Origin of the sequence: Frankia sp. Cppng1_Ct_nod (assembly GCF_920656135.1) — a bacterium.
GTDB lineage: Bacteria > Actinomycetota > Actinomycetes > Frankiales > Frankiaceae > Protofrankia > Protofrankia meridionalis.
Window position 1 is genome coordinate 1 of the sequence record NZ_CAKKTK010000008.1, and the last position, 98,984, is coordinate 98,984.

The 98,984-nt window shown below is 67.4% G+C and carries 93 protein-coding genes, 2 tRNA genes and 2 pseudogenes; 54 read left to right on the top strand and 43 right to left on the bottom strand.

Annotated elements, in window-relative coordinates; genetic code table 11:
- The 4 genes from NBW77_RS04095 to NBW77_RS04110 all read left to right on the top strand — a co-directional run.
- A partial coding sequence (locus NBW77_RS04095) for an SCO2524 family protein (protein ID WP_250279300.1) occupies positions 1-1,494 on the top strand: 1,494 nt, incomplete at its 5' end.
- Positions 1,495-1,496: 2 nt separating this feature from the next.
- Positions 1,497-2,405 carry an SCO2523 family variant P-loop protein gene (locus NBW77_RS04100; RefSeq protein WP_131746090.1) on the top strand — a complete coding sequence of 303 codons (909 nt, stop codon included), beginning with the start codon at positions 1,497-1,499 and terminating at the stop codon, positions 2,403-2,405.
- Entirely contained in the window at positions 2,402-3,388 is a 987-nt protein-coding gene (locus tag NBW77_RS04105; RefSeq protein WP_207386904.1) for an SCO2522 family protein, read from the top strand. Before NBW77_RS04100 ends, NBW77_RS04105 begins: the two co-directional genes overlap by 4 nt.
- Before the next feature lie 6 nt (positions 3,389-3,394).
- Positions 3,395-4,336: an SCO2521 family protein gene (locus tag NBW77_RS04110; protein ID WP_131746089.1), complete on the top strand. Its 942-nt coding sequence runs from the start codon at positions 3,395-3,397 to the stop codon at positions 4,334-4,336.
- A gap of 24 nt (positions 4,337-4,360) precedes the next feature.
- On the opposite strand, the gene NBW77_RS04115 is transcribed toward NBW77_RS04110, so the two are convergent.
- The 9 genes from NBW77_RS04115 to NBW77_RS04155 all read right to left on the bottom strand — a co-directional run bounded on the left by NBW77_RS04115 (position 4,361) and on the right by NBW77_RS04155 (position 13,698).
- The gene (locus tag NBW77_RS04115) at positions 4,361-5,182 is read right to left on the bottom strand and encodes a hypothetical protein (protein ID WP_131746088.1); all 822 of its coding nucleotides are present in this window, start codon (positions 5,180-5,182) and stop codon (positions 4,361-4,363) included.
- 104 nt (positions 5,183-5,286) lie between these two features.
- Positions 5,287-6,012 (bottom strand): hypothetical protein, encoded by a 726-nt coding sequence (locus tag NBW77_RS04120; protein WP_250279301.1) that lies wholly within the window; start codon positions 6,010-6,012, stop codon positions 5,287-5,289.
- The gene (locus NBW77_RS04125; RefSeq protein WP_242605696.1) at positions 5,990-6,325 is read right to left on the bottom strand and encodes a hypothetical protein; all 336 of its coding nucleotides are present in this window, start codon (positions 6,323-6,325) and stop codon (positions 5,990-5,992) included. The genes NBW77_RS04120 and NBW77_RS04125 overlap by 23 nt, the downstream gene beginning before the upstream one ends.
- 173 nt (positions 6,326-6,498) lie before the next feature.
- On the bottom strand, positions 6,499-6,945 hold the full coding sequence (locus NBW77_RS04130; protein WP_502799434.1) for a DUF5130 family protein: 447 nt from the start codon (positions 6,943-6,945) through the stop codon (positions 6,499-6,501).
- A complete protein-coding gene (locus NBW77_RS04135) occupies positions 6,926-7,288 on the bottom strand; it encodes a hypothetical protein (protein WP_131746087.1) in 363 nt (120 codons plus the stop codon). Before NBW77_RS04135 ends, NBW77_RS04130 begins: the two co-directional genes overlap by 20 nt.
- 138 nt (positions 7,289-7,426) lie before the next feature.
- Positions 7,427-9,811, bottom strand: coding sequence for a 4-alpha-glucanotransferase (locus NBW77_RS04140; RefSeq protein WP_131746086.1), 2,385 nt, complete (start codon positions 9,809-9,811; stop codon positions 7,427-7,429).
- Positions 9,789-11,465 (bottom strand): sensor histidine kinase, encoded by a 1,677-nt coding sequence (locus NBW77_RS04145; RefSeq protein WP_131746168.1) that lies wholly within the window; start codon positions 11,463-11,465, stop codon positions 9,789-9,791. The genes NBW77_RS04140 and NBW77_RS04145 overlap by 23 nt, the downstream gene beginning before the upstream one ends.
- A 78-nt stretch (positions 11,466-11,543) precedes the next feature.
- Positions 11,544-12,287, bottom strand: coding sequence for a response regulator transcription factor (locus tag NBW77_RS04150; protein ID WP_131746085.1), 744 nt, complete (start codon positions 12,285-12,287; stop codon positions 11,544-11,546).
- Between the two features lie 106 nt (positions 12,288-12,393).
- Positions 12,394-13,698: a mechanosensitive ion channel family protein gene (locus NBW77_RS04155; RefSeq protein ID WP_131746084.1), complete on the bottom strand. Its 1,305-nt coding sequence runs from the start codon at positions 13,696-13,698 to the stop codon at positions 12,394-12,396.
- A gap of 340 nt (positions 13,699-14,038) precedes the next feature.
- Here NBW77_RS04155 and NBW77_RS04160 point away from each other — a divergent pair, with 340 nt between their 5' ends.
- Complete coding sequence (locus NBW77_RS04160; protein ID WP_131746083.1) at positions 14,039-14,554, top strand: HNH endonuclease; 516 nt, start codon at positions 14,039-14,041, stop codon at positions 14,552-14,554.
- Between the two features lie 258 nt (positions 14,555-14,812).
- On the opposite strand, the gene NBW77_RS04165 is transcribed toward NBW77_RS04160, so the two are convergent.
- The gene (locus NBW77_RS04165) at positions 14,813-16,765 is read right to left on the bottom strand and encodes an ATP-binding SpoIIE family protein phosphatase (protein ID WP_242605695.1); all 1,953 of its coding nucleotides are present in this window, start codon (positions 16,763-16,765) and stop codon (positions 14,813-14,815) included.
- A gap of 145 nt (positions 16,766-16,910) precedes the next feature.
- On the opposite strand from NBW77_RS04165, the gene NBW77_RS04170 reads away from it, so the two are divergent.
- Entirely contained in the window at positions 16,911-18,539 is a 1,629-nt protein-coding gene (locus tag NBW77_RS04170) for a glycoside hydrolase family 13 protein (RefSeq protein WP_131746081.1), read from the top strand.
- Positions 18,540-18,622: 83 nt separating this feature from the next.
- Positions 18,623-19,009: a globin gene (locus NBW77_RS04175; RefSeq protein ID WP_131746167.1), complete on the top strand. Its 387-nt coding sequence runs from the start codon at positions 18,623-18,625 to the stop codon at positions 19,007-19,009.
- On the opposite strand, the gene NBW77_RS04180 is transcribed toward NBW77_RS04175, so the two are convergent.
- The 4 genes from NBW77_RS04180 to ssb all read right to left on the bottom strand — a co-directional run bounded on the left by NBW77_RS04180 (position 18,986) and on the right by ssb (position 23,978).
- Positions 18,986-19,324, bottom strand: a complete 339-nt coding sequence (locus NBW77_RS04180) for a YciI family protein (protein WP_131746080.1) — start codon at positions 19,322-19,324, stop codon at positions 18,986-18,988. The genes NBW77_RS04175 and NBW77_RS04180 overlap by 24 nt on opposite strands.
- Before the next feature lie 141 nt (positions 19,325-19,465).
- Positions 19,466-21,148, bottom strand: coding sequence for an energy-dependent translational throttle protein EttA (gene ettA / locus NBW77_RS04185; protein WP_131746079.1), 1,683 nt, complete (start codon positions 21,146-21,148; stop codon positions 19,466-19,468).
- A 58-nt stretch (positions 21,149-21,206) separates the two neighbouring features.
- Positions 21,207-23,072: a DUF7846 domain-containing protein gene (locus NBW77_RS04190; protein WP_250279302.1), complete on the bottom strand. Its 1,866-nt coding sequence runs from the start codon at positions 23,070-23,072 to the stop codon at positions 21,207-21,209.
- 303 nt (positions 23,073-23,375) lie between these two features.
- Positions 23,376-23,978 (bottom strand): single-stranded DNA-binding protein, encoded by a 603-nt coding sequence (ssb, locus tag NBW77_RS04195; protein ID WP_131746078.1) that lies wholly within the window; start codon positions 23,976-23,978, stop codon positions 23,376-23,378.
- A gap of 396 nt (positions 23,979-24,374) precedes the next feature.
- Between ssb and NBW77_RS04200 the strand changes: the two genes are divergently transcribed.
- A tRNA-Arg gene (locus NBW77_RS04200) sits at positions 24,375-24,447 on the top strand.
- A 111-nt stretch (positions 24,448-24,558) separates the two neighbouring features.
- Here the strand turns inward: NBW77_RS04200 and NBW77_RS04205 are convergent.
- From NBW77_RS04205 to NBW77_RS04215, 3 genes and pseudogenes are all read right to left on the bottom strand, one after another.
- A pseudogene (locus NBW77_RS04205) lies at positions 24,559-24,858 on the bottom strand (tyrosine-type recombinase/integrase); the annotation flags it as partial.
- Between the two features lie 23 nt (positions 24,859-24,881).
- On the bottom strand, positions 24,882-25,133 hold the full coding sequence (locus tag NBW77_RS04210) for a Txe/YoeB family addiction module toxin (protein WP_131746077.1): 252 nt from the start codon (positions 25,131-25,133) through the stop codon (positions 24,882-24,884).
- Positions 25,133-25,378: a type II toxin-antitoxin system Phd/YefM family antitoxin gene (locus tag NBW77_RS04215; protein WP_131746076.1), complete on the bottom strand. Its 246-nt coding sequence runs from the start codon at positions 25,376-25,378 to the stop codon at positions 25,133-25,135. Before NBW77_RS04215 ends, NBW77_RS04210 begins: the two co-directional genes overlap by 1 nt.
- Positions 25,379-26,561: 1,183 nt before the next feature.
- Here NBW77_RS04215 and NBW77_RS04220 point away from each other — a divergent pair.
- Together NBW77_RS04220 and NBW77_RS04225 are read left to right on the top strand one after the other, a co-directional pair.
- Entirely contained in the window at positions 26,562-26,795 is a 234-nt protein-coding gene (locus NBW77_RS04220) for a ferredoxin (protein ID WP_131746075.1), read from the top strand.
- Between the two features lie 339 nt (positions 26,796-27,134).
- On the top strand, positions 27,135-28,430 hold the full coding sequence (locus NBW77_RS04225) for an aminotransferase class I/II-fold pyridoxal phosphate-dependent enzyme (protein ID WP_242605694.1): 1,296 nt from the start codon (positions 27,135-27,137) through the stop codon (positions 28,428-28,430).
- 58 nt (positions 28,431-28,488) lie between these two features.
- Here the strand turns inward: NBW77_RS04225 and aat are convergent, their stop codons facing one another.
- The 5 genes from aat to NBW77_RS04250 form a co-directional block, all read right to left on the bottom strand.
- Positions 28,489-29,343: a leucyl/phenylalanyl-tRNA--protein transferase gene (gene aat / locus NBW77_RS04230; protein ID WP_131746164.1), complete on the bottom strand. Its 855-nt coding sequence runs from the start codon at positions 29,341-29,343 to the stop codon at positions 28,489-28,491.
- On the bottom strand, positions 29,334-31,628 hold the full coding sequence (locus NBW77_RS04235; protein WP_349816958.1) for a putative bifunctional diguanylate cyclase/phosphodiesterase: 2,295 nt from the start codon (positions 31,626-31,628) through the stop codon (positions 29,334-29,336). The genes aat and NBW77_RS04235 overlap by 10 nt, the downstream gene beginning before the upstream one ends.
- Positions 31,629-31,957: 329 nt before the next feature.
- Positions 31,958-32,710, bottom strand: a complete 753-nt coding sequence (locus NBW77_RS04240; protein WP_131746074.1) for an SDR family oxidoreductase — start codon at positions 32,708-32,710, stop codon at positions 31,958-31,960.
- Between the two features lie 135 nt (positions 32,711-32,845).
- Positions 32,846-33,817 (bottom strand): pirin family protein, encoded by a 972-nt coding sequence (locus tag NBW77_RS04245; protein WP_250279303.1) that lies wholly within the window; start codon positions 33,815-33,817, stop codon positions 32,846-32,848.
- A gap of 118 nt (positions 33,818-33,935) precedes the next feature.
- Entirely contained in the window at positions 33,936-35,039 is a 1,104-nt protein-coding gene (locus tag NBW77_RS04250) for a ferritin-like domain-containing protein (protein ID WP_250279304.1), read from the bottom strand.
- 823 nt (positions 35,040-35,862) lie between these two features.
- On the opposite strand from NBW77_RS04250, the gene NBW77_RS04255 reads away from it, so the two are divergent.
- From NBW77_RS04255 to NBW77_RS04265, 3 genes are all read left to right on the top strand, one after another.
- Positions 35,863-36,468, top strand: coding sequence for a hypothetical protein (locus tag NBW77_RS04255; RefSeq protein ID WP_250279305.1), 606 nt, complete (start codon positions 35,863-35,865; stop codon positions 36,466-36,468).
- Positions 36,469-36,607: 139 nt separating this feature from the next.
- Positions 36,608-37,210 carry an oligoribonuclease gene (gene orn / locus NBW77_RS04260; RefSeq protein ID WP_502799435.1) on the top strand — a complete coding sequence of 201 codons (603 nt, stop codon included), beginning with the start codon at positions 36,608-36,610 and terminating at the stop codon, positions 37,208-37,210.
- 229 nt (positions 37,211-37,439) lie between these two features.
- Positions 37,440-37,515 (top strand) — tRNA-His (locus NBW77_RS04265).
- A gap of 755 nt (positions 37,516-38,270) precedes the next feature.
- Here the strand turns inward: NBW77_RS04265 and NBW77_RS04270 are convergent.
- The 6 genes from NBW77_RS04270 to NBW77_RS04295 form a co-directional block, all read right to left on the bottom strand.
- Positions 38,271-38,762, bottom strand: coding sequence for a MarR family winged helix-turn-helix transcriptional regulator (locus NBW77_RS04270; RefSeq protein ID WP_165485922.1), 492 nt, complete (start codon positions 38,760-38,762; stop codon positions 38,271-38,273).
- Between the two features lie 125 nt (positions 38,763-38,887).
- Positions 38,888-39,313, bottom strand: a complete 426-nt coding sequence (locus tag NBW77_RS04275; protein ID WP_131745949.1) for an OsmC family protein — start codon at positions 39,311-39,313, stop codon at positions 38,888-38,890.
- Between the two features lie 104 nt (positions 39,314-39,417).
- Positions 39,418-40,464: a hemolysin family protein gene (locus tag NBW77_RS04280; RefSeq protein ID WP_131745948.1), complete on the bottom strand. Its 1,047-nt coding sequence runs from the start codon at positions 40,462-40,464 to the stop codon at positions 39,418-39,420.
- Positions 40,461-41,801, bottom strand: coding sequence for a hemolysin family protein (locus NBW77_RS04285; RefSeq protein ID WP_250279306.1), 1,341 nt, complete (start codon positions 41,799-41,801; stop codon positions 40,461-40,463). The genes NBW77_RS04280 and NBW77_RS04285 overlap by 4 nt, the downstream gene beginning before the upstream one ends.
- Before the next feature lie 323 nt (positions 41,802-42,124).
- On the bottom strand, positions 42,125-43,078 hold the full coding sequence (locus NBW77_RS04290; RefSeq protein ID WP_250279307.1) for an LLM class flavin-dependent oxidoreductase: 954 nt from the start codon (positions 43,076-43,078) through the stop codon (positions 42,125-42,127).
- Between the two features lie 11 nt (positions 43,079-43,089).
- Entirely contained in the window at positions 43,090-43,791 is a 702-nt protein-coding gene (locus NBW77_RS04295; RefSeq protein WP_250279308.1) for a response regulator, read from the bottom strand.
- Between the two features lie 478 nt (positions 43,792-44,269).
- Between NBW77_RS04295 and NBW77_RS04300 the strand changes: the two genes are divergently transcribed.
- The gene (locus NBW77_RS04300; RefSeq protein ID WP_131746041.1) at positions 44,270-45,838 is read left to right on the top strand and encodes an aldehyde dehydrogenase family protein; all 1,569 of its coding nucleotides are present in this window, start codon (positions 44,270-44,272) and stop codon (positions 45,836-45,838) included.
- Here the strand turns inward: NBW77_RS04300 and NBW77_RS04305 are convergent.
- A complete protein-coding gene (locus NBW77_RS04305) occupies positions 45,814-46,629 on the bottom strand; it encodes a polysaccharide deacetylase family protein (protein WP_242605686.1) in 816 nt (271 codons plus the stop codon). The two genes, NBW77_RS04300 and NBW77_RS04305, sit on opposite strands and share 25 nt — an antisense overlap.
- Positions 46,630-46,971: 342 nt before the next feature.
- Here NBW77_RS04305 and thiO point away from each other — a divergent pair, with 342 nt between their 5' ends.
- The 8 genes from thiO to NBW77_RS04345 all read left to right on the top strand — a co-directional run bounded on the left by thiO (position 46,972) and on the right by NBW77_RS04345 (position 56,384).
- A complete protein-coding gene (gene thiO, locus NBW77_RS04310) occupies positions 46,972-48,237 on the top strand; it encodes a glycine oxidase ThiO (protein ID WP_250279309.1) in 1,266 nt (421 codons plus the stop codon).
- Positions 48,234-48,434 (top strand): sulfur carrier protein ThiS, encoded by a 201-nt coding sequence (gene thiS, locus NBW77_RS04315; RefSeq protein WP_131745946.1) that lies wholly within the window; start codon positions 48,234-48,236, stop codon positions 48,432-48,434. The genes thiO and thiS overlap by 4 nt, the downstream gene beginning before the upstream one ends.
- 1 nt (position 48,435) lies before the next feature.
- The gene (locus NBW77_RS04320) at positions 48,436-49,209 is read left to right on the top strand and encodes a thiazole synthase (protein WP_284346884.1); all 774 of its coding nucleotides are present in this window, start codon (positions 48,436-48,438) and stop codon (positions 49,207-49,209) included.
- Positions 49,210-49,523: 314 nt separating this feature from the next.
- Positions 49,524-50,078, top strand: a complete 555-nt coding sequence (locus tag NBW77_RS04325; protein WP_131745945.1) for an Hsp20/alpha crystallin family protein — start codon at positions 49,524-49,526, stop codon at positions 50,076-50,078.
- Positions 50,079-50,643: 565 nt separating this feature from the next.
- Complete coding sequence (locus NBW77_RS04330; protein WP_250279325.1) at positions 50,644-51,855, top strand: NAD(P)-dependent malic enzyme; 1,212 nt, start codon at positions 50,644-50,646, stop codon at positions 51,853-51,855.
- Between the two features lie 196 nt (positions 51,856-52,051).
- Positions 52,052-52,273, top strand: a complete 222-nt coding sequence (locus NBW77_RS04335) for a hypothetical protein (RefSeq protein ID WP_131745944.1) — start codon at positions 52,052-52,054, stop codon at positions 52,271-52,273.
- Positions 52,273-54,303 carry a hydantoinase/oxoprolinase family protein gene (locus NBW77_RS04340; protein WP_207386892.1) on the top strand — a complete coding sequence of 677 codons (2,031 nt, stop codon included), beginning with the start codon at positions 52,273-52,275 and terminating at the stop codon, positions 54,301-54,303. Before NBW77_RS04335 ends, NBW77_RS04340 begins: the two co-directional genes overlap by 1 nt.
- A gap of 116 nt (positions 54,304-54,419) precedes the next feature.
- A complete protein-coding gene (locus NBW77_RS04345; RefSeq protein ID WP_250279310.1) occupies positions 54,420-56,384 on the top strand; it encodes a hydantoinase B/oxoprolinase family protein in 1,965 nt (654 codons plus the stop codon).
- A gap of 87 nt (positions 56,385-56,471) precedes the next feature.
- Here NBW77_RS04345 and NBW77_RS04350 read toward each other — a convergent pair whose 3' ends face one another.
- Complete coding sequence (locus NBW77_RS04350; protein ID WP_250279311.1) at positions 56,472-57,725, bottom strand: SPFH domain-containing protein; 1,254 nt, start codon at positions 57,723-57,725, stop codon at positions 56,472-56,474.
- Between the two features lie 34 nt (positions 57,726-57,759).
- Complete coding sequence (locus NBW77_RS04355; RefSeq protein WP_165485919.1) at positions 57,760-57,972, bottom strand: NfeD C-terminal domain-containing protein; 213 nt, start codon at positions 57,970-57,972, stop codon at positions 57,760-57,762.
- Between the two features lie 302 nt (positions 57,973-58,274).
- Here NBW77_RS04355 and NBW77_RS04360 point away from each other — a divergent pair, with 302 nt between their 5' ends.
- From NBW77_RS04360 to NBW77_RS04415, 12 genes are all read left to right on the top strand, one after another.
- Positions 58,275-58,667, top strand: coding sequence for an Rv0250c family protein (locus NBW77_RS04360; protein ID WP_250279312.1), 393 nt, complete (start codon positions 58,275-58,277; stop codon positions 58,665-58,667).
- Complete coding sequence (gene sdhC, locus NBW77_RS04365) at positions 58,664-59,467, top strand: succinate dehydrogenase subunit SdhC (protein ID WP_207386900.1); 804 nt, start codon at positions 58,664-58,666, stop codon at positions 59,465-59,467. The genes NBW77_RS04360 and sdhC overlap by 4 nt, the downstream gene beginning before the upstream one ends.
- Positions 59,468-59,470: 3 nt before the next feature.
- Entirely contained in the window at positions 59,471-61,420 is a 1,950-nt protein-coding gene (locus NBW77_RS04370) for a fumarate reductase/succinate dehydrogenase flavoprotein subunit (protein ID WP_250279313.1), read from the top strand.
- Positions 61,420-62,178: a succinate dehydrogenase/fumarate reductase iron-sulfur subunit gene (locus NBW77_RS04375; protein ID WP_131745942.1), complete on the top strand. Its 759-nt coding sequence runs from the start codon at positions 61,420-61,422 to the stop codon at positions 62,176-62,178. The genes NBW77_RS04370 and NBW77_RS04375 overlap by 1 nt, the downstream gene beginning before the upstream one ends.
- A 442-nt stretch (positions 62,179-62,620) precedes the next feature.
- Positions 62,621-63,850: an efflux RND transporter periplasmic adaptor subunit gene (locus NBW77_RS04380; RefSeq protein ID WP_242605684.1), complete on the top strand. Its 1,230-nt coding sequence runs from the start codon at positions 62,621-62,623 to the stop codon at positions 63,848-63,850.
- A 3-nt stretch (positions 63,851-63,853) separates the two neighbouring features.
- The gene (locus NBW77_RS04385) at positions 63,854-64,651 is read left to right on the top strand and encodes an ABC transporter ATP-binding protein (RefSeq protein ID WP_131745940.1); all 798 of its coding nucleotides are present in this window, start codon (positions 63,854-63,856) and stop codon (positions 64,649-64,651) included.
- On the top strand, positions 64,648-65,880 hold the full coding sequence (locus NBW77_RS04390; protein WP_131745939.1) for an ABC transporter permease: 1,233 nt from the start codon (positions 64,648-64,650) through the stop codon (positions 65,878-65,880). The genes NBW77_RS04385 and NBW77_RS04390 overlap by 4 nt, the downstream gene beginning before the upstream one ends.
- A 62-nt stretch (positions 65,881-65,942) precedes the next feature.
- Complete coding sequence (locus NBW77_RS04395) at positions 65,943-66,824, top strand: DUF5666 domain-containing protein (protein WP_250279314.1); 882 nt, start codon at positions 65,943-65,945, stop codon at positions 66,822-66,824.
- 58 nt (positions 66,825-66,882) lie between these two features.
- Positions 66,883-68,751 (top strand): permuted SH3 domain-containing protein, encoded by a 1,869-nt coding sequence (locus NBW77_RS04400; RefSeq protein WP_250279315.1) that lies wholly within the window; start codon positions 66,883-66,885, stop codon positions 68,749-68,751.
- A gap of 316 nt (positions 68,752-69,067) precedes the next feature.
- Complete coding sequence (locus NBW77_RS04405) at positions 69,068-69,955, top strand: alkaline phosphatase family protein (protein ID WP_242606117.1); 888 nt, start codon at positions 69,068-69,070, stop codon at positions 69,953-69,955.
- A gap of 6 nt (positions 69,956-69,961) precedes the next feature.
- Positions 69,962-71,353, top strand: coding sequence for an MFS transporter (locus NBW77_RS04410; RefSeq protein WP_250279316.1), 1,392 nt, complete (start codon positions 69,962-69,964; stop codon positions 71,351-71,353).
- Positions 71,350-72,381, top strand: coding sequence for a TolB family protein (locus NBW77_RS04415; protein ID WP_131749063.1), 1,032 nt, complete (start codon positions 71,350-71,352; stop codon positions 72,379-72,381). The genes NBW77_RS04410 and NBW77_RS04415 overlap by 4 nt, the downstream gene beginning before the upstream one ends.
- A gap of 52 nt (positions 72,382-72,433) precedes the next feature.
- Here NBW77_RS04415 and NBW77_RS04420 read toward each other — a convergent pair whose 3' ends face one another.
- Positions 72,434-73,291 (bottom strand): DUF2127 domain-containing protein, encoded by an 858-nt coding sequence (locus tag NBW77_RS04420; RefSeq protein ID WP_131749074.1) that lies wholly within the window; start codon positions 73,289-73,291, stop codon positions 72,434-72,436.
- A gap of 298 nt (positions 73,292-73,589) precedes the next feature.
- Between NBW77_RS04420 and NBW77_RS04425 the strand changes: the two genes are divergently transcribed.
- The 9 genes from NBW77_RS04425 to NBW77_RS04465 all read left to right on the top strand — a co-directional run bounded on the left by NBW77_RS04425 (position 73,590) and on the right by NBW77_RS04465 (position 82,304).
- Entirely contained in the window at positions 73,590-74,528 is a 939-nt protein-coding gene (locus tag NBW77_RS04425) for an ABC transporter ATP-binding protein (RefSeq protein WP_131749061.1), read from the top strand.
- Positions 74,525-75,367, top strand: a complete 843-nt coding sequence (locus tag NBW77_RS04430; protein WP_250279317.1) for an ABC-2 transporter permease — start codon at positions 74,525-74,527, stop codon at positions 75,365-75,367. Before NBW77_RS04425 ends, NBW77_RS04430 begins: the two co-directional genes overlap by 4 nt.
- A 178-nt stretch (positions 75,368-75,545) precedes the next feature.
- A complete protein-coding gene (locus tag NBW77_RS04435) occupies positions 75,546-76,151 on the top strand; it encodes a hypothetical protein (protein ID WP_250279318.1) in 606 nt (201 codons plus the stop codon).
- A gap of 297 nt (positions 76,152-76,448) precedes the next feature.
- Positions 76,449-78,095: an acyl-CoA synthetase gene (locus NBW77_RS04440; protein WP_250279319.1), complete on the top strand. Its 1,647-nt coding sequence runs from the start codon at positions 76,449-76,451 to the stop codon at positions 78,093-78,095.
- A gap of 176 nt (positions 78,096-78,271) precedes the next feature.
- Positions 78,272-79,399, top strand: coding sequence for an amidohydrolase family protein (locus NBW77_RS04445; RefSeq protein WP_131749057.1), 1,128 nt, complete (start codon positions 78,272-78,274; stop codon positions 79,397-79,399).
- Between the two features lie 108 nt (positions 79,400-79,507).
- Positions 79,508-79,864, top strand: a complete 357-nt coding sequence (locus tag NBW77_RS04450; RefSeq protein ID WP_242606118.1) for a hypothetical protein — start codon at positions 79,508-79,510, stop codon at positions 79,862-79,864.
- 26 nt (positions 79,865-79,890) lie between these two features.
- Positions 79,891-80,322, top strand: a complete 432-nt coding sequence (locus NBW77_RS04455; RefSeq protein ID WP_349816960.1) for a LuxR C-terminal-related transcriptional regulator — start codon at positions 79,891-79,893, stop codon at positions 80,320-80,322.
- Between the two features lie 120 nt (positions 80,323-80,442).
- On the top strand, positions 80,443-80,829 hold the full coding sequence (locus NBW77_RS04460; protein ID WP_131749052.1) for a response regulator: 387 nt from the start codon (positions 80,443-80,445) through the stop codon (positions 80,827-80,829).
- A 749-nt stretch (positions 80,830-81,578) separates the two neighbouring features.
- Positions 81,579-82,304 carry a hypothetical protein gene (locus NBW77_RS04465; RefSeq protein WP_131749048.1) on the top strand — a complete coding sequence of 242 codons (726 nt, stop codon included), beginning with the start codon at positions 81,579-81,581 and terminating at the stop codon, positions 82,302-82,304.
- Between the two features lie 162 nt (positions 82,305-82,466).
- Here the strand turns inward: NBW77_RS04465 and NBW77_RS04470 are convergent, their stop codons facing one another.
- Positions 82,467-82,817: a cupin domain-containing protein gene (locus tag NBW77_RS04470; protein WP_131749046.1), complete on the bottom strand. Its 351-nt coding sequence runs from the start codon at positions 82,815-82,817 to the stop codon at positions 82,467-82,469.
- A 75-nt stretch (positions 82,818-82,892) separates the two neighbouring features.
- On the opposite strand from NBW77_RS04470, the gene NBW77_RS04475 reads away from it, so the two are divergent.
- Positions 82,893-83,510 (top strand): TetR/AcrR family transcriptional regulator, encoded by a 618-nt coding sequence (locus NBW77_RS04475; protein WP_207387209.1) that lies wholly within the window; start codon positions 82,893-82,895, stop codon positions 83,508-83,510.
- 48 nt (positions 83,511-83,558) lie between these two features.
- Here NBW77_RS04475 and NBW77_RS04480 read toward each other — a convergent pair whose 3' ends face one another.
- Entirely contained in the window at positions 83,559-83,927 is a 369-nt protein-coding gene (locus NBW77_RS04480) for a hypothetical protein (RefSeq protein WP_131749044.1), read from the bottom strand.
- Positions 83,928-84,449: 522 nt separating this feature from the next.
- Positions 84,450-85,433, bottom strand: a complete 984-nt coding sequence (locus NBW77_RS04485) for a LysR family transcriptional regulator (RefSeq protein ID WP_131749042.1) — start codon at positions 85,431-85,433, stop codon at positions 84,450-84,452.
- Between the two features lie 346 nt (positions 85,434-85,779).
- Here NBW77_RS04485 and NBW77_RS04490 point away from each other — a divergent pair, with 346 nt between their 5' ends.
- Positions 85,780-86,781, top strand: a complete 1,002-nt coding sequence (locus NBW77_RS04490; protein WP_131749040.1) for an alpha/beta hydrolase — start codon at positions 85,780-85,782, stop codon at positions 86,779-86,781.
- A gap of 137 nt (positions 86,782-86,918) precedes the next feature.
- A pseudogene (locus NBW77_RS22690) lies at positions 86,919-87,167 on the top strand (pentapeptide repeat-containing protein); the annotation flags it as partial.
- On the opposite strand, the gene NBW77_RS22695 reads toward NBW77_RS22690, so the two are convergent.
- The 5 genes from NBW77_RS22695 to NBW77_RS04525 form a co-directional block, all read right to left on the bottom strand.
- Positions 87,077-87,538 carry a BTAD domain-containing putative transcriptional regulator gene (locus NBW77_RS22695; protein WP_502799436.1) on the bottom strand — a complete coding sequence of 154 codons (462 nt, stop codon included), beginning with the start codon at positions 87,536-87,538 and terminating at the stop codon, positions 87,077-87,079. The pseudogene NBW77_RS22690 and the gene NBW77_RS22695 overlap by 91 nt on opposite strands.
- Positions 87,539-87,578: 40 nt before the next feature.
- The gene (locus tag NBW77_RS04510) at positions 87,579-88,247 is read right to left on the bottom strand and encodes a zinc-binding dehydrogenase (protein WP_131749038.1); all 669 of its coding nucleotides are present in this window, start codon (positions 88,245-88,247) and stop codon (positions 87,579-87,581) included.
- Positions 88,248-88,427: 180 nt separating this feature from the next.
- The gene (locus NBW77_RS04515) at positions 88,428-88,763 is read right to left on the bottom strand and encodes a TfoX/Sxy family protein (RefSeq protein WP_131749036.1); all 336 of its coding nucleotides are present in this window, start codon (positions 88,761-88,763) and stop codon (positions 88,428-88,430) included.
- Positions 88,760-89,470, bottom strand: a complete 711-nt coding sequence (locus NBW77_RS04520; protein WP_250279320.1) for a type 1 glutamine amidotransferase domain-containing protein — start codon at positions 89,468-89,470, stop codon at positions 88,760-88,762. Before NBW77_RS04520 ends, NBW77_RS04515 begins: the two co-directional genes overlap by 4 nt.
- 150 nt (positions 89,471-89,620) lie before the next feature.
- Positions 89,621-90,214: a TetR/AcrR family transcriptional regulator gene (locus NBW77_RS04525; protein ID WP_250279326.1), complete on the bottom strand. Its 594-nt coding sequence runs from the start codon at positions 90,212-90,214 to the stop codon at positions 89,621-89,623.
- 635 nt (positions 90,215-90,849) lie between these two features.
- On the opposite strand from NBW77_RS04525, the gene NBW77_RS04530 reads away from it, so the two are divergent.
- From NBW77_RS04530 to NBW77_RS04550, 5 genes are all read left to right on the top strand, one after another.
- Entirely contained in the window at positions 90,850-91,113 is a 264-nt protein-coding gene (locus NBW77_RS04530) for a type II toxin-antitoxin system Phd/YefM family antitoxin (protein ID WP_131749031.1), read from the top strand.
- Positions 91,106-91,522, top strand: coding sequence for a type II toxin-antitoxin system VapC family toxin (locus tag NBW77_RS04535; RefSeq protein WP_242606113.1), 417 nt, complete (start codon positions 91,106-91,108; stop codon positions 91,520-91,522). The genes NBW77_RS04530 and NBW77_RS04535 overlap by 8 nt, the downstream gene beginning before the upstream one ends.
- A 120-nt stretch (positions 91,523-91,642) precedes the next feature.
- A complete protein-coding gene (locus NBW77_RS04540; protein WP_175324776.1) occupies positions 91,643-91,960 on the top strand; it encodes a hypothetical protein in 318 nt (105 codons plus the stop codon).
- Positions 91,957-92,295 (top strand): XRE family transcriptional regulator, encoded by a 339-nt coding sequence (locus NBW77_RS04545; protein ID WP_131749027.1) that lies wholly within the window; start codon positions 91,957-91,959, stop codon positions 92,293-92,295. The genes NBW77_RS04540 and NBW77_RS04545 overlap by 4 nt, the downstream gene beginning before the upstream one ends.
- Before the next feature lie 592 nt (positions 92,296-92,887).
- The gene (locus NBW77_RS04550) at positions 92,888-94,111 is read left to right on the top strand and encodes an IS4 family transposase (protein ID WP_131749068.1); all 1,224 of its coding nucleotides are present in this window, start codon (positions 92,888-92,890) and stop codon (positions 94,109-94,111) included.
- Between the two features lie 224 nt (positions 94,112-94,335).
- On the opposite strand, the gene NBW77_RS04555 is transcribed toward NBW77_RS04550, so the two are convergent.
- Together NBW77_RS04555 and NBW77_RS04560 are read right to left on the bottom strand one after the other, a co-directional pair.
- Positions 94,336-94,512: a hypothetical protein gene (locus NBW77_RS04555; RefSeq protein WP_165486321.1), complete on the bottom strand. Its 177-nt coding sequence runs from the start codon at positions 94,510-94,512 to the stop codon at positions 94,336-94,338.
- A gap of 21 nt (positions 94,513-94,533) precedes the next feature.
- Positions 94,534-94,734 (bottom strand): hypothetical protein, encoded by a 201-nt coding sequence (locus NBW77_RS04560; protein WP_131749025.1) that lies wholly within the window; start codon positions 94,732-94,734, stop codon positions 94,534-94,536.
- A 514-nt stretch (positions 94,735-95,248) separates the two neighbouring features.
- Here NBW77_RS04560 and NBW77_RS04565 point away from each other — a divergent pair.
- From NBW77_RS04565 to NBW77_RS04575, 3 genes are all read left to right on the top strand, one after another.
- Entirely contained in the window at positions 95,249-95,605 is a 357-nt protein-coding gene (locus NBW77_RS04565) for a type II toxin-antitoxin system RelE/ParE family toxin (RefSeq protein WP_250279321.1), read from the top strand.
- Positions 95,602-95,940, top strand: coding sequence for an XRE family transcriptional regulator (locus NBW77_RS04570; protein WP_131749020.1), 339 nt, complete (start codon positions 95,602-95,604; stop codon positions 95,938-95,940). The genes NBW77_RS04565 and NBW77_RS04570 overlap by 4 nt, the downstream gene beginning before the upstream one ends.
- Positions 95,941-96,853: 913 nt before the next feature.
- Positions 96,854-97,714, top strand: a complete 861-nt coding sequence (locus NBW77_RS04575; protein WP_250279322.1) for a hypothetical protein — start codon at positions 96,854-96,856, stop codon at positions 97,712-97,714.
- 567 nt (positions 97,715-98,281) lie between these two features.
- Here the strand turns inward: NBW77_RS04575 and NBW77_RS04580 are convergent.
- The coding region (locus NBW77_RS04580) for a hypothetical protein (RefSeq protein WP_207387206.1) at positions 98,282-98,984 on the bottom strand (703 nt) is incomplete at its 5' end.

Here is a 98,984-nt window from a genome sequence, read left to right on the forward strand (position 1 = left end):
TCTCCGGCCACAGCCGAACAGCTCGAGCTCGACATCGTCGACGCCTATTCGATGTCGGTGACCTTGTGCCTTGCCGCATTGGGTTTCATCAACGTCTACAAGCCGGTTGTCCAGCGCCGCTCCGAGCTGAGACGGAAGGTCGCCGAGATCGAGTCGTCGACGAACCGCCGACTCACCGCGGCGATGCTGGGGCTCCTGCGTAGTTTCGTAGTGAACACCGCTGAACCGGAGGATCCGTCCGGCCGCGCGATGCTCCACATGATGAACACGGCGGGAGTCTCGGAACGCATAGTGATCCAGGAGCTGCGGAACAGTCTCTCCCGGGTTCGTGCCAGGCTTCGGGACGACGTCCGGATCGGGGTGGGTTCCGATGTCGCACTCGACAACGACAATCTGCTGTTCGAGTGCGGGTGGGCCTGGGGAATCGCAGACAACGCCGCGCGGATCGACTTCGTGAGTGAGGATTTCCAGCAACGTTCCGGTGTTGCCGAGGCCAGACCTTATCTGTATTTCACGGTTGTGGCGCTCGACGGTATCAACGACCTGCTCTCGCCCCGGACCCGCGAACTAGGCCTGCTCAACGAGGAGCAGCGGCGTCTGGCCGAGGCGTTGCAGATCCGCTGGGACCTCACTCAACGATACTGGTCCACTGTCGCCCGCTTCGGTGGTCAGGCGTGGCCGCTGGAGAACATCCCGTGGCAGACCTCCGACGGCAAGGAGTCGGATTACTACAGCCTGCTCGTCTCCTCCGTACTCGTGCAGGACCTCGTCAACCGGCGGGCGACCGACGACGATCTCACCCGCGCGGTATGGGTGTTCGAGGAACTGGCTCGCCGCGGCCGAATCACCAGTCGAGTGACGAAGAACGATCCCGCCGTGGCACTGCACACGCCCGGCGTACAAATGACGCTTAACGGCAGTGAGCAACTTGGCCCGCAGATCTACTGGAGTGCCGCCGATTTCGCGCCGCTGCTCCTCAAACGTACGTTGCAGGCCGCGAAGCTGTCCGCGAACGTCACCGCCCGCGACCGTCTCATGGTAGTCGCCGAGGCCACGATGGACCATCTCGCCCGCCGCCGGTTGCGCGAAGGTCCAGGGGCAGGGCTGTGGGACGACCCGGTTGAGGTTCTCTTCTCCGCGGGGGGTTCCGCCGACAGCAGGCCGTCGTGGTATCTGACCGAGCGCGTGATCGAGGGACTCGTCACCGCGGCCAGCACCTACGAGGAGACGCCGCTGCGCACCACGCACATGGTGGACAACGCCCTTGAGCTGCTCAGCGAGGCGGACCATCTACTGAATCAGGAAATCCTGCAGGCCGATGCCAATGATCGATCCGAGTTGAACACGGGTCTCCTGGAGATCGAGGCCACGCTGACACGGGCGCGCAAGATTCTCAATGAGCGGCCGTCGTCGGCCAGTGCTCTGGCCATGGAGGCGCTTCGCAAACTCGACGAACTGACTGTCGCGCGCATCGACGCAGCGAGGAGCATCTAGCCATGCTGGTGTTCGCCGCTTCGGACAAGGGCGGAACGGGCCGGTCGGTGACGAGTTGCAACATCGCCTACCGGTTGTCGCTCGCGGGCAACGATGTCGCCTACCTCGACTTCGACTTCGGATCCCCCACAGCCGGGTCGATCTTCGAGATCTCGAAGATCGACCGTGGTGCGGACCATGGCCTCCACTCCTATATCGGAGGCACGATCAGCAGCCCGCACCAGGTCGACGTCCGCACCGCCTCCGACCGCCCGGGTCTTCGCATGCTGCACGCCAAGGCGGGCCGGCTGGCGTTGTTCGCCGGCGACCGGGACGGGGCGGAATTCTCCAGCACCGCCGAGAAAGTGCGCCGCTGCATCGAACTTTTCCGGCGGCTGGACCAGGAATTCCAGGTATGTGTAGTCGATCTCAGCGCCGGCCGGTCGCACGCTCTGCACATGGCGCTGAACGCGACGGCAGCTCCGGAAATCCGCTCGGCTCCCGTCCGCTGGCTGGTATTCCACCGTTGGACCAGACAGCATATCGTCGCGGCCCACGGTCTCGTCCACGGCAACGACGGACTCCTCGACGAGGGAGTTCGGGCCGGTCACGAACGTGAGGCGCTGCAGGACTCGATCCGGTTCGTCCGTACCGCGGTACCCGCCCTCAACTCGCCGCTTGCCGCAGACCGGCCCGCGCAGGCGAAGTGGCTGCGTACCTGCAACGATGAACTCAAACAACTGGCGCTGCGGAACAGGCTCGGGCATAGCGCGACGCTGGGCGAGACGCCGGTCGAGCCGGTGCTGCAGTGGCGGGAACAGGTCATCTCAGATGCGGATGTCTCCGGGAACATCGCCAACGCCGCGACCGTGAAAGCCTTTGACGAGTTGGCCCGTAATCTGACCGACGACAGCGTGTGGGAAGGGCTGTGACCACCTTGGAAGTCGTCGCCTACAGTGAAGCCAGCAACCAGGACAATGTTCGCGGCATGCCGTTGTCTCATCTTTCAATTGAAGTGGGTCATTTCTACATGGAGGACCTGCTCAACGGCGAGGAACGGATACGTCACCAATTTCAGCGGCTCGCGCCGTGGGTCACGGCCGCCGAAAAGACCGTCGCCGCCGATCGACCCCGGATAAGCACCTGTTTTCTGATCGACGATTATTTCTATAATAGTACGAATCCGAAAGAAATATTGCGGAAACTCATTACGATCGGGGACGAATGCGGCGTACCGATCGACTACATCGCGCGCGAGGCGGGTTGCTGTGTGGCGGACGGTGTGCCGCTCGCCGAACTCGTCGCGGCCCGCCTGCTTCCCGAGCCCGCTCCGGGCACGAACGGTTCCCGCCCGCCGACCCATCAGTCGGGCTGGCTCTGCAACGGCGAACGGTCTCCCGAGACCGGCACCGACCAGGCCATGCACACCCGGCCGTGGGAGCCGCCGCAGGAGTTCGGCAAGCGCGACCACTCCATCTTCCTCGACGTCGAGTTGTGGAAAGAGATCGAGGATCGGGTCGACGGCGAGACCATGATCCAGCGGACCTGGTCGTGTCCCTTTCTGGCGTCGATCTGGCACTTGCTCCGGCTGGGGATGCTGCGCCATTTCGGCGAGCCGGTCGCGCAGCCGCACCGGGTGATACTTGAGACCGACGAGATACCCGAGACCTGGACCGAACTACCCGCGGTGATGCAGGTGAACCCACGTGCAGCACCCTTCAGCGCCTACCGGTCGGTCTCCATCCTTCCGCAGCGATACCTGCCGATCGAAAACGCGATCAAACTCATCCTCAGCCATCTCAGCCTTGACGAACCCGTCACCGGCCAAGTAATCGAACGTGGGGCGAGAGAAGGTCTGAAGATACCGCGTAAGGTCATTGACCGCATTTCACACGTCTTCATCGAAGGATCATGAAAAGCGATGCTGATCCTCGGTGAGGTCCGAACCTGTCTTCTGCACAACACGGCGCCGCTTCCCGCTCCGCTCGTGGCCCAGATCCTCGGGACGGTGCCGGGGCGCCGCGTGTTGTGCACCGAACGCCCCATCGCTCACGCCGTCTCACCGGAGCTGGTGACCGGGATCGACTGCAAGCTCGCGACCTCGAGCCGGGTCCGCGCCCGGGGAATCGGCACGGTCACCTCTCGCGCTATGATCACTTCCGGTCTGGTGCTGCAGGGTTCGGCGAGCGCCTACCTCCGGCGCGCGACGGGCCCCAGCCGTCTCGCGTGGTCACACTACGCCGACCAATTGGGCGTGGTCGAAGTCATCAGCCTGGCGGATGCCGCCGGGCTCGCCGAGGGGTACCTGGCCGACTCCACACCGACATCCACCATCGACCTGGGCTCGGTCAGTGAACGCCTGATCAGTGATATCCAGAGTCATGCGCAGCTCGATCATGTCACCTCCGTACGGTCGCGGCCGACCTGTGTACGCTGGGCCGCCCGGATCGGCGACCACGACGGTCCCGTCGCGCGGGTCCGTACCGAAGACGATGTCGTGCGCACCATCGAGCTGATAGTGGACGAAAGCCAGCTCGGAATCGCCGCGCGCTTCTGCGAGGATTTCGCGTTGCACGACTGGTTGCTCACCACGCTCACCCAGATCATCGAACAGACCGACCGGTTGAAGGCGCTGGGACGGGAGGCGCTCGACATCCTCACGACCGCTGTCGAGCGGCTGTTCCACGTATGGATGCCCGGAGCGCGGGTGGACCCGGTACTGTCGCCGCTCTGGGATGCGCTGGAACGGCGCCCCGGATTCAGCCGCCAGTGGAACGCGCAGGTCTCGCGGATTCGGGACCAGATTGCCCTGCAGACGCTGCAGGCACTCGAACAGGCGCGACGAGGCAGCGCGGACTGGTAGACCGGCACACTCATGCCGATCACCTCATAGCCGGAACCACCGCCGTACCAGCAGGGCGAAGAACACACTCAACGACACCGCCCCCGCGTAGGACTCGATGACGAGCAGGACCCAGGCGCCATGGGGCAGGCCGTCGATATCGCCGAATCCCAGCGGGTTGAGGTAGTTGATGAGTGCCATGTGCATGCTGGTGACCAGCGAGGCGCCGAAGAAGATCGTCAGAATGAGAATCAGCGCCACGAGCTGGACGACCACCCAGCCGAGCAGGCGGTAGGGCTGGTAACCGTAGCCACATAGCAGATTCGAGATCGTCTCCAGGATCCTGCGCAAGCCCCGGCCGCGGGCCAGGTGGCGGGCCCGATGCGCCGAAAGCAGGCATCTGTCCCGGGCGAGATGGTTTTCCACCTGTAGATACAGGCCTCCGGCTCGGTCGAAAGAAAACGCGGCATGCAGCGGTAGCCCGGCCCGCGCAAGGCGGAGGCCCAGGCGTTCGAGGATCTCGGCCAGGCGCAGGGTCTGTACCGGGGTGAGCCGCAGCGGACCACGGACCTCGACCTCCGCGGCCAGCAACGCCGCGATGGTGGAATGTTCGCTGTCCTCGGCTGGGGCGAGTACCTGACTGTACAGATGGGAGAAAACAAGGCTGTCGCGATTACGGGGACCAGGTGGGATATAACGGTCGAGAACATCGGCGGCGTATCTTTCGAACCGATCGAGAAGGTTCGGCTCCGCAACCCGCAGGATGCCGTCCATGCGTGCCTCGTCCAGCATCTCGACATATCTGTCCGCTCGGCGGACGATCGCGGTTGAGATCGATCCGACGAACTCCGACAGTTGCCCGGACATCGCGGATGCCCGGTCAGGAGTTACGACCGGCTCGGCTGACCGGTAACGGCATACATATCGCAGGACGCCTGGACAGGTTCGAAGAGTAACCCATGACTCGAGTGTCACGCATCGGCGCTCTGTTCGCTATGGTTGCGCTGTCCATACTGGACAGCGCGCGAAGCAGAGGCGAACAACGACCGCGGCGTTGGGGGACGAGGGTGGCGTTTCTGGAGGTACCGGTGGGGAACGGCGGCCGGATGGTCGTCGAGGTCACCGAAAATGATCTCACTCGGGCGGAGATCCGGCCGCACGGCCTCGACGATGGGCTGGAGCTCGCCTCGATCAGCCCCGGGCAGGCCGCCGGGGGTTGATTCATCCCCGGTCGGTTCATTCACCGTGGTAGAGGCGGTCGAGGTCGACGAGGACGACACCGGGGTCGGCCGTGGCGCGTGCGCGTAGGTCGTCGCTACCCGCGCAGACCGGCCCCGCCGTTCGAGCTGCGCGAACACGGGGCGCATCAGAGCGTGGTAGAAGGCGACCAGCGGCTCGGCGATCCGCCATACCGGCCGGCGGTTGCGCAGGATGTCGTCCGCGCGGACAAGGAACCCGGCATCGGTGAGGACGGTCAGCGGGTGCGCGAGATCCGCACTCGTACGACCGACCTGGGAGGCGATCCCACCCCGGGTGGTAGCACCGCCGGCGACAGCGGCCAGCACGGAGCTGTACAGCGCGCTGTCACGCAGGGCCGGTTCTTCGCTGAGCAGGTAGCGGGCCTCGCGGAACAGTGGCGATGCCGGGTCCTGAACCGCCCACTCGTCGAAGCTTTCAGCGGTCGCGGGCGCATCCATGCTCCGACAGCCGTGTACCGAAGAAGCGGAGCGACTCGGCGACGGTCGCTTCGGTCGCTTCGGTCGCTTCGGTCGCTTCGGTCGCTTCGGTCGCTTCGGTCGCTTCGGTCGCTTCGGTCGCTTCGGTCGCTTCGGTCGCTTCGGTCGCTTCGGTCGCCTGGAAGTAGAACCCACCGGTCTGTTCGCAGGCAGCCTCCAGCAGGAAGGACTTGCCTTGTCTGCGGCGAGCGGTGACCACGCCGAGCGTCGCGCCGGGTGCGTCGTCACCGCAGAACTTCGACAGGCCGGCCCATTGCGCCTCGCGGTCGAACATGTCGTCGGGCCGTCGCAGGCCTCTCCCATCGACCACACTCGGCCGTCTAGTGGAACCATACTTATAGTAAGTACGGTTCCACTAGATGGGAGCGATCGGGAGCCGAGCCGCTGGCGGGGGTCGGGTAACGGTGGCCGTTGCGAGCCCGCGGCCCGCCCCCGCCGGATGCGGCATCAGCGCGTCCCGGTGGGCTCCGTCGGGGCCGGCGGGACGGGCGGGGCGACAACATGCGGTGACGCCGGTGCCGGTGGGCCCGCCGCGTCCGCGAGCTGGCGCAACCCGTTGACGATCCCACCGACGAGATCGCCGAGCGCAAAGCTGGACGTCATCGTGAGAACAGCGAGCCCGGCGGCCTGGTCGGTGATCCGGCTCTTCGCGCCCAGCGTCGTCATGATCTGGGTGAACCGCTGACCGGGAGAGACCAGCACGAGCACAGCCGGGTTACGTGGAAGGTCCACCAGGTTGGCCAGCGCCTCCTCGGCGAACCGGTCCGCGTCGCCGTCGACCTCACCGACGCGGACGGCGAACCGGACGCCGGTCTGGATTTCGGCAGCCACCCGCGCCCGGTCGAGCCTGTCCAGCTGGTCGTGGGTGAACGCCTCACCACGTACCACTGGCACCGCCCGCGCCGGGAGCAGCCACATGCGGACGCTCGCCTTCGGCGACCGTGGGAGGATCGCCGATCCAGACCTCCTCATGCTGCCAGGGGCGTCCCGGGCGGTACCGCGACGGACCACTGTCCCGGGTCGACAGCAACGTCAGGACGAGCGCCACAAGGAACCCGCCGGCGATCGTCCCGCCGTAGACGGCCCATGCCTGCAGCGCGGTGAGCGGGTCCGGGCTGTAACTGTCTCCGATGTCCTGTGCCAGGGCGACCGAGGAGAGCGCCGGAACCGCAAGGAAGGCCAGCGCCGCGACGGTGAGTACGCGGCGGGCAGTGTGCCGAGGACGTCGACGAGTCACGTTGCGAAGGTTACCGGGTGGTTGGCCCGAGGTCGTCTGGAAGGGCCTCCTGGCGACACGACAGGACCGAATGACCCGTGAGGTCGGGCCATCCGACACACGACAAACACGACAGCACGCCGACAGGTCCACGAATAGTCACCGACAGTCGCCAGGCTGGTCCCGGACGCACGCGAGAAGCCGCGCAAGGCGACGAACCCTCGGGTCGACCCGCAGCCGCTCGATGGTGACCGGCCGGCCGTCCGCGTCGGTCACCGGAAGCTTCCAGTTCGGATACGAGTCCACGGTGCCGGGCAGGTTCGGCTGGCGCAGGTCACCCATGGCGTCACCGGGCGCCGCCAGCACGATCCGGGACGGCGACCGGGCAAGCAGACCGTGCAGGGCCACCGCCGCCTCGCCGCTCGCGGCGAATTCAAGATCAGAAACGTCGCCGGACGAGGTCGGGTCGGCGGGATCGCCCGCACCCGGATCCGCCAGCAGTCCCTCGTCCCGCAGAAGGGCGATCAGCCCGTCCCGCTCCTCGCGCCAGGCCGCGAGTTCGGCCTCCTCCGACCGTCGTAGCAGACCGCGACGGGCCCGCACCCGCACATGCTCACCCGTGAGATACCCGGCGACGGTGGGCAGGTCGTGGGTCGTGACGCTCGCCATGGCCAGTTCCCGCCAGCGGTGCGGCCGTACCGGCGCACCTGCCGCGTCACGTTCGAACCACACGACGGTCGACCCGAGCACCCCGGAGCCGGCCAGCATCGTCGCCACCGACGGTTCGACCGTGCCGAGATCCTCACCGACGACGAGCGCCCCGGCCCTGGTCGCTTCAAGCGCGAGGATGCCGAGCATCGCGTCAGCGTCATAGCGGACGTAGGTGCCGGCCGAGGCGGGGTTTCCGCCGGGGATCCACCACAGCCGGAACAATCCGAGGATGTGGTCGACCCGCAGACCGCCGCCGCGGCGCAGGACGGCGGTGACCATCTGCCGGAACGGCGCGTAGCCGATCTCGGCCAGCCGGTCGGGCCGCCACGGCGGCAGCGCCCAGTCCTGGCCCTGTTGGTTGAACCCGTCCGGGGGTGCACCGATGGTCGCGCCGGTCGCGAAGACGTCCCGCAGCGCCCAGGCGTCCGCCCCGCCGGGGTCCACCCCGACCGCAAGATCATGAACGACGCCGACGGCCATTCCGCCATCGCGGGCCGCGGCCTGCGCGGCGGCGAGCTGGGCGTCGCAGCTGCGTTGCAACCAGATGTGGAAGGCGATCTGGGTACGCAGCTCGGCACGGGCGGCGCCAACCCCCCGACCGTGCGGGTCCTGCAGGTCGGCGGGCCATGCCCGCCAGTCCCGACCGTGCAGGTCGGCAAGGGCACACCACGTCGCGAAGTCGATGAGGCCGTCGTCGGTGTCGGTGCCGGTGCCGGTGCCGGTGCCGGTGCCGGTGCCGGTGCCGGTGTCCCACGATGTGGTGGCCGCGACCGTCCCCTCATCGCAGGCCCCGTCGCCGGCTGCGGTGAACAGAAGCTCCAGAGCGGCGCGTTTCGCCCGCCACACCGTGTCCCGGTCGATCAGGTCGGCCCCGGTCCCGGCACGGGCCGCGGCGGCCAGCTGATCGACACGCGCCCGGATGGCCGCGTCCGCACGCCCGTATTCGGGAAGGTCCTCGGGGCGCAGGTACAGCGCGGAGGCGAACCGCCTGCTGGCCGGGTAGTACGGGGACGGTTCGACCGGAATCGTCGGCGCGATCGCGTGTACCGGGTTGACCAGCAGCACATCGGCTCGCCGGCCCTCCACCGAGCCGGACCACGACGCAAGCGCCGCAAGATCGGCATAGTCACCGATCCCCCAGGAACCTGCCGACCGCAGCGCGTACAGCTGGACCATCCAGCCCCAGGCACGGGCGGCGCCGGAAGGAGCCGGCCCGGAGGATGTTGGCACCGCCGGGACCTCGTCCGGCGCGACGATGAGCTTTGTCTCGGCCGACACGGTGCCGGCCCGTACCCGCAGAATATGATCACCGAGTGGCAGACCCGCGGGCAGGGCCAGCCGGACGCCGAGCAGGTCCCGGCCGTCCGCCGTGCGGTGTTCGGCCGGCTCCCCCGGCACGTCGTTCCCCGGCACGTCGTCCCCCGGCGCCGTGACCACCAGCCGCCCGCCGCTTTCGAACTCCAGCTCCGCGACCGGGACCGTGCCGACGGGCACCCGCAGCACCACCGGCGCGGGCGCGGACCGTCGCACAACCACACAGACGGGCGACAAACGCCGCCATGGCGCGTCGCGGGCGGCGGCAAGGGCCGCAACCGGGTTTGTGGTGTCGACGTCGAGCAGGCCAAGCACGGCCCGCACGACGTCGGGGGCGACGGTCACCTCCCGGTCGTCGGCGCCGATGTACCGGGTGGCGACACCATGGACGGCGGCGAGCTGCGACAGGACCGGGTCCAGGGCCGTACCCGGTCCGGCATCCGGTCCGGCATCCGGTCCGGCATCCGGTCCGGTGCCGCCGGCGTCCGAGCTGAAGTCAGATATCTCGTCGGTGGTCACGACCGGATCCTCTCGTCCGCCAGGACCGGCGGTCAGCGGGCCGGGTGAACCATGACGGGGTCGAGGCCGGTGCGGCAAGCTCGTCCCGCCCGCCGGGAACACAATCCGACTCGTTCGGCAGGAGCTGGTCCGGCCAGGCCGAGGACGGCGCCGACCACAGTACGTCACGGGGAACCGGGAGCGACAGCCGTAGCCTTCCGCCGCCGCGCGGGCCTTCCTCCGCCCGCACGCTCCCGCCGTGCACAGCCGCGGCATCCGCGACGATGGCGAGGCCGAGCCCGGAACCGGGCAGCCCACGCGCGGACGCCGCCCGGTAGAAGCGGTTGAAAACCTGGGGCCGGTCCTCGGGCGCGATCCCGGGACCCTCGTCGGTGACGAGGACCTCCCCGACGCTGACGCTCACCTCGACCTGTCCCTGGGAAGGGGAGAACTTCACCGCGTTGTCGAGCAGGTTCGTCACCGCTCGTTCCAGCATGTGCGGGCGTCCGTCCACCGGTGAGGGTGCCGCGGTCACCACGATCTGGACGTCCTTCGCCTTGGCGCGACGACGTACCCGCGCGGCCGCCGCATGGACGATCTCGGTCAGGTCGACGCGTTCGACGTCCTCTGTGGGCGCCTCGTCCCGGGCGAGTTCGACCAGTTCGCTGACCAGTCCACTCAGTTCACGGATCTGCGCGTCGACATCACGCAGCAACGCGTCCCGGTCCTCCGCGGGCAGCGCACGCTGCGGGTTGGCCTCGGCCCGCAGCAGCAGCTCGATGTTGGTCCGAAGGCTCGTCAGCGGGGTCCGCAGTTCGTGGCTCGCGTCGTCGACGAGCTGCCGCTGCCGCACACGGGACGCCTCCAGTGCCCGCAGCATGCTGTTCAGGCTGCCTGCGAGCCGGGCGATCTCGTCGGTACCGGTGACCGGGATCAGCGCGGACAGGTCCTGGGTACGGGCCACCTCCTCGGCGGCCGCGGCCGCGGCATCCAGCGGTTTGAGCGACGCGCGCGCGATCAGCCGGCCGAGCAGCACCGATCCGGCCACCCCGGCCACCCCGACGGCGAGCAGGATCAGGCCGAGGTCGCGCAGTGTCTGGTCCACGTCCGACATGTCCCTGGCCAGCTGTAGAGCGCCGAGAGTGCCGCCGGGAAAGCGGATGGGAACGGTCGCGACCCGGTACCGCTGACCATCAATAGTGACAGTGCGTAGTTGCTGGTCGGCCATCCCCTGTGCCACGGCCTCGTCGGTCGGGGTCACCGGCAGGACGACAACCTGGTTCTGCCAGGTAGCCGTGTCACCGTCGGCAAAGATGACCTGTGCGGGCAGGCCGAAATTGGAGCCGGTCAGCCTTCCACCGGCCCGGAAGTCCGGTTTGATCGTGGAAGCCGCCACCCCGGCCTGCTGGATCAGCTGATCGTCGATCGAGTTGTTGAGCACGATCCCGGTCGAGGCGAGCGCCACACCCGCCACCACGGCCACGGTGGCGGTCACCGCAACGCCGATCAGCAACGCCATCCGGTTACGCAGCGCAAGACGACGCAGAGAAAGACCACGCGGGGAAGGACGACGCCACCGAGGGAACCGGCCTCTTGTCAGCTCCCTCGGCGCCTCCGCCGGCACCTCGCCCGACGCCTCCGCCGACGGTTCCCAGATCGGGTGTCGCGCTGTCATCCCGGAAAACTCATAACGGGCACACGCCCGGCTCACCGGGCACAACCACCGCGCCCGCCCCCGTCACGACTGTTTCCGTCACGAGGCTGCCTCCCGCAGGACGTAGCCGACCCCGCGAACCGTGTGGAGCAGCCGAGGCTCGCCACCCGACTCAAGCTTGCGGCGAAGATAGCTGACGAACACCTCCAGCGAGTTCGACGACGGGCCGAAGTCGTATCCCCACACCCGCTCCATGATCATAGATCGCGACAGGACCTGGCGCTGGTGCAGGAGGAACAGCTCCAGCAGGTCGAACTCGGTCTTGGTGAGAGTCAGCTCCCGGTCCCCACGGGTCACCTGCCGACTGCCCGGGTCCAGACGGACATCGGAGAAGGTCAGCGCCGGCGGTACGCCGGGCAACCCTGCCGGCGCGGCCCCGGGGGTGCCGGGGGTGCCCGCCACGGCCGCAGCCCTGGCGGACAGCGACGCCCTGCGGGTCAGGGCACGCAGCCGAGCGAACAGTTCCTCCAGCGCGAACGGCTTGACGAGATAGTCGTCGGCCCCGACGTCCAGCCCGTTCACCCGGTCGGCAAGACCATCACGGGCAGTAAGCATCAGGACGGGAAGATCGTCACCACGCCCACGCAGCCTGCGACAGGCCTCCAAGCCGTCCACCCGTGGCATCATCACGTCGAGGACCACGATGTCCGGCCGGTCACGGGCAACCACGTCCAATGCCTCGGCCCCGTCCCGGGCGGAACTGACCTCGTAACCTTCAAACCGCAGCGAACGCTCCAGGGACTCCCGGACCGCCGGCTCGTCGTCAACCACCAGTACTCGCACGCCACCCAGTCTGCCCGGTGGGTCACAGTGCGCGAGCCGTCCGGAGCAACTCTCAGCATCGTCTAGCGGGATCCTTATACCCGGTTCAGCTCCGCGACCGAAATGATCAACGGGAGCCGGACGCCGGGCCGGACGACCGACCGACGGGAGACGCCGCGGGCGGGTCGAGCTCGGCGGTGGGACGGCTCTCGGTCCCGTGTCCGAAACCCCGGGTGTCCTCGCCGTCCTCCTCGTCGTCCTGCCCTGCCTGGGCGTCCTCCTCATCATTGTCGATCATGACGACCTCGCTGCGCTGGACGCTGCCGAGTTCGATGCCCTCGGCGTTCAGCGCAGCCCGGATGCGCTCGCGCAGGGCCCGCGCGACGTCCCACTGTTTGAGCGGTTGGGTCTTGGCGACGACGCGCAGTGCATAGCCGTCCGCGGTCATCGATTCCATCCCCCACACCTCGGGTTCGGCGATGATGGCGGTGGCGAAATCCGGTTCCGCCCAGAGATCGTCCGCGGTGCGTTTGAGGATCCCCTTGGCCCTGACCACGTCGGTGTCATAGTCCAACGGCACGTCGAGCACTGTCCGTGCCCACTGCTGGCCCTTGTTCCCCACCCGCGCGATCTCGCCGTTACGGACGTACCAGACGGTGCCCTCGACATCCCGCAGCCGGGTGACCCGCAGGCTGACCGCCTCGACGTTTCCACTGACCGGTCCGACGTCGATGACGTCGCCCACACCGTACTGGTCCTCCAGCAACATGAACATGCCGGACAGGAAGTCCCGGACAAGATTCTGCGCGCCGAAACCGACGGCGACACCGACCACCCCGGCGCTCGCGACGATCGGCGCGAGGTTGATGTCCAGCTCGCCGAGGACCGTCACAAAGGCGATCCCGAAAACAATGATGGACGTGATGCTGCGCAGCAACGAACCGACGGTCTCGGCACGCTGCCGCCGTCGTTCCAGCAACACGGTGGGATCACCGAAGGCGCCGAGAAGCACCGCCCGGCCGGATCGGAACAGCCCGTTCGACCCGCTGCCGGCGGCGGCCCGCCCGGTCGTCCGGGTGATGAACCGGTGCAGCAGTGACCGGATGACGAACGCGATCAGCAGGATCAGCAGGATCCTCAGGGGCGTACCGAGGAACACGTCGGCGCCGCCGGCAAGATAGTTACTATGGGTAACATCAAAGACCGTTTGACACAACACCCCGGGCTTTGCTCCGCACGCGTTCTGCAGCGCGCCGAAGATCTGGTCGAGGCTGGGTGTGATCGGGTTTTCCGACGGACTCGGCGACGGGGCGGGCGTGGGTGTCCCGGGCAGCGCCACGGACGCGGCTGCCGTGAGCGTGTTCGACGCCCCGGCCGCCGAGGCCAGTAACGCCGCGAACGGCTGGGCAAGCAGGGACACAGAATCTGCCACGGCCTCCAGTCAGCTCCTCACACATATTCGATCTTGCTGGACCATGCTCTTCAGGATCTCCGGGCCGCCGGGCAGACACCCGAGGACCTTCGACGGCGCCCAGTCTCGCCCATGCCGGTCGGCTCCAGAGCAAGGGGTCGACGTCTCGCAATAACACACAGACAGCAACCCGACACGCAAAGCGTGTCGAAAGCAGGCGAAAGCATGTAGTGTGTCAACGATTACCCGACCACAATCACAAACCCGCTCGCATTCGAGGCTCGAAGGCGGTTGACTGTCTCAGTGTCACCGGTGGCTAGCTTGTGATGGCCGCCACCAGGTACGGCGAGGAGGTCGGCGCGTGACAGAAGCGCTGGTTCTCAATGCCACGTATGAACCGTTATGCGTGGTCTCACAGAGGCGTGCGCTGGTGCTCGTGCTCACCGAGAAGGCAGTCATGGTCGAGGCCGGAGGCCGCGTTCTCCACTCGGCGACGTATGCGGTAGAGGTACCCGTGGTGGTACGGCTTGCCCGATTTGTTCGGGTACCGTACCGCTCGCAGGTGCCGCTCACCCGCAAGGGGGTGCTGGCCCGCGACCACCATCGCTGCGTGTACTGCGGCGCTCCGGCGACCTCGCTGGATCACGTCATCCCCCGCTCCCGCGGGGGCGCGCATGTATGGGAGAACGTGGTGGCGGCCTGCGGCCGCTGCAATCATCTCAAAGCCGACCGAGCGGTCGCCGATCTTGGCTGGCGGCTTCGCACGGCTCCCAGAGCGCCGAGCGGAGCCGCTTGGCGCATTCTGGGGAGCCGCCGGATGGACCCACGCTGGTCGCGCTACCTCAGCTCCGAGAGCGACGAGGCCGCATCCGCCTGACCCCGCGGACGGGCACCTGCACGTCGTGCCCGAGGGCGCCTGACGACGACATCGCACCCGTTTCCGACCACGGCGACATCCTCACCTTTATCACGTTCGATTTTCGATGTCACCGGTATGTGTGAAATCAAAAAGACGACATATGAATACAGTGCCGGGAACGGTACATCGAGTGCGCCGGTTCTGGTGATGAGTACCTGCTCCCGGTCGACGAGGCGGAATGCCGCGGAGCAGGCGTGATCCTGACCGGCCCGGAGATCAGGTCGGCCGCTCCCGGTCCTGGTTCCCGTCCGGCGGGATCATCAGGTCGAACCACACCCGTTTCCCGTCCGGGATCGTTTCCACGCCCCAGCCGTGCGCAAGCGCGTCCACCAGCAGTAGACCCCAACCGGACTCCTTGTCCTCCCTGCTTGGCTGTCGACGGGGCATGGTGCCGCCTTCACGGTCGTCGACGCTGATCCGCAGTCGGCCGCCTTCCCGGTGCACGCACAGGACGAGATCGCTACGGGCATGCCGCACGGCATTGGTCACCACCTCGCTGACGAGAAGCAGGACATCATCGGCGATGGAGTCCAGATGCTCGGCCGACAACATGCCTTCGAGGGCGCAGCGGGCCCGTACGGCCGACTTCGCTTCGCCGGGCAGCGCCAGCTCGACCAGCGCCGGCCGGGACGGGTGGGTGGTCATCACCAGCAGGGCCGTGTCGTCGTCCGTCTGCACGGTCAACCCGGATGCGGACAGGCAGCGTTGCAGCAGCGCGCGGGCCGAGCCGCCCGAGCCGGCCGAGGACACCCTTTCCCCTTCCGGTATCGCCCTTGGCGTCCCCGGGTTGTCCGGGGTCCTGCTCAGGCCACGGCGCAGCCGGTCCATGCCGTCTTCGAGCGGATGCCGACGGGACTCGACGAGACCGTCGGTGTAAAGGACGATCCCGGAACCCGGCGGCAGTTCCAGCGACGTCTCCGAGAACTCCCCGACGTCGCCGACACCGAGCGGCAGGCCCGGGTCGAGCACCAGGTAGTCGGGTTCCTCATCCGGCATTACCAGCAGCGGCGGCAGATGGCCGGCGTTGGACACCGTCGCCCGACAGCTCGCCGGGTCGTAGACGATATACATGCAGGTCGCCAGGTGCAGACCGGGTAGCGAGCCGACGACCCGGTCGAGCCGGGCCAGCAGTTCGGCGGGACCCCAGTCCTCCAACGCGTACGCGCGCAGCGCCGCCCGCAGCTGCCCCATCACCGCGGCGGCCTGCAGACCGCGTCCCATGACGTCCCCGATCGCGATCCCCACCCGGTCGTCGGGCAGGAGAATCACGTCGTAGAGGTCCCCGCCGACCTCGGTCCCGGCCGTTCCCGGACGGTAGTCCATCGCAACCTCGACCCCGCCGAGCGCGGGCGGGTTCTCCGGCAGGAGCGACCGTTGCAGGGTGAGCGCGGACTCCTGTTCGACGCTGTAGAGCTGCGCGTTCTCAAGGGCTGCCGCACCCCTGCGGACGAGGTGTTCGGCGAGGCTGATGTCAACGGATGTATACCTACCCGAGCCGCGGACGAGCGTGACAGCACCGAGTATCCGGCCCCGCCCCGGCATCGGCACGATGATCGTCGGACCTTCCAGGAGCTGGTGGTACGGGCCTGCGGCCGTGTCCCGCATGGACATCCGCCCCACGAGCTCATCGGTGAAGTACGGCAGATACCAGGTCTGGCCGGTCCGCAGGACCAGTCCGGCACCGAAGTCGTTGTCCAGCTTCGGCGGGTGGGTTGCGACGAGGTCACGCAGGTACTCGGCAACCCGACCATCGCGGTGCACGATCGCGCCGAGGCGCACGTCGTCCCCGTCCCGAAGGAAGACGATGGCGCCGTCCCCGAGCCGCGGTACCGCCAGCGACGCGATCATGTCGACAATCCGTTGCGGGACGAGGGAGCCCGACAGCACCAGACCCGCCTCCGAGAGGAACCCCAGATGTTCGAGGGCGACCCGCTCCGCGACGCGCTCCCGTGGACCACCCACAATCTGGCGCAGCGCCCACGCCCCCCGGCCGAGTTCCGCCAGCACGGATCCGAGCCGGCTGGACACGATCTCGGTGAGGGTCGTCTCCCCGTCTGCGTCACCCCCGATGACATGGTCGAGGCAGGCGGCTCCCCCATCCAGGACCCGTTGGACAATCCCTAACCGGCTACGTGCACCTCTCGAAGTCGACCGATAGCGTGCCGTCACCGCCTCCACGCGACGAAGTCTAGTTCGGATAACGGATATCGCGCTTGGCGACGAGCTTGCGACCTGCCTCAGCTTCGCCGATCGCCCGGAAGGTTCGATGCCGGCGACCGGACGGCGGCGGGCGAGCCAGGCTTGGATGGGTGTCATGCATCGCTGGTGGCTTGACGCCGTGCTGTACGAGGTTTACATCCGCAGCTTCGCCGACTCCGGCCACGACGGGGTGGGGGATCTCACCGGCGTCTCCTCCCGCCTTCCCCACCTGCACGAACTTGGCGTGGACGGAATCTGGATCACTCCGTTCTACCGCTCCCCCATGGCCGACCACGGCTACGACGTCGCCGACCACCGTGACGTCGACCCGTTGTTCGGCGATCTGGCCGCCTTCGACGCCCTGCTCACCGAGGCCCACCGGTACGGGCTGAAGGTGCTCGTCGATCTCGTGCCGAACCACTCCAGCAACGCGCATCCCGCCTTTCGCGCCGCGCTGGCCGCCGGCCCCGGCTCCCCCGAGCGGGATCTGTACATCTTCCGGGACGGACATGGTGAAAACGGACAGCTACCACCCAACAACTGGGTGTCGGTATTCGGTGGACCAGCCTGGACCCGGGTGGCTGACGGCCAGTGGTACCTGCACCTGTTCGCACCGGAACAGCCCGACTGGGACTGGCGGCACCCCGAGGTACGAGCCGACCACGAGGCCACCGTCCGTTTCTGGCTCGACCATGGCGTCGACGGCTTCCGTATCGACGTCACCCACGGCCTGGTCAAGAACTCCGTCCTGCCGGACAACCCGCAACCGCCGGCCGGGGATATCGCGTTCTTCCGCGAGCGGGCCGAACCCCACAGCTGGGACCAGGACGGGGTCCACGAGATCTACCAACGCTGGCGGACGATCGTCGAGGAGTACTCCCGGCACGACGGCCGGGCCAGGGTGCTGGTCGGCGAGACCTGGGTGGCCGACCCACACCGGCTGGCCCGTTACGTCCGTCCGGACGAACTTCACCTGACATTCGCGTTCGCGCTGCTGACCGCCCCGTGGTCGGCCGCGGCCTGGCGCACGGCTATCACCGACGACCTCGCCGCGACCGCGGAGGTGGGCGCTCCCGCCACCTGGGTGCTGGCCAACCACGACGTGGTCCGGCCGGCGAGCCGCTACGGCGACGGTGCGACCGGCCTGCGTCGGGCCCGCGCCGCGCTGCTGACCCTGCTCGCCCTGCCCGGACCGGTGTTTCTCTACCAGGGCGACGAACTCGGCCTCCCGCAGGTGGACGTCCCACCCGACGCCCGCCAGGACCCCGTCTGGGAACGGTCCGGCCGGCAGTCCCCCGGCCGGGATGGCGCTCGGGTACCGCTGCCCTGGTCAGGCCTTCGGTCGCCGTATGGATTCAGCGCGGACGCGGCGACACCCTGGCTGCCGCAGCCGGAGGGCTTCGCCGACCTGACCGTTGACGCCCAGGCGTCCGACCCGATGTCGACGCTGGTGCTGGTGCGCAGCGCCCTGGCCCTGCGGCGGGCGCTGCCCGCGCTCGGCGGCGGTCCGCTGCGCTGGCGGGACGACGCCGCGCCCGGGTGCCTCGCCTTCGACCGCCCCGCCGTCGGCCGCCTGCCCGACATGCCTGACGCACCCGATCTGACCTGTGTGATGTCGACCACCGACACCGACGTGACGCTCGCGATACCCGGCCGCCTGGTGCTGGCCAGCAACCCGGTCGGCTACGACGGGATCACCCTCACGCTCCCGCCGGACACCACGGTGTGGTTGGCGCCGAGATGATCCGAACGGATGCCGTTCGCCGCATCACTCCGATTGCCCGCGATCCGTCGAGCACAATAGTCGGTGTGACTCAGCGACCGTCCATGGCCCGTCCGACGGACACCTTCTACGACGCGGTCGGCGGTGAGGAGACATTCCGCCGGCTGGTGGCCCACTTCTACGCAGGCATCGCCGAGGACCCGCTGCTGCGTCCGCTCTACCCGGAGGGGGACCTGTCGGGCGCCGAGGAACGGCTGCGGATGTTCCTCGTCCAGTACTGGGGTGGGCCGTCGGCCTACAGCGACCAGCGCGGGCACCCACGGCTGCGACTGCGGCACGCGCCGTTCGCGATCGGCCCCGCCCAGCGGGACGCCTGGCTGGTCCGCATGCGTGCCGCCGTCGATGGGCTAAACCTGCCCCCGGAGCACTTCGAGCCGTTGTGGGACTACCTGACGATGGCAGCCAACTCACTGGTCAACCGACCGGAGTGAGCGTTCGGGCGCGCGAAATCCCGAGACGAAGGGAACGACCTCGATCGCCAGGTAGCCTGCCTGCACCAGCGGGTCCGCCTCGGCCGCCGCACGGGCCTCGTCGAGCGAACCGGTCCGGAACAGCAACGCCGCCCGCAACGCCGTGTCGGGTTCGTCCGACCCGCCGTAGAGCACCAGCGATCCGCCGGCGCGCAGCGACTCCAGGTACTGGAGGTGCTCGACCTGCCGACGGTCGTAGTCGGCGTCCTCCCCACGCGCGGGATGCGGTCGTCCCTGCCTGAGAACGACCAGCTCGTAGCGGTTCAGATCGGCCATGGATCACTCACCTTCACGTGACGGGCGGGTTGAGCGAAAAGTACCCGCCCGCCGCAGGCGTACCGCGGTCATCTTGTACTCGGGGCAGCCGGTGACGGTGTCAGTGACCGACGAGGTCAGCAGGTTGGTCCAGGTGAGTTACTAATCCCGGGTGAGTTTGCGGTAGGTCACCCGGTGGGGACGGGCTGCCTCGACACCCAGCCTTTCGATCTTGTTAGCCTCGTAGTCGGCGAAGTTCCCCTCGAACCAGAACCAGCGAGCCGGGTCGGAATCCGTGCCCTCCCAGGCGAGCGTGTGGGTGGTGACGCGGTCGAGGAACCACCGGTCGTGCGAGATCACCACCGCGCAGCCCGGGAACTCTGCGAGCGCGTCCTCCAGGGACCGCAGTGTCTCGACGTCCAGGTCGTTGGTGGGTTCGTCCAGCAACAGCAGGTTGCCGCCCCGCTTGAGGGTGAGCGCGAGGTTCAGCCGGTTACGTTCGCCACCGGACAGGACACCGACCGGCTTCTGCTGGTCCGGCCCCTTGAAACCGAAGGACGACACGTAGGCACGGCTCGGTAGGTCGACCTTGCCCACGATGATGTGGTCAAGTCCGTCGGAGACGACCTCCCAGACGTTCTTCTTCGGGTCGAGGCCGGCACGGCTCTGGTCCACATAGGCGATGTCGACCGTCTCTCCGATGACCAGCTCACCGGCGTCGGGCTCGGCCAGGCCGGTCAGCATGGTGAACAGGGTGGTCTTCCCGACACCGTTCGGACCGATGACACCGACGATCCCACCCCGGGGCAGCGAGAACGACAGGTCGTCGATGAGAAGCCGGTCGCCGAAGCCCTTGCGCAGCTTCTTCGCCTCGATGACGACGCTCCCCAGCCGTGGGCCCGGCGGGATCTGGATCTCCTCGAAGTCACGGGGACGCGTCTTGTCGGCCTCGGCGGCGAGCTCCTCGTACCGGGCGAGGCGTGCCTTGCTCTTGGCCTGGCGGGCCTTCGGGTTCGACCGTACCCATTCCAGCTCCTGGGCGAGGACGCGCTTGCGCTTGGCGTCCTTACCGCCCTCGACCTTGAGCCGGGCGGCCTTCGTCTCCAGATAGGTGGTGTAGTTGCCCTCGTACGGGTAGGCATGGCCGCGGTCGAGCTCGAGGATCCAGCCTGCGACGTTGTCGAGGAAGTACCGGTCGTGGGTGACAGCGAGCACCGCTCCGGCATACCGGGCCAGATGCTGCTCCAGCCAGGCAACGCTCTCGGCGTCGAGGTGGTTGGTGGGCTCGTCCAACAGCAGGAGGTCAGGTGCCTGCAACAGCAGTTTGCACAACGCGACACGGCGGCGCTCACCGCCGGAGAGCTGGCTCACCTCGGCGTCGCCGGCCGGCAGCCGCAACGCGTCCATCGCCTGGTCGAGCTGGCTGTCGAGTTCCCAGGCGTTCGCTGCCTCGATCTTGTCGATGAGAGCCGCCTGCTCCGCGAGAAGCGTGTCGAAATCCGCGTCGGGCGCGGCCATCTTCTCGTTGATCTCCTCATAGCGGGCGAGGACCTCGCGGATCTCCCGGGCACCATCCTCCACGTTGCCCCGGACGTCCTTCGTCTCGTCCAGCGTCGGCTCCTGCGCGAGCATGCCCACGGTGAAACCGGGACTCAAGGTCGCGTCGCCGTTGCTGGGCTGGTCAAGACCTGCCATGAGTTTGAGCAGCGACGACTTGCCCGCGCCGTTCGGACCGACGACACCGATCTTCGCGCCGGGCAGGAACGACAGGGTGACATCGTCGAGAACGACCTTGTCACCGTGGGCTTTGCGCACTTTGCGCATCTGAAAGACGTACTGCGCCATGCGGTCAACCTTACGAGTCGGACGGCCCGGCGAGTCGGGGGGTCCCCGACGCGTCCCGTCAGTCCACGTGTAGCCGGATGGTCGGGGTGGTCCCGGATCCCACCATTCCCACCTGGCTGTCCGGTGCCAGGACGCTGACCGTCGCATGCTCGGAGCCCCCGGAATCGACCTGGACGGGCAGGACCTGCCAGTCCAGGAACCGCTCACGGCCACCGGATGACGGCGTGTAGAACAACCTGAGCGTCACGGAATGGTCCTCGGTCGCGCGAACCGTGCCGACCTTCACCCGAGGGCCGGAGCTCGTCGCGACCGCCCCTTCCGGGCCGATGGTGAGCCTTGCGGACAGCGGCCGGCCCGGGTCGACGAGGAAGGACGTCACATGTCCGTCGCCGGTCACCTCGAGGCGGGCCCCGCGGGCATCGTCGGGGACCGCTGCGCTGACGTCGACCCCGACGCTTGCACCGGCGACGACCCGCAGGCGTTCCAGCCGGGCCGCGGACGGCGATTCGAGCAGCCGGTTGTAACCGTTGGCCAGCCGCAGCAGGTACGCCGACCGATCCGGATGATCAGCAATCACGGAGAAGTCGACGTCCCCGGTCGACACCGCGTACAACACGCGATCGTCCAGTCCCGGTGAGTTGGACACCACCGAGGTGGGATGCATGAGGAAGGCGGGCTCGGCCGACACCATGACCAGCACACGACCGGGCTGTGCGGTGACCATGTTCGTCAGATCGCGGTCGTGTCGGGTGAAGGACATGTCGGCCTGGACCGCGTAGATGAGGACGAACGCGCTGAGCCCAAGACCCACGATCCCGGCGAAGCCGGCCGAACGCGACCGCGCCTGGGCAAGGTCGACCAGTCCGCGTGCGCCGAACAGGACGAGCGGTAGCAGCATCGGCATGACGTAGAACGGGCCGACATAACGGATGCCGCCCCACAGTTCGGCCGCGTTCCAGGCACCCCAGAAGGCGATATACCCGACGATCAGCAGCACCGCGCCGATCCCGACGGCGAGCGCCTGCGCGGACAGCCTGCGGCGAACGACGGCCGCAATGGACAGAGCCGTGAGGAGCACGCCGCCACACGCCCAACCACCGAGCAGCCACAGGTGGTCACCAATCGCGGTAAGCCCTTCCGCCAGGCTGAAATGGTGCGCGATGTCAGTGGGAAAGAGCCGCCGAACCCCGAAACCCAGCCTGTCGTCGGGTTCGAGCAAGGCGAACGGCAGCTGGAACGGGTCACCCGTCGCCGCCGCGTCATAGCTGAGCAGCAGGGCCACTGGGACGACCAGCCCCGTACCGAGCCAGCGTAGGACCCACCACCGCCGTTCACACGCACCTCGCCACACCGCCCACACCGCGAGCGGGCCAAGCACCAGCACCGTGTCGTACGGACGCACCGCCACCACGAGCCCCAGCGCCAACCCTGCTCCTACGAGCGGCATCCCACGATCGGTACGCAGGCCGCGCAGCAGCCCGAGGACCACGCATTCGAACAGGACGAGAACCGGCAAATAGGGCAGGAGCATGGCGCTTTGCAGGATGACCAGCGGTGACAGCGCCAGAAGCCAGGCTGCGACAGCGGCGACACGCCGGTCACCGAACAGTTCGATCCCGACGTGGTAGGTCGCGCCCACCGCAGCAGCCGCGACGACCGCGAGTGCCGCGGATATCCCCCCGGTGAGCACGAGGCTCAGGGCAAGGAGCCCTGCGATCACCGGGGTGTACTTCAGCACGTAGTGGTGGTCGACCACCGCAGCCAGCCACGGCGCGTAGGACCCGGCCGGCGGTGGCGCCGGCGGAAACAGGTGACCTCCCGCCAGTGTCTGCGCCTGCAGTCGGTATAGCGCCTCGTCATTGTTGATCGACAGGAAGGGAAACAGATGTTGATTGATCAGGACGGCCGCGGTCGCACTGAGCATGGCCGCGACCACGACCGTCCGGCCGGGCCGGGAGATCGCGGCCAGCCGTGATCGCAGAACTGCCGGTGGACGGGTCCACGATGGCCGCCCGCCCTCATCTGCCCCAGGGGTTCCCACACGCCTGTGCAACACCTGGGTGGACGTCGGTGCGTCAACACCTCGTGGGCTGCTCACGGCCCGACGCTACCCACCGACCCGGGCGGGATCGGAGAGAGGCCCGTAGCAAGCCCGGGCCGGCCTCGGCGAATGGGAGAACAGGTCCCTGACCGGACGTCGACCGGGCTTGTGACGTCACGCCGACCTTCACACCGTCGCAGGCCGCTGGGCCGGGATGGTGTGGCGTCCGGTGTCGAACCCGGCGTCCGGGGCCACGCCATCAGCTGTCGACCGGCTGAGTGGATTGTCCGCGCCTGCATCGGTGAGGCCCCCGTCGTGGTACTCGGCACCGCCTTCGAAGCGGGTCTGGCCATTGTGCATGGCGGGACTGTCGTGGTCGGGGACGGACTCGGAACCGCCGGCCGGGCCGTCGCCCTCCGTCTGGGAGCGGACAACCCGCCGGACCTCGGCGGACTGACGGGTAAGATCGACTCCGATCGCGTCGGCGTCCACCTCGTAGACAACCCGACGACTGCCGTCCTGCGTCTCGAACGACCGCTGACGCAACCGCCCGATCACGAGGGTCCTGTCGCCCTTGTGCAACGATGCGCCCACGTTCTCGGCAAGCTGCCGCCAGCAGGTGACCGTCACGAAGACGGTGTTGCTGTCCACCCAGCGGTTCTGCGTGCGGTCGAACCGGCGCGACGTGCAGGCCAGGCGCAGCGAGCAGACGAAGTTCCCGTTCTGGGTGCATCGCAGCTCAGGGTCGTCGACGAGGTTTCCGAGCAGCGTGAGCGATGCTTCGATCATGGTTCCTCCCGGATCATGGGGTAACCGGCCTGGTTTCGTGACGGACGGTCGTCCTGGCAGAACCGCCGTATCGTCCCGGGTCACACTCTGGACGTCCGTCGCGGACTCGACACCTCTATGCGACCGGCTGTGGACAGCCGCCCGTTGTCCACAGCTACCGAGGCCAACAGATGCACGTTCCATCCGAAGATGTCATCCTCAGACTTTTGAATCGGTATACCGTCTATCTCCGGATTGATCGGGTGGAACAGACCCGGCGCAGCCGTCTCGGCCCTGACCGACGCTCCAGGAGCTTGCCGTTGACATAGCACGCACAGTGACCGACCATGCCCACGTGACCAGCGGTACGGACCGTGCTTCACGCTCGCGCCGAGCAGCAAGCACAATAGACGGCAAGCGCCCGTAGCTCAGCGGATAGAGCAAGTGCCTTCTAAGCACTTGGTCGCAGGTTCGATCCCTGCCGGGCGCACCCAGGGATCAAGCCCACATGCTGCGCCTTTCGATCCCCTCGTCATGTCTGCCGAGGGGGCCGAGCCACCCCGGAACCCCCCACGTATAGCAACGGGTGCAGCAACGGTTGTCAGGGTCGGGGCTCGGTCAGGTGGCTGTCGAGCTTGCCCAGCGCACGCCGCTTCTCCCCCATCGACGCATGCGCGTAGATCGTCATCGTGACCTCGATCGCCGAGTGGCCCACGATGTCCCGGACGATGTGCGGCGGCACACCAAGATCCAGCAGTAGCTGGACGCAGGTATGGCGCAATCCGTGGAACACCACGCCGTCGAGACCGGCCGCGCACCGTAGCGGCATCCAGAACCGCCGCAGGTTGTCGGGTTCGATCGGTGTCCCGATCTTCGTCGTGAACACGTGGTCCGTCGTGACCTATCGTTCGCCGACCGCTGCCGTCAGTAGTGGTAGCGAACCTGAATGACGACCAGGTCGTCCCCACGCACCTGGTAGACCAGACGGTGCTCGTCGGTGATTCGCCGTGACCAGTATCCCGACAGGTTCTGGGACAACGGTTCTGGCTTGCCGATCCCGACGGCCAGGTCGCGTGCCGATTCCTCGATCAGACGGTTGATCCGGCGGAGCATCGTCCGGTCGTCGACCCACGACGTGTAGTCAGCCCAGGCACGCGAGGTGAACACGATCCTCATCAGGTCAGTAGTTCGTGTTCCTCGGCTTCGCCGACGTCAGCTTCGGCGATGCTGGCCGCCAGGTGCGCGGCGTTGGCAGGCGACCGCTGCAGATAGGCAGTCTCCTGCATGGACCGGAACTGAGCCTCGGACACCAGGTAAGCCGAACCGTGCTTGGACAGGATCTCAACCGGTTCCTGGTCGGCGTTGACCTGCTCGATCAGCGGGAACAGGCGCTTGCGCGCCTCGCTGGCGGTGACAGCCATGACAACCTCCAAAGTGGTACAGGATATCGTACCACTTAGACCGGCGCCTCCCGCTTGAATGATCATAGCCTGCACCCCCGGGTAAGCGCGCTCAGCGCCCCCCGGTCGCGCAGCACGGCGGAGACCGCGCCGACCGGCAACCCGCACACCGGGCAAGCCGGAACCGCACATCATCTGGCTGTGCCGGTTCTCCTCTACGAAGCCATCTGGTTGTGCCACATGCCGTGCCGGTCGTGGATGCCGATGTACCAACCGAACTCGGGATCAGCCCAGATGGCCGTGGAGGCATCGAGATCATCTTTGGGTGCGTAGTCGGAAACCCAACCCCCGGTAGGTGCCGACGTCCCTCGTCGGCAGGGGTGTTGAGATCGGACCGGACCGTGCACCAACCCACCTGACGAGACCCACCCGACGGCTCGCGACCCTCGACGGGTTGTATGCCAGCGTCGGCATCGACACCAGAGGACGTGCCCACAGCAATGGTCCGGCGCGGTTACGCCGACCGTCCCAGTGGACGCACCCGGTGGACGCACCCGGTTGCCGTAAGGTTTCGACGCTCATGGAGCATCGACCCGTGATCCGGCTGTGTGTTAGAGCTCAGGTACCTTCCCGGAACGGGAGCATCCGTCCTGTCTCGCCGAGACGTTCGTCCTTTCCTTCTCCAGGCATTAGGTGCGGCTTCGCGGCCCATGTCGACGAACGGGCCCCGACAACCGTACGGCCCGCGTTTCGGCAGGGTTAGAACCCTATGACGGGAAAGCACCCGATACTCCGGACGACAGAAACAGGTACCAGGTTCATGGCTGCCGCGAAGCCGGTCCGCGCGGCATCCCCGGAGGATTCCTCCGACATCCTCCGGACAGACCGCGGATGTCCCTGAGTAGCGACAGCACAGTCGATCAACACCCCGACCTGCGACTTCGGGGATCCGTTGACAGCTGCCGCGGTCAACAGTCCCCGATCGTCCACGCGACCGCGAGGAGGATCGACCGACGTTTCGGCCTCCGTCGGCGGACAGTCGGCGGACAGTCGGCGGACGCGGGTATTTCGACCCATGGGCCTTCTACCCACAATGCCCGGGGCGGGGTTTTTGCCGACGGCTTCAGAACACGGCCAGCGACCGACAACCGGCGCCCTCATCGATAGAATCGACTGGGCAGCTACAACGAATGCGAGGTGTGATGTGGCAAGCGAAAAGCGTCGGCTTCCCATGAACGCCGAGGGACCGTTCTTCGTCGACTCGGAGTGTACTGACTGCGAAAACTGCCGGGGCGTTGCCCCGGACTTCTTCAAGCACGACGAAGAGAACGAGGTCCATTACATCTGCCGGCAGCCGTCGAACGAGGAAGAGGAGGAGATGCTGCTGCAGGCCCTCGAGTTCTGTCCCGCGGAGGCGATCGGGCGAGTGGCGGCATAGCCGATCCGACAGGCCCCTGAACGGCAGGGGCGCAGGTGGGCGCAAGGCGCGTCCCGCGCCCTGCCCCCACGATCAGGTCCCCGGGTGTCCCGCCCCGAACGGGAAAGCCGGACCGGCGTACGCGCCCATACCGGGTACAGGCGTACGCCGGTTGGGCTCAGCCCCATCTGGTCACGGCCAGTAAGCCAACCGGCACAAACAATCCGTAGAACGTTATTCACCATAGCGTAACCATGCATGCGAACGCACACGACAGTCTGGTTACGATTACCCAAAAACGACATGATCGCCTAAAGAAACCCCGTAACATCAGGCCCCTCAGCTTCACGAGGAGGGGTGTTGCCGAGTACTCCACAGCAGTTGCCCACGTTCAAGCCCCCCCTTGCCTCGACAGGACCATTCGACCGGCTGCTAAGCAGGCCGCTGGGCCCCTTGGCCGAGCTCGCGCGGCTGCGGTACACGCATCCCATGGTCGACTCGATTGTCGACGAGATCGACGGACGACGGATTCGTATCGGCGATCACTGGTTGTCCGACTTCGCGTCCTGCAACTACCTCGGATTCGATCTGAATCCAGAGATCATCGCAGCGGTTCCGGAGTACCTCGCCAGATGGGGCACCCATCCCAGCTGGTCACGGCTGATCGCCTCTCCACGGTTATTCACAGAAATCGAGGATGAACTCACCGACCTCCTCGGCGCCGAGGACAGCCTGGTGATTCCTACGATCACACACATCCACCTGTCAATTATTCCGGCACTGGCTGGGAAGGGAGCAATCTTCGTCGACCGGCAGGCGCACCGCACGATCCAAGAAGGCTGTCTCATGGCCCGGGCGCAGGGTGCGACCGTGCAACGTTTCGACGACAGCAACCCGGCCCAGCTGGAGGAGCTGCTACGCGCCTGTCCCACCCACCCTCGGCTGGTGTGTATCGACGGGGTGAACAGCATGACCGGCAACACGCCGCCCCTGGCGGAGCTCGCGAGCGTCTGCCGTACCAACGACGCGATCCTCTACGTCGACGATGCGCACGGCTTCGGCGTCATCGGTGAGCGGGATGTGTGCGAACCGAACCCATACGGGATGCGCGGCAACAGCCTCGTCCGCCATATCGGGGAGAACTACGACGGGATCATCCTGGTCGGGGGTTTCTCCAAGGCGTACTCGTCACTGCTGGCCTTTGTCGCCTGCCCGACCGAGGTGAAGAACTATCTCAAGATCACCGCATCGCCCTACACCTTCTCCGGACCGTCCCCGGTGGCCTCGCTCGCCACCGTGCAGGCCGGCCTGCGACTCAACGCCAAACAGGGCGACGCCATCCGAACCGGCCTTCATCATAAGACCGCCCGCATTCTGGACGAAATGGTACGGATCGGGCTGCGTACACTGAACCGGTCAGGTCTACCGATCATCGAAGTACCGATCGGTAGACCTGAGGACGTCGACGCCCTGGGAAAACACCTGTTCAAACGCGGGATCTACGTCACCCTGGCGCCGTACCCGGTGGTGCCTCGCGGCAACGTGGGGTTCCGCGTCCAGGTCACCGCGGCCAACACCGACGAGGAGATCACCCACCTGATCTCCGTGCTCGACGAGGTTGCCGGCATGTTCCCGCCGGCCGCCGAACACGAATAGCACGAACAGCACGAACAGCACAGGCCCCGGGACGACATCGGGTTCCCTTCGGACCTCCTCAGGACGTTCCTGCCTCCGACTGCACCAACCGGGATACGGGCAGGCGGTCGCAGACGAGCCGCAACTCGGCGTCGCGAGCCTCGCGCAGGATCGTCAGGAAACTCCGCCGGGGTATCTCGACCGCACCCATGGACCTCGTATGCGCGGTGACGATCTGCACGTCGATGAGCCGACCGCCGGCCTGTCCGAAGCGCGCGTCACAGTCGACCATGGCGACCTTGGATGCGTCGGTGTGCGTGTGGAACATGGATTCGGCCATGCACACACCGCCGACGAACACGCCGAACAGCCCACCGACAAGCTCATCGCCGTCCCACACCTCGATGCTGTGGGCCCAGCCCAGCAGATGCAGCTCGACGTAGGCATCCACGAGCCCTGGTGTGATCCAGGCATACTCGTCGTCGCGGTGACAGCCTCGGACGACCTCGGAGAAGGCCTGGTCCACCGTGGTGGTCCAGCCGCACGTGCGCAGTCGTTTGCGCAGCGAGCGTGACATGTGGACCGCACCGACCGGCAGCACACCGCGAGGGTCCGGGCACCACCAGGGCAGGTCGAGTGTTGCCGGACGGTCCGGGGAAAGGTTGGGGATGCGTCCATCGGCAACCGCCGCGCCGAAACGTCGGCTCATGTCCCGGGCTACGACCGGATCTCCGGCCGGCCAGGGGAAGATCCCCCGCCGGTAGGCACCGACGAGTGTTGCCGGGATGAGGTCCCCCCCAACCGCGACAGGCGACACCTCAACGACAGGCGACACCTCAACAACAGGCGACACGGTCGGATCGTCGGGATCGGTTTCCGGCAGGCTGTCCCATGACGACGGGCCTGCCTGCTCGGGTAGCCGGGTCAGGGCCACGTACGGCTCGCGGACGCGGGTTTGATCCGTTCCAGCCCCGCCGTCACCATCCGGTCCTCCGCCGGTACCGACCCGGCCGAGCAACGTTGGTTCCAACGGTGCCACAGCAAGGGAGTCAGTTCCTCCGCGGGCTGTGGGGAACCCAGGTAGTAACCCTGCGCAAAATCGCAGCCGTAGTCGGTCAGCCGACGCATCGCAGTCTCGCTCTCGACTCCCTCGACCACGATCCGCAGGCCGAGAGAATGCGCGAGCCCGATGGTGGACTGCACGATCGCCGCCGCCCCCGGGTCGGAGTCGAGGTGCATGACGAAGGACTTGTCCAACTTCAGTATGTCGACCGGCAGCTCCCGTAGGTAGGCCAGGGACGAGTAGCCGGTGCCGTAGTCATCGACGGCGATGCGTATGCCCATGTCCCGCAGGCTGTCGAGCACGGCGGCGGTCCGGATCCGGTCGAGCATCAGGGTCGTCTCGGTAATCTCCAGTTCGAGGGCCCGCGCCGGCACCCCGTTGGCCGCGAGCAGGTCGGCGACCTTGGCCGGAAGCCCCTTGTCGAGAAGGTTGGACGCGGAGAGGTTGACCGCGACACCGATCTCCAGGCCGACGTTCCACCACCGGCGGCACTGCCCCAGAGCAAGCTCGAGCACCTCCAGCGTCAGCGTGCGCATCAAACCGGTGTGCTCGGCCAGAGGCAGAAACACGTCGGGCTGGAGCAGACCCCTGGTCGGATGCTCCCAGCGGACGAGTGCCTCCACCGCCTGGCAGCCGCCCGTCCGCAGGTCGATCTTCATCTGGTAGTACACGCGCAGCTGGTTCTGGCCGAGTCCGGCGCGCAGGGCTTCGATGACATCGAGCCGGTCCAGGGTGTGCACGTCAGCGCCGGGTCGGTAGTACTCCACCCCGGAGCGGGCGGACTTCGCCGCATACATTGCCACGTCCGCCCGCTGCAGCAGGACGCTCGCGGTGGCAGCGTCGTCCGGGTAGAGCGCAGCCCCGATGCTGGCATCGACGTGCAGCGTGACCCCGCCGACGTCGAACGGCTGGTCAAGGGCGCCAAGGACCCGCTCGGCAACCGTCCTCGCCACCGCCGAGTCCGCGTCGTGCAGCAGCACGGCGAACTCATCCCCGCCAAGCCGGGCCAGTAGGTCCTCCGGCCGCAGCGCCGCGGCGATCCGGCGCCCGACCAGCTTCAGCAGGTCATCACCAGCGGGATGCCCGAGAGAATCGTTGATCTCCTTGAAGCGGTCCAGATCCAGCACCAGCAGCGCAGACCGGCCGGTGTCAGGGTTGCCGCCGTCCACCTTGTTCACCCGTTCGAAGAATCCACGGCGGTTGGCGAGCCCGGTCAGTTCATCGGTCCGGGCCTGCAGCTTGGACTCCGCGAGCTGGCGGACCTCGGCGAAGGTCATCCCGGTTCGCACGAGCGCGACCAGAACCGTGGCGGCGGCGAGCGCAACGGTCACCACCGGCAGTTTCACCACCGCACCGAACACCAGCAGGCCGATGGCGGCAACCGCGAAGAGAGCCGGGATGGCCAGCACACCCCAGCCGGCGAGCCCCTCCGCCATCTCCCGCTGTGGCCGTTGGAAAGCGGCGTATGCCGGCAGCACCAGCGCCAGTACCCAGAGAACCTCGACCGGGCCACCCGGGGAGTACCGACCGGTCGCGACCTCACCAACGACAATCGTGTCAGCGACGGCGAAAATGACGAGCGCGCCACCGAGCAGGCACCAGACCCGCTCCACCCGCCAGCCCAGCAGCCCGAACACGCTGACCACGACCACCAGCAGCATCAGGTCGGCAAGCGGGTAGGCGAGGTTCAGCCCGACGGTCGACAGACTGGTCGTGCGTACCTTCCCGATGGCGGCGGCGGCAAGCCCGCTGGCCAGTGCGGCCACGCCGAGAGCACCGATCAGAGCGTCAAGCCAGACACTGGGATGGAACCGTGACACCCGTTTGCGTAACAACAGGATCACGGAAACGTATGTCGCGACATAGAACGCGAGCCAGCCCACATCAGCAAGCGACGGAGACGGCATCGGAACCCGATCCGCAACCTCGGCGGAGAAGTACGTGGTACCCGCGCCATAACAGAAAAGACCGATTCCGAGCGCGGCCCATGCCGCCCGTTCACCGCGGACCAGAAGCGCGCGCGCCACGCACGTCGCTCCAGCACCGATGCTCAGAAAATTACCGAGCCATCGGTCGATGCTGTTGATCGCGGGCGACCCGTCACGTATACCGGTCAGTGTCGTGACCGCGAAGACTGCGGCTGCGGCCAGGAGCACGACTCGTCCCAATCGGACCAGCCGCAACCGGCGGACGGCATGAGCTGAGGTCGACAAGCGGTTATCCCCCCACGATCAGGTCGGCGGGGGACATTCTGACACCTTGAGGTCTATTCGCCTTCAGTGCCTGTCCTGTAAGGGGCAAACCGCTGACGCGCGAAGGCCCGCCAGAACCATGATCTTAGATGGCAGCTACTTCTCCGTGGAAGAGTTCTGTACCCACAGTCCAACACCTTCCTGCCGCGGCGGCATGCCGAGATCCCGATTTCCGGTCACACCCGGCCAGGATTTGTTTCGCCGGTGCCGCCCCGTCACCGACCGACGCGCATTCAGAGGGCGACGGGAACGCTGAGGCCACCATCGATGACAACCGTCTGACCGGTGATCCAGGCGGCGTCATCCGAGAGGAGAAAGGCAACGACACCAGCGATGTCCGGCGGCAACCCAAGCCGCTTGAGCGGGTAGGCCAACGCCGACTGCTCCTCCCTGCCCTCGAACAGCGCGGTCGCGAACTGAGTCTTCACCACGGCGGGTGCGACGGCGTTGACGCGGATGCCCGGACCGAGCTCCACTGCGAGTTCAAGCGTCAGGCGGATCAGAGCCGCCTTGCTCACTCCGTAGATCCCGATGCCCGGAGCGGTCCGCAGACCCGCGATCGACGCGATGTTGACGATCGCGCCACCGTGCTCCCCCATCCACGCGTCGCGCACGAGGCGGGTCCACCCCAGGGGTGCCAGCACGTTGACGCCGAAGACCTTTGCCGCGACCGCGGGATCAACGTCGAGCACCGGCCCGTAGACCGGGTTGATGCCGGTGTTGTTCACCAGCATGTCGATGCGTCCGAAGGCGTCGATGGTCTGATGGACGGCATCCTGTTGGTGTGCCGGGTCCTCGGACCTGCCGGGCACCGCGATCGCCACCTCGGATCCCCCGAGATCCTTCACCGCCTCCTCCAGCGGCTCGGGCTTGCGCGCGGTGACACACACCTTCGCGCCCCGCCGGACAAGCTCACGGGCGATCGCCAGCCCGATCCCCCGGCTCGCCCCTGTCACGACGGCAACCCGGTCCGTTAACAAGGTCACTGCTCTCCGACCTCCTCGGATGACACTTCCGACCGCATCTCGCCTATGTTTTGCGTCACTGTGACAGGATTGCGAGGCGGACGCACGGTGTCGCCCGGTTCAGTGCGCCCGTGGCGGTTCAGCTCGCGCGGACGTTCAGCTCGCGCGGTGGGGCATGAGCGCGTTCGTCGGGATGACACCGAGACGTCCGGCCTGGTAGTCCGCTACCGCCTGGCGCAGCTCATCCCGGGTGTTCATCACGAACGGGCCGTACATCTCGACGGGCTCCCGGATCGGGCGACCACCGAGCAGCAGAACCTCCAGCGCGGGGCTCCCCTCGGACTGCCGGTCGTCGGCCGCGAGCGTCAGGTGGTCGCCAGGCCCGAACACGGCGAGCTGCCCGGTGCGGACCGGCCGGCCCTCACCGCCCACCCGTCCCGAACCCGCGAGGACGTAGGCGAGCGCGTTGAACTCCGGGTTCCAGGGGAGCGCGAGGCGTGCGCCCGGGGCCAGGGTCGCGTGCGCCAGGGCAATCGGGGTGTGGGTCGAGCCCGGACCACGCTGGCCTGCGAGGTCCCCGGCGATGAGCCGCACCAGCGCACCGGCGTCGGACGACGAGACCAACCGGACCTGGTCGCCCTCGATGCTCTGGTAGCGCGGGGGGCTGAACTTGTCCTTCGCGGGCAGGTTGACCCACAGCTGGATGCCGTGGAAAAGCCCACCGCTGATCACCAGACGCTCCGGCGGGGTCTCGATGTGCAGGATCCCCGCGCCGGCGGTCATCCACTGGGTCGCCCCGTCCGAGATGATCCCGCCTCCGCCATGGGAGTCCTGGTGCTGGAACGTTCCGTCGATCATGTAGGTGACGGTCTCGAAACCCCGGTGCGGATGCCAGGGGGTGCCTTTGGGCTCGCCCGGCGCGTAGTCGACCTCGCCCATCTGGTCCATGTGAACGAAGGGATCAAGATCGGCAATGCTGGTACCGGCAAAGGCACGCCGGACCGGAAATCCCTCGCCCTCGCGGCCGGACGGCGCGGTCGTGACCGACCGGATCGGACGCTCCACCTGGCCGGGCAGAGGCTCCGACAGGCGCGGCAGGCTGACTGTGTCGGCGGTGACGGCGGGCATCGCGGTACTCCTGACTTTCGGTCCGGCCTGAACGTTGCTTGCGCAACTATGCTGTCAGGGTAACCCCGAATCGACCTGATCGCTTCCCGATCAACCCGTCAACCGATCGCTCGGGACGTCAGCCTGCCGCGGCGATCGTCTCCGCCACCTGCGCCCTGCGCACCGCGAGTTCGCCATCCTCGGCCCGAGCCCGGTCAAGGTCGTCCGCGATGTCCTCGTCCCGCTTCATGATCTCGGCGAGGTCGAGAGTGGACAGGTCGAGGACACCCATCCGCTCGTAGGTCTCCTGGACCTTCTCGCCCCACAGGCCGATGTCCTTCACGCACGGCACGATCCGGCTGAACAGCAGCTTGCGGAAGGCCCGCATGTAGGCGGACGTCTCGACCGCGGCGAGGCACTCGTCCACGTCGAAGCCGAGGTTCTCCCACACCTCGACGGCGCGTAGCCGGTTGCGCATCAACCAGCAGCTCTCGACGACAAACTCCTCGCGTTCCGCACGCTCCCGACTACTCAATTGCGCATAGTAGTCACGCAGGACCAAACGTCCGAACGCCACGTGCCGGGCCTCGTCCTGCATCACATAGGAGAGGATCTGCTTCGGCAGCGGAGCGGGGGTGACGTCACGCAGCACGCCGAAGGCAGCCAGGGCAAGCCCCTCGATCAGCACCTGCATGCCCAGATAGGGCATGTCCCACCGGCTGTCGGTGAGCGTCGAGTCGAGCAGCGACCGCAGCTCATGATTGATCGGGTACATCATCCCGATCTTCTCGTCCAGGAAGCGTGCGTAGGTTTCCGCGTGCCGGGCCTCGTCTATCGCCTGGGTCGCGGCGTAGAACTTCGCGTCCATGTCCGGCACGGATTCGACGATCCGGGCACCACAGATCATCGCACCCTGTTCGCCGTGCAGGAACTGGCTGAACTGCCAGGCGACCAGGTGCTGGCTCAGTTCGTCCCGTTCACGCCGGCCGAGCTTCTCCCACACCGGAAGGCCGTGGATCGGAACCGTCTCGTCCGGCAACTCAAGCGCACGAAACGGATTCACCTCCAGTGACCAGTCGATCCGGGTCGCCGCATCCCACTGCTTGTCCTTGCCCTTCTGGTAAAGCGCGAGCAGGCGGGCCCGGCCGTCGTCGTACTCCCAGGAGAAACGCGCATGGCCGACCATCGGAACGTCCCAGGTGGAGTGACCCGCCGGCATGACGTAGCGGTCATGTGTGCTCACTGGTGCCTGACCTCCGCAGTTCACCTGACAGGTAAGGACGACACCGGCAGAACGTCATCCGACACGATGCACCGACCGCAAGGTGTCGGACATGCCCACACTCTCAGAGCCGCGCGCCCTGTCAAGCAATCACCCGGACGGACCAAGCCGACCGCCCCGGTCACCGGTAACCGCCCGCTCACCCTGCCGACCGACCGCGGAAGGCCATCCGACGGAAAACACAGGTCGGTTCCGTTCGCGTCGCCGACCGTGCATCCGGTCAGCGACGTCCAGGAGGTTCTGGACCTCATGGTCGAACCGGCGGCCACCCCGAGCCGTTCCCAGGGGGTGTCGTCGGCGCCCGACACGCCGCCGGTAAAGTTAAGGATTTGTGACATCCGGCCCCGCCGGCCATCTGGACCGCTACCGTCGGGGCCGTGGACCGCAGCTGCAGTCGACCGGATTTCCTGCGGCAAGAGCGCCTGCGAGTAGCAGGCCGGCTCCGAAGCCGTCAACGTCCCCGCGACACCCATGGCCGCCGTCGGGTGGCGGCCCGTCCACCGGGGCACCCCGCCCGGCGCCGCTGACCACCCGGCGCACCCACGCCCGGGAGCTGATCGTCGAGGCCTGGAAGACGCTCGCCGAACCGCCTCCCGAGCCCGGCGCAGCGACGATCGCCTGTCCCCGCGGCTCCTACCAGGTGTCGCCACGGCGGGCGGCGACGCGACCGCCGAGGGTACGTACAGCGTGCGCGCGGACAAACATTCCAACAACCGGTCCCATGTCAGCGATAAGGTCAGGTGGTTACTAATCGGGCAGATGGACGGAAAGGGTGCACCGGCCTGTGGGACTGCTGAGGCGGGGTGGGCTCGGCGTCTTGATGTTCGTGGCCGCCCTCGCGCTCATGCCGCTGTTGGTGACGTCCTATCATGATCAGCCGGATCCCTCGGCGGACAGCCCGAGGCTCACCTCCACCCAGCCGGGTAAGGCCCCGATTACCGCAACCGGGACCGCCGGCGAGCCTTCGCCCCTCCCCGCGCCGGGACCTTCGGCCACGGCCCCGCCCGGGACGACCGGCACCGCCCCGGGCGCCCCGGGCGCCCCGGGCGCCCCGGCGGAGAGCACCACCACACCGGCACTTCTGGGCTTCGTAGGCGTCATCCCCAATGACACCGTCCACGGAACCGTCCAGATCGAGCTGTCCGTTCGGGGATCACCCGGCCCCGTCCTGTTCACCCTGACCGGGCCCAAAACCGTTTCGTACACGGACAACGGGCCGATATTCGTCTTCACGCCCGTCAACGACGCTCCATGGGACACGACAACGTGCCCGAACGGGTCGTACGTTCTGACCGCTCGTGCCACGCGCCTGAACCTGCTGCCGCTGTCGGTGACGTTCCACATCCTCAACACGGGCACTACCACGCCGGTCGGGTCCGCCCGTGGCTGACCCGGTCAGCCTGCCCGGTCCGCCACGAGTATCTCCGGACGGACAACTGCGGCTCCAAGTCGGACCTCCGCGTGACGTCTCGACCCCGAGACCCTAAGGTCAACGAGATATGGATCGCCTCGTCTGGATCGACTGTGAGATGACCGGGCTCAGCGCCGCCTCCGATCTTCTGCTGGAGGTTGCCTGTCTCGTGACTGATAGTGAACTCAATATTCTCGGAAACGGTGTGGACGTGGTCGTGTCCGCGCCGGAGACCGCCCTCGCCGAGATGGACGCCGTGGTCCAGGAGATGCACGCCACCTCGGGTCTGACCGAGGCCGTGCGGGCGTCGACAGTGACCCTGGCCGAGGCCGAGCGGCAGGTACTCGACTACATCCGAGCTCAGGTACCGGACGCGGGCAAGGCTCCGCTGTGTGGCAACTCGATCGCCACCGACCGCAACTTCCTCGCCCGGTACATGCCGGAACTCGACGGCTACCTGCACTACCGGATGGTCGACGTGTCGACCGTGAAGGAGCTGGCCCGCCGCTGGTACCCCCGCGCCTACTATGCGGCACCGACCAAACGCGGTGGCCACCGCGCGTTGGCCGACATCCGGGAGAGCATCGACGAACTGCGGTACTACCGGAAAGCAATCTTCGTGCCGCATCCGGGACCGACCAGCGAGTTCGCCCGGGAGGTGGCCCGGGAGATCCGCTCGGACAGTACGGACACCGCGGACGCTCCCCCGGCCGCCGTCTGAGTGCTGCCCGAGCGCTACCGGAACGCCCCGGGCAAACACCGGAAACCTCGTGGCCAGAAGGAAGGATCGACCGGTAGTATGAGCAACGCCTGAGCAGCTGGGCCGCTCAGCCCCGGTGACCCGATCACACGTGATGATACGATCATGGTGAAACGGCCGTCGGGCGACACCACGGTTAGGTGACAACGCCGTGGACGGGTCCACTCTCAGGGTGCGGTTTCGGTACGTGGTGGGTGTAGCTCAGCTGGTAGAGCACCGGGTTGTGGTCCCGGGTGTCGCGGGTTCAAGTCCCGTCACTCACCCCATGTAGCCCCAGGGGTTTTGCAACATCACGAGGTCTCTTGTCGATCTTCTGGGAGCAGGGTGGGAGCAAACACCTCCTGTTGATCGTTATTGTCGGGTGGGCAGCCCCCAGGAGTGGACTTCCGGGAGAGGCTCTGATCGACAACCTGAACTACCTCGATAGGCCCGCGCAACCGCCTCCGTCTCTCCATCAGGAAGAGACGGAGGCGGTTTTTATCACGTTCGGGGATCGGCCCCTACCCGGCTCCGGGCGCTCTACGCATGGGCATTGGATCGAACCAGCGCGACGTATGTCGGGGCTGTCTCCCGTGGACGGAGAAGCCCGATGGGCTCGTAGCCCCTCCACCAGTCGGTATCGGCGATGAAACGGTGACCGAACGCGAAACCCACTGGAGCGTAATCGAGGGGTGTTCCGAACCGCCGCGCGATGGAGAGCCTCCAGCCACCGGTACCGGGCATCATCGTGACGGCCGGCATCGTGAGCAAGCCAGCCGGCGTGTTCAGTCGTCTCACCCAGCACACGCGTGAGGGCATCACCCACTTGTGGTCTGGTGCGCTATTACACCGAGGTCCAGGGATGGCGGCTGGTGCGGACCGTGGCATGCGACGGAGTGACAGCCCACGCGCTAGCACGCCGCGCAGCACCATTTCCTGATCTTGGTGAGCTTTTTGCTGGAAAGTCGGCATTCATGGCTGTGCACGGGTCGAAGCCCCCCGGAGGAGGAAACGACTCGTAACGGTATGAGGATTACAATTACTACCGCTGCTCGCTCCACGTGGTGACTGCGGCGGTGAGCTTACGCAGAGCTGCACGTAGCCCGAGGACCTCATCCTCGGAGAGACCCATGGCCCTGCCGATGACCTGCGGCACGGTGCGGGCCTCCTCTCTCAGCGCGGCACCTGCCTCGGTGAGGGTGATCTGGACGGAGCGCTCGTCATCGGCGCGCCGTTCCCGTCGGACGAGCCCGGTCGACTCCAGGCGCTTGAGCAGCGGGGACAGGGTGCCGTAGTCCAGATGCAGCACGGCGCACAGTTCCTTGACCGCGCTGGCGTCATGCTCCCAGAGCACGAGCATGACCAGGTACTGCGGATAGGTCAGGCCGAGCCGGTCGAGCAGCGGCCGGTAGAGGCCCGTCACCGCACGGGACGCCGCGTACAGAGCAAAGCACAGCTGGTCATCCAAAAGCAGCGAAAACTCCCGCCGCCCGTCACCCACGGGGGCGAGCATGTCGATGTCCTGGCTGGTCATGGCCCATGTTCCCACTTCTCCCGCGGTCGCCGCCCAGGCGTCCTGTGCATCGCTCCACCCCCCGGCACGCGCAGACGCGCCAGGGGGCCGACAGCTACGCGACGGACTCTCGGCAACAGCCGCCGTCAGATCAGGCCGACGGTGAGGGTGATGGGGGTGGCGGCCAGTGCCTGGCTCACCGGGCAGTTCACCTTGGCGTCCTCGGCCGCCTTGGCGAAGGCGCCCTCGTCCAGCCCGGGTACGTCGCCGTTGACGGTTAGGTGGATACCGGTGATGCCGGTGCCCGGCTGGAAGGTGACGTCCGCCTGGGTCTCAAGGCGGCGTGGCGGGTTTCCGGCCTGGGTGAGGCCGTGCGAGAGCGCCATGGAGAAGCAGGACGAGTGGGCGGCGGCGATCAGCTCCTCCGGGCTTGTCACGCCGTTCGGCGCCTCGGCCCTGGCCGGCCAGGACACGGGGTAGTCGCCGATCCCGGACGAGGCGAAGGTGACGGTGCCCCCTCCCTGGGCCAGGTTTCCTTCCCATGCCGTACGCGCGGTGCGGGTGGTTGCCATGTTCGGTTCCTCCAAAGTGGCGATCGTGCGTGGCTGCGATCGGACGATCGACCGCAATCAAAGCGTACACGATTGCATCGTGCACAACTTATCTTAGGTGGAATTCACGGCACAGCCGGCTGGTTCTCGTCCCGAATCTCGCCGACAAGCTCCTCCAGAACATCCTCCAGGGCAACGACCCCGAGGATGCTTCCCGCGCCGTCGGTGACCCGGGCCAGGTGCGCGCCACTGCGCTGCATCACGGCGAGCACCGTCCGGAGCCGGTCGTCGGCACCTACCCGGGCCAGCGGGCGGACCCACTTGACGGGGATGGGCGCTGACCGCTTCGCTGGGTTGGTTTCCAGGACGTCCTTGAGATGCAGGTATCCGGTCAGTTCACCGGAGGAGTCACGGACCGGGAAACGGGAGAACCCGGTCCGCGCGGCGACCGCCTCGACGTCTCGCGGGGTGGCACCGACCGGGATGGTCTCCAGCCCGTCGACGGGGAGCAGGACGCCACGCGCGTTGCGCTCGTCGAAGGACAGCGCCCCGAACAGACGTCCGTGCTGGTCGGCGTCGAGCAGGCCCTCCCGCCGGGACTCCTCGACGAAACCGGCGACCTCGTCGCGGGTGAAGGCGCTGACGACCTCCTCCCTCGGCACCACCCGGACCACGCGCAGGCTCACGTTGGCAATCGCGTTCAGGACGACGATCGCCGGCCGCAGGCACCGCACGACCGCGACGAGCGGTGGGACGAGCACCATGGCGCTGCGGTCCGGCCCGGCCAGAGCGATGTTCTTGGGAACCATCTCGCCGACGACCACGTGCAGGAACACGACAATGACCATGGCGACGCCGAACGCGATCGGATGACGCAACGCCTCGGCGACCCCGGCCGACGCGAACGGGCGTTCCAGCAGGTGGGCGACTGCCGGTTCCCCGAGCGACCCGAGCCCCAAGGTGCAGATCGTGATGCCCAGCTGGGCACCGGCCAGCATCACCGAGACGTTCTCCATCGCCCGCAGCGTGGCCTGCGCCCGGCCGGAACCAGCCCGCGCCACGGGTTCTATGGAACTGCGGCGGGCCGAGATCAGCGCGAACTCGGCGCCGACGAAGAACGCGTTGGCGAGCAACAGGACGACCGCGAACCAGACCGCGACAAGGTTGCTCACCGCAGTGCATCCATCGCGCCCGAGGTGGACCGGTTGCGGTACGCCCGCGGGGGAACCATGTGCACCCGGTCCACCCGCCGGCCGTCCATCAGATGGACGGCGAGGCTGACACCGTCGACGTCGACGGTGTCACCGGTGGCCGGCATCCGACCGAGCCGGTCCGCGATCAGGCCGCCGAGCGTCTGGTAGGCCTCGTCCTGCGGCAGGCGAACACCCACGGTGTGCGCAACCTCGTCGAGCCGCAGCAGACCGGACAGCATCCACGTTCCGTCCCGGCGCCGCTGCGCGTGTGTGCCGACCCGGTCGTGCTCGTCGACGACATCGCCGACGAGCTCCTCGATCAGGTCCTCGATGGTGACCAGACCGTCCGTCCCGCCGAACTCGTCGATGACGACCGCCATCTGCAGACCGCCGCGGCGCAGGGTCTCCAGCAGCGGGTCGAGCTCGATGGTGGACGGGACGACAAGATGGGCGACCATGACCTGGCCCACGGTCACGGTTTCCCGATCGTCCTCGGGGACCGCGACCGCGTGCTTCACATGGACGAGACCAACCACGTCGTCAAGATCCCGACCGACAACCGGGAAACGGGAATGGCCGGTACGGCGTGCCAGGGCGATGACCTCGCCGACAGGGTCGCCAACTCCGACCGCGCGCATCCGGACCCGGGGTGTCAGGACGTCGGCGGCCTGCTTGCCTCCGAACGCCAGGGACCGTTGGAGCAACGTCGCCGTCTCCGGCTCGAGAGTCCCCTGCTCCGCGGAACGACCCACCAGGGAGAACAGCTCCTGCGCCGAGCGGGCGGAGGCGAGTTCCTCCTGGGGCTCGACACCCATGCGGCGCAGCAGACCGTTGGCCGCACCGTTGAGTACCCGGATCGGGTAGCCGGTCGCCCGGCTGAAGCCCCGCTGGAACCCCTGTACCGCGCGGGCGGTGGGCAGTGGACGGGCAACGGCAAGATTCTTCGGAACCAGCTCGCCGTAGATCATGGTTACGGCCGTCGCCAGCACCAGCGCGATCGTCAGACCGACGCCGGTGACCGCCCCCGCCGGCACCCGGGCGAAGCGCAGCGGGCCGCCGAGCAGGCGCGCGATCGCCGGTTCAGCGAGGAAGCCGATCCCCAGATTGGTGATGGTGATGCCCAACTGCGCCCCGGACAGCTGGGTCGAGAGATTTCTCAGCGCGGCAAGGACGCCTTTCGACCTCCGGTCGCCTGCCGCGGCGGCCCGCTCCACCTCGGGACGGTCGACCGTCACCATGGCGAATTCCGCGGCGACAAACAGGCCACACACCGTGACCAGGGCAATACTGATCAGAACAGGGAGCCACTCGGTCATCGCGGCCTGCCCAGGTCGGCTCGGTCCGGGGCAGGCGTCGGACTATGACTGGGTATGTCGGGGCTAGGCATGACCCTCTCGAAGATCGACGCGGTGAAACTCGACGCGGGTCGGAACGGACACCACTGACAACGTCCGAATACCCACGCGACATGCCCTGATGCACGTTCCCCAAGGATGCCTGTGCCCCACCACGTTGGACAATGACTGACGCGGCCACATCTCGAGATCTACCTCTGGAGATCCCGCCAAAGGCAGCGCGATCATGGTTCTTCGCGCGCCGCCGGAGGCGCTTCCTGGAGATCCCGCCAAAGGCAGCGCGATCATGGTTCTTCGCGCGCTGCCGGAGGCGCTTCCTGGAGATCCAGAACCGCGTCGGCGACCTCGGCCAGCTCGCCTGCCCAGTCCAGCGGCCGATGCATGGGCGTCAGGACGAACTTCGACACCCCGACATCGGCGTACTCGACGAGCCGCCGGCGCAGGTCTTCCACGGAGGGGACCACGAGGTCCGCGTCGACCGGATCACCACCGGCGGGATCACGTCCGGACCGTAGCTCGGCGATCCGGGCACGTGCCCGGGGCGGCAGGGGCCCACGTCGGTAGCTCACGACCGCGCCGAAGTGCTCCGGATCGATCATCCGTCCGGCCTCCCGTGCCGCCGCCTCCACGACCGTCCGGCCACGGCCCGCCTCCGCGGGATGGGTGAAGCTCGCCAGCCAGCCGTCCGCGAGGCGACCCACCCGGCGCAACGCCGCCGGGGCGGCGCCGCCCAGCCAGACGTCCATGGACGGCTGGGCGGGTCGCGGCCCCACGCGTAGACCGTCGTAATGGAAATGCCGGCCGGCATGGGTCACCGGCTCGCCCGACCAGAAGCGCCGCAGCAGCGGCAGGCCCTCCTCCAGCCAACCGGTCCGGTCGCCGCCGGCGACCGCGAAGGCCTGCGGCTCGAAGCCCGCGGTGTTTCCCAGTCCGAAGGCCGGCAGGAAACGGCCGCCGGAAAGCTGGTCGAGGCTTGCCAGCGCCGCGGCCAACCGCGCCGGGCTGCGTCCGGGAAGGGTCATCACGCTGGTGCCGATCTTGATCCGGCGGGTCCGCCCGGCGGCGTAGGCCAGCGCGACGGCGGGCGCGAGCTCCGGGCCGGTCACCTGTTCCGACATCCACAGCGAGTCGAAACGCAGCCGCTCCAGCCCTCGGACGCATGCTTCGAAGTGCTCGGTGACCGTGATCGGCGCCTCGTCGGCCGTCCGCCGGTAGGCGTAACCAATCCGGATCTTCAAAACCTTGAACCTTAGTCGATTTCGAAGAGGCCCTGGCGGACGGCGTACATGACCGCCTCCATGCGTGAGTGCAGCTGAAGTTTGTCCAGGATGTTCCGGACGTGGTTTTTCACGGTGTTCTCGCTGATGAACAGCTTCCGGGCGATCTCCCGATTCGCTTTGCCCTCCGCGACGAGTTTGAGAACCTCCAGCTCACGGGCGGTGAGGTGCGGGGCGGGCACCCGGCTCGGCCGGTCGTCCGATCCGCGCGCCAGAGTGGCGAACTCGACCATGAGTTTCGATGCCATCGAGGGGCTGATCAGGCTCAGGCCGTTGTGTACCGCACGGACCGCGCCCGCCACCTCATGCGGTGGTATCGACTTCAGCAGGTACCCGACCGCGCCCGCCTTGATGGCCTCGAAAAGGTCGGACTCGTCATCACTGACCGTCAACATCACAATCTTTGCGGTGGGCACTTCCCGCTTGATCGCGCTCGCCGCGTCGATGCCGTCCCGGTGCGGCATCCGGACGTCCATCAAGACGATGTCCGGGGTCGTTCCGGTTGCGATCGTGACAGCCTGGCGGCCGTCGCCGGCGCGGCCGACGACGGTGATGTCCTCTTCAAGGTCGAGAACGGTCTCAAGACCTTGCAGGAACAGCTCATGATCATCGACGACGAGCACCCGGATGGGTTCGGGCGCAGGCTCCATGGGTGGCAGAACACTGACCATCATCAGAGATCGGAGCTACCAGGCACGGATGGTCCAACAACGGACTGCCATGGGACGGACGAGGTGCGATCGACGCATGTGCCCACTCTATGTGATGGGGGACTTACGTAGAGCCGTGTCTGCCTACCGGTGCTGATCGAGTCCTGCACAGACACCGCTTCCGACATATCGGAATGGTACGCGCCGCTGCCCCGTTACGACGCCAGCGACACACCGTGACCATACCCGCGAAGGTGGTGAATCATCAAGCCTGAACTGGACATATGGCGTACACGCCAGCGGTCCCGCCAACAGCATCCAACACCGAGGCTCCCACAATTATGGCTACACCGAGTAGCGATGGGCGCGCCGTCGCGATCATGACGCACTCGCCGACGCGGACATCGTCAACACGATGCTCGACACTCTGCCCGACACTCTGCTCGACGTTGTTGGCGTGGTGTTAGTGGCGCATCGGGCCGATCAAAGGCAACCTGACGCCATGGCCGCACCCTCTTCCAGCTCGCCCCGCCTGCACGTCAAGCCCGGCGCTACGTGGTCGGACGCCTACACCCGATGCCTGCAGACCGCACCCGAAGCATTCGACGAGGACCGACTGCGCAACCTGTGGGGCGGCCAGTGGCGCCGCACCGGCGAACCTCTGCGCAGCGTCACGCCGGTCGACAGTTCACCCATCACCGGCCCACCCATGATCGAGCCGGATGAGGCACGCGAAGCCATCCGTGCGACGCTCGACGACCACAAGCGGTGGAACGACGTGCCACTCGCCGACCGCAAAGTTCGGGTGACCGCCGCGCTGGACGCGATGGACGACAACCGCGACCTGCTCGCGCTGCTGCTCGCCTGGGAGATCGGCAAGCCGTGGCGGCTGGCTCGCACCGACGTCGACCGCGCCCTCGACGGCGTCCGCTGGTACGTCGAGGAGATCGACAGGATGGTGGCCGACCGGGGTCCACTGCCCGGACCGGTCAGCAACATCGCCAGCTGGAACTATCCGATGAGCGTGCTCATGCACGCGATGCTCGTCCAGGTTCTGGCCGGCAACGCCGCGATCGCCAAGACCCCAACCGACGGCGGGGCCGCCTGTCTCACCCTCGCCTGCGCCCTGGCCCGCCGTGAGGGGCTGCCGGTGGCACTGGTGTCCGGGTCCGGATCGCGTCTGTCGGCAGCGCTGGTGCGGGCGCCGGAGATCGGCTGTCTGGCGTTCGTCGGTGGGCGCTCCACCGGCGGGCAGGTTGCCGCGGCACTGGTCGACACGGGCAAGCGGCACTTCCTGGAGCAGGAGGGCCTGAACGCGTGGGGCATCTGGGAGTTCTCCCAGTGGGATCTGCTGGCCGGCCATCTGAAGAAGAGCTTCGAGTACGGCAAGCAGCGCTGCACCGCCTATCCCCGCTACGTGGTCCAGCGTCAGCTGTTCGACCAGTTCCTCGCGGCCTACCTGCCCGTGATCTCCTCGGTGCGCTTCGGGCATCCGCTGGCCGTCGCACACGACGACGACCCCCTCCCGGAGCTCGACTACGGACCCGTCATCACCGCGGAGAAGTCCGCCGAACTCGCCGGCAAGGTCGACGAGGCGATCGCCAAGGGTGGCGTGCCTCTGTACCGGGGAACCCTCGCCGACGGCGCATTCGTACCCGGGCAGGACACCTCCGCCTACGTGCCTCCGGTGGCGGTCCTCGCTCCCCCACCCTCCTGCGCGCTGCACCACGCCGAGCCGTTCGGACCGGTGGACACGATCGTGGTGGTCGACTCCGAGGCCGAGCTGCTGGCCGCGATGAACGCCTCCAACGGAGCGCTCGTGGCGTCGCTGGCCTGCGACGACGATGCGCTCGCCCGCCGGCTCTCCGGAGAGATCCACGCGTTCAAGGTGGGCGTCAACAAGCCCCGTTCGCGCGGCGACCGGGATGAACCGTTCGGTGGCCGGGGCGCGTCCTGGAAGGGCGCGTTCGTCGGCGGCGACCATCTCGTCCACGCCGTCACAGTCGGAACGGACACCGAGGAACGGCTGTACGGCAACTTCCCGAGCTACTCCCTGTACCCCGAGACCTGAGACATCTCGGCCTGCGTCCGGGTCACGGGCCGTGACCCGGACGTGGCCCACAGCCGGGTCACGGCCCGCGCCGGGTGCGCGGCCCGCGGCAGGCCGTGCTCGGCGAGGGGGCCGACGCAAAGGCCCAGGTCGTGGCAGCGAGCGGCAAACTCCGGAAGTGCGCCGAGGGCGCTGCGCCACGCGTTCGGCGCCGACGTGCAGTCGGAGTCGTGGAGCAGGACCGTGCAGCCACCGCGAAGGTCCGGAGCGAGGGTGTCGAGGACGGTGAGTGGCGTCGCGGTCGACGTCCAGTCCTTTCCCCACGCGGTCCACAGCACCGGGGTGAGCTTGAGGCGCCGGGCCGCGAGGAGGAACCCGGTGGACAGGATGCCGTGCGGCGGCCGGACGAACCGCGGCTCCCGGCCGGTCACCACCGTGATCAGCGCGCGGGTCCGGTGCAGCTGCTCGTAGGTGGAGGACGGCCCCCGCAGCAGCATCGGACGATGGTCCCAGCCGTGGACGGCGAGTTCGTGGCCGGCGTCGGTCATCCGCCGGGCCAGGTCCGGAGCACGCTCCAGCATCATCCCGAGAACGAAGAAGGTGGCCCGGATGTCGAGTTCGGCCAGCACGTCGAGGAACTGCGGAGTGGACGCCGGATCCGGGCCGTCGTCGAAGGTCAGCGCCACGTGGTCCGGCGCGCCGACACCGGCGAGGACGGGCGTCGCGCGGATACGCAGGCGGCGCAGGGTGGTCACCGAGGGCACGGCATAGGCGAGCGCTGCGACGCCGCCGACACCTGCGGTGGCCTGGATGACCCGCGCCGCCGAGGTCCGCCCGACCGATCTCGTCCCCGCCCACCTCGTCACGGCCTGCGTAGCCTCCGCCCACCTCGTCACGGACCTGTCGGTGTCGTGGCTGGCATCGTCGGCGATCTCCCGACGCCCGGCACGTACGCCATGCCGGATACCTTCCCACACCAACCGCCCGCCACTGGTTCGACTGGCTGGCGGATACCGTCCCCACAACCCGGCGCCCCACATGTTTGCGCTACCCGCCACCGCAGGAAAGGCCAGACTTGCGCGCGGGGCACTCGACGGTGTCGGGTGAACTCGACAGCGGTGCGAGCGAGGCCGACAACGATCGTGAGGAGGCTCATGCTGGCAGGCGGAGCGGGCGTCCGCCGGTCGGATTCTCCGGCGTCCCGACCGGATGTCATCGTGGCCGGCGCGGGTGTGATCGGGCTTGGCGTGGCTTGGCGGGCCCGGTTACGCGGGCTTGCGGTCACCGTCGTCGACCCGGAGCCAGGGTCGGGAGCCAGCTGGACGGCGGCGGGGATGCTGGCCCCCGTCACCGAGCTCCACTACGGCGAGGGGCCGCTGCTGGCGCTGAACAGCGCATCGGCGCTTCGGTACCCCGCCTTCGTCGACGAGCTCGAACAGAGCAGCGGTTGCGAGGTCGGTTACCTACGGTGCGGGACGCTGGTCGCGGCCTGGGACGCCGCGGACATGGCCGGCCTCACCGACATCCATGGTTTCGCGCGGTCTCTCGGTCTCGAGACGGAGCTGCTGAGCCGGCGGGAGCTGCGCGCCCGCGTTCCCGCGTCGGCGAGCGGGCTGGCCGGCGCCCTGTCTGCTCCGAGTGACCACCAGGTCGACAGCAGGCTCCTACACAGCGCGCTGTTGCGGGCCTGTGTTGCCGAAGGCGTGACCATGGTCCACACGGCGGCGTACCAATGGCTGCTGCGCGGTGATCGTGTGGTCGGCCTGCGGCTCGCCGACGGCACCGACCTTCAGGCACCCGTGGTGGTCCTCGCCTGCGGTGCGTGGTCGGCGCGGATCGGTGGGCTACCGCCCGAGGCGGTACCCGCGGTCCGGCCGGTCAAAGGCCAGACACTTCGGATGCGGACCGTCGGGCCGCCCCTGTTGACCTGCGTGCTGCGGGGTTCGGTACGTGGCTGCCCGGTGTACCTGGTGCCCCGCGCCGACGGTCGGATCGTCGTCGGGGCCAGCAGCGAGGAGGTCGGATTCGACCTGCGGCCCCGTGCCGGTGCCGTGTACGAGCTCCTGCGGGATGCCCAGGCCCTCGTCCCGGGGCTCGGCGAGGCCGAACTCGAGGAGATCAGCACCAGCCTGCGGCCCGCCTCGCCCGACAATGCCCCGCTGATCGGCCCGTCGCGGGTACCCGGGCTCGTCCTTGCCACCGGCCACTACCGCAACGGCGTGCTCCTCACGCCGGTGACAGCCGATGCCATCGCCGGTCTGCTCGCAGACGGCACCCTGCCGGACGAGGTCGCCCCTTTCAGCCCGACCAGGTTCGACCAGGCGACCGCCTTCCCCCAGGCGACCGCCTTCCCGCAGGCGACCGCTTTTCCGCAGGCAGCCACTTTCACCCAGGCAGCCATCGAGGAGGACGTCGGATGACCCTCACTGTGAACGGCAAGGCCATGCAGGTCCCTGCGGGGACCACACTTCACCAGCTCATGGTCGGCATTGTCGCCATGGGTCATGGAACCGCTGCCGCGGTCGACGGCATCGTCGCCCCCCGAAGCCGGTGGGAGAACCTGGAGCTGCACGCCGGCCAGCACGTGGAGATCCTCACCGCTACCCAGGGAGGCTGACGTGGCCGATGACACTTTCATGATCGCCGGTGAGGAACTCGGCTCCAGGCTGATCCTCGGAACCGGCGGCGCGCCGAGCCTCGCCGTCATGGAGACCGCGATCAACGCCTCCGGGACGGCCATGTGCACGGTGTCCATGCGGCGCGTGGACACGACGACACCCGGGTCGGTCCTGGACATGCTGGCCCGGTGCGGTGTCCGGGTGCTACCCAACACCGCCGGATGCCGGACTGCACACGAGGCGGTCCTCACCGCCCAGCTCGCCCGCGAGGCACTCGGGACGGACTGGGTGAAGCTCGAGGTGGTCGCGGACGACCACACGTTGCTGCCGGACCCGGTCGAACTCCTCGACGCCGCCGAACGCCTGATCGCCGACGGGTTCACCGTCCTGCCGTACACCAACGACGACCCGGTGCTCGCCCGCCGGCTGCAGCAGGTCGGCTGCGCCGCGGTGATGCCGCTGGGAGCGCCCATCGGGACGGGGCTGGGAATCCGCAACACCCACAACATCGAGCTGATCGTCGCCGAGGCCGAGGTTCCTGTCGTCCTCGATGCCGGGATCGGGACCGCGTCCGACGCAGCGCTGGCCATGGAACTCGGCTGCGACGCCGTCCTGCTGGCGTCGGCGGTGACCCGGGCGCAGGATCCCGCGCTGATGGCTGCGGCGATGGCCGCCGGCGTGGCAGCGGGACGGTTCGCGTCGCGTGCCGGGCGGATCCCGCGGCGTCACCATGCGCGCGCGTCCTCCCCCACGCACGGTACCGCCGTGTTCTGACCGGTACCCGTTTCGACCGGTACCCGTTCCGACCGGTACGGACCCCCACGGCATCTGCTCCGCAGGCCGATCCCGCCTACGGCGTAAAGGCGTCGTTTGCGTCGGGCGTAAAGGCGTCGTTTGCGTCGCCGGGAACCGGAAAGGAGCTCCTCCGGGAGGTGGGAAGCCATCCCCGGAGGAGCACGCGTCCCGGACGAGGGCACGCCCGGCCGGTTACCACGACCTCAGCGTGTCCCACGCCCCGTGAGGCTGCCCCTCCCCCACGTCCACCACCGACAGTAGCGGAATCATGACCGCAAGGAAGGAGGTCGGATATGACCACTCCGGCTGTTCTCAGCCGTCCGGGTCCGATCACGCGACGCGTATGGGACCCCTTCGCCGAGTTCGGCGACCTCTACGACCGGATGGGACGGTTGCTGGACGTCTCGTTCCCGGAGCTCGCGTCCAGGGAGCGGCGTTCCTGGGCGCCAGCAGCCGATATGGAGGAGACGGAGGACTCCTACATCATCGACGCGGATCTGCCCGGCGTTCCCGCGAAGGCCGTCAACATCGATGTCCGGGGGAACGAGGTCACCATCACCGCCGAGATCCAGGATCGGCAGCACCGCGGTGTGATGCGCCAGCAGGCTCGTCGCACCGGCCGCTACGAGTACAGCGTGCGGTTGCCAGGGGACGTCAACCCCGACAACAGCGAGGCCCGCCTCGCCGACGGGGTGCTACAGCTGCGCCTGCCCAAGGTTTCGGCGACCGCGAGCCGCCACGTCCCGGTCATCGATGCCGGCGAGGGCCAGGCCGGCGAGACTCGGACCGCCGGTACGTCCGGAGCTCGTTCCGGTTCCGGTTCCGCGTCCGGCTCCACGACGTCCTGAACCGATCGGCCGTGGTTTCTCTTTCTCATCCATCCTCATGACACGAAAGGGAAACCACGGTCCGACACCGCCGCACACCGCCGCACACCGTCGCTGCGAAATTCACGATGTGAGATTCACCGCTGCGAGATCCAACGCTGTGAGATCCAACGCTGTGAGATCCAACGCTGTGAGATCCAACGCGTTCCGGCGAGTCACGACGAGACCGCCGGGGCGTTGCCGACGGGAGCTGCGACCATAACGGCAGGCACGCCAGACACGGGCGACAACGCCGAAATACCTGCGCCCGGGTCAGCGGCGTTCCCATGCGCCGCATTTGGCCGGATAGCGAAAGGAAAACACTCCCGTGGCTGTCCCCAGCGTTTCTTTCTCGATAACGGTCCGGCTCGAGGTGCCGGCCTCATCGCAGACGGTCGGCGAAATTACGACAGCCGTGGGTAAACTTGGTGGAGCGGTCACCGCACTCGATGTCGCGGAATCGCACGCCGACCGGCTGATATTGGATATGACCTGTCTGTGCGCAGATTCCGACCAGGCACAGTCCATCACGGAAACGCTGCGGTCGATGCCCGACTTCGTCGTCCGGCGAGTCAGCGACCGGGTGTTCCTGTTGCACCTGGGCGGGAAGATCGAGGTGACGAGCAAGGTTCCGCTGCGTACCCGTGATGACCTGTCAATGGCCTACACACCCGGTGTCGCCAGGGTATGCCTGGCAATCGCCGACCGACCCGACGACGCCCGTCGGCTCACGGTCAAGCGCAACAGCGTTGCGGTGGTCTCCGACGGGTCGGCGGTTCTCGGACTGGGCAACATCGGTCCGGCCGCGGCAATTCCCGTGATGGAGGGCAAGGCCGCACTGTTCAAGCGGTTCGCCGACATCGATGCCTGGCCGATCTGCCTGGCCACCCAGGACGTCGATGAGATCGTCCGGACCGTGACCCTGCTCGCGCCGGTCTTCGGCGGCATCAATCTCGAAGACATCGCCGCACCCCGCTGTTTCGAGATCGAACGGCGGCTGCGTGAGCTGCTCGACATCCCGGTGTTCCACGACGACCAGCACGGCACCGCGATCGTCGTCCTCGCCGCACTCACCAACGCGCTGCGGGTGGTCGGCAAGTCGCTGGAGTCCGTGCGGATCGTGACGAGCGGGGCGGGCGCGGCGGGAACCGCCGTCCTGCGCCTGCTGCTGCGGGCCGGCGCCGGCTCCGCGGGCGGCAGCGTCATCGTGTCCGACATCGGCGGCATCATCTCGCGGTCCCGCGACGATCTGGACGACAACGGTCGGTGGATCTGCGAGCACACCAACCCGGACGGAGTCTCGGGGACGCTGCGTGACGCCCTCGTCGACGCCGATGTGTTCGTCGGCGTGTCGGCACCGGGCATCCTCATCGGCGCCGACATCGCGACCATGGCGGGCGACGCGATCGTCTTCGCACTGGCCAACCCCGACCCGGAGGTTGACCCCACGGAGGCCCGCAGGTACGCGACGATCGTCGCGACCGGCCGCTCGGACGAGCCGAACCAGATCAACAACGTGCTCGCCTTCCCCGGTGTCTTCCGGGGACTGCTCGACTCCCACGCCCACGACATCACCGAGGACATGCTGCTGGCCGCGGCCGATGCGCTCGCGGCCGTCCTGCGCGAGGATGAAATCAATCCGCTCTACATCGTGCCGAGTGTCTTCGACGAACGGGTGATGCCGGCCGTGGCCGAAGCCGTCAGCGGTGCAGCACGAACCCCCGCGGGGGTCGCCGGTGTCGCGGGGGTCCCGCGGTAGGCGACCCGCCGGCTCCGGACGAACGATCACCGAAATGGCTCGCCAGGTGGACAGGTCGGTAAATTGATTTAGCTAGTTTGACGCTATCTCCGAATGTCGCTAACGTCACACTTCACCCCGTGGTCACCCTCCACGGAGGGGTCTGTAACAGACCCGTGCGTCGAAACGTCGACCGCACTCGTCAGGAGGTCGAAGCGTGTCACCTTCCACCAGTCCACCAGATTCAAAACTCCTGGTAGCCAAAGAGAACACCGACGGTATCTGTCCTGAATGCGGAGATACCGCCTTACAACGTTATCCGGTGCTGTCCGAGGGCGGCTGGTTCGAAGTCGTCAAGTGCCGCGAGTGTCTCGCTTCGCTGTCCCGCACGCCCTGGTCGCGCCTTGGCACGGTCACCCGCCTGGAGGACACCCTGTGATGGGCGGGAAGATCGTGGGTGTGGACGTCGGAGGCACCTTCACGGACGTGGTCGCCATCGAGGACGGCCAGATCAGGGTCGCCAAGGTACCGACGGACGTCCGGACGAGCGAGACCTCGGTCCTGCGCGGGGCCGCGGACGTCGACGTGTCCACGGCGAACGTGTTCAACCTGGCCAGCACGGCCGGCCTCAACGCGATCATCACCAGGCGCATCCCCAAGGTCGCCTTCCTGACGACGCTCGGACACCGCGACATCCTGGACCGGGGCCGGCTGGTACGGCCGTGGACAGCGCTGACCGACATGTCGTGGCGTCGGGGCATCGGTGACGCCTCCCGTCCGCTGGTGCCGCGCTACCTGCGGCGCGGCGTCAAGGAGCGGATCACCGCCCAGGGCGGCGTCCTGATCGGACTCGACGAGGACCAGGCGCGCGAGGAGCTGCGCGTTCTGGCGTCCTGCAACGTCGAGGGTGTCGCGATCTGCCTGATCAACTCCTATGTCGACGGAGCGCACGAGCAGCGTCTGCGCGAGCTGGTCGCCGAGGAACTCGGCGACGTGGTCTGTTCGATCTCCAGCGAGGTCTCGCCCCTGGCCAAGGAGTACGGACGCGCCTCGACCACCGTCGTCGACGTGATCATGAAGATCAAGTACACGCAGTACACCGACCGGTTGGGCGCCGGTCTGCACGACCTCGGTTTCACCGGGACGTTCAACTACGCGGACTGCTCGGCACGGCTGATGCCGGCCGACTACGCGATGGAACAGCCGTACCGGCTCGTCGTCGGCGGACCGGCCGCGGGAACGGTCTCCAGCGCCCACTTCGGGCGGTTGATCGGCGACGAGCAGCTGATCTGCGCCGACGTCGGCGGTACCTCGGTCGACATCAGCGTGGTCATCGACGGGCAGCCGTGGTCGAACTCGACCTTCGAGCTGGAACACGACCTGGTCATCAACGCGCTGTCCACCGACATCGTGACGCTGGGCGCGGGTGGTGGCAGCATCGTCGCGGTCACCCCGACCGGCGAGATCCAGGTCGGGCCGGACAGCGCGGGCGCCGAGCCGGGGCCGGCCTGTTACGGCCAGGGCGGCACCCGACCGACCCTCACCGATACCGCACTGCTGGCGGGTGTGCTGTCCGCGGACGGCTTCCTGGGCGGCACGATGATCCTTCATCCGGAACTCGCGGAGGCCGCCTTCAACAGCCTGGACACGCAGCTGTCCCTGGCTCAGCGGGTGCGGTTCGCGTGGAGGATGGGCCTGAACAACGTCGCCGAGGGCCTGCTGAACATCGCCATCCGCCGTGGTATCGACCCGCGGGACTTCAGCCTGGTCGCGTTCGGCGCAGCTGGACCGATGCTGCTCCCATCGCTGTTGGATCTCGTTCCCCTGCGGCGAGTGATCGTGCCACCGCATCCCGGCCTGTTCAGCGCGCTCGGCCTGGTGAGTTCCGACCAGGTGTTCTCCGACCAGCGCAGCGCCTACACATTCCTCTCCCCCGAGTCCGCGGACACCGTCGACCGACTCTTCCGGGAGATGGAGAACGGTCTGCTGAGCCGCCAGGACATCGACGCGAGCGCGGTGCGGATCGTCCGCAGCTTCGACGGCCGGCTCTACGGCCAGAGCTGGGAGACGCCTTTCGTCGAGGTGCCCGCGGGGCCGATCACCCCTGACGTCGTCACCCAGATGATCGGGACCTTCCACGACGCCTACGAACGCCGCAACAGCAACCGCTTCCCCGCCTTCCCCGTCCAGGGCGTCACCTTCCGGGTACAGATGATCGTCCCGTCCGACAAGGCGGAGTACCCGAAACTGGAGGTCGCGCCGGACGTCGTGCCGCCGGTCTCCGGGACGACGGCGATCCGTTACCTCCTCGAGGAGGACGTCCGGGCGTCCGAGTACCAGCGCGCGGACCTGTTGGCGGGACATCGGATAACCGGCCCGGCCGTCATCCGCGAGTCCATGTCCACGACCTTCGTGCCGGCCGGCCACACGGCCACCGTCGGCGAATACGGCGAACTCAGCATCGTCTAGTGGCCAAAGGCCGCGCGATCATTGCTCTTTCCGTACGGCCGGAGGCCCCCATGGCTCCAGTGCCCGTACCAGGACAGAGCCCGAGTCAGCCACAAAGCCTGAAAGGGGTGCGGAAGATGACGACCCAGACCGAAGCTCGAAGCGCGTCCGGGACCGCGCTGCGAGACCTCAGCGACGCGGAGTTCGAACAGACCTACCAGTGCGACCGATTCACCGCAGCAGTGATTTCCAGCCGTTTCCGCTACATCATGGAGCACGTCTGCAGCCAGCTCATCACCTATGCGTTCTCGCCGCAGATCCGCGAGTCGACGGACATCTCCGCCGCGGTGACGGGTCCGCCCTCGCTGAACTTCGCGATGCCGGCGGTGGCCCAAACGATCCCGCTGTTCTTCGGTTCCATCCCGGACGCGGTCCGCATCGCCCTTGAGGAATACGGCATCGACCGGATGGTCCCGGGCGACGTCATCATCGTGAACGACCCCTACCGGGTGGGGACGCACCTCAACGACGTCTGTTTCATCCGACCCGTTTTCAACGCCGGCGAGTTCGTCGGCGCGGTGACGATCCGCGCGCACATGCTCGACTGGGGCGGTCGGGCCATCGGCGGGTTCGAAGTCACCAAGACCAACCTCTACGAAGACGGTCTGGTCCTGCCTCCGACACTGCTCTACAGCGCCGGCAAGCCGGTCAGGTCGACGTTCAGCCTCATTCTCGACAACACCCGTTTCGGCCCGATCGTGCTGCCCGACATCCAGACCATCCACACTTCGCTCGAACTCGGCGCCGGCCTGCTCGGAGAAACCCTGGAGAAGTACGGCCTGCCCGCCTATCTCGGCGGCATCCGCTATGCCTGCGATGCCGCCGCGGAAACCATGAGGACCGCGCTGGAACGCCTGCCCGACGGCGTCTACGAGGGTGAGGAGCGGCTCGACAGCGACGGCCTCACCGACGACACCGAGCATGTCGTCCGGGTCCGCATCAACAAGCGGGGCGGTCGGGCCGAGTTCGACCTGAGCGGATCCTCCCCGGCCACGAACTCCGCCATCAACTGCTCGTGGTTGGACGCGAAGACCGCCGTGGCCATCGCGCTCAAGTACCTCATCGACCCGCGCAGCCCGTTCACCTCGGCCTCGCTGCGTGACGTCGACGTGCTCCTGCCCGCCGACAGCATCATCAACCCGTCACCTCCGCACTGCTGCATGTTCTACTGGGAGCCGGTACTCGCGATCATCAACGCGACCTTCCACGCCATCAACGGCGTACTGGGCGAGAACGCGGTCGCGCCGGACTCCTGGGGTGGCACCATCCACTTCGCCAGCGGTGTCACCGCCGACGGGACCCCGTGGTTCAGCTCGGCCGGCGCGACCGTCACACCGTCGGGGCCGTGGGGCGCCACCAAGGACGGTGACGCCGACTCCAGCCAGCTCATGGTGATCCTGAACCTGCTCGACGGCGGGACCGAGCAGGGCGAGGCCGACAACCCCGTGGTCGTGCTGCGCCGCGACTACGTCCCGGACACCGCCGGCCCCGGCCGGTACCGCAGCGGTTCGGCCAGCGTCACCGACAGCCTCTGGTTGACCCCGGCCGAGCACCGGATCTCGACGTTCCACGTCAAACGGCCCCCCGGCAGCGGCGGCGTGCACGGGGGGCGGGCCGGGACCCTCGCCGGCGGCTGGCTGTGGGATCCCGCCACATCCCCGGTCGCGGAAAAGCCCGACCTGCTGCCGCTGACGATGTCGGGCCCGATCTACGGCACGGCCACCCCGCTGATGGGTGTGGTCAACCCGCAGACCAATGAGCTCGACCCGGACGGCGAGTACCGCTTCCTACTCACCCCGGTCCAGGCCTCGGCCAACACGATGATCCGTTTCGTCTGCAACGGCGCGGGCGGCTGGGGGAATCCGCTGGAACGCGATCCGCGGCAGGTTCTGCACGACGTGCGTGACGAGTACGTCACGATCGAGGGCGCCGCACGCGACTACGGCGTCGTCGTCGTGGGCGACCCGGTCAGAGATCCTGAGGGCCTGTCCCTCGACACGGCCGCGACCGAGGCGCTTCGCGCGTCCCGCGGCGTGGTCTGAGAGCAGGGAGGGTCCGGTTCCCTCCCCCACCGACGGGGTCGTGCCGGCCGCCCGGCGTGGCTGGCACGACCCCGTCGACGGCCGTCGTCATGTCCCCTCGGACCACGCCGGATCACGGCCTTCTCCTCCGGCGGGTGCGGTTGACCTGCGCAAGGTGTCGAGGACCGACAGTCCCTGTCCGACGATCTCGGCCATGATCTGGTTGACGCCCTCGGCACCGTTGAGGATGGTCAGGTTCGACCCTGCGATACCGCGGGCCGCCGCTTCGACAAGGGCGGGCAGTGCCTCGATGACGCTGTTGGCGGCGATCAGCTCCTGGTTGCCATCCCGCAGCGAGCCGGCCCGAGCCGCGATGGCGTCGGCCCGGGCCTGTGCGACGATCCGCTCAGCGTAGGCGGTTGCATCCGCTTGAACCTTCGCGGACTGAGCCTCGGCCGCTGCCAGCGTCGTGCGGCGGTAGGCCTCCCCTTCGGCCTCGAACTTGGCCTCGTCACGACGGGCTTCGGCAAGTGTGCGGGCCCGGTACGCCTCGGCGTCCGCGGGACGGCGGACCTCGGCCTCCAGCCGCTGGCCAGCGAGCTCCGCCTGCCGACGGGCGAGGGCGGTCTGCTGCTCGATGACCTCATGTGAGGCGCGGGCCTCGGCCAGCGGCCCGGCCTGCGCGGCGTGCGCCCGAGCCTGCTCGGTCTCGGCCAGGAATCCGGCACGCTTGATCGCCGTGTCCCGTTCGTACTGGGCCTTCAGCGCCGCGGCCTCCTGCTCCCGTTCGGCGGCGGCCTGGTCGGCGCCGGCCGCCGCGATGCGGGCCTGGCTCGCCACCGCGGCCGCGTGCGGCGCGGCGAGGTTGGTGATGTATCCGGTGGCGTCCTCGATCTCCTGGATCTGCAGGGCGTCAACGACGATGCCCAGTTTCTCCATCTCGACGTGGCTGCCGTCCTTGACCTCCTGGGCGAGCCTGTCCCGCTCCCGGATGATCTCCTCTACCGTGAGCCCGCCGACAATGGAGCGCAGGTGCCCGGCGAAGACCCGGCCGACCAGCTCCTCCATCCGGTGCTGCTCGGACAGGAAGCGCCGGGCCGCGTTCGCGATCGACGCCGAGTCGTCACCGACCTTGAACACGGTGACGGCACGCACGTGAAGGCGGATCCCCTGGTTCGTGACACATTCCTCGACGATCTCCGCCTCGCGTAACGCCAGTGAGAGCACCCGCGCCTTCTGTTTGACCGGCAGGACGAAACAGCCGTGACCGGTGACGATCCGGAACTGCGTGTCCTGCGCCTGACGTTTCGAACCGGAGATGAGTAGCGCCTCGTTCGGGGCGGGAACGTGCCAGAAGAACATGAGCGTGGCTCCTGGTTTCCAGGGATTACAGGGATTAAGGGAACGGGACGACGATGACGGACCGTGCCGACATCATTTCTGTCACAAGGATGCGCACGTGCTTCCCGATCGGTTCGTCGGCCCACGCGGCAAACGCCTCCGAACCGCCGCGCAGCGGAACGAGCACCTCACCCGGCCCGTTCGCCGGGATCGGGATGATAACGCGGCCTACCGCGCCGACCGGGCTGTGTTCGGCGTCCGATGGCACGATCAACCGCTCCCGTCCCCGGTACGTATTACGACCAGATGTCCTCACTGTACCGATCCGCGGGGACCCGCCCGGGACCCTTGCGGGACCCCGGGGCCGCGACGGGAGGGCCTCGTAATCGACTTCAGGCACTCAGGCCCGGTCAAAAGGTCCATGCCGCTAGCCAACACCCCATCCGTGGATCATACTTCTGTGTGAACGTGATGTGTCGTAGATGTGTCCGGCTCAGCAGCCCGGACGGGTATCGACACCCGTCCGGACCACCGGTAGTCGACGGGTAGGGACCACGGAGGTGGCGAATCGTGCAACCGACAAGCCTGCAGGACGAGCTTCTGGCTGTAAGCAGGGCCGTGACCGAGGCACAACGCCACATCCAACACCTGCGTATGCACGCGGCCAGCTCGCGGGTAGCCAGACGCCTCGAGGCGGACGTACGCCGTGTCATGGAGGACATCGACGACCTGGCGACCGAGACCAGCAGCGGCAGCGGCAGCGGCAACAGCGACCGGGGCGAGAACGACGCGCTCGCCGGTTCCTCGTGCAAGGTGTGCTCCGCGTGCAACGAGCCCGTGTTCGTACCGGCCCGCCAGGGTGAGCCGGAGTTCCAGCCCGAATGCGACGACGAAGGCGTAGCCGGCGGCTGGCAACGACACCGCAACGTCTCGGCCCGGCGCCGGCGCCGGGCCTGGGTGTGACCGCCGCACCCACCGGTACCGCCGCGTCTGCCGTCGGCTCGGCCAGGGCGAGGATCACCGAGCCGACACTGCGACGCGACGCCTGGTGGGTGGGTCCGGTCGTCACCGTGGTCGTGCTGGCGGGGTTCACCGGCTACGGCCTGTGGGCGGCGCTGCGCGACGGGAACTACTACGCGGATCCGTACCTGTCGCCGTTCTACTCGCCCTGCCTGACCGACCGGTGCGCCGACCACGCGACACCACACATCCTCGGCGACGTCTGGACGCTGTCGCCGGCGATCCTGGTGCTCGCCTTCCCGCTCGGCTTCCGGCTCACGTGCTACTACTACCGGCGTGCCTACTACCGTTCCTTCTGGTGGGCACCACCGGCGTGCGCGGTCCCGGACGCGCGGGCGCGGTACACCGGCGAGACCCGCCTGCCACTCGTCCTGCAGAACGTCCACCGGTACTTCTTCTACGTCGCAGTCGTCTTCGCCGGGCTTCTGACCTACGACACGATGATCGCCTTCTCCTTCCCGCAGGGCCTCGGTATCGGGGTGGGTACCGGGGTGCTCGCGGTGAACGCCGTCCTCATCTGGCTCTACACGCTGTCATGCCATTCCTGCCGGCATCTGTGCGGCGGCGGACTGCGCCAGCTGTCCCGGGCGCCGGTGCGTTACCAGCTCTGGCGACGGCTGTCGATCCTCAACCGCAACCACATGAAGTTCGCCTGGGCGAGCCTACTGTGGATCATGGCGACTGACTTCTACATCTGGCTGGTCGCCGCGGGACACATCCACGACTACCACTGGGTGGCGTGAGCCATGGCATCAGCGGAGACACACGCATACGACGTCGTCGTGATCGGCGCGGGCGGAGCGGGCCTGCGGGCCGCGCTGGAGGCCCACGAGCAGGGCGCCCGCGTCGCCGTCGTCTGCAAGAGCCTGCTCGGCAAGGCGCACACCGTCATGGCCGAGGGCGGTATCGCGGCCGCGATGGCCAACGTCTGGCCCGAGGACTCCTGGCAGACGCACTTCCGCGATACCATGCGCGGCGGGAAGATGCTCAACCAGTGGCAGATGGCCCAGATCCACGCGCAGGAGGCCCCCGAGCGGGTCTGGGAGCTGGAGGAGTGGGGCGCGGTCTTCGACCGGACGCCGGACGGCCGGATACTCCAGCGGGACTTCGGCGGTCATCGTTACGCCAGGCTCGCGCACGTCGGGGACCGCACCGGTCTCGAGCTGATCCGGACCCTGCAGAACCGGCTGGTCAGCAAGGGCATCGACGTCTTCATGGAATGCACGGTGCTGCGCCTGCTGACCGCGTCAGGCCCGCCCACCGCACCGGCATCCGCCGGACACCGGATCGCCGGAGCCTTCGCGTACCGGCGCGAGTCCGGGACGTTCGTGCGTTTCGACGCGCCCGCGGTGGTGCTCGCCACCGGCGGGATCGGCAAGTCCTACCAGGTGACGTCCAACTCGTGGGAGTACACCGGCGACGGTCACGCGCTCGCGCTGTGGGCCGGCGCCGCGCTGATGGACATGGAGTTCGTCCAGTTCCACCCGACCGGGATGGTCTGGCCGCCGTCGGTGAAGGGCATCCTCGTCACGGAGGGGGTCCGCGGTGACGGCGGAGTGCTTCGCAACTCCGACGGCCGTCGGTTCATGTTCGACTACATCCCGCCGGTCTTCGCCGCCGAGACCGCCGACTCGCAAGAGGAGGCCGACCGCTGGTACACGGACAAGAAGACCGCCCGGCGACCACCCGAACTGCTGCCGCGCGACGAGGTGGCGCGCGCCATCAACGCCGAAATCAAGGCTGGGCGCGGTTCGCCGCACGGCGGGGTCTTCCTCGACATCGCCTCGCGCCGTGACCCGGCTTACATCCGCCGGCGACTCCCGTCCATGTACCACCAGTTCACCGAGCTCGCAGACGTCGACATCACCCGAGAACCGATGGAGGTCGGCCCGACCTGCCACTACGTAATGGGCGGCATCAAGGTCGACCCGCCCACCGCGGCCGCGACGGTACCGGGGCTGTTCGCCGCGGGCGAGTGCGCGGCCGGCATGCATGGCTCGAACCGACTCGGCGGCAACTCCCTGTCGGACCTGCTGGTCTTCGGACGACGGGCGGGGCGCTACGCGGCACAGTACGCACTCACGGTACCCCCTGGCGTGCGGAGCGTTGTGGACCGCGCTCAGCTCGACGCCGTTGCCGCGCAGGCCCTGGCACCGTTCGACACCGCTGTCGGCAGCGACTCCGCGCGTCCCCCGGAAAACCCCTACCAGCTCCAGAGCGACCTGCAGGAGGTGATGCAGCGCCTGGTCGGGATCATCCGTACCGAGCCCGAACTCGTCCGGGCGCTGCGGGAGATCGAAGCGCTGCGGATCCGCGCCGGCCGGGTCACGGTCGTGGGGCACCGGCAGTACAACCCGGGCTGGCATCTCGCGCTCGACCTGCGGTCACTGCTCACCGTCGCGGAATGCATCGCCACCGCCGCGTTGGCCCGCCGGGAGAGCCGCGGCGGCCACACCCGGGACGACTTCCCGCTCGCGGACCCCGCGTTCGGCGCCGTGAACCACGTACTCCGACTCGCCGACGACCGGCTGGTACTCACCGCCGAGCCGCTGCCCGCGATGCCGGCCGAGCTCGCCCGCCTGTTCGAGGAGACGCCCACCGGCGTGGCAGCCACGGCCGGCTCCGGGTCCTCTACATCCTCTACGTCCTCCAGGTCCTCCAGGTCCGAAACACCGACCGGTGGGAAGGGTGCCTGATGGCCGCGTACGACCTCTCCCTGCGGGTCTGGCGAGGTGACGCCGACGGAGGCGACCTGCACGACTACACGGTCGGCGTCGAGGAAGGCATGGTCGTCCTCGACGCGTTGCACCGGCTGCAGCAGACGCAGACCCCGGACCTGGCCGTCCGCTGGAACTGCAAGGCCGGTAAGTGCGGGTCGTGCAGTGCCGAGGTGAACGGCCGGCCCCGGCTGATGTGCATGACCCGGCTGAACCTGTTCGCGCCGACGGACACCATCACGGTGACACCGCTGCGAACCTTCCCGGTGATCCGGGATCTTGTCACCGATGTCTCGTACAACTACGAGAAGGCCGCGCAGGTGCCGGCGTTCGCGCCGGGGCCGCCCACCGGTGACGACGGACACCACCGGATGAAGCAGCAGGACGTCGACCGCGTCCAGGAGTTCCGCAGGTGCATCGAGTGCTTCCTGTGCCAGACGGTCTGCCACGTCATCCGCGATCATGAGGAGAACAAGCCCGTGTTCGCCGGCCCCCGGCTGATGATCCGCTACGCCGAGCTGGAAATGCACCCGTTGGACACGCGCGACCGGCGGGAACTGCTGCGGGAGCAGGCCGGCATCGACTATTGCAACATCACGAAATGCTGTACGGAGGTCTGCCCGGAGAGCATCCGAATCACCGACAACGGCATCATCCCGCTCAAGGAGCGGGTGGTCGACTCCTCCTACGACCCGCTGGTGTGGCTCGGCAACCGGATCCTGCGGAGGCACCGCTGACCGGCAGCCAGCCAGGCACCGGATACCGGATACCGGATACCGGATGGTTACTGCGAACGCACGGGGTGGGACGATCGGCAGCGGACCTCAACGCAGATCCGGCCGGCGTCGATCCCGGCGAGGATCCCGGTGGCTGCACGCATGGTCCCCCACCCGGCGGCGACGATCGGCACCACCAGATGTGCCGATTTCACCATCCTTCCACAGTCTCCGTACAGAAAGCCCGGGCCGCGCGCTCCCTGCCCATCCTCAACGGGGGGCGAACCGTTGACTCTGCGTTCACCGATCGGTCAGGATTTTCACCGGATTTCCTCAGCAAATGCCAAGAGTTCTCCACCAGACTCGGGATGCACTGGTCGCGGTAGGCACCAGCCACAACACCCCGTGCGAACACGGGTGAATTCGGGTCGCCCACCGTGGGGATTCGGGGGGATGGATGCAAGTGCCGCGTGGGCGTCTTCGGATCGGACGCAGGATGCTCGCCGTCGGCGTGGTCGTCGCCGTCCTGGTGGTGGCCGGATCCGTGGCTGTGGTGGTGGCTGTCTCCTCGTCCGCCGGCAGCAACAGTCCACGTCTGGTCGCGGCCGGCCTCGGAACGATCCGGCAGACGGTATCGAGCACCGGGACCATCCAGGCCGCCAACGAAGCCGACCTGACCTTCGGTGCGTCCGGCAAGGTCACCGCGGTATCGGTCACTGTCGGTCAGCAGGTGGTGGTCGGCCAGGCTCTGGCCACGATCGATTCGGCCGCCTTGGTCGCTTCGGTCGCGCAGGCGCAGGCCAGTGTGGCCACCGATCAGTCCCGCCTGTCCTCGGACCAGACCGCGGGTGCGTCCGACGCACAGTTGAACGCGGACAACCAGGCCGTCACCGCCGCGCAGGACGGACTCGCCGCCGCGCAGCGGTCACTGACACAGGCGACCCTCACATCGCCGATCGCGGGTACCGTCGCGACGGTCAATCTGACGGTCGGCCAGCAGGTTTCCGGTGGCGGTACGAGCGCGTCCGGTGGTGGCGGCTCGGCATCGGGATCCGCTTCCAGCAGCTCGACGGCAGCGTCGTCCGCGCAGGTGGTCGTGGTCGGCTCGGACGGCTACAAGATCGCCGCAAACGTCGACGACACCCAGGTCAACGAGATCAAGAGTGGTAACCAGGCGGTCATCACCGCGAACGGCGTCACTTCGGCGGTGTACGGGACGGTGTCCTCCGTCGGTCTGCTCGCCACCCAGAATTCCGGAGTGGCGACGTACCCGATCACCATTGACGTCACCGGGACTCCGACGGGGCTGCATCTCGGGGCGAGCGCCCAGGTACAGATCATCTTCCGGCAGCTGACCGACGTCCTGACCGTGCCGACCACGGCCCTGCACTACGCCGGCTCCCAGGCACAGGTGTATGAGCTTTCCGGTGGCAGGCAGGTAGCGCGGGCGGTAACGGTCGGCGTGAGCTCCGGCGGAGTCACGCAGATCACCGCCGGCCTTGCCGCCGGGGACATGGTCGTGGTGCCGGACTCGGGTACCTCCGGACGCACGCGTGGCGGCGCCGCGACTCCGACCGGCCAGGCCGGTAACGGCGGCGGGTTCGGCGGTGGTGGTGGCTTCGGTGGTGGTGGCGGGTTCGGCGGTGGTGGTGGCGGGTTCGGCGGGGGTACCCGCGGCGGCGGGGCGAGCTGAGCCATGACCGACACCGAGTCACCACGAACCCCGCTACCCGTCATCGAACTGGACGACGTCCGCAAGACCTATCGGACCGGCGCCCTCGAGGTCGAAGCGCTGCGCGGTGTCAACCTGCGCATCCACGAGGGCGAGTACATCGCGATCATGGGCCCGTCGGGGTCGGGCAAATCGACACTGATGCACATCCTCGGCTGTCTTGACGTGCCCACCGCGGGCAACTACCACCTGGCCGGCGAGGACGTCGGCCGGATGTCCGAGGAGGATCTGGCCCAGATCCGCAACCGGCGGATCGGCTTCGTCTTCCAGCAGTTCAACCTGCTCCCCACACTGTCCGCGTGGCGCAACGTGGAGCTGCCGTTGTGCTATGCCGGCGTCGGCCGGGCGGAACGTCGCACCCGGGCGATCAGCGCGCTGGAAAAGGTGGGGCTGCGGGACCGGATCGCCCATCGCCCGAACGAGCTGTCCGGAGGCCAGCAGCAACGGGTCGCGGTCGCCCGCGCACTGGTCACCGATCCCGCCCTCATCCTCGCGGACGAACCGACCGGCAACCTCGACAGCGTGTCCACCCAGGACGTGCTCGGCCTGTTCGGTGAGCTGCACGCGTCCGGCCGCACGATCGTGCTCATCACCCACGAACCCGAGGTCGCGGCGGCAGCGGGTCGGGTGGTGCGGATCCGCGACGGCAACGTCCAGGACGACACCGGGTCCGATCCCCGCACCTCCACCGATCCCCGCACCTCCACCGATCCGCGGGCCGGCGGCGCTTCGACCACGCTCACCTGGGAGGCGCACCAGTGAGCTGGGCGGAAACACTACGCATCGGGCTGGAAGCGGTACGTACACATCGGTCGCGGTCGGCCCTCACCGTCCTCGGCATCCTCATTGGCATCGCCGCGGTCATCCTCACCGTGGGTCTCGGCGAGGGCGCCCAGGGCCAGGTGCGCGACCAGATCAACTCGCTCGGCAGCAACCTGCTCGTGGTCTCACCGGGCAGCACCACCAGCAGTAGCGGTATCCGCGGTGGCTTCGGCTCGGCCTCGACCCTGACCTCGCAGGACGCCGACGCACTCGCCTCCAGGGACGTCGCACCGGACATCGCCGCCGTCGCACCGGCCAGCCAGCGCAACCTGTCGCTGACGGCAGGCACGTCGAACTGGACCACCACGGTTGTCGGTACCACGCCCGACTGGCTGTCGGTCCGGGCACGAAAGATCGATTCCGGTCGCTTCATCACCGGCCAGGACGTCACCGGCCACGCCGCCGTCGTCGTACTCGCCGCCACCACGGCCGAGCAGCTGTTCGGTGCACGCAGCCCGATCGGCGCGACCGTGACGATCTCCGGGGTTCCGATGCAGGTGGTCGGCACCCTGACCGCGGTCGGGTCGTCCGCCACGGCCAATGAGGACGACCAGGCCATCCTCCCGATCAGTACGGCCGCGAACCGGGTGTTCGGCGGGGCGACCCGCACCTCCGTACAGAGCATCTACCTGGAGGCGTCGTCCTCGAAGACGCTGTCCGCCGCCTACCAGGAGGCCAACAGCGAGCTGCTTGCCCTGCACCACATCACCACGCCGACGGGCGCCGACTTCACCATCGCCAGTCAGCAGTCGATCCTGTCCGCGGCGACGTCGGTGGACCGGACCCTCACCGTGCTGCTCGGCGGGATCGCCGCGATCTCGCTGCTCGTCGGCGGCATAGGCGTAATGAACATCATGCTGGTTTCGGTTACCGAACGCATCCGGGAAATCGGTCTACGCAAGGCCCTCGGCGCACCCCCCCGGGTAATCAGGCGCCAGTTCCTGGTGGAGGCGTCCGTCCTCGGTCTGGCCGGTGGACTGGCCGGCGCCGCACTCGGACTGGTGGGGGCCGCGGCGCTCCCTCATCTGATCTCGCAACGTATCGACATCTCCCTCACCGCGGCTGCCGCGGCGATCGTCGTGGCGGTCGGCATCGGCGTCGGGTTCGGCGTCTACCCCGCCAGCAGGGCGGCCCGGCTGGCCCCCATCGACGCGCTGCGGAGCGAATGATGATCCATCGATCTCCGGCCGAGCCCTCCGTCCAGGACCACGATCAGGAAAACGGGTTCACCGTGTCCGAATTCAGCGTCGCCATGTGCGCCGGCCCCGCCGCCCGTCCGGTCCGGTCCGCAGCCCGCCGTCCCCGGGTCACCGTGGGACGGCTGACCGGACTGTTGCTCGCATCCTCACTCGCCATGGCGGCCTGCGGCGGAGGCTCCAGCGGTTCCACCACAGCAACCGTGTCGACGCAGAATCCGGGGGCGAGTCCGGCACCAGCGGGCCCACCGGGCGTGACGGGGACGGCCGCAGCGGTCACCGGCTCGGCGATCCAGGTGCAGAACCCGTCGGTGGGCCAGGTCACCGTCAACTTCACCGGATCGACGACCTTCACCCAGACCGAGCAGACGACCGTGTCGAGCCTGAACGTCGGTGACTGTGTGCTGGTGACCGGAGCACCCGGAACAACCGCCACGGATGGCGAGATCACCGCACAGAACGTGATGATCAGCAAACCGGAGACAACCGGGTGCACCGGCAACGGCGGCTTCGGCAGTGGCTTCGGCGGTGGCGCCCGTCCCTCCGGTGCCCCCGATCCCTCGACAAGCCCACGGCCGCGCCGCAGTCCGAACGCGGATGCCACAGCCCGGCCGAGCGCGGCCTTCGGCACGGTCACCTCGAAGTCCGACTCCACCTTCGCCGTACAGACCACCGCCCGTGACGGCAGCACACCTACGACACGGACGGTCACGACATCCACCTCGACCGTCTACGACCAGACGGTCCCGGCATCGTCCTCGGCGTTGAAGGTCGGCGAGTGCGTCACCGCCGTCGGACCCGCTGACAGCACCGGGGCGGTGACCGCCACCTCGATCAGCATCCGCCAACCCGGACCGAACGGATGCACCGGCGGCGTCCGCCGGCAGGGCAGCGCGAGCGGGTCCCCCAATGGCTGACGCGCCTTCCCGGGGTCGCCGGCACGGGACTCGCCGTTCGGTCGTGATAGGCGTCGCCGTGGTTGTCGTCGTGGGGGCCGGTGGGGGCGTGCTTGCCGCGACCGGATCGGGCGAGCCGTCCTACCGGACCGTCGTGGTCACCCACCGCACCGTCGAAGCAACGGTGAACTCCATCGGCACCGTGACGCCCGTCAGCCAGGCCTCGGTCAGTTTTCCCGTCAGCGGACGGGTGGCGCAGGTTCCGGTGACGGTCGGGCAGCACGTGACAACAGGTGACGTCCTCGCGGCGCTCGACGCGTCCTCCCTGACCGCCTCGCTCGACAATGCCAGGGCGACCCTGGCCTCAGCCCAGGCGAGGCTTGCCGCGGACCAGACCAGCCAGACATCGGTCACAACGACAACGACGACCACGGCCCGGTCCGCCGGATCCACCGCGCAGGGCGCCAGCTACGTGACCTCCGCGTCCGGGCGACCGTCCGCCACTGCCAGCGCCGCGCCTGACAGAGGTACGGACGGCACGGCGGCGACCGGTGGTACGGCGGCGGATGTCGTCAAGCGCGACCAGCAACAACTGTTGACCGACCAGCGCGCCGCCGACACGGTTCTTTACCAGACGCAGGCCGACCTCACCCACGAACAGGCGGTGTGCGGGTCCTTCCTGAACAGCCTCAGCCGGAGCCCGGGTGACATCACCGGATCACCGGCCCCCACATCGTCACCGGGCGCCGGCCCGGCCACGGGTCCGACGCCCGACGGCACGGACTGCTCCACCCTGCTGAAGCAGGTGCTTGCCGAGCAGGACACCCTGAGCAACGATCTACGGGCTGTCGCCGCGGACGAGGCTGCCCTCGACACCGCGGTCGCCCAGCTGCTGGCCCAGTCACAGGGCAAGCAGCCAGATGCGGGTTCGGGCCAGCCATCGTCGGATGCGGGTTCGAGCCAGCAGCCGTCCAACGGGCCCGAACCGACAAGCACGGCCGGTACGAGTCCTGGCACCGGCACCGGCACCGGGGGGACCGGATCCGCCGGATCCGGATCCGGATCCGGATCCGGGCGCGGCACCCCATCGTCAGGCAGCGGGGCGGGCGGCTCGGCCGCGGGTTCCTCCAGGACGGCGTCCGGCTCCACCCGCGCGCCGGTCTCGGCCGCCCAGATCGCCGCGGACCAGGCCTCGGTCGACTCGGCGAACGCCACCCTGGCTGTCGCCCAGCAGGGCCTGGACCAGGCACAGCTCATCAGCCCGATCACAGGTGTCGTGGCCGCCGTGAACGTCAGGCCCGGCCAGTCCGTCAACGCCGGGTCGAGCACGGCCGCAATCGTCGTGCTGAACCCCGGTTCCGCGGAGGTCATGACCACCGTCAGCGAGAGCAATGTCGCCTCGGTGAAGGTCGGGGCGAAGGCGACAGTCGTCCCGGACGGCACCGACACGCCGACAGCGGGCACCGTGGTGGCGATCGGCCTGCTTCCCACCGCCTCCACCGCATCCGGCGCATCCGGCGCATCCGCGTCGTCCAGCACGTCGGGAGGGGTGTCCTACCCGGTGACCATCGGTCTCACCAACGGTGGTGTCACCGGCGGCGGACAGCTGTTCGCCGGCTCGGGCGCAGCCGTGTCCATCGTCGTCTCCAGCGCAACGAACGCGCTCGCCGTACCGAGTTCCGCCGTCCACACGATCGGTAACCGCCATGTCGTGTCCGTGCTGCGCGGCGGCAAGATGACCAGCGTGCCGGTGAACGTGGGCGCGGTCGGCGTGACGTTCACGCAGGTGACGTCCGGTCTGTCCGAGGGCGACCGGGTGGTCCTGGCGGACCTGAAGGCTTCGCTACCGACGAGCAACACCACGCTGCGCGGCATCGGTGGTGGCGGTGGCGGTGGCGGTGGCGGTGGCGGTGGCGGTGGCGGTGGCGGTGGCGGACGCAACGGGTAGATGCCGTGGTCGGCGGCAGCCCGCGGGCTGCCGCCGACCGCACAACCGCCCCGTCTCATCCGAGTCCATCCCACCTCGTCGGGGTCGGTGACCCGAAACGCCGCCGTAATCAGAACCGTTGGCAACCGATCCGGCGGTGGTCCAGGTTTACGCCCGCATACGAGCGAAGTAACAACCGGCGCAGACAACACCGCAGATGTTTACTTGGCCGCCACACGGCGTCCCCTGACGGATAGCAAACACGGGCTTTAGCCTGACATCCGCCCAGTAAACGCCCTCGCGTTGTTTCCCAATGCGGTACTTCCGGAGGTCTGCTGTGTCCGTTCTTTCTCGTGTCAAACGCCCGCGTCGGGCACTCACCGCCCTCGGCGTCACCGCCGGGTTGGCTGCCGCCTCGGTCGGACTACTCGCGTCCAGCGCACAGGCCGTGGCACTGCCCACACCCGATCACGTGGTCGTCGTTGTTCTCGAGAACCACGCCTACTCGCAGATCATCGGTAGTTCGAGCGCACCGTACATCAACAACACACTGAAGGCCGGCGGCGCTAACCTCTCGTCATCCTATGGCATAACCCATCCCAGCCAGCCCAACTACCTCGCAATCTTCTCCGGCGGCACCCAGGGCATCACCGACGACAGCTGCTACACCCCACAGTTCAGCAGCGCCGTCAACCTCGGCTCCGAACTGATCGCCGCCAGTAAGACCTGGGGCAGCTACAACGAGGGTCTGCCCTCCGAGGGCTCCACCGTGTGCACCAAGAGCAGCACCAAGTATGCCCAGAAGCACAACCCGTGGTTCGCCTTCAGCAACGTGCCACTGAACACCGCCCACACCTTCACCCAGTTCCCGACCGACTACACCACGCTGCCGAAGGTCTCGTTCGTCACCCCGAACCTGTGCAACGACATGCACGACTGCTCGGTCTCCACCGGCGACACCTGGGTGCAGAACAATCTCGGCGCCTACGCCACCTGGGCCCAGACCCACAACAGCATCCTCGTCGTGACCTTCGACGAGGATAACGGCTCCAGCGGTAACCACATCGCCACCGTGCTCTACGGGCAGCACGTCACCCCGGGCAGCACCTCGTCGACGACCTACAACCACTACAACGTGCTGCGCACCCTGGAGGACCTCAGCGGCCTCACCACCCATGCGGGCAACGCCGCGAGCGCGTCGGACATCACCGGTATCTGGAACTGAGCGACCGTGTACGTAGCGGACACCCGCACCCCGTCCGCGTCGGCCGGCCCGGGTTCACACCCGGGCCGGCCGGTCGGCCCCCTGCCGGGTGCGGCCCCCCGCGCCGTGTCCCGGGCGGGGGGCCGCACCGTGCCGCGGGCCATACCCCGGACCGTGCTCATCCTGGGCACGGTCAGCCTCATCACCGACATCTCCTCGGAGATGGTCACCGCCGTCCTGCCGCTGTACCTGGTGGCCGAACTGGGCCTTTCCCCGCTGGGTTTCGGCGTGCTGGACGGCATCTACAACGGGGTCAGCGCCCTGGTCAGGCTTGTCGGTGGCCATCTCGCCGACCGCGGACGGCGGCACAGGACGACCGCCGCCGTCGGGTACGGCCTGTCCGCCCTGTGCAAGCCGGCCCTGCTCGCCGTCCACAGCGTGCCGTTGATCGGTGCGGTTCTCGCGGTCGATCGCACCGGAAAGGGTCTACGGACGGCACCGCGTGACGCCATGATCTCACTTGCCTCCCCGCCTGACATGCAGGCCCGTTCCTTCGGAGTGCACCGCGCCATGGATACCGCGGGAGCCCTGCTGGGCCCGGTCACCGCCTTCTTCGTCCTACGGACGGCGGCCGGGGGGTTCGACGCCGTGTTCACGGTGAGCTTCTGTGTTGCGACCATGGGCGTGTTGGTACTGCTGCTCTTCGCACCCGGACGCATCCTCGAGCCCGCAGCTCCCACCTCGTCCGGTTCCGCACGGGTCGCTCCTGTCTCTGCCGCTCCTGCTTCCGCGGTCTCTCTGCGCGCGGCCTTCGGCCTGCTACGCCGTCCCGAACTGCGGCGGCTCACCCTGTGCGCACTGTTGCTGGGCCTGGCCACGGTCAGCGACTCCTTCGTTTACCTGCTTCTCCAGCGACGCCTGGGGATCTCCGTGCGATGGTTCCCGCTGCTGCCACTCGGCACAGCAGGCGCGTTCCTACTGCTGGCCGTGCCGCTCGGGCAGGCCGCCGACCGGTTCGGCCGGTGGCGGGTCTTCCTGTCCGGGCACCTGGGGTTGCTCGCGGCCTACGGGATGCTGCTCACGCCGGCCCACGGCACGGTGCTGCCGGTCGGGGGGTTGCCGGTCGCGGTGCTACCGGTCGCGGTGCTCGTCCTGCACGGCGCCTTCTACGCAGCCACCGACGGGGTGCTCATGGCGTCCGCGGCCGGCTCCGTGCCGGCCGAGCTGCGTTCCAGCGGGCTGGCCCTGGTCCAGACCGGGCAGGCCAGCGCCCGTTTCGTGTGCTCGCTGCTGTTCGGCGCAGCCTGGACGGCGTGGGGGGCCCACACCGCGCTGGCCGTCGCCACGGTGGCGCTGGCGACGTGCGCCGCGACAAGCGCGGTCCTGCGACCCCTGCGAGCGGTGGAGCCGGCAAGGTGAGCGCGCGTACCCGGCTGGTCATCCTGCTCGCCACCGTTGCGGTGCTTGCCGCGGTCGCCGTGGGCTCGGTGCTGCACGCCGCCGACCGCGCGGCCCGCAGGGACCGCCTGCAGGCCGGCGGCCCACGCGTGACCTCCGGGCAGGTGGCGCTCACCGCAGCGGGTTCGGCGCGGCAACCGCGGCTGGTCTTCCGCAACATGGCCTGGGGCCCGCACCGTGACGAGCTGGCATCGGTGCCGTCGGCCGACCCGTCCGGCCCGCGCACCGCCTCCACAGTTCACTGCCTGCGTTTCTACTCCGCCGCCGGCACCGGGATCTGCCTGCAGGCGGTGCACGGCGCGGTGTCGGACACCTACCAGGCGGTGGTACTCGACTCCAGCCTGCGGGAACAGCGGCGTTACCCGCTGGACGGCATCCCCACCCGTGCGCGGGTCTCGCCGAGCGGCCACCTGGTCGCATGGACGGTGTTCGTGAGCGGCGACTCCTACGGGGTGGGGCAGTTCTCCACCCACACCTCGATCCTCGACACCCGCACCGGGACACTCCAGAGCACTCTCGAGGACTACCAGGTGGTGAAGGACGGGCACGCGTACCGGAACGCCGACGTCAACTTCTGGGGCGTGACGTTCGCCGACGACAGCCGTTTCTACGCGACGCTCGCCACCGGTGGGAAGACCTACCTGGTACAAGGGGACGTCACGGCCCGCACGCTGACCACCTTGCGCGAAAACGTCGAGTGCCCCTCGCTCTCCCCGGACGGAACCCGGCTGGCATTCAAGAAACGGGTGCCCGGCCTGTCCGTTGACGCACCGTGGCGACTGTACGTAATCGACCTGCGGACCATGGGCGAGATGCCACTCGCCGAGAACCGCAGTGTCGATGACCAGGCGGTCTGGCTCGACGACCGCACGCTCGCGTACGCACTGCCCGGGGATTTCGGCACCGACATGTGGACAGTCCCCGCGGACGGTACCGGCAGCCCGCGGCAGCTGATCGAGGCGGCCATGGCGCCTGTCGTTGTCGGCTGAGCCGGAGACGGTCGCGTTACCGGTGCACGGTCCATTACCCGGCCGGCACCGGTCAGGGCAGAATCCCGGGCGTCGCAATCCCGTCAGCGACATGCACCGGCCCGGGTGGCGACGGCGGCTCCCGGTCGGACATCTCGTGATCAGGCATCTCGTGATCAGGCATCTCGGCGGACTGCTCGACCTCCAGCAGGGACTCGCTGTGCCGCTCGGCTTCGAACGCCGCCCGTCCACCGCGCATTCCGAACAGCCTCTTGGAGCGGACCAGGTACACGACCGCGACCACGTTGATGACAAGCGCGCCGACCCGCAACACCGTGACCCGTTCGGTCAGCTCGTAGACCTCCAAGGGCAGGAACACCGACGTGGCGACGGCCGCAAAATACTCCCCCCACCGTTGCAGCAGCCACAGCCCGACGCCCTCGACGATCTGAATGACCGCATAGCCGAACAGCAACCCGGCGACGAGCAGCAACGTGCTCGGTTTGGTGTGGAGAAGGTGGCGCAGATGGGTGATGGTCGGGCTGTTGTCCAGGTCCAGGTTGAGCACCGAGGCGAGCGGCTTCGCGGCTGGGACCGCCCTGTCGAACAGTTGCTGAAGGTCGGCCTCAGACCGGCGGAACCGGAGGATGGCGTAGGCGACCAGCGCGAGCAGCACCGCGCGGACGACGCGTTCCACCGCGAGCAGCCGCAGGACGGTCGCGTCCCGCAGTGCCCGACCGCGCAGCAGCACCGGCGCGTCCTGCGCCGGCCCGGCACCTACCGGATCGCCGAGGACGAAGTCGCCGCAGCGCAGGCACCGCCAGGCCGATCCGACCGGGGTCCGGGCAACCAGCCGGTCGGCGAGAGCCGGCTCGTCCGGGCGATAGGTGACATGGCCCTTACGGGCGCACGTCCGCAGATTCCACTCCACGACCGCCGATCGTAGATGGCAGCGGGTCACCTGGCACAGACCGAGCCAACACGACACACCGTCGGATTTCCGTCAGCCCAACAGCAAGATGATCAATTTTGGGACAAACGTCGGTGGCCGACCGGTCCAGCCGATTCCGGGGGTACGACTCCCGTGGGTACGACTTCCGGGGTAGGTGAGTACGTCGTTCTGCGTACGCCGAGCCCTTCAAGGATCGATCCCCAGTCGGTCGGCAGGGATGCCAACACACCGTAACCTCGGTGGAGTCAGATCACCGGAAATCCGTGGAGGGTGCACCGTGATTGAAGTCGAAGGGCTGACAAAACGCTACGGGGAAAAAACGGCGGTCGACGGCCTGAGTTTCACCGTGGGGCCTGGGGTGGTGACGGGTTTCCTGGGGCCGAACGGTTCCGGCAAGTCGACGACCATGCGAATGATTATCGGTCTTGACGAACCCACCAGCGGTGAAGTGACGGTCAACGGTCGGCGCTATCGTGATTTTTCGGCCCCGTTGTGTGAGGTCGGGGCGTTGCTGGAGGCCCGGTCGATCCATACGGGCCGGTCAGCCGCCAACCACCTGCTGGCGCTGGCGCAGACGCATGGGATCTCCCGCCGACGGGTGGACGAAGTGATCGACCTGGTCGGTCTGCGAGAAGTCGCGCGCAAGCGGGCGGGTAGCTTCTCCCTCGGGATGGGGCAGCGCCTCGGGATCGCGTCGGCGCTGCTCGGCGACCCCGCAACCGTGATCCTGGACGAGCCGGTGAACGGGCTGGACCCGGAGGGCATCCGGTGGATCCGGACCCTGCTCCAGGGGCTCGCGGCCGAGGGCAGGACGGTGTTCGTGTCCTCCCACCTGATGAGCGAGATGGCATTGACCGCCGAGCACCTCATCGTGATCGGCCGCGGGCGGCTGATCGCCGACATGTCCGTTGCGGACTTCATCCGCAGCGCGTCGACCAACACCGTGAAGGTCCGATCGCCGCAGGCGTCCGGGCTGCGGGACCTGCTCGTCAGCGCGGATGTGACGGTCAGCAGCAGCGCGGCCGACGCATTGGAGGTCACCGGTCTGACCGGTGAGCAGATCGGGCGGACAGCGGCCGAGGCCGGCATCGTCCTGTATGAGCTGACGCCGCAGCAGGCGTCGCTGGAAGAGGCGTTCATGGATCTCACCCGAGACAGCGTGGAGTACCACGCCGACGTTCCGATCAACGGTCGGGCGACAGGAGCCCGGTCATGACCGCCACTGCCGAGGCCGTCCCGACCCCGAGCAGCCCACGGGTGACGCCCGAGCCGGGCGTGAAGGTGACCCAGCGGCGGGTGCTGCACTCGGAGTGGACAAAGCTGTACTCACTACGTTCAACTCGCTACTCCCTGCTCGTCGCCCTGGTAATCACGATCGGGCTCGGCATCCTCATCTCCTGGGGGCGGGCCAGCCACTGGGACCAGGAACGGCCGATCGAACGGCTGTCGTTCGATCCGACCCTGACGAGCCTGAGCGGGATCTTCCTCGCGCAGCTCGCCGTCGGGGTTCTCGGCGTGCTGATCGTCAGCGGCGAGTACTCCACCGGGATGATCCGGGCGACGATGGCGGCGGTACCCACGCGGCTGCCCGTGCTGTGGGCCAAGGCCGCGGTCTTCGCCATGGTCACCTTCGCGCTGATGACCGTTGCCTCGTTCGTGGCGTTCGCGGGCGGGCAGGCGATGCTGTCGTCCAAGCACATCTCCACGACGCTGTCGCAACCTGGTGTGCTCACCGCGGTGATCGGCGGCGGACTGTACCTGACGGTCGTCGGTGTGCTGGGTGTCGCGCTCGGGGCGCTGTTGCGCAGCACCGCCGGCGGGATCGCGACCCTGTTCGGGCTGCTGCTGATACTTCCGATCATCGTGCGTTTCCTGCCCTCGAACTGGCGTGACCACATCGACAGGTATCTGCCGAGCAGCGCCGGACAGTCGATCCTGCAGGTGGTGCACGACTCCTCGGCACTGTCTGCGTGGACCGGGTTCGCACTGTTCTGCGGGTATGCGCTGGCCGCGCTCGCGGGCGCCGCCGTCCTGCTGCGACGCCGGGACGCCTGAAGCGATCCTCCGCTGTCGCCGGTCACCGCAACCCCAGATTGCCACTGATTGCAACTTGAATATTACACAGAGTTCTCATGGAATCTGAATAGTTCCTGAACCCGGACCTCAGGTGACCAGCCGACCCTGAAAGTCCACCAGGTGCGCCACAAGGGGTGCACCGAAGGGGGGAACGACGATGCGGCCTCAACTCGGTACCATGATCACGACAATCGCGACGGTCGGTGTTCTGGGTATCGCGGGTGTCACCGCGGCAGCGATCGCCTCACCCGGATCTTCCACGAACCTGAACTCTCCGACCGCGGCAACGGCGGCGGCAAGCGCGTCGCCCACCGGCGGAACAACCCGGCCGAAAACACCGGGACAGGACAAGGACTGGCCCGGCCGCGACCGGCCCGACCCCGGCTGGGCCGACCCCGACCGGCCCGACCCCGGCTGGGCCGACCCCGACCGGCCCGACCCCGGCTGGGCCGACCCCGGTCACGGGGCCTGGGCGGATGCTCCGGCACTACACGGTGAAGCGACGGTGAGGACGGACAAGGGCTACCAGGTCATAGCCGGACAACGCGGCACACCGACGAGGGTGTCCGCAACCTCGATCACGGTCACGAGCGAGGACGGATACCAGGCCACCTACGCCGTGACCGGCGGCACGGCACTGTGGAGCAACGGCAACAAGGCGAAGATCGGCGACTTCACGACCGGCACGACCGTCCTGGTGGCCGCGACCGTGGACGGGGCCACCAGGACGGCCCGGGTCATCGCGCACCTGCCCACCAGCTGACGATCAGCACGGACCTGCGGTGAAATGACCTGAAGTACACCGCCTGCACCGCAGGTCACGGCCGCCCATGATCCCGATGGGCGGCCGTACAGTTGCCCCGGTACCGCCCACTCCAGCCTTGACCGCCACTTCCCTTACGCCTATTCTTCGCTCAATCACATCCGTCGATACGCCGTTTTAGTGAATGCAGCACATTCACGAATGCAGCGCATTCACGAATGGTGTTTCAGCTCATCCGTAGGTTCCGTCGTTGTTCACATGGAGCGCTTTGTGGAGGGTCTTCACGGTGAGATGGGAATGACCGCGGTCCAAGACAAGAACGGGGTGGACGGGCTCGTGGGAACGGCTCGTCAGCACTCGGTCGGGGACCTGCTTCGGCGTACGGCCAAGCGCTTTCCGGACAGGACGGCCCTTGTCGCGGGCGACGTCCGCGAGACATACGCGCAGTTGAACACGACGGTTAACCGTACCGCCCATGCACTTACCGATCGCGGTGTCACCAAGGGTGACCGTATCGCGTTACTGTCGCACAACTGCCGGGAGTTCGTCGTCATCTACCTGGCGCTGGCCAAGCTCGGCGCTGTCCTCGTCCCGGTCAATTTCATGTTGAACGCCGACGAGATCGCGTTCATCCTGCGCCACTCGGGCGCGACCGGGTTCATCACCGAGGATGCCCTCGCCCCGGTCGCCCACCGTGCGCTCCAAGCCGTGGGCCTCACCGGCGGCGTCCGCGGCTGGATCACCTCCTCCGGCGCCTCCTCCGGCGACGGCGCCGCCGGCGCCTGCCCGAAGCACGGCTGGGAGGAGGTCTCCGCGTGGCTTACCCACGCCGACACCACCGAACCGGACGTGACGATCACCGACGACGACCCGCTGCGCCTGATGTACACGAGCGGCACCGAGTCCCGGCCCAAAGGTGCGCTGCTGTCCAGCCGCTCACTGATCGCACAGTACGTGAGCTGCATCATCGACGGCGACATGACCCCGGACGACGTCGACATACACGCATTGCCCCTCTACCACTGTGCCCAGCTCGACGCCTTCCTCACCCCGGACATCTATCTGGGTGCCACCAACGTGGTCCTACCCGGGCCGGACCCCGCCATGATCCTCGACGCCATCGAACGGGAAAAGGTAACGAAGCTGTTCTGCCCGCCCACGGTGTGGATCGGGCTGCTGCGCTGCCCCGCCTTCGACTCACACGACCTGTCGTCGCTGCGCAAGGGGTACTACGGCGCGGCCCCGATGCCGGTCGAGGTACTGCGCGAGTTACAACAGCGGCTTCCCCGGCTACGGCTGTGGAACCTCTACGGCCAGACGGAGATGGCTCCGGTCGCCACCGTCCTGCGCCCCGACGAACAGGTCACCAAAGCAGGCTCGGCCGGACGGCCGGCCATCAACGTCGAGACGATGCTGGTGGACGACGAGGACCGTCCGGTCCCACCCGGGACCATCGGTGAGGTCGTACACCGCGGCCCACACGCCACGCTCGGGTATTACAACGACCCCGACAAGACCGCGGAGGCGTTCCGAGGCGGCTGGTTCCACTCCGGCGACCTCGGGGTCTTCGACACCGACGGCTATCTCACGATCGTCGACCGGAAGAAGGATATGATCAAAACGGGTGGTGAGAACGTCGCGAGCCGAGAGGTCGAGGAGGCCGTCTACCGCCATCCTGGCGTGGCAGAGGTCGCCGTGTTCGGCATTGCCCATCCGTACTGGATCGAGGCGGTCACCGCGGTCGTGGTTCCCAGAGCCGGGACGACCCTCACCCCCGAAATAATCATCGCCCATGCCCGGCAGCAGTTGGCTGGCTTCAAGGTCCCGAAATACGTGGTTGTCACCGGATCACTCCCCAAGAACCCCAGCGGCAAGATTCTCAAACGGGAACTACGGACCGCCCATGCCCACCTCGCCGACACCCGGGTGACTCCAGAACCATGATGCGGAACCCGGTAAGGTCCACGCAGTCCGCTCGGTGGAGACCCGCGGGGTGGCCCAGCCGCCGAGATCGCTACCCGCGTGCATCGACGGATTATTCGATTTATCGTGGTGAAGCCCGGCAGCCTCGCACGGACGACCCGTGCTACTCGCCCGACCTGGCCGGCACGGAGGTCACAATGAACGAAGGCGCGAAAAAGATCTGGGCCCATTCGGGTGACTCGCACTTTCTCGAACCGGATGACCTGTGGCTCCAGATCCTGCCGGCGAAGCAGGCGGAGCGGATGCCGCGAAGCGAGAAGGTCGGCGAGAACGAGGAGATCATCCACGTCGACGGCAAGAGCTTTCGCCGTACCCTGCCGAAGGTCATGACCGCACGGGGTGCCAGTGGCGAGACGATCGTGCAGATGTCACACCGGCCACCGGGCGCCCGCGACGTCACTGCCCGCCTGGTCGATCTCAACAGCGAGGGCATCTGGGCGGAGGTGGTGTACGCCTCGCTCGGCCTGTGGTCGAACATGATCGAGGATCCCAAGCTCGTCCGGGACGCGGCCCGAGCTGAGAACGAGTGGCTCGTCTCGGAGATCCAGGACGCCGCCCCCGACCGGCTCGTGCCTGCCGGGCTCATGCCGTTGCTCTCGATCGACGACGCGGTGGCGGAGGTTCAGCACGCCGCCTCGGTAGGGCTGAAGATCGTATCTCTTCCCACCGGGATACCACCCGGCATGAAGGACTGGAATGACGCCTCATGGGAGCCGTTGTGGGCGGCCGCGGAAGAGGCAGGGATGGTCCTCGGCTTCCACATCGGTACCGAAAGTAACGAACGCGTGCTGTACCGCGGGCCCGGCGGTGCCGTTCTCAACCTCCTGGAGACCTCCTACGAGGGACAGCGGGTGGCCGCCAAGCTCGTCGGCAGCGGCGCCCTCGACCGCCGCCCCAACCTGAAGATCCTCATCTCCGAGGGTGGGGCGACCTGGGTGCCGTTCGTGGGCGACCGGCTCAACGAGGGGTACCGCCAGCACGCCGCGTTCGTGCGGCCGAAACTGTCCCGCGAGCCCAAGCAGATCCTCTACCGCCAGGTGTACGCGTCGTTCCAGCACGACGAGTCAGCGCCGGCGGCGCTGTGGGCCATGGGTTACCAGAACGTGATATTCGGAAGCGATTACCCGCACCTCGAGGGTACGTTCGGTCACACTCAGAAGACGTTGCACGAGCTCTTCGACGGGGTGACGCCCGAGGTACGCCATCGCATCACCCGCGGCGCGTTCGAGGAGCTGTTCCCGCACGTCAGCTCCCCGCCCGAGTAGAAGAAAACACGTCAGTATCAATCCGTTGCGAGTCAGTGAGTACCGGAGCGTCCGGCAGCACCTTCTTCCGGTGCTTCTCCGCCGAGGAAGAAGCGATCTTTCCCGACCATGACGAGTGGCTCGACGACATGGCCCGGCTGTTCGACGAGACCGACTCCACGCTTCGCCAGCGAGAGCGACAACGGCCTGCGCAGTGTCGTGGCCGCCGTGGTCGCCGCGCATAACTACGTCTTGCGCGCCGTCGTGCAGGTCGCGTTCGAGGCGGCGCCGTGCGGCGTCGGCCGCGGCGACGATCCGGACCCGCGAGGCCCGGACCTCGGCGAGTTGGGCACGCACCCCGGCGGTGCACACCCACGGTGTCCGCGAAAGCTGCAGATCCTCGGCGAAGAACCCGGCCCCGACCAGGACCATCAGGAGCCCCACCTGGTTCGCCGGCCGGCGGGCATGCGCCAGCGGCCCGGCTGAGGTCCAGCCACCCGCAGATCGGGGTCGTGGTGCTCTCCCAGTACACGAACCCGGAATACGCGCTGAGCCTGTTGGAGCAGGGCAGCGCCGGCCGGGCGTACCTGCTGAAGGACACGGTCGGTGAGCCGCGGCAGCTCGCGGACGCGGTGCGCGCGGTCGCCGCCGGCCGCTCCGTGGTCGACCCCGCGGTGGTGGATGCGCTGGTCGCGGTGCGGACGCCTGCCCGGTCGCCGGTGTTGGCCTCGCTCACCCCACGCGAGCGGGAGGTCCTCTCCCTCATCGCCCAGGGGAAGAGCAACGCCGCCGTCGCTGCCGCGATCTTCCTGACTGAGCGGGCGGTGGAGAAACACATCAACACCCTCTTCGCGAAGCTCGGGCTGACCGCCGAGCCGGACGTCAACCGGCGGGTCAAAGCCGTCCTGATCCACCTCGCCGAACAGCGGACCGCGGCAGGCTGATCCCGCGCTGAATTCCGTGCTGATATTTCCGTGCTGATTCCCGCGCGCGGGTGGTGGCGCCATCCACGCCGGGGGCCAGCACCCTTGTGACGGCCTCGCCCCACCGCCAGCATCGGCTGCATGGCGGCGCACGGCGACACGGTCGCGGTTCTCGTCGTCGACGATCAGGAGCTGTTCCGTGACATCACGCGGACCCTGATCGCCATGATGCCCGGCTGGCGGGTGGTGGGTGAGGCCGCCTCCGGTGAGGAGGGCGTGGCCCTCGCCGAGCAGGTCAGACCCACGATGGTGCTGATGGACATCCACCTGCCCGGCATCGACGGCATCGACGGCATCGAGGCGACCCGTCGGATCGTCGCCACCGACCCGACGGTGACCGTGCTGCTCATGTCGACCTACGCCGTAGAGGACCTGCCGGCCGACGTCGGGAACTGCGGCGCCGCCGGCTACGCCCGCAAAGACGACCTCACTCCAGCGTTCCTGGAGAGATTCACCGGCCGCGGCTGATGTCACCGGGAGCCGCGGCGGTATCAGCCGGGGACGGCAGCGCCTGCCACGGCACCGGGCCGTCCAGCGCCCGGTCGACCTTGAACACGCCCGGCCCGTACCGGTAACGGGCCAGCGCCCATCGCCGTGTCGGAACCAGGCCCGTCGTCGGTCGGCAGTGGATGCCGGGCCCGCGGCATCAGGTCGTCCGCACGGATGGTCACCACTCCGAGGACGTCCATCAGCAGGCACAGCATGTAGCCGAGGTCGATCTCGAACCGGTGGTAAGAGAATCGGGCCGATCGTGGAAAGACATGACGGTTATTCTGATAGCCCTCTCCGTAGACCAGCCAGGCGCCCAGGTGGTTGTCACAGGAGTCGTCCGGCAGATCGAAGGTGCGCGAGCCGACGGCGTGTCCATCATCGATGGCTCCTGGTAGTGGACTCAGACACCGGGGCTTCTGAGACGTGCCGCGGCCGTGGCCGTGGCATCCAAGGATGGTAGGACCCGGAAGGCCGCGTGCCAGCACCCCTGGTAAAGACAGGCCAGTGCCCCTGGTCCGGGGAATTCCCGCTCTCTACCGTCGGACGCAGGCCACACCCCACCTTTCGGAGGTGTTCCGGTCCCACGAGACGAGGAGGACCCCATGAATGGAAGACGAACACGAGTCCCGGATGAGCCGCCGCCTGCTTTCTGTCATATCGACGCCCGGCGGGCGGAAAAGCGGATCGGATCCGGCCGCAGCCAGTTGAAAGCGAGGCTCCGACCGGTGCGCAGGCTGACACGCTTTCGCGGTATTCGTGTGCCCGCGGCCGTCTCACTGATGATCGCCGTTTTTCTCCTGACGGGGGCTCCCTCCTGCGCGGCGCCGGAACCGCGGCCGAACACCAGTGCAACACCGGCGCCGCGGTCAAGCACCGGTACTGGGAACCCGGACCGCGGGAGCGGGAACGGATGCGCGCAACCCGGCTCCCTGACCCGGTCGCTCCTACCCGACCTCTCAGGCGACCAGATCAGGACAGTCGCCGAGGATCCCTGCCTGAAGTTCGCGCAGCTCGCCGACCGGGTGCTCTCCATCGTCCCCGCCAGCCAGCGGTCCAATCTCCAGGGCGGTGAAACTTCATTCCTGCCGAAACTCACTCAGTTCGCCAACAGGGTGATAGCGGTCAACGACGCGGCCGAATGCGCTTACAAGACCGACCGGCTGGCCATCGGCATCTACCAGCACCAGAACTACCTCTGGTCGGTCGGTGTGGTGGCGGTCATCCGCGGCGACCTGCCCGCCGCTGTCCTGGATGCGGGAGCCTGCCTGCTGATGGAGAAACTGACACCGCTGTCAGGCGATCGCCTTCGCAGCGCGACCAGCGGTCCGCAGCCGGCTGTCTGCGCCGACCACAACACTGTGAGCCGCGGCAACCAGAAGTACACGCTGATGTGGCTCGGCTCGTCCGACCGGATGTGCAACCAGCTCTCAGGCAAGCTCGACGGAAGCTGATTTCCTGTGGTCAATCGAAGAAGCCGAGTTCGCCGCACCCACGGCCCTCTTCGCACAATGTGCTCCTTGCTGTGTGACGGCCTGGCGGATCGACGATCGCGCCACCGGGCACGCCCATCCGCGGGCAGAGAAGTGGGCAAGGAAGTGGGATCCGAAAAGGGGTCACCCACCGCCGGGGCCCAGCGCGCCGGTGGGGGCGGGTGAACCGGCCGGTCGGGGTTCCTTCAACTCAATGAAGATCGAGTGTGTCTCCGTGTCGCCGATGTTCTCGCCGCTGTGCTGCTGGGCGTCGAGCCAGCGCACCTGCCCGGCTGGGAGATCGACCTCGACCTGCCGGCCGTCGGCCGTGATCCGCCGCCGGAACGCGGTCAGCGTGTACATCACGCTGTCCGGATGCCGGTGGGGGCTGGTCCTGTCGCCGGGTCGATCCCGGTACTCCAGGACCCGGAGACGGTCGTTCTCGAAAATCACCGTGTAGAGGCCGGGGTCCGTCACCGCGGGGTCCAGGCACATGAACGCCTCACCAACTCCGTCGTCATGGTATCAACATGCCAACATGGGACTCCAATCCCATGGGATGACGGTACCATGATGGTAATGTCAGTCCCATACGAGCTGACGGGACGCAGCCAGCAGAAGGCACGTACCCGCGACGCGCTCGTCTCGGCCACCCGTAGGCTGCTCACACAGGGGGTGACCCCCACCGTCGAGGACGCCGCGGCAGCCGCCGAAATCTCCCGGACGACCGCCTACCGCTACTTCCCCAACCAGCGCACCCTGCTGCTGGCCGCCCACCCCGAGATCCAGCACGAGTCCCTGCTGCCCGACGACGCCCCCACCGACCCGCTGGCCCGGCTCGACCTGGTGATGCAGGCCCACCTGCGCATCACCCTCGACTGGGAACCACAACTACGCACCGCCCTGCGGCTGTCGCTGGAAGCCGCAGCCGACGCGGAACCACCGCTGCTGCGTCAAGGCCGAGCCATCGGCTGGATCGAACACGCCCTGGCCCCCCTGACCGCGACCCACCCCCACCTCGACCTGCACCGGCTGGCCATCGCGATCCGCTCCGCCGCCGGCATCGAAACGCTCATCTGGCTCACCGACATCGCCGGCCTCTCCCGCGACCAGGCCGCCCAGACCCTGCGCTGGTCAGCCCGCGCCATGCTGCAGGCCGCGCTCGCCGGAAACCCGCCGCCGCAGTGACCGGCTGATCGCTCCTATGGTGGAGCATGCCGCCGGCCAGGGCTATGATCACAAATCCGCCAGACTGGCCCGTGTCCACGGCATCAAGATCGAGGGCTGGTAGCCATCGGAGGACTGGTGGCCATTGCCGAAAACCTCCCGCTCGTACCGGTCCCACACCCGGTCCGGGATTACTCTGGCCACGTAGTAGGGCAACCTCGGATGCTGTAGCAGGGGCAGCCACCCCTGGTACTCCTCATCCCGAGCGGCAGCCACCTCGTCCGCGATTTCCTGGCGGTATGCCATGCACGCCTCGTGGCAGGTGTGGATCCCCGCCTCGCGGGCCTGTCGCGCCGCGGTGGCCCTGGTGGCGGCAACCCGTTCGGGCGTGCGGGTCCACCATTTGCGGTCGGGATTGAGCAGGCTCCCGTTGTTCATCGCCCCTCTCCTCCGGCGGTGGTGTCTTCGGAGTTCATGTTGTCCAGCTCGGCCTCATCGACGAGCACGGCGAGGAGCCCTCCTGCTTCTACATATGAATATGACTTGAAATATGAATATGACTTGGACCGCACAGTGGCGGTGCGAGGCAGGTACCCGTCCGGCGTCGCGAGCCCGACAGCGGTTCGTGCGATGCTCCCCTGGATGACGACCTCTCCCCCGGCTTCTATCTTTCAGTCATTCCGGGAACTCTCGGCGACAGGTTCACGACACCCGGATGCCGATTCAGAATCCCCAACAAGATGATCTAGATCATCGCATCACCATAAATCAGGCAATTACTAGAAATCCTGTACAGAACCTGATAACCCTCAAATTCCGATCGATCCATCCCGTCCTCCGCCAGGGAGAAACCGCGCAACCGAACCGATTACCCGGACCCTCAGGTATCCGATAAACGCGGATATGCCGAAAAGAGAATCAGTCAGCCCGTCGGCTGCCTTCTCCGGCCCATAACCCCGGTCACGTCTCGTCCGCTCCGCTGAAAGGTGGTGGGCGGAGGACGGAGGAGTCCGGACAATCCTGACGGCTGGTATATGCGGCTACCTTCTCAGCTGTCACCCGGAGATCGACGAGTTCAGGTCGCCGCGCCCCGCTCTGGAGCATCGCGATACACACGGCGGCAGGTGGCAGGTCGACCGCCTGCGCGTAGACAACGCCTGGATGAGGGAAAAGCGCAGCCGAGCTTGCCGGGAGTATCCCGATTCCGCTGCCGGCGGCGACTTCCCGCAGAAAATCGCTCGGCGTCTCGCAGCGGGCGATCACCTTTGGCTCCGAGCCGTCCGGGCGTGGCGAGACGGTCCAGAACGCGGCGACCGACGGTAGGGCGTAGGCGCTGTAGACCAGCGGCTCGGCCACGACGTCGTTCAGTGACAGGTACGGTCGGCGGGCGTCCTTGTGGGTGGCTGGAAGGCAGAACACCCTTGGCTGAGCCTGTAGCGGGACATAGCTGAGGTCGAACATATCGGAAAGGATGTTGGGGAGGAGTGCGAACGTCGCGTCGACGGCCCCGGCACGCAGGGCGCGGCTCTCCGCCCACCAGGGGATGGCGCGCAGAATAATCTTGATGTCGGGAAAGTACTCACCGAAGAGGCGTAGCAGATGACGCGCTGCCGGGCAGTAGTAGTTGGGGCTCGCTCCGAGCACAAGTTGGCGACGGCCGGTGCCACTGCGGCCGGTGCCACTGCGACTGGTGCTGCGGACCCGATCCAGTGACGCGGTGACGTGATCCACCAACGCAGGTAGCTCCGCGCGCAGGGCCTGGCCCGCCTGGGTCAGGGTGACCTGTCGAGTGTTGCGGACGAACAAGCTGCATCCCAGCGAGTTCTCCAACGCCCGCACGGAGCGGCTGAGCGCCGGCTGGCTGAGGTGGAGCTTTCCTGCCGCGCGAGTGAAGCTGAGCTCTTCAGCGACCGCCGCGAAGTGCTCGAGCAGCTTCAGATCCACATGCGGACTCTAGCGGCGCACCGGCAACCGCCGCCATGAGCACCAAGCGAACCGGGTTGGCTACGGGATGCGCAGGTATCCACCCTCGGTGGCGAGTCAGGTCACGCAACAAGGGTGATCCCCGATTGATGCGTGAGACGCATAGGTAATTGACCACATCCATACCGGCCAATACTTTCATCGTCAGCAGCGACGAACCAAAGAACACTGGGGTGGGCCGCCCGTTGGAATCGATCTCTCGCCGTATCGACCGCCCGCGGGGGGAGAGAGGCATTGGTGCATGTGACGGGATCGGCGCCGGGCAAAGCGGAGGATATGACCTCCCGGAACGAGAAGGCGGAGACTGATGCGCTCGTACGATGTAAACGTGGACGTGACCAGGCGGACGGATCTTCCTGGAGAACTATGGACGGCCGCCACCGTCCACCTTCCCGATCATATTGATGGTCCGGTTACCGCGTTTTTCGGATTCCCGGGAGGCGGATTCGGCCGCAAGTATTATGATGTCCGCTTGATTCCCGGCTACAGCCAGGCTGAATATCATACCGCCGCCGGTTTAATCTTCGTGGCCTGCGACCATCTATTTGTCGGTGACAGCAGCAGACCCGACGATCCCCTCGCGCTGACCTATGAGAACCTCGCGGCCGCCAACCATGTCACCGTCGAGCACATCGCCGCAAGGCTTGGCGCTGGCACGCTGGCGCCGGGAGTCTCGCCGATCGACGTCACGAAGGTCGTGGGAATGGGTCAGTCGATGGGTGGTTGCCTGCTCACCGTTCAGCAGGCCAGGCACCGCACCTTTGACGGCGTGGCCTTTCTCGGTTGGAGCGGGATCTACACCAATTTCCCTGCACCCGACGGCAGCCGGATCACCTACCCCCTGCCGCGCCGCGGCACCGACCTGCACCCCATCGCAGACCAGGTGCTCGGCGTCGTGTCCCCGGACGAAGAGCACTTCCGGTTCTGTTTCCACTGGCAGGACGAGGAGCCGGAGCTGATGGAAGCCGACCTTGCCACCTACCGCCCCTTCTCCGGCGTGGCCCGCGGCGACAGCAAGACCCCGTGGGGAAGCCTAACCACGCCACCATGTGCGATAACCATGATGACCGAAGGCGCGGTCACAACCGACGCGGTCGCGATTGACGTACCCGTGCTCATTGCGAGCGGAGAGCGGGACGTCATCCCCGATCCCCGGGCGGAACCGTCCGCTTACCGGTCGTCGTCGAATATCTCGCTCGTGGTTGTTCCGCGCATGGGTCACATGCACAATTTCGCCCGGACACGTGAACAGCTGTGGGAGCACATCGCGGCCTTCGCTCGCACGGTACCGAAGGCGAAAGCAACGTGATACGAAGCGTCCACGGGAAGGGCGCGCATCCCCGTGTTCAGGTGTCCCCGTTCCTCTCCACTTCATAGCTTCGGAACCCTGTCCATGGCCATGAAAAAGTCCTCGTTGTTGGCCGGGTAGAGGTCCTCACGGGGGCGTCCCTGATCGGCGCGACGTTCTACCAGGCAACCCTTGCCGGTGCGAGGCTCACCGGGGCCAACCTGACGCGGGCGTGGGCCGCCGAGGCCGACCTCACCCGGGCACGGCTCGACTACGCCAACCTGACCGGAGCAAACCTCGGCATGGCCGGCCTCACCTACGCGTCGCTGCGCGGGGCAACCCTGACGGGCGCCACCCTCGACGAGACGGTCTTAGTGGGAGCCGACCTCGACAGCGCGGACCTGACCAAGGCGAGGCTGTTGACCGTCGGCCAGCTCCTGTCCGCCAGGCTGACCGAGACCACGCGGCTGGACCCCAGACTGGCCGACCGTCCGGCGTTGATCGCCCACCGGGTCGCCAGCCGGACCAGGCCCGCCGCGGGGAGCAATCGATCGACGACCAGCCGCTCGTCGTGACCGAGAACCAACGACTCGAGCTCACGCAGCCGAGGACCCGGTTCGACGCCGAGGTGCTCGACCAGGTTCTGACGGGCCGTGCGGTACGCGGCGAGGGCGTCGGTCTGCCGTCCGACCCGGTACAACGCCGTCATCAACGAGGAAGTGGCGTATCCAGTCGATTCCTGAATCGCGAGCTCTCGGGCCGGCGGCCCGCTGCCCATAGGTCGATCGGTGCTGGAGTGGGAGCGCTCGCTCGCGCGTCTATTCGGCCGGGGACGGGTGGCCGGTGAAATCGAGTATCAGTTTGCCGAAGGTTGTGTCGTTGCCGAGGTGGTCGAACGCTGTTTCCGCCTGGTCGGCGGGGTAGATCGTGTCGATGATGGGCTGGAGCCGGTTGGTGCGGACCAGTGGGCCGATCCGCTGGGCGAGCAGGCGGGTCAGCGCGGTCTTCTCGGTGTGGCTACGGGTTCTGAGCATGCTGCCGTGCAGAGTGAGCCGGCGGGAGAGCAGCTCGACGAGGTCGAGGGGCTGGTCGCGTCGCGCCAGCGCGCCCAGCAGGACGATCCGCCCCTGGCTGGCTGTCGCGGCGATGCTGGCGGCGATGCTGGCGGCGAGGTCGGTGCCGACGAGGTCGAGCACCACGTCGACCGGTCCTGCGGCATCGCGAATGTCGGACGGAGACGCGGGCGCGAGTTGTCCGTGGTCGAGACCCAGGCGGCGTGCGGCGGCGAGCTTGGTGGCGGATCTGCTCGTGCCGACCGTGATCGCACCGGCCAGGTTCGCGAGCTGGAGGGCGGCGGTACCCACACCGGACCCGACCGCGTGGATGAGGACCCGTTCGCCTGGTTGGATGCGGGCGAGCGTGAACAGGGCGTCGTAGGCGGTGAGGAACGCCTCCGGCACCGCGGCGGCGGTGGCGCATGAGGACATCGGCCCGGTTGAGGGCCGCGCCGTGCACCCGAACCCGCACCTCCCGCGGCCCCGGCACCGGGACCGGCCGGTCCACCAACACCGGCCGCAGGATGCCTACGCTGGTGGACAGCGCACCACGGGTGCCGGTCATGCCGCGACCGGTGACGTGTCGACCGGTCACGGCGAACTCGACGGCTCTCACGTCCGGGCCTGTCCGGGAAGGCGGCTGATCGCGTGGCGGACGAGGTCGGTCAGGGCGCCACGGTCGTCGAGGGCGTCGTCGGGAACGCTGTAGTAGGCGCGGACCGTCACGGTCCTGCCGGCCGCCTGGTAGGTGAACGGCCGGCTGCCCGCTGCCTCCCATATCGGCCGTTGCACGTCGGCGACTTTGACGTAGAAGGTGTCCATGACCATCGCGACCTGGCGGCCGGCGTGACACAACGCCCAGCCGCCGAAGAACCGTCGCAGCGTCATCCCGCCCAGCGGCTCGACCTGGTCAAGGACGTGCTGGGCGAGGTCGCGGTGCCCGCTCACGGCCGGGTCGGGGCGGTCCGGGCCGGCCGCATCGCCTCGATGACGAGTTCGGCGACCCGTGCCGAGGAAGCGGGGTTCTGCCCGGTGACGAGCTGACCGTCCCGGATGACGTGCGGGGCGAAGGGCTGGCCTGCGGCGTACCGGGCGCCGAGGGCGCGCAGCCGCTGTTCCAGGGAGAACGGGACGAGACCGGTCGCGGCGACCAGCTCCTCCTCGGCATCGCTGAACGCGGTCAGCTGCCGGCCGTGGACGACGGGGTGTCCTGCGACCCGGATGTCCACGAGCGCGGCGGCGCCGTGGCAGACCGCCCCGACCGTCCCACCCCGGGAGAGCACGGCGGTCAGCAGGTCGGCCAGCGGCGGGTTGTCGGGAAAGTCCCACATCGTTCCGTGGCCGCCGACCAGGATGACACTGTCTAGGCCGCTGGCGTCCAGGTCGGCCAGGTGCTCGGTCGCCGCCAGGCGGGCGAGGGCGTCGGGGTCGGCACGGAACCGGTCCACCGCGCCGGTGACCGCGCCCGGCGTGAGGCTGGCGGGATCGACCGGCGGCTGCCCGCCAGCGGGCGAGACCAGAGTGACCTCGACGCCGGCGTCGGTCAGGACGTAGTACGGGGCGGCGAGCTCCTCGTACCAGAAGCCGGTCGGACGGTCGGACTCGCCGAAGCGAGCCGTCGAGGTGAGAACGAGTACCGCTCGGGAACCGAACACGGCGAACCTCCAGATGGACGTGAGCATGCCGAAACAGACGTGGACAAGGTCGATCAACCAGCGAGGACGTCGCCGGCACTACACGGGCCTACGCGGACGCGGCTTCCGCGCCACTGCCCGAGACAAACCTCTTCGGGTGGAGGGTGTCGGTCAGCCGGGCGCTTCCCGCAGCGAGGTCACGATGTCGTCGGTGACCTGCCGCAGCCGCGACGGCTCGGCACCGGACCGCACCAAGACCAGCACGCCTTGGTAGTCGACCAGCAGCCGCAGCCCGAGAAGGTCCGCGGGCCGGCCCGCCGGGACCTGACCGGCCGCACGGGCGCGTACCACCGCACCGGCGAAGCCCCGTTCGATCTCCTCCAGCCCCTGCCGCACACCGCGGATGGTCAGCTCGTCGAGCGCGTAGGACTCCACCGCGCTGTTCGTCACCAGACAGCCCGGGTCAGGGTCCAGCCCGGTCTCGAATGTCGAGGTGAAATAGCTCCGGACACCGGCGAGCGGGTCGTCGACCCGTTCGAGGTGCTCGGCTACCCGGCGGCGAACCACCCGCTCGATGTAGGCGTCCAGCGCCGAGCGGAAGATCTCTTCCTTGTTCCCGAACGAGCGGTGCAGACTGCCCGGGTGCAGTCCGGTCGCGGCCTCCAGATCCCGTAGCGACGTGGCGTGAAACCCCTGGCGGCGAAACAGCTGCATCATCGTCAGCAGGACCTCGTCCGAGTCGAACAGCTGCCGCCGCCCCATCATCACACCCCAATAGTTGGTCGATCGACCACAAATCTAGCGGATGGGTCGGACTTGTCAACCCACCGCCAGCATGGCCAGCCCGCATCCGGAACCAGGCGTCCTGGACACGGACAGACGCACCCTCGCCGCGACGGGCCACCCCCTGTCCAGGTTCCCGGCCAGAACCTCTCGTCGCACCACGACAGAGTCAGTCCGCCCCCCGACCGCTGCGGGCACTACGCCCGGACGGCACAGGCCCCGTTGGGCGTGTCGCCTCGACTGGTTCAGGTAATGCGCTGGTCCCGCCGGTCAAGAGGAAAGAGCGGTTTGTCCGCCGACGTCCGCCGACGTCCGCCGTGTCGGCGCGACCTGGGCTCGTCGTCCGCCGGTGTTCGTACTCGTCCACCAACGTCCGCCGGCTTGGATACAGCAATGGGTACAGAAATGGGTACACCTGGACGGATCAGAGCGTGCCGCTGGAATCCACGTTACGAGCTTCGGTACCCGCCGCGTTTCCCGTTCTACCCCGATGCTTGTCAGTGCTACGGGCACACGGCGGGCAGGACCAAGCGAGGCTCCAACAGCTCCCGCCCGCCCATGGGATGGCCCGTAGCACGACGTAGCATCTCGTAGCAGTATCGACTAGAATCATAAACATGTCGCAGCCTGTCTCGCATGAGATCACCCAGCGAGAGCTCCGAAACGACTCCGGTGCGATCCTGCGCGCTGTCGAGCACGGCGAGACGTTCGTCGTCACGCGGAACGGCAGCCCGATCGCCGAGTTGGTTCCGCTCCGACGGCGGACCTTTGTCCCTGCTGCACAGGTTCTCGCCATGTTCGCCCACGAGGCGCCGCTCGACGCCGACCGGTTCTTCGCCGACCTCGACGCCGTTGTCGACCAAGGGTTGTTTGGTGACTGATCGCCACAGTCGAGGGCTGCTCGACACGAACGTGATCGTCTATCTTCCCCGAGTGGACCCCGACGAACTGCCGATCGAAACCGCGATCAGTTCGATCACCCTCGCGGAACTGACAGCCGGTCCACACGCCACAAACGACCCCGTTGAACGTGCGGTCAGGATCGGACGCCTTCAAAGAACGGAGGCGACCTACGACCCACTACCATTCGACGCAGAAGCCGCACGCCACTACGGTCCCGTGTACGCGGCCGTACTCGCCGCGAACCGGACACCGCGGCGCCGTCTTGCGGACCTACTGATCGCTTGTGTGGCCGTCGCCAACGACCTTCCGCTGTACACAATTAACCCTGACGACTTCACCGGCCTTGAAAGGCTTGTCCGCGTCGTGCCCGTCACCCGTCCACGATAGTTAAGGTCCACTTGACCGGCCGAGGTGCATGCCTTCAAGGTCCGGGAGATCCGGGAGGAACAGTGCCTAACCCAAGTCGCGCGGATCCCGTCCGGAAGCATTCCACAGGTTATGATCGGCGTGAGTTTGTCGTTGTGTACGATTTTTGGCCAATTTAGCGTACCCAACAACAAACTCACGCGGATCTTCGGCATAGCCGGCGAACCTGATGTTGGTCAGCCAAGCCATCGAGGCGCCGCAGATCGAGGGACCGGCTCTCTTGGCCGACCCCTCGTGGACACGATCAAGGGTTCAACGTTATCGAGCCTCAAGGAACTGCGACCCGAATCGGTCGGGGCGAGCGAAGTGAGGCGCTGGTATCGCGCAGCGATTCCGTTGGCGGAGGCGGCGTATGCGGATCACATCAAGCGGATGAAGACGCAAGGAGACGACCAGTGACTGACCACCTGAAGGATCCGCAAGCGCGTTCGCGGGAGGACCTCACTGACGAGCTCGCCTTCACCGCCGCCGAACGTGAAGAGATCAGCACCGGTGCGCAGCGCCTCATCGCCCACGCACGGGCATTCCGTCTCACGGAGGTGCGTCGGCGTCAGCATGCGACTCAAGTTGAGGTGGCCAAGGCGATGGGAGTGACACAGGCCCGCGTGTCCCGCATCGAGAAGGGCCAGTTGGAACGCAGCGAGGTTGACACCCTTGCCGCGTACGTCCAGGCGCTGGGCGGCAAGTTGAAGATCGTGGCCGACTTCGGCGACGAGTCGTACGTTCTCGGATAGCTGGTACCACCGGCCTACCGAGGGAGAGACCACGCAGCGTGGTACAGAGCGGGCGCACATCACCCCAAGAAGGATCTTGTCTTGGTGATGATCTGACCGAGAACACCAGGTCAGGGTGGGTGCGCCGCCAGGGACTTGAACCCCGAACCCGCAGATCAAGAGGAAAAAGCGGTTTGTCCGTGGGCGTCCGCCGTGTCGGCCTGACCTGGACTCGTCGTCCGCCGGTGTTCGTACTCGTCCACCGATGTTCGCCGGCTTGGGTACAGAAATAGGTACACGCCGCATGCCCCGGACGATCAATTGGAACGGACCGCGGTCCCGCGTCAAGGCCTGTCAAAGATGTCATGTGTGCCGACCCGTAGCCAGACGATGTGTGCCTCGCCGTCCTTCTCCGGCTCGCCATAACGGAACAGGGCGCGACCATCGCCCGCCCACGTCATCTCAAAGACCCCAGGCTCTCCGCGGAACCCCTTGACCCAATGCCGTTTAGCTTAAGTGGATCTTGTCGGGCGGGTTGATCTTCTGGGGCTGGTGCGGCGTGGCGACGTGCCATCGGTGCTGGCGGGTGGTTTGGTCACGGTTCGTGGCTTCGATGGTGTCCCCGGACCAGGTGTCGGTCGGGGTGCTGGTGACGGCGGTGCCGCGGGACGCGGTGGACGAGGCGGTCGCCGTCTGCGGGGTGGGGGCGCGGCGGGCTGGCGGGAAGCTGCCGCCGCATGTGACGGCGTATCTGACGTTGGGGATGTGCCTGTTCCCGGACGACGACTACGCCGAGGTCGCGCAGAAGGTGACCGGGTCGTTGGACCGGTTCGGTTGCTGGGACGCCGTCTGGTCGCCACCGACCGCGGGCGGGATCACCCAGGCCCGTAAACGGTTGGGCCCTCAGACGATGGCCGAGGTGTTCGAGCGGGTCGCCGGGCAGGTCGCGACGCTGTCCACGCGGGGGGCGTGGCTGCGGGGCCGGTTGCTGCTCGCGATCGACGGGTTCGAGGTCGACGTGCCGGACACCGAGCCGAACGCGGCCGCGTTCGGCTACGCCGGCTCGGGTGAGAAACGGTCGGCGTTCCCGAAGTTGCGGGTCGTCGCGTTGGCGGAGTGCGGCACGCACGCGTTCCGGGCCGCCGAGGTCGGCGGGTGGACGACCAGCGAGAAGGCCCTGGCCCGGGGACTGCTGATGAGGCTTCGCCGGGACGAGGTGCTGACCGCTGACCGGGGGTTCTACTCGTTCGACAACTGGGGACTGGCGGCCGGGACCGGCGCGGACCTGATCTGGCGGGCCCCGACCGGCCTGAACCTGCCGGTCGTGAAAGTCCTGGCTGACGGCACGTTCCTGACCATGCTGATCAACCCGAAGATCACGGGTGTGCGGCGGCGCCGCGCGCTGCTCGACACCGCGAAGGCCGGCACCGACCTCGACCCGGACGAGGCGCACCTGGCCCGGGTCGTCGAGTACGACATCCCCGACCGGGCCGGGTCCGGTGCCGGCGAACTCGTCGTCGCGCTGACCACGATCCTCGACCCCCGTGAGGCCCGCGCCGACGAGATCGCCGCCGGCTACAACGAACGCTGGGAGGAGGAGACCTCCAACGATCAGCTCAAGACCCACCTGCGTGGCCCCGGCAGGATCCTGCGCTCCCGGCTGCCCGACCTCGCCATCCAGGAGATGTGGGCCTGGCTGATCGTCCAGCACGCGCTCACCGCCCTGATCGCCGGCGCCGCCGAGGCCGCCGACATCGATCCCGACCGGGTCGGTTTCGCCCGGACACTGCGCCTGGTCCGCCGTTCCGCCACCGGGACGGCGGACATTCCCCCCTGAGGACTGGAATGCCCACCTGGCCCGGATCCACGCCGAAATCACCCGCGAGCTCAACCCACCCCGGCGCCACCGTACCTGTCCCCGCGTCGTCAAACGCGCCCGCCATAACAGCTACCACGTCAAGAAACCCGACGAGCCCGCCTCGACCCGTCACAACCGACCCGCCACGATCCGGCTCCACCCGCTCCAACCACGCGCAGCATGATCAAAACATGAAGATCAAACTACGCTAAACGGCATTGCCCCTTGACCCGGAGGCTCTTGCGGAAACCGACCCCGGCTTGGAGGTCCTCGACAAACAGGTCACGCGCCCGGAGGAACCGCTCCCGCTGGGCATAGGTGAGCCGTCGGTAGTCAGCCCAAAAGCGGTCGAGCGCATCGAAGGTGGGCACACCGAACATGGTAGATGTCCGGCATATACCTCATGCCGTGCGACGCAGTGTCTCTCCGTCATCAGCGGTGATCTGTCGCGCGTATGCGTCGAACTCCTCGACCGACCCGAACGACAGGACGCATCCCGCAGCAAGATCCGCATCCGCATCCGCAAGTACTCTGTCAAGCCACTCCGGAGGATCAACAAGCTCGACATCGCGGAAGGCTGCCGGCAACTCAGGTTCGTACACGGCGGGCCTCCTCGCTACCGGACTCACCTTAAACGGTACCGCACCCCAGGGGGCATGGAACGTGACTGCGATCCGGGTCGCTGTCACGGTTGCCGTCAAGATCGAGAAAAGAGGACTACCTAAAGTGATAATGGCTGGTCAGAAGGGGTCTGCCGCCAGGGACTTGAACCCCGAAACCGTGGGGTAAACGTGGGGTTCAGTGCCTCGGACGCCCGACCGTGCGGCGAGAAGTGCCTGTGCTGCAAGCAGTTTTGGTGCGCCGCCAGGGACTTGAACCCCGAACCCGCAGATTAAGAGACACGTTTGTGATGTTCGTGGAGGTTCGCCGACGTTCATCAGCTTGAGTCGGCGGGCCTCCGTCGTTCGTTGTCGTCCGCCGACGTCCGCTCACGTTGCTGTCAGCGGTTGCTGTCAGACCCTCCACTGGAAGCCCGACCGTCGACTCCGTCAGATCAGCCCCACAAGAGCTTAACCCCTGAGTTAAGATGCTCCTGTGCAGAGCTGGGAAGTCCTCTTGGTAGAGGAGGTCGCCGAGTGGTTCGTCGACCTGACCAAGAACGACCCCCAGTCGGCCGACCTCGTCGAGGACGCCATCGACCGACTGGCAACCGTCGGTCCAACCCTCGGCCGGCCGCTGGTCGACCGGATCAAGGGCTCACGTCACCACAACATGAAGGAGCTACGGCCAGGTTCGGCAGGCACGAGCGAGATCCGGATCCTGTTCGCCTTCGACCCGGTCCGCCGGGCGGTGCTGCTGGTAGCCGGGGATAAGTCGGGCAATTGGCAGCGCTGGTATGAGACCGCGATACCCGCAGCGGATGAACGCTATGACCTTCACCTTGCCGAGATCGAGAGGAGGGACTACCGATGACAACGATGCGATGGGACGACGTCAAACGCCAGGCCGAGCAGGCACGCCTCGCCGCCGGCTATCCGGTGCGGACCGCCGCCGATCGCGAGGCCGGACAGCGCCGCCTCGACGACGAGATCCACGCCTACCGGCTGGCCGAGGTCCGACGCAGCCGTGCTCTGACTCAACGTGAGGTCGCCGAAACCATGGGTGTATCCGGCCCCCGCATCTCCGACGTGGAACGCGGAAAGCTGGACGTGGTGTCGGTGTCAGTCCTGCGCGCCTACGTCGAGGCACTTGGCGGACGGTTGAAGGTCACGGCCGAGTTCGACGACTCGAGCTACATCGTCGCCTGACATCGCCAGCCGTCACCGAACAAAGCGGTAGCCCGTAACAAACCGCAACGAAGCTGCCCACTGCTCAGCAAGCATGTGGAGTGTGGGTGCGCCGCCAGGGACTTGAACCCCGAACCCGCAGATTAAGAGGAAAGAGCGGTTTGTCCGCTGATGTTCGTGGACGTCCGCCGCGTCGGCATGATCTGGGCTCGCCGTCCGCCGGTGTTCGTACTCGTCCACCGATGCTCGCCGGTTCGGGTACAGCAATGGGTACACGCAGACAAGTTGGAGCTTGTACCTACGCAGCCCACGCGACAAGATCGGGAAACCTGTGCCGCGGCTGCCGCCGACCTGGGTTCTCTCGTTCCGGCCCAGGTCAGCGGCGTTCCGCTCCCCACCAAAGATCACAGATCGGACCATATGCTGACCGTTGCTACTGGCACGCGAATGGCACGAAACGAGTTCCGGTGGCTCGGTGCCGGTTCGACCGGGTACCTTGCGTCGCCGACTCTAGTTGGCTAGGTCGGCCAAAGCCGTACAGGGTCGTTCCCCTCGTCTCTGGGCGTCAATGGTCACCCTCACCGTCAGCCGGGGGCTGTGCGGAGGTTCCAGGGGTTTGGGATGGCTCTCGGGAATCGGCTCGCGGCCAGCGGGCACGGGCAAGAGCTCGACAGGAGGCAACCCAGATGGTACTGATTGCGATGGTTGCGTCAGGGTACCCGAGCGCGACGATGGCCACGGCTGCTGCCAGGACGAAGACCGTCCCAAGAACGACGACTCGCGTGTGGGCTGCATCGGAGTCCACCTGCCTTCGGCGCGGGGGCTGCGGGTCGAGCCCGGGGGAGGTTCCGCTTGTGGATCTCGTTGGCATGCGTCAAGGATCGGGGGAGCTGCGCTCCTAAAGGAACCCCGCAAAAACATGTATGATCCAAGTGTGGTTGAAGACCGGCCTGATCCTGCAATCTTGGATGATCTGCTGAGCGATGCCGACAGGTTGGGCTTCCCCTCCCTCAATGAACGCCTGGTGCGGGAATGGCATCAGAAAGGTCTTATTGGAAGCCCTTGCCGTCTATCGCTCGGCCGGGGGCGTGGACAAGCACCGGCTCTCTACAGCTCCGAGCAGCGGGCGCTGTTCATTGCAGTCGTCCGCAATCGTGCCCGAGGATACAAGTACACGACGCTTGCGACAATCCCGGTGTGGGCGTGGCTGAACTTTGGCGAGGACTGGGTCGAGATGGGCCAGTTGCGGCGCGCTCTCCGCACCGCCATCGGTCCGAATCCGCGTCGCTCGGTGAAAGCCGCCTGCAAGGCGGCAAATGTTTTGGTGTGTCAGATAGATTTGCATCATGCAAGCTACGAAGCGAGGACTCGGCTCCGTAAGGAGATCAGCGCCGCACTGAACCTCGGCCAGGTAAACTATGAGTGCCTTCGCGCAGCCGTGGCAGGAGTCTACGAACCGTGTGGTGTTGCAATCGTTCGTGGCCCTGCCGGTGCGCCGCTCACCGTCGATAGCATTACGGCGCTGCTCGACGCAAGAATCCGCGGAATGAAGGAGCTCTATTCTGCAACTGACGAAGCCTTACTCCTCGCGCGGTCCCGACATCAGGAGAGCTGGCCAGAATATCAGGCGCGACAGGCAGCGTACTCGGCCGAGGCAGGACCTCAACTCGCTTCGCTATTCGCTCCATCGGACGTTACAAAACAGGTGGAGGACTCCGTGTCGGAAGTCGTTTTGCTACTTGGCATCGAGAGGCAGCGGACGGACCGTGCGGCACACATGGACGCTCATCGGTGACCCCGACCCTCGTCACAGCGGTCGCGCAGCGGCCTTGATTACTAACGCGTGTGTCACGTGGCGCAGGTCGGGGATATTTCATTGTCTGAACCTTGCACCGATGGCGCGTCGCTGCTCCCCGCAGCTGGGAGATTCTTCAACTTCGACTGCTTCCGGACAGTCCCAATTCCTACAGCAAAAAGATTAGAGCCAAGGTACCGGCCATGATTGCAAGTACCGTCCCCCACCACTTATGAGCTGCCGCGTAGCGGGTCCGCCTATGTGGCTTTTCGCACTACGCCGGAAGCTGTATCTGATCAGTTACGCCTATCAAGTGCCCGACGTGGCGGGATGTAGCCAACCTGGGGTATTTATCCGGAATCCGACTGCGGAGTGTCTACCGAAACCAGTCACTGTTAGCGATTGATCAAATACGATCCGGCGTAGTGCAAAGAGCCGCCTATGTCCGCTGACGTCCACCGGTGCAGGTCGAGGTCTTGATTCTTTCTGTGGATATTCACTCGCGTCCGTGGTCGTCAGGGGGCTTGACTACCACGTTTCAGAGTCGGGTTCGGAGCAGTCCTGGTGTCAGGACGGCGATGTGGTCGCAAGGGCGAGTCTGCCCGTTGTGACCTTGCTTTTGCCGTTCCCAAGAACGACCCGCATTCGTACATCCACGGATTCGCCGAGGAAGCCGGCGAGGCCAACCGCCCTGCCTGCGATGACGGCCGCTTCCACGGGCATCATCGGCACGAACAGCATCTTAGAGGAGTGAGGCTCCAGGCGGAAACCAGGTTCTGGATTGAGACGAAATCCCGGCTGCTGGAAAGCTACGCCCCGCGGAAGGATCGCTTCCACCTTGTCGAGACTCACCGCGAGCCGGCCGATGTTCGTGACCTCCACGGCCAGACACTCTTCACGGTAACCGTACTCGGCGCCTTGGCTGCGAAGGTTCGCGAAGATCTTAGGTGGCCCCGTCAATGCCCCGCCGTCACCCACCATCGCGACGCGCAACACCACTTTGACCCGGCTTCCCGTCAGGAGGTAGTTCGTGCATTGCCACCCCAACGAGAGGCAAGCTACGCAGAGACTGATGATCGCAACGACCAAAGCTCCGGTCATGCCCGTATCTTGCCAGCTCGATCCGGCCGCACTGCCGTGCGGGTACCTGCTAGGGACTTGCATCGCGTGCGGATGGCGAAGTGGCGCCGACGATCCTGATTCTTTGGGAGATGTGGCCTGCCGCTGCTCCAGTTGCCGCTCGACGACGCCAACAGTGTGCAAGGAACCA

What these genes read in the sequence shown, in the direction of transcription:
- NBW77_RS04100 (WP_131746090.1), top strand. Translation starts at nt 1,497, where the DNA reads ATGCTGGTGTTCGCCGCTTCGGACAAGGGCGGAACGGGCCGGTCGGTG.
- NBW77_RS04110 (WP_131746089.1), top strand. Translation starts at nt 3,395, where the DNA reads ATGCTGATCCTCGGTGAGGTCCGAACCTGTCTTCTGCACAACACGGCG.
- NBW77_RS04115 (WP_131746088.1), bottom strand. Translation starts at nt 5,182, where the DNA reads ATGTCCGGGCAACTGTCGGAGTTCGTCGGATCGATCTCAACCGCGATC.
- NBW77_RS04120 (WP_250279301.1), bottom strand. Translation starts at nt 6,012, where the DNA reads ATGGATGCGCCCGCGACCGCTGAAAGCTTCGACGAGTGGGCGGTTCAG.
- NBW77_RS04125 (WP_242605696.1), bottom strand. Translation starts at nt 6,325, where the DNA reads ATGTTCGACCGCGAGGCGCAATGGGCCGGCCTGTCGAAGTTCTGCGGT.
- NBW77_RS04145 (WP_131746168.1), bottom strand. Translation starts at nt 11,465, where the DNA reads ATGACAGCGCGACACCCGATCTGGGAACCGTCGGCGGAGGCGTCGGGC.
- NBW77_RS04170 (WP_131746081.1), top strand. Translation starts at nt 16,911, where the DNA reads ATGCATCGCTGGTGGCTTGACGCCGTGCTGTACGAGGTTTACATCCGC.
- NBW77_RS04175 (WP_131746167.1), top strand. Translation starts at nt 18,623, where the DNA reads ATGGCCCGTCCGACGGACACCTTCTACGACGCGGTCGGCGGTGAGGAG.
- NBW77_RS04180 (WP_131746080.1), bottom strand. Translation starts at nt 19,324, where the DNA reads ATGGCCGATCTGAACCGCTACGAGCTGGTCGTTCTCAGGCAGGGACGA.
- ettA (WP_131746079.1), bottom strand. Translation starts at nt 21,148, where the DNA reads ATGGCGCAGTACGTCTTTCAGATGCGCAAAGTGCGCAAAGCCCACGGT.
- NBW77_RS04190 (WP_250279302.1), bottom strand. Translation starts at nt 23,072, where the DNA reads ATGCTCAGTGCGACCGCGGCCGTCCTGATCAATCAACATCTGTTTCCC.
- ssb (WP_131746078.1), bottom strand. Translation starts at nt 23,978, where the DNA reads ATGATCGAAGCATCGCTCACGCTGCTCGGAAACCTCGTCGACGACCCT.
- NBW77_RS04210 (WP_131746077.1), bottom strand. Translation starts at nt 25,133, where the DNA reads ATGAGGATCGTGTTCACCTCGCGTGCCTGGGCTGACTACACGTCGTGG.
- NBW77_RS04215 (WP_131746076.1), bottom strand. Translation starts at nt 25,378, where the DNA reads ATGGCTGTCACCGCCAGCGAGGCGCGCAAGCGCCTGTTCCCGCTGATC.
- NBW77_RS04245 (WP_250279303.1), bottom strand. Translation starts at nt 33,817, where the DNA reads ATGCCCGCCGTCACCGCCGACACAGTCAGCCTGCCGCGCCTGTCGGAG.
- orn (WP_502799435.1), top strand. Translation starts at nt 36,608, where the DNA reads ATGACCGGGCTCAGCGCCGCCTCCGATCTTCTGCTGGAGGTTGCCTGT.
- NBW77_RS04270 (WP_165485922.1), bottom strand. Translation starts at nt 38,762, where the DNA reads ATGACCAGCCAGGACATCGACATGCTCGCCCCCGTGGGTGACGGGCGG.
- NBW77_RS04275 (WP_131745949.1), bottom strand. Translation starts at nt 39,313, where the DNA reads ATGGCAACCACCCGCACCGCGCGTACGGCATGGGAAGGAAACCTGGCC.
- NBW77_RS04285 (WP_250279306.1), bottom strand. Translation starts at nt 41,801, where the DNA reads ATGACCGAGTGGCTCCCTGTTCTGATCAGTATTGCCCTGGTCACGGTG.
- NBW77_RS04295 (WP_250279308.1), bottom strand. Translation starts at nt 43,791, where the DNA reads ATGATGGTCAGTGTTCTGCCACCCATGGAGCCTGCGCCCGAACCCATC.
- NBW77_RS04300 (WP_131746041.1), top strand. Translation starts at nt 44,270, where the DNA reads ATGGCCGCACCCTCTTCCAGCTCGCCCCGCCTGCACGTCAAGCCCGGC.
- thiO (WP_250279309.1), top strand. Translation starts at nt 46,972, where the DNA reads ATGCTGGCAGGCGGAGCGGGCGTCCGCCGGTCGGATTCTCCGGCGTCC.
- thiS (WP_131745946.1), top strand. Translation starts at nt 48,234, where the DNA reads ATGACCCTCACTGTGAACGGCAAGGCCATGCAGGTCCCTGCGGGGACC.
- NBW77_RS04325 (WP_131745945.1), top strand. Translation starts at nt 49,524, where the DNA reads ATGACCACTCCGGCTGTTCTCAGCCGTCCGGGTCCGATCACGCGACGC.
- NBW77_RS04330 (WP_250279325.1), top strand. Translation starts at nt 50,644, where the DNA reads ATGCCCGACTTCGTCGTCCGGCGAGTCAGCGACCGGGTGTTCCTGTTG.
- NBW77_RS04340 (WP_207386892.1), top strand. Translation starts at nt 52,273, where the DNA reads ATGGGCGGGAAGATCGTGGGTGTGGACGTCGGAGGCACCTTCACGGAC.
- NBW77_RS04345 (WP_250279310.1), top strand. Translation starts at nt 54,420, where the DNA reads ATGACGACCCAGACCGAAGCTCGAAGCGCGTCCGGGACCGCGCTGCGA.
- NBW77_RS04350 (WP_250279311.1), bottom strand. Translation starts at nt 57,725, where the DNA reads ATGTTCTTCTGGCACGTTCCCGCCCCGAACGAGGCGCTACTCATCTCC.
- NBW77_RS04370 (WP_250279313.1), top strand. Translation starts at nt 59,471, where the DNA reads ATGGCATCAGCGGAGACACACGCATACGACGTCGTCGTGATCGGCGCG.
- NBW77_RS04375 (WP_131745942.1), top strand. Translation starts at nt 61,420, where the DNA reads ATGGCCGCGTACGACCTCTCCCTGCGGGTCTGGCGAGGTGACGCCGAC.
- NBW77_RS04385 (WP_131745940.1), top strand. Translation starts at nt 63,854, where the DNA reads ATGACCGACACCGAGTCACCACGAACCCCGCTACCCGTCATCGAACTG.
- NBW77_RS04430 (WP_250279317.1), top strand. Translation starts at nt 74,525, where the DNA reads ATGACCGCCACTGCCGAGGCCGTCCCGACCCCGAGCAGCCCACGGGTG.
- NBW77_RS04435 (WP_250279318.1), top strand. Translation starts at nt 75,546, where the DNA reads ATGCGGCCTCAACTCGGTACCATGATCACGACAATCGCGACGGTCGGT.
- NBW77_RS04440 (WP_250279319.1), top strand. Translation starts at nt 76,449, where the DNA reads ATGACCGCGGTCCAAGACAAGAACGGGGTGGACGGGCTCGTGGGAACG.
- NBW77_RS04445 (WP_131749057.1), top strand. Translation starts at nt 78,272, where the DNA reads ATGAACGAAGGCGCGAAAAAGATCTGGGCCCATTCGGGTGACTCGCAC.
- NBW77_RS04450 (WP_242606118.1), top strand. Translation starts at nt 79,508, where the DNA reads ATGACGAGTGGCTCGACGACATGGCCCGGCTGTTCGACGAGACCGACT.
- NBW77_RS04460 (WP_131749052.1), top strand. Translation starts at nt 80,443, where the DNA reads ATGGCGGCGCACGGCGACACGGTCGCGGTTCTCGTCGTCGACGATCAG.
- NBW77_RS04470 (WP_131749046.1), bottom strand. Translation starts at nt 82,817, where the DNA reads ATGTGCCTGGACCCCGCGGTGACGGACCCCGGCCTCTACACGGTGATT.
- NBW77_RS04475 (WP_207387209.1), top strand. Translation starts at nt 82,893, where the DNA reads ATGATGGTAATGTCAGTCCCATACGAGCTGACGGGACGCAGCCAGCAG.
- NBW77_RS04480 (WP_131749044.1), bottom strand. Translation starts at nt 83,927, where the DNA reads ATGAACAACGGGAGCCTGCTCAATCCCGACCGCAAATGGTGGACCCGC.
- NBW77_RS04490 (WP_131749040.1), top strand. Translation starts at nt 85,780, where the DNA reads ATGCGCTCGTACGATGTAAACGTGGACGTGACCAGGCGGACGGATCTT.
- NBW77_RS22695 (WP_502799436.1), bottom strand. Translation starts at nt 87,538, where the DNA reads ATGGGCAGCGGGCCGCCGGCCCGAGAGCTCGCGATTCAGGAATCGACT.
- NBW77_RS04510 (WP_131749038.1), bottom strand. Translation starts at nt 88,247, where the DNA reads ATGTCCTCATGCGCCACCGCCGCCGCGGTGCCGGAGGCGTTCCTCACC.
- NBW77_RS04525 (WP_250279326.1), bottom strand. Translation starts at nt 90,214, where the DNA reads ATGATGGGGCGGCGGCAGCTGTTCGACTCGGACGAGGTCCTGCTGACG.
- NBW77_RS04530 (WP_131749031.1), top strand. Translation starts at nt 90,850, where the DNA reads ATGTCGCAGCCTGTCTCGCATGAGATCACCCAGCGAGAGCTCCGAAAC.
- NBW77_RS04550 (WP_131749068.1), top strand. Translation starts at nt 92,888, where the DNA reads ATGGTGTCCCCGGACCAGGTGTCGGTCGGGGTGCTGGTGACGGCGGTG.
- NBW77_RS04555 (WP_165486321.1), bottom strand. Translation starts at nt 94,512, where the DNA reads ATGTTCGGTGTGCCCACCTTCGATGCGCTCGACCGCTTTTGGGCTGAC.
- NBW77_RS04570 (WP_131749020.1), top strand. Translation starts at nt 95,602, where the DNA reads ATGACAACGATGCGATGGGACGACGTCAAACGCCAGGCCGAGCAGGCA.